Here is a 115,343-nt window from a genome sequence, read left to right on the forward strand (position 1 = left end):
TGTATCGATGCTCTCTGCTTCCTACTTGATTACACCCTGTTTCTTGAGTTCATCGATATTCAGCGACTTGGCATACGGTACTTCGAGCTTGCCTTCGTTGACCATCTTGATCACCTGGTCGCGATACGGCGAGGCAAGATTTACACCTGTGATTTTCCAGTTGTTGTCCACCTTTGGGGTGATGGTACCCTGTGCCTTGATGTACTCAACCAGCATGTCGCGGATGGAGTTTGGACTCTCCCACTCCTTCGTTCCTGCCACCAATTTTTGGGCCTTCAGAGCCGATGAGTAGCGGTAGTTGTTGACTGCCAGGGTAAGACGCTGGTCGTTGGCAAGCGGCTTTCCCTTGAACATCACATTGCGGATGCGGCTTCCCACCGGTTTGGAGAGGTCTATTTCATAGTCGACTCCACTGAACATATCGTACAAGTATCCGGGTTTCTCCGGATTGAAGCTGATCGAGATGTCACCCGGTTTCCACTGGTTGTAACAAGCTGCAGACCACTCCATGTAGGCCTTCAGCTCGGCACCGGTAACTTCAACGCGATAGAGGGTGTTGTCGTACTTGTAGATGCCGAAGATGGTTCCATAATTGATGTCACCCTTGGGAATATCACTGGTGTCGGCAAACAGGGCGGCGGCTGAAACATCGGCACCACTGTTCATCAGCTGCACGGTGTTGATCAAATCCATGACCGCGGTATCGCGAAGCTTGCCTTCGGGAATTCCAAGAATCTCATTCTTCGGCTGGAAATCAACAGAAGCCTTACCGAAGATGCCGCCGCTTGGCTTTCCATCAGCCGAGGGAGCACCACCGGAGATGAAGTCCCTTGTTGCCTTGTGTGCTTCGGCGATGAAGGCGTTCTTGCGGATGAAATCGCTTGGTTCATAGTTAGCCATATCGACCAGCTCAATCTTTCGGTCGACAATCTCGCGCTTCTCGTTGAGTGCCAGATCGATGCGGATCACCTCCCTTCCAAGGTTCCTCGCTCCGCCTATGACGGTATTTTTGCGGATTTCCTTGATCGCATTATGGTCATGGCCGACGATCAGGACATCAACCTCGGGGCAAAGCTCCAGGATGCTGTTCGCTCCGTCGCTGCCGCCTTCCTCGTCATATTCTGGATAGATCCCCACATGCGAGACTACGACGATGACATCGACCTTGTCCTTGATGATGTCCACCACCCTGCGCGCGGCCTGTCCTACGGGTGCATAGATGAACGGATCGGTTTTCTCACCATCCCAGCGGGGCGCGTTGGGATTGGTAAGACCGATGATGCCGATTTTTATACCTGACCGCTCGATGATGGTATACGGCTTGGCTGCCATGGTTCCATCGACCCTGGCAAGGTTCGCTGCAAGAATCGGGAAGTTGGCAAGCGCTTGGATGCGGGAAATAAGATTCTGGCCGAAGTTGAACTCATGGTTGCCCAGCGTCATGGCATCGTACTCGAGCAGGTTCATCGCACGCATGACCGGGTGCTCCCCCTCGCGCTTGTTGTACAGGTCATCGGTCATGATGTTGCCTTGGATGGTATCGCCGTTGTCGACCAGCACGACATTGTTCTCTTCTCGTCGCACCTGCTCTACATAGGTGGCGATTCTGGCCATGCCGTTGTTGGTGGTGTCCTTGTCATTCTCATAGCTGAACCCCCATACATTACCGTGTAAATCGGTGGTGGCCAGAATGACGAGGTTCTGAGCACTGGGAATCTCAATGGTGGGTTGAGATGCCAGGAAACTCAACGAAAGGCAGAACAAAAGCAACACTAGAACCGTTGTTTTCAATCCTTTCTTGTTCATCATGCACTCCTTTTTCCGGTTGCCAGGCAACCGATTTGTGTGATTAAGCAGTATCTACTGCCGAAAACCTTAGTGATAGAGGCGCTTTGAAACTTCCTTGCCTTCCTCGAAGTGAGCTTCATACTCCAATGCACCAACTTTGTTGTACCTCACCCACGAGCCGTGCTTTACCCCTTTCTTGAAGTTGCCCACCTGCCAGAGAATCCCGTTCTCCCGGTAGAAGTTCCACTGGCCGTCCATCAGATTCTCTTTCAGCGGACCTTGCGCCTTGACAATGCCCGTCTTGAAATAGTAGGTCAGAATGTTGCCGGACTGACTTTGCTGGACCTGTCCATTCGCATACTGGTTCTCTTTCTGCATAGACCTTCCTCCTATAGTAACAGGTGTGTCTCAAACACGGTGCATGCCTGTCCAAGCACCGTGGCATACAGCTGGTTCACGATAACGGAAACCACACCTTGACGCCCCATCGCCTCCCCTTGCATGAAAGATGCCCGCCCCTCGGGCATACGATTGGTATATCTACTCAAATACAACGCCAAGGCTCCTGCTGCATTGCCGGTAACCGGATCTTCCTCAACCCCGCTTCCAGGGCTGAACATACGGGTATGGGCGGTAATCTGCTCATCAGCCTGGTCGAAGGTGTAGAGATAGAACCCAGGAACGCCAAGTTCTTCACCCAGTGCAATCAACACCTCACGACGAAGGGACAGTGCATCCAGTTCGTGTTTGTTTTTCAGGCCGACCATCACCTTAGCGTTGCCGGTGGAGACAATCTGCACAGGAAGATCCTTGTAAAAGGACGCAGGCTTCAATTGCAATGCTTCGATCAATTTCATAATCTGTTCTTCGGTAAGCAGGGGACCGAAATGACCTTCTTTTTGGGTGACCCTTATTCTGGGATGGGCAGGCATACTCTCCATACTGACAGGAAGCAAACCAGCCTTGCACTGCATGCGGTACTCCCCGCTCTTCAAGCCCAGTTTGGTAGAGAGCACATGATAGCTTGCCACCGTGGCGTGAGTGCAGAGGGGTACTTCCTGTTTCACGGTGAAGAAGCGGATGTGCTGCACATCACAACCGTCGAGTCTTTGAATGAATGCGGTCTCGCTGTTGTTCAACTCCCTGCTGATTTTCAGCATCTCCTCGGCAGTGAGCGAGTCACAGGGGTAGACAACCCCTGCAGGATTGCCGCTGAAAGGGGATGTCGTGAATGCATCAACCTGCCAAACCGTCCGGTCCTCCATTGCTGCTACCTCCAAAGAAAGCCGACTGACCTGCGTTTGAGAATCTCATCATCGAACACCAATTCGGCTTTCTCCCCGGCAAGAGCGCAGCAGACATGCAACGGCAGCAGGTGCTCTTCCCTGGGGTGGCAGTAGCGGGCGTAGGGAGCTTGCTGCCAAGCCACCAAGGCTTCCTCTCGTTTGGAAATCGGTAGGTCTGCAGTACAGGTGTTGATGAGAAACTCCTGGAACGCATGGTTCTGCTTGTCGTCATCCTGAAAGAACAGACGCATATTATGAAAGCTGAATCCCGAACCGATGAATAAAATATTCTCATCGAGCAAGGGTCTGAGGGCCTCCCCCATGTTCCAATGCTCCCGGCTCGACAGGGATGAGAGCAGCGAAAGCTGGGTTGTGGGAATATCTGCATCGGGGTACAGAAAGCTCAGGGGGATGAACATACCGTGGTCGAAACCACGCGTATCATCCAGGACGGCATCCTCGAACAACGATGCAATATGGTTTGCAAGATCTACAGCCATAGGTGATGGATAACGCAGTTGATAGGCTTCCTCGGGAAACCCATAGTAGTCGTACAACAAGCTTGGGTTTTGTGCACAAAGCAACGTGGGCTTCGGACACTCCCAATGGGCGCTGAGCACCACAATGGCGTCGGGTCGTTTCAGCTTGGTCGACAGCCCTTTCAGAAAATCCACCATTCGCAGGTGGTACCTGTCACCAAGAATGGGCATAGGGCCGCCGCCGTGCGATATGTACAATATTTGGGCTTTCATACAGGCCTCCTGTAGTGAACAAGTATATCACCAATGGCTTGTGTCTGCTTTGCAAGGATTTCCAAATCGATGCAGGAACGGGTATCGAGTTGAGTATCGCGTACACATGAGAGCATATTCTGATTGGACGAAGTCAGTACCACCTCAGGCAGTCCACAGTCAAAATGCTGCAGCAGAGTGTTGACTGACGGCAGACCCTGAGCCTGTAAATACGAAGCAAGAGAAGATTCTTGACCTTGGAATGCAAGCTGGGATTGCCTGCATCCCAGACCGGTCAAGCTGATTACTTCTTCACACGGTTGTATGTTCGCACAAAGAAATGCAGCCGTTCCTTTTTTCCGGCCATAGGCTTGGCCGTTGGAAAACAGGAAAGCAACACCAGGATTCAACTTTTGGCTCATCAGATGCAGCATGACTGCAATCGAGCTTGCATGGAACAGGGCGCCGGCACCGGCATGGGTACTGTCCAGAGGAGCGGTCACCAACAGGGTCGGCCTCTTCTCGGGAAGGAAACACAGCAACTGCCGGCCCTCACACGCTTTCACCTCACTGAAAATCTGGAGGGGAACGATGAGTCGGTCCTCCTTGGCTTGCAGCAAAGACTCAAGCAAAGAGGCAGGGGCGTAGCAACTGGGAATGGGAAAACCTGCTTCTCTGATAAGCGGAAACGGGGAGAGACCGGTACTTGCATGGGAACCGGTAAGACAGACTATTGCTTTGGCCTTCGTGCTTACAAGCTGAGAAAGCAAGGTGGGGTTGTCAATCGGTTGTGAAGCAATCGTTCCGTGCAACACCAAGATGGAAGATCGTGCATCCAACGAAGAGAGCATCGAAGGCTTGGACGCAAACAACAGCGGGGCCTTCAAGGTGCAAGCAGGGGAAAAGGGGGATGGAAGAACGGTGCAACTCTCTTCACAGAGGGTGATGAAGGAGAGTGAACCACCCCACGAGTGCGAGGATACGTCCTGGCTTTGAACCTCATACCCCAAGGAGGCGCTATACGATTCACAGAACGAGAGAAGCTGGTCGTTTTCTTTCGATCCGAAGCTCCGTTTGACAGCAAGGGTTGCAAGCAGGCTCTCGATGGAATGCATCCACGTCTCCTCTTCTCGCCTTCACCCTACCACACAAAAGGTCATTCGTACACTCCTGAGAGGTACTTCATAAGCTTTTCGATCGTCAAAGGGGCGCTACCCTCGTAGTGATTGTTGACATTGATGTAGACCACCCGGCCCTGCTTGGCCAGCTCGACCAACAGCGGGGCGATGCTGGCAAGCTCTCCGTTCTTATTGACAACGAGCTTGTCCCACCTGCTTCCCGTCTCTTGCTCGATTCCCGAGCGGTCATCACCGTGTAATCTGATGCAAAGCGTTGGAATGTCGGTTTTCAGGAAACGTTTGAGCGGTTCTTCCAAACTGTCCATCCAATACCCGGATAAGAGAACCGGAGTCAGGGCATTCCTTGCCAGGAAATCGAACCACGTTGCGTCAAGCCATGTAGGATTGCGTATCTCCACCGCATATGCGAGACCGTCGGGAAGCATGCCCATGAAGTGCTCCAATCGTTGTTCGAGCTCTTTTCGGCTGCTGAATGCCTTCTGATTGAGGTAGGAGAACTGGAACATGAAAAGTCCTATCTTGTGAACAAGCGGTCCCAACCGCTCGACAAAACGGTAGAACACTTCTGCATCCAAGAACCAAGGATTCGCTTCTATTGTCGATCCATAGGCAAAAGGCAGTGTCAACGTGTTGGGGCACTTGACGGTGAAACGGAAATCCTTGTCGGTGGCCTGGTCGTAGGCAAGGACGGTATCGGGATCGGGAAGTCCGTAGCTTTGTCTGCCCAACGACCAGAACCACTGGTCGACTTCAACCGATCGATAGCGCTTTGCATATTGGGCGAGCAGGTCCTCCCTGCTCTGCGCATCATAGACCAAGCCTTCCCAACTACTGTATTTCCATGAGCATGTTCCCATATAGATCATACGACACTCTACCAAGAGTTGACGGCATAAAACAAGGTCGGTCCCTAAAAGACCGACCTTGAAAAGGAAGGAACATGATCATCACCCACAGATGATGGGATCAAGCATCATCACCGGTTTTTCCGGTCCGCGCCGAGATACGCACCAAATGAGCAAGCTTTGCCGCTATGGTATCGGTGCACTCTTCCTTCTCGACGCGCCAGCTCCAGTTGGAGTCGTTGCATGAGGATGGATAGTTGAATCGTGCACGACCGTCCTTTTCAAGAAGGTCCTGCATGGGAATGACGGCACATCGTGCATGGCTGAGCATCAAGGCCCTGATCATGGCCCAGACCACCTCTTCCTCACGGCAGCCAAGATAAGCGAGCACCATCTGCTTGACCTGTTCAGCAAGGGATGTAAACCATCCGAGTGTCGTATTGTTGTCGTGCGTGCCTGTATATGCTACGAAATTCTCATCCCAGTTGTGCGGCAAAAAGTCATCGTAGTAATTGCATTCCCCCTTGTCGTTCAGGGAAAATCCAAATTGGAAGATCTTCATTCCTGGAAAGCCGTTATCATCGCGCAAGCGTTCAACCGAGGCATTCATCAAGCCAAGGTCCTCGGCAATGATGGATACCGGTCCGAAATGGCTGCGTACAACCTTGAAGAATTCTTCTCCCCCTGCTGCAACCCAAGTCCCGTTCTCCGCCGTCTTCTCTCCAGCAGGTATCTCATAATACGCGTCAAAACCTCTGAAATGGTCGATTCTCAGAATGTCGGTCAAGGTGAAAAGTCGCTCAAGCCGCTTGATCCACCATCCGTAGTTGTCCTTTTTCAGAACATCCCAATCATAGACGGGATTGCCCCAAAGCTGTCCGCTCTCAGAAAATATATCAGGCGGAACGCCGCTGACTGCACTGAAACGGCCTTGGGCATCAGTCTTGAACAGATGCAGGTTGCTCCAAGTGTCGGCACTGTCGGCGGCGACAAAGATCGGCACATCCCCTACAAGCTTCAGCCCTTTGGCGTTGACGTAGAGTTTGAAGGCGTTCCATTGATACTCAAAGAAAAATTGGAGGACTTTCCACTCTTCCAGCTTCTGGTGGTTTTCCACCCTGAAAGCATCCAAGGCCTTGGGTTCACGCTTGCTCAACGCTACTGGCCAATGGCTGAACCAACGTGCATCGGCATAGGTCTCATACAGGACCATGAAGGCTGCATAATCCTCAAGCCAAAAGGATTGTTTGGCGCAGTACTCCTGAAAAGCCTTATGCTGGAGGCTGATCCTGTCCAGGAAGGCACGTGCTGCTTTCTTGAGCAGTGGAAGCTTCCAGGTGATGACCCGATCAAAATCCACATGGTCGCGTGCAAAGGCCGGATGATCATGCAGATCATGTTGATCAAGCAAGCCTTCATACACAAGCTGCTCCAGGCTTATCAACAGTTCATTCCCTGCAAACGTGGACCTCGGCGCATAGGGAGAATTACCGAATCCGGTCGGGCCGAGGGGCAAAACCTGCCACAGTCCGACACCGGTGGAAGCAATCCAATCAGCCATGCGATAGGCTTCGCTTCCCAAGTCACCGATCCCGTAATCCGAGCTCAGGCTGGTAATGTGCAGGAGTATTCCTGCATTCCGAATATACTTGCTATTCATACTTGCAATCAACCTTTGACAGCACCTGCCACCACACCGCGAATAATATACTTCTGGGCTGAGAGATAGAACATAATAATTGGAACCATGGCCAATACAAGCATGGCCATCATCGCCCCCATGTCAACGGCTCCGTAACCGCCTCTGAGGTATTGGATGGCAACCGGGATGGTTTTGTACTCGGTACCGATGGTCAAATACGGCAGGAGGTAGTCATTCCAGACCCACATGGTATTGAGGATGGCTACGGTGATGGCAGTCGGCTTGAGAATCGGAAATACGATCAGAAAGAAGGTCTTCACCGGTCCGGCACCATCGATCATCGCCGCTTCCTCCAGACTGAGGGGAATGCTTTTAATGAAGCCGCTGAACATGAACGTACCCAAGCCTGCGCCGAATCCAATATAGAGGACCAGTATCCCGATGGGATTATCCAAGTGCAGCATGTTTGCAGTCTTGCTCATGGTGAACATGACCATCTGGAAGGGAACAATCATGGAAAATACCAACAGGTAGTAGGCAAAGGTAGTGAATTTAGTCTTGACCCGTGTCAGATACCAAGCCAGCATGCTCGTTACCAGCGAGATGCCGATCACGGAAAAGACGGTTATGAACAGCGAGTATCCGAATGCATTGAAGAACTTGATTTTCTGTGATCCGCTGATGTAGTTCTCGCCTCCGCTGAATGTAGCTGAGCTGGGCATGGCAAACGGTTCATTGGAGATGAACAGCTTCGACTTGAAGGAGTTCATGAAGACAATGAGGATGGGAGAGAGAAAGAACAATGCAAGGAGTGCAAGAACAATCGTCAGAATTAGATGGTTGCGTTTGGTATTGGTGAGGCTCATGCTTCCACCTCCTTGCTGCGGGTAAGGCGCAGCTGAGTCAGGGCGATGAATGCAACAATGATGGTGAAAATCACCGCCTTGGCCTGTCCCACCCCTTCGAAGCCGCTTCGGCCGTAGAAGGTGTTGAAGATATTCAGTGCCAGCATCTCGGTCTGCTTGCCAGGATCGCCTGCGGTCAAAGCCAGGTTCTGATCGAAAAGCTTGAAGCCATTGGTAAGGGTGAGGAAGGAGCAGATGGTAATGGAAGGCATGATGGAAGGCAGGATGACAGAACGCAGCATGGTCACCTTGTTCGCCCCGTCGATCTGGGCTGCCTCGATAAGGTCGTGGGATATGTTTTGGATGCCTGCAATGTAGATAACCATCATGTAGCCGATGTTCTGCCAGTTCATGAGGACAACCAGGCCCCAAAAGCCATACTTGGGATCACTTACTATTGTCACTCCCCGGGGAAGAAGCACTCCATTGATGATTACCTGCCAGATCCAGCCGAGCACGATGCCGCCGATAAGGTTGGGCATGAAGAATATGGTTCTGAATGCGTTCGTTCCCTTTATGCCCCGTGTAAGCAGCATGGCAAGGGTGAAGGCCCCGAGGTTGATGGTGATCACCGAAACCACAGTGAATTTGACGGTGAACCAAAGGGCGCTGGTGAAATCGTTGTTGATGAATATACGCTTATAGTTATCAATTCCGATGAAGGTTCCATCGGTTACGGTGGTGAACTTGAAGAAAGAAAGGACTACCCCCATCACCATGGGAATCAAGAATGCGATGGCAAAACAAATAAGTCCAGGTAGGGCAAAGAGTGCAAAGTATTTCTGAATGGATTTTTGCATGACAGACTCCCAAGACAAATGGAGAATCCGCCCTGCCTGGGGCAAGGCGGATATTCCTGGTAAACGATGAGTTAATTGGTGAGCTTGAACTCGGTCTTCCAAGCGTCAACAGCAACTTTCTCAACCTCGGCCCAGTTCTTTCTGCCCACGCTGTAATCAGCAAGTGCAGCACCGAACTGGTTCTTCCACTCTTCCGAAGGAATCATGGAGAAAGCCCAAGGAATGGAGGAGACGCCGCTCTTATTCATCCAGCGGATGACATCCTTGGCCAGCGGGTCGGTGGGAAGTTCGCTGTCCTTGAAGGTGTTGAACGGAGTGATGAACATCAGATCGTTCTTTACGAACTGCTTGCCTGTCTCACTTGCGAAGAGCCAGGTGAGGAACTGGTCGGCCATTTTCTGCTGCTCGACACTTGCGTTGCTGTTGATGCACAGATAGTTCTCGGTTCCTACATTGAGTCCGTACTTCTCTTCACCGGCCGCCCCGGTATAAATGGGCATGAACTTGATGTCGGCGTCGGAGACCTTGTTGCCCTTGACACCGAGAATCTGGCCTGCACCCCAGTTGCCGTTCTGGACCATGGCAACCTGACCAAGTGCAAACTCAGCCATTGAGTCATCGACGCTCTTGGCGCCGAGCAAGCCGACAGCAGTGGAGCTGTTGTTCAGATACAGGTCCCAAATGTTCTTCATGTTGGCACTGTAGCTGAATTTGATCTCAGGCACCTTGCTTCCCATGGCGATGTTGGCATCACGTACTTCAAAGTAAAGAGGAACGTTTACCAAGTGGGTCTGCCATCTCCACTGGTTGCCTGCGGCAAGACTAGTCGAAGCAAAGACTCCCTGGATTCCCAGAGCGCCCTTGTTCTTGGTCATGTCCTCGACCACTGCCTTCAAGGTTGCGAAATTGGTGATCTCGTCGGCGCTCTTGATTGAGACAGCCTTATTGGGGAGGGCAAAATACTTTCTCATAATGGCATCATTGTAGATAATGCCGTAGCCTTCCACTGCATAGGGGATTGCCAGTACTTTTTCGCCGTCACCGAGGGCCATGGTCTTGTCACTGAGAATCTTGTAGAACTCGGTGTTCTTCAGATCTGCAGTATAGTTCTTGCTCTCTGCAAGGCCTACCGGTCCATTGGTCTGGAAAATTACCGGAGGATTGCTCTTGGCGATTTCACTCTTCAGCGTCTGGGCGTAGGTTCCGCTTGCAGCGGTGACAACCTTCAGCTTGATGCCGGTTTCTTTTTCGAATGCGGGGGCAATCTTGGTTTCATAGACATCTGCAATCTCGGGTTTGAAGTTCAAAAAATACACTTCTTTCGCAGGGGTCGCTTCCTGGGCTCCGGCGGCGAACAGAACCGAGCTCATTGCCACACTGACAATCAACAGGGCGATCAGCAAGCTTTTTTTCATGGATTATTTCTCCTTGTTTGTTACCGTGAAAATGCCACTATAGAGTCCATTTTCCTTCGGTACACTTTAATACTAAACCGGTTTTATAAACCGGTCAACATAAATCTTTTATAACTTTTAGATTATTAATATTTCTTTTAGACATACTTTCTTTCTATCAGTGTTTTTCTACGTACATACATGTTTTTCGGCATACAAACCGTCTTTAACTTGAATACAGGTTTCTTGCAGAAACTCGAAAGATTTCTTGTCTGTTTGACTGTACCGGGTATATACTTGGGTTACGACGTGATTTAGTTCCAACTTGCAGCGTCCTTAAACAACTTGCTAAAAGGAGTCTTCATGAGCCATTGTCTTTCTCCCTTGTGTGAAGGCTTCCTGACAAACCAGGAGGCCTTTTGATGAGCTGGTACAAACAGAATCTCAGCCCACCATCAATTACACAAGGAGTCATCATGCAGTACACCCCCATTTATGAGCAGAAGGGCCAACGTATCACCGAGACATACACAGTCGAAGGTGTCACCTATGAAGCCGATATAATCATCAAGAACCAAGGTTTCGCCCTTGGTATGGCAGGCTATGATCCAGTAGCGGTAGACATTAGCCTTATGAAAGACGATGAGTCTGCACCCTACTCTTTTTCAGTTCTGTTTCCTAAGGTGCGAGCATCAGATTGCCCGCCTCAAGAGCGGTTTTTCACGAAAGACAGGAGTACCCCTGATTCGTATCGCTTTACAGCCAAGGGTGAAGAGATACTAGCTGATGCTATCACCCGATATCATGCAGGACTGCAACTCTACGAAACGATCGGAAGAAAGCCTGAACGGTTCGTGGCTGGATTTGACGAGAGTCCCTAAATTCAAAGAGAACAATTGGGCTGGGAATGTATCTCCGATATTCTCTGAAACCCACTTTCGGCAGTAAGACTTTCCAGAATCTTGAATAACCAAACCCATGTGCTGAAAACTGCTGTAATCGGACCTACCTCCAATATCAAGGAGACAATGGACAGAGCTTCCCTGCCAGCCCGGTCCTCTTAGCCATCCTGGGAGGCTGATAGGACTGGGTTTTCTTGCAATCCAGGCTTTTTCATCCATGGCAGCTATGCCCAATGGCATGTCCTATTGCCACCCCTGCATGGATGGTTTCCTCGATGCCTGACAGTGATTTTCAAGAGATGGCTTTCTGCTTACATGCTCCTTTCAAAAGCCTTCTCATAGGGGGGTACCAGATAGTACAGGACTTTCCTTACCTCGGGAGGAAGCGTGGTCTGTATCAACAACTGCTGCCCTCCCGCCATGGTAATGGATGTCGTCCCCAGATGGTCGAACATGGCAAAGACCTTCATCATAGGGAAAGTGTTATTTAACTGCCGAAAGTGGGGAGAATGAACTCAGGAAGCCCTTTCATCCGCTCAACAAGTGTCTCTGCTGTCATCTGTGGCATATTGGCTGCCTCCTGATGACAGTGTATTGTATCAAGTGTGACACAGAGTGTCGTAGTCACTGATTCTTAAAAACAGTCTACTTTTTTTCGCTGACTGGTGAAATGAAGCATGGCACCATCATCATCGCAACAGAGCTTTGTCTTCAACTGTTCCATATGATCATCGATGTCACGGGAAGCGATTCCAAACATTTTTGCCATCCGTCTGGTTGAGTAACCTTCTCCCAGAAGGCCGAGCACTTCCATCTCCTGTGGCGTAAGTTCATCAAGATCAGGCTTGCATTGGTTGTCGAACTTGTCCAAAAGCACGGAGTGCACGGAAGGACTTACATAAGGAATGTTGTGTGAAACCGTTTGAATGGCCTCACCAATATGCTCGGCTGCATCCATCTTTGCAAGAAAGCCACGAGCCCCCAACCGTAGACACTCGGTGACCAGAACCTGGTCGGTACACATGGAAACCATGAGAATTTGGGGGCTTCGTGGAAGATTGCACAACGTTGTAATCACATCAAGGCCGGAAGGCGTACCATCCAGAAAAAGATCCAGCAGCACTACGTCACAGAGAAGACCTTGCGCAAACAAGTGCAACAAGGACTCCGATCCATCGGCTTCACCCACCACCTCAAGACTTTTGTAGCATCCGAGCAATACCTTCAAGCCCTCTCGGACAAACGCATAGTCATCGACCAGCACAACTTTGATCATCGGTGCGTATCGCTTCTCCTTGACCCGTAGAGTATTCAGTCTCCAGTATGCATGCCCAAGGGGATTCTCATCATCGTACGTTCTATGAGTTTCCCTAGCAAAAAGAGTGAATGGCTCTAGCGGTATGTAGAAAACAGGCGCTTTTTCTGCTCCCGTTCCTCCTCACGCTTGATTGCGAACCGGATGAGGGAGTTCTTATCCTGCAGATGAAGTTTATATTTGAGGTTCTCCATATGAGTTCCTACAGTGCTGGTGCTGATCCCAAGCTGCTCGCACATCCGCCGGGTGGTGTAGCCTTTTCCCAGCAATTCCAAGATATCCTGCTCCCTGTGCGTCAACAGCTCCAGAACCTGATCTTCCTGCGAAGGAGGCTCTTCCAACATCACAGAAGCGAGAATGGTGGGACTGATAAACGTGTTTCCCTCGGAAACCGTGTGAATGGCTTTTGCAAGATAGTCGGAGGCATCCCCTTTTGTAACATACCCCTTGGCTCCCAGGCCAAGGCACTGTCGCACCAGGGCTGCATTGGTGAACATGGAAACAATGAGGATGGCGGGATGTTGCTCTTCGTGGAGCAATTGCTTGAGCAAGCCAAGGCCCGAGCTCTCCGTCTCCAGGAACATATCAAGCACCAGCACATTGCTGGCGCGTATCAAATCCATGTTGGCAACTGCTTGTTTGACGCTGCCCGCTTCCCCGATAATGGAAATTTCGGGATCGCTGGCGAGCAAAACCTTCATACCTTCACGAATTATTGCATGATCATCCACAAGCATGACGCTAATCATCTCGTTTCCTCCTGGGAATCTGAAATTTTACGATAAGGGTATGGCTGTTCTTCCTGATAACATCGAAGATACCACCCAAGAGCTCAATCCTGTAGCGCATAATGGAAACACCATGGCCTTGGTTGATGGTAATGGACGTTGCTCCATCGACCCCATCATTCTCGATTGAACCAAGAATAGCCACATCGGTTACTTTAAGCACCATGCTGACATAGGTGGGTTTTGCATGCGACAGGGCATTCTTGACCGCTTCGCTGTACACATAATAGAGATTTTGTGTAAGCAGTACATCAAAATTCAGGCTTTCGCCCTTGGTGCTGCACAGCGTCTCTATACCGTAGGAGGTTTGCATGCGGTCGGCCATGGTATGCAATGCACTCTCCAAGGAAGTACTTCCGAATCGTATGGGATTCAAATCGTCAATAACGTGCTTCAACTGCTTGGTAGCGTCTTTGCTGGTATTACGGATGGTCTGCAAGATCTTCATATCGATATGGTTCGACTGCAACAGTCCTTCGGTCATGAAGTCAAGGGCATGAAGCATCTGAGCTACCCCGTCATGCAGGTCATTGGCCAATTGTTGTTTCTGGTGTGCCGCAGTTTTGATGATTTCATTCTTGGCCTCCTCGGTTTGTTTGTCTGCGAGGATATAATCCCTGGCTAGGACTACGGTGTAGAGAGCGACATAGAGATAGGTCATATAGGGAATCATCTGAACGTCATACCGTGCCAAGAGAATACCCACAAAGTCATGACTCATACCATATGCCAAGAGGATATCGGCGATTATCTGCAGAATGGCACTGACTTTCGAACGATGAAGCAAGGAGCTTCGATAGGTTCCCAATTGAACCCACACCCGATACATAAGAAATAAGAACATGATAGGAAAGAACCCTATCGCCAACGGGTAGATGACCTCATAAGGAAGGAACAGGCTTACCACCGTCATCGTGATACAGCCCCAAAAGAAGATGCGTGCCAAGAGGATGACAGTTGAAGATGGAAATCGCTTGTGAAATGCATAGATGAAAAAACCTGACGCGAGGTAGTACGTGATGATCTGAGCGCGTTTGAAGAGTAGATAATCAAGGTTCGGCAGCAACGTGTAGATGGCGATGTTGTTGCGCATGATATTGCCCAAGGCAACCAGCAACGTCCCGAGTGCAAACCATACATGAGAACTTTTCTTTGTTGAAAAGATCGCCAAGGAAAGCTGCAGGAGTGCAAACAGAAACAACTGTCCGAACATGAAAAGGTCCACAGCCGCCCTTCGCTGATAACTGTAGGTCGCCAGAGGCTTTGGTGCAATATACACCTTTTCCCACAATCCCGCCCGAGGATGTACGAAATTGCTGATCTTTACCTGCAATACATTGCTTCCGGGCAAAAGCACAAACTCATGGATGAGGGGTTTTGCAGAGGGCCGGCTTTGTTCGGCTACAGGCGAATACCTTCCTGAACTACCAACCAAGCTTTCATTCAACCATAATTCATAGCTCGTCCCTACATTATTGGTAAAAAATTCGAACTGTGTCGGACCGCCTTCCCAGAGGAGCGTGAGGCTGTAGGTGCCGCTCCCCTGCTTCCAGGCAACAGAAGGGACCTTTTGCAAATGCTCTTCTTCTCCCGGTTGCTTGAGCAACCAATCACCCTCCAAGCTGAAGCGCCGATTTCCGTCAAGTTGAGGAACGGTTATGATTCCATGCTCTGCCGTCAAGGCCTGGCTATTGGAGGGAATGGGAGCGAGCGCAGTAAGAGAAACTACTAGGAGAATAAGAGCAAACCAACCAGCAGTACCTACCATTGAGCCTTTTACTTCACTCATCATCCGCTCCTGTTTGTATGATAAAAGAGCGGTAGTAAAACAACAAGATTGCAAACAGAAAAAAGGGAGGCATTGCAGCCCCCCATTTGTAGGAATAGTCTTACTTGGCGATCAAGCGGAGCAAAAGCTCGTAGATCTGCTGGCCGCCCTGTGCCGGTGTAATCTGACCGAAGGCCACTCTCTGATAAATCAGGAAGAGGGTGCTGTTGAACTCGGTATCATTGGGTACGTGGTCGGTCTCAGGAGAGGTATGAGGACCTGCCACCTGCATGTAGTCAAGAATCTTCTGGTCGACCGGTGAGGAAGAACCAGCTGCACGAGCGGAAGCAGAAGCGGGGGTTCCGCGGTTGCTGCCGAGAATCAAGGCTGCTTCAGGGTCGTTCACCAGAAAGTTGATGAACTTGATGGTCTCATCGGCATTCTTGGAATCCTTGTTGATTGTATAGAACTGACTGGGAGCCTGCCAAAGGGCCTTGGTGGCGGCGGCACCGGGGAACTCGATAAGCGCAAGTTCATCGGTGGTTGCAGCCTGGTAGCCGCTCAGCTGGTTGGTGTACAGGTAGCCGATGGCGACCTTGCCTGCGATAACAGCTGAAGAGTCTGCATTGCTCTCTGCAAAACCTGCGGCTACATCCGGCGGGGGAATGAGGCCGTTCTTGCGGTAGTCGGCAAAGAGCTCGAGATACTTCTGGGCGTCTTTTGCCGTAACAGCGGTGGAAGCGGTTGCTGCAGAGTAAAGCGGGGTCCCGTTGTAGCGGGTCCAGTAGCCGAACGGTGTAGAGTTGGTGGACATGACTCCGATGTCCTGCATCGGATAGACACCGGAAGGCAGCTTGCCCTTCAGCGTCATCAGATACGAGCGGAACTCGTCGTAGGTCATGGCAGTCTTGGGAAGCGGAGCTCCGACTTTCTCGAGCAACGTCTTATTATAGACAAGAGCGGGCATGGTGACACCGGTGGAGACGCCAAGCAGCTTGCCGCCGATGGTGCCGCTTGCAACTGCGCTGGGGTCGATGACCGAAGTGTTCAGCAAATTACCTGCATACTTGTCCAAAGGAAGCAACACACTGGCATAGTCGGGGATGTTTCCACCCATCTGGATGATATCCGGACCATCGCCGCCGGCGAGTTGAGTATCGACCTTCACAAAATGGTCGCCTGCTCCACCGGATACCTCGGGGTTCACCTTGACGCCGGGATTGCGGGATTCATAGAGCTCGATGGCTTTCTGGCTGATAGTCACACGCTCTCCACTTCCCCAGTACGCCCAACGAATCGTGGTGGGTCCACCATCTGCTGCGGACTGTTCCTTGGTGCCTGCACCAAAGACCACGGATGCACTGAGTGCAACGAAAAGCAAAACCAATACGGTTTTTTTCATGGAAATCCTCCTAAATATAAGGGACAATGCTTATCCCTTGATTCCAGTAGTAGCGATACCCCGGACAAAATACTTCTGCAGGGAGAAGAACAGGGTGAATGCCGGAATCAGCGAGAGCACTGACATGGCAAACATCGGTCCCCACGAAGACATACCCGAGGAGTCCAAAAACAACCTGAGTCCCATCGGGACGGTATACCGATTCGGGCTGGTAAGATAGAGCAGCTGATTGAAGAAGTCATCCCACGTCCAGAGAAACGAGAAAAGAAGCGTTGTAATGAGGGCGGGTACCGTAAGGGGCATGATGATTCTCGTGTAGATGCCGAACTTGCTGCATCCGTCGATGAGTGCCGACTCGTCGATATCACGAGGAAGACCCCTGATGAACTGTACCAAGAGGAAAATGAAGAATGCATCGGTTGCGAAGAACTTGGGTACGATGATCGGCAGAAACGTATTGATCCACCCGAAATTACGGAACATGATGTACCTGGGGATGGTAGTCACGTGGGAAGGCAGCATGAGGGTGATCATCATGACGGCAAACCAGAACTTCTTCCCGACAAATCTCAACCGGGCGAAGGCATACGCGGTAAGAGAGCAAAAAATGGCGTTTGCAAAGGCACTGAGCAGACAGATGATGAAGGAATTCTTGAAGAATGTATTGAACCCGACGATGCCGATGCCCTTCCAGCCTTCGCTGTAATTTTGTGCAGTGAAAACCTTCGGCCAGATGCCGGGGTCGGTGAAAATCATATTGCTGGGTTTGAATGATGCTCCAATGAGCCAGAGAATGGGATAGAGCATGCCCAGGCCCAGGGCAACAATGAAAGCATTGAGTACAAGTCGGTTGAACAGTGTTTTCCTTGATTGCATACCCTACTCCCCGCTTCCATAGGAAACAAGATTTCCCGAGGCTCTGAACGAAATGGCGGTCAAGCCGGCGATGATGATCAACAGAACCCATGCCATGGCCGCTGCATACCCCATTTCCGAGAATCCAAAACCCTTGATATACAAATACAGGCTGTAGAACATGGTGGAGTCCAAAGGTCCTCCTGATCCTCCGCTTACGATGAATGCCTGCGTGAAGGATTGGAATGCGCTGATCATCTGCATGACAAAGTTGAAGAAAATGATGGGAGAAAGCGAAGGCAGGGTGATGGCTAGGAATTGACGAACCTTGCCCGCCCCATCGACGCTCGATGCTTCATAGTACTCGCGCGGGATCTGCTGCAGGCCTGCAAGGAAAATGATCATAGGAGAGCCGAACTGCCAAACAGCCAGCAGGATCAACGTGTACAGCGAATATTTGGGATTGGATATCCAAGCCGGAAGGTTTTCCAGGCCGAACACACCGCTGAGTATCATGTTGATCAAACCATCGCCGGCAAACAACCGTCGCCAAAGGACGGCGATTGCAACCGAACCACCAAGCAGGGTCGGGATATAGTACAGGGCCCGATAGAGCCCGATCATCTTCAGCTTCTTGTTCATCAGCATGGCTACCGCCAAGGCAAAGACCAGCTTGAGGGGAACCGAGATGAACACAAACTTGAAGGTAACGAACACAGAGTTCAAAAACCGCTCATCCTTGGGAAGCGCGTCGGTTCCTGTAAACATCACCAAATAGTTGCGCAGTCCTATCCATTCAGGTGGGGTACGGATATTGAATTTCGTAAACGAAAGATAGAGCGAGTACATCATTGGGTACAAGGTCAATACCAGAAAGCCCAAAAGCCAAGGGACCAAAAAAGCATAGGAACCAAGGTTTTCCCTCCAGACTTTCTTTCGATGCAAACTATTCATGCAAAAATCTCCCTAGTATCTTAAATTCCCGTCTCAGTTATATCTAGGGATTAGATAATTCTTTTAAATAGTTGCAGATAATGTCGGAAAGTGCGTGACAAAAGCTCCAAACATAGGTATAATTGTTTCTATGATAGATGCCAATGCAAAACCGACGAAAATCATCCGTGTCACCAACAAGAAGAACGGTGTCACCTACCTCTACGAGGACCAGGCCTTCTGGAACAGCGAGAAGAAGCGCGGCGAGCACAAGCGAAAGTGCATCGGCCGACTCGGTCCGGATGGTAACGAGATATACAACGATTTCTACCTGGCCAGGAAGGAAGCCGCCAAGGCCGAGAACCCGCTTGTCTCGAAAACCACGCTGATGGGACAGAACCTCATCCTGGACAAGGTGGTCAAGGACGTCGGCATACAGCCTGTTCTGAAGGAAGCCTTCGGAGCCGACGATGCCGATGCCATCCTTCAGCTTGCACGGTACAGCGTCTGCGAGGGCAAGGCCCTCAGCAGAGCCGAGGACTGGCTGAACGATCGTGGTTTCAACGGCAACGCCCTTTGCTCGCAGCGGATCAGCGAGCTGCTTGCCTCCCTGTCCGACGACAGGCGCAACACCTTCTTCAAGCTTTGGATTGCCAAGCAGGCGAAGAAAAAGGCACTGCTTTTCGATATAACCTCGATTTCGTCCTATGGAAAAAACAACACCTATGTGGAGCGGGGGTACAACCGGGACCACGAGAACCTGAGGCAGATAAACCTCGGCCTGCTCAGCGCCCACTCGTCGAACGTCCCTCTCTGGTACTCGGAATTGCCCGGGAGCATGTCCGATTCACTCGTCCTCGACCATGTGCTGCGCAGCCTGGAAAAGCTCGATGTGAAGGACATCAACCTGGTCGGCGACCGGGGCTTCTACAGCGAGGCGAACCTCAGGAACATAGCGGATAAGGGACAGAAGTTCACCATCCCCGTCCCCTCCAGCCTCAAGTGGCAGAAGGAATTGATCGACAAGGTCAGGCCCTCAATCCGAAGACCCGCCAACATCATCCGCAATCCCGAGGACGACAAGTCCTACATCTATGGCGTCACCGACTACAAGACCGAGTCCTACGGCAGGACCTGGAGGCATGTCTACTTCGACCCCGTCAGGAAGGAGCAGGACATCGCATCGCTGATGCTCAAGCTGAGAAAGTGCGAGGAGGAGCTTGCAGGCGGGGATGCCTTCGAGAAGCACAGGAACCTGTACGACACCTACTTCACCGTCAAGGATACCCCCAAGCGGGGAAGGAAGGTCAGCCTGAACGAGGAGGCCGTCAATGCCTACATCGACGGCTACAGCGGGTTCTGGATCATCCTCACCAATGCACAGAAGGATGCATCCAAGGCCCTGGGGCACTACAACCGCAGGTGCGACATCGAGCTGCACTTCGACGACATGAAGAACCTCTTGGACTGCAACAGGCTCAACGTGCACACAGAGAAGACCATGAAGGGCAGGCTTTTCGTCAACTTCATCACCCTCATTCTGCTCAACGACCTGAGAGGCAAGGTCTCGGCCATCAAGCCCAGGAACAGGAAGTACTGGGATTTCAAGGACATGTTGAACAAGGTGTCCACCTATTCCAGAATCCACTTCACCGGCACCTACAAGGACCTGTGGACGGTGCCCACCAAGGCCCAGAGGCTGATCTTCAGCCTCTTAAAGATAGAGTACCATTGGAAGGGAAAGATAGTGAATCTTGAGAAGCCAATGGAGTCTGAAGAAGATGACGAACAGGAAGACGAGGAGACCTAGATATAATTAGGTCGGGAATTTGAGTAGTATGTCACACACTGATTTCTTTTACATACTAGCACAAGATTCCTGAATTGCAAGACATTGTGCTCGGACACATATCTTTTTTTAAACAGCTCATAAACAATTCAAATCCATTAAAAAATCTCCTGAAATCTAGCTGGAATTGCCTCCAAATGCATGGATGTTTGCAAGAAAAACCTCCACGATTGCAGGATCGTAATGGGTTCCTGAGCAAGCCCTTATTTCCTCGATCGCCTCTTCTTTTGACAATGGCTTCTTGTAGGATCGCTCACTGGTCATGGCATCATAGGAGTCAGCTATCATGATGATTCTCGCCTGCTTGGATATTCTTTCTTTGCTGAGACCTCTTGGGTAACCCTTGCCGTCCCAGCGTTCGTGATGCTCCAAAATGGCCAATGAGAGGTCGCTGAATTCACTGGATGCGGAAAGTATTCTATAGCCTATCTCTGGATGTCGTTTCATCACTTCCCATTCTTCGGGTGTGAGTCGGTCAGGCTTGTTAAGAATTGCCTCTTCAACCCCGATCTTTCCTATATCGTGCATGAGACCTGCCACCCGCATGCGATTGACCTCCCGTTCGGGCAACCCAAGTTGTTCGGCCAAGAATGCGCACAACGAGCTGACGCGCTTTGAGTGGGCAGACTCTCGGTTGCTCTTGGCAAACAGAGAGTTTATCACCAAACCTATGGACTTGTTCTTGGCACTATTGCTCTCATAGAGCTTGTTGCGGTTCATCATGTCCTCGGCCCGCTTCATCACCTGTTGAACATCCTCCGCCAACGAGGTTCTGGTGGCATACCCGTAGGACAGCGAGAGATGAAAGGATTCAATGGAGACCTGCTTGGCAGCATCCTCAAGGCGGTGGATAAAGCTTTCCGTCTCATCGGCACTTTTGGTATGCAGCAAGAAGACAAACTCATCACCGCCATAGCGAGCCACAATACTGTCGTCGCTGCACATCTGGCTCATCAACTGGGCAGTTTTTTTCAATACCGAGTCTCCCATTTCATGACCGAATGAATCATTGACAAGTTTCAAGCCGTTTATATCGACGATGAGCAGGGTAAACCCGACGTTATTGCGCTCCAGCTTGAGGGCATTTTCAAAATACACCCTGCTGTATAATCCGGTAAGAAAATCATGATTGCGTTGAAACAATAGCTTTTGTTCATACGCCTTCTCGTCGGTGACATCCCTGCAGACTACAACAGCGCCCAAGAGGGTTTGAGTGTTGTCATAAATAGGTGCAAAGCTATAGCTGCCTACCCAGCGCTCACCGCTGGACTTCTTATAGACCGAGTATTCAGTGGTTCCCGACTGTCCTTGCAGCGCCCTGAAACCCGACCACCGATGGGAATCCATCCTCCTGCCTTGCTCATCATATGTCTCAAACAGCCCTGTGAATGAAGCAAGGTCTGCTGGACATTCAGCTTGTGAGGAGAATCGGTAGTATGTGAGAAACGCTTTATTGATCAATATGAACCTGCTCTCTACATCGATGATGAACACAGCATCAAGCATCGAGTTGATGGCGGCATCGAGGGTTGCATTGCTGCGGGTCAAGGACTGATGCAGCAATTGCTGATCTTCAAGGGCGCTGAGGACAATCTGACGACTGTGCTCAGCATCCTTATGAAGGTTTCTCATCTCCTCCAGTACATGTTTGCGCTCAGTGATATCAAAGAACGTAACCAGAATGCTGTCTGAAAGAATCGTTCCTGAAACCTCCATGGTATGAGAGGTGCCGTTCTGTGATTGAATGAGGCACTCAAGCGGTGGTATCAAGCTGCTGTTTGTCGCTTGTGCTTTGACAATGGAATCATCCCATTGTTTTCTGATGGCTTTTCGATATGCACTATCGGGATATACCTGCTCATACCAAGCTGAGACATGGGTGATCTGAACATCTTGAAACCCGAAGACTGCAGACCATCTCTGATTTACAGCCAAAACGTTGCCGTCGAAATCGATAAGAGCCAATGGCATCGGAGCACCGGAAAAGAGCTGCTCAAATTTTTGTTGGCTCGCCTCTTTCTCTTTCTCGGCGATCTCCCTTCCCTTGATCTCCCGAACCAAAGTCCAGATCCAGAAAACCAAAATGAGTATCAGAAATACGGTAATGGCGAAAAGCCACCTCACCGTATCGGGTGAAATGGTCTTTTCATACTGAGCAGGCAGATGATTCTCATACATCTTTTGGCGTGCGGTTGCAGGAATAGCCTGGATTGCCTTGTTGAGAATCGAGGCGAGCGGGACGATCTTCTTATGAACACCCATGGAAAGAGCATGCACATAGGGCGTACTGCCAACCACCTTTATTGCATGGGTAAGACCAAGGTTCGTACTGTAGTGGTTGATTACCAAGAGATTTTCCACCATGCAAAACGCTTCACCCTTTTGCACCATGCGAAGACCCTGCTCAACGGTGTCGACGAGCACAGTGTCAAGATTCGGATAGTCCGTCCTCAGCCATTCCTTGCTCGAGTATCCATCTACAACGGCTACTTTACGTCCTTGCAGTTCGTCCAGGCTGCCGATGTACCCTACATCCTGCCTTGCAACAATGACTAATGGTGCACTTATATAGGAATCGGTAAAGACCAAATACTTGCTTCGCTCATCGGTCGGACTGATCGAAGCAGTCATATCTATCTCACCGGAGAGCAGCTTCTGATACCCTTGCTGCCAACTCAAGGAGACATCAAGCTCGAAAGAAAGCCCGGTGATGGTGGAAATCTCATCCAAATACTGCTTGGACATGCCTACCGGGTTGTTGTCACTGTCAAGGTATTCCAATGGAGCCCAGGCAGGGTCGAACAGGACGGTAACAACCGGATGAGAAGCAATAAAGAACTTCTCACTCTCGTCCAGGCTTGCTAAAAACGTTGATTTGTCGACTGCTGCAGTCAAGAACGTACATACACATAGCAGAAGAGCTGAAACAATAAGAATTTTCACCTTATGCATCACCAGCGCCCTCCACTGATGCATACCTAATCGCTTTTCCCTCGTCCCTCAGCACTGCATTCACTTCCCGTTTCAGCTCCATGATGCGGTCTTCGCGATGAGCCATCACAGCATACCATCGTTTCAGCTGATCCAACTGCCCGGCATTTTCCATCTCAATCACCTTTCGTTGCGTGATATCCTGACCCTGTGCAATGGTCGCCAGCAATTCACCGGTGTCAGGATTGAAAATGGGACTCGCATTCCAAATATAGGTAACGCTGTCTGCATTGCCATCCGTCAATACCAGCTCAGCCGAGGAGATGACAAGGTTTTTCTGAAGCTGTCTGAATAGATCCTGTTGATACGCTTCAGGCAGACGTGAGGCATAATCGGTAAGCTTGCTTCCAAGTACCTTGTCCATGCTTTGGTCAAACAAGGAGGCAAACGCCTGATTGGCCAACGTAATTGTAAATGTTGGGTCCCAAACGACAATGGGTGCCTTTGCGTACTTCAAGAGGGTCTCGAGATAATTCTTCGCCTCCCTGAGCTCATGTTCGATCTGCTTCTGCTTGGTGATCATCTCGGTGTAGATGATAATACCCCCAATCTCACCCTGTTCTGTGTACCACGGTCGACACTCCCACCGAGTATATTCAACGCTGCCGTCCTCCCGTACATACGGGTCGTCCTCGGCGCTTATCACTTCTCCGGCCAAGGCTCGTTGGTGCACATCCCTCCACTTCTGGGGAAGATCGGGCAGGACTTCATAGTGATGTCTGCCGATGATCGATGCAGCATCCTTCAGAGCGTACTCATCCAGGTACTTTTGACTTACATACAGATAGCGTAGGTTCTTATCATGGATTGCCACAGCGCTTCTTGTGTGTTCAATCACATATCGAAGCAAATCGGTGGAGTGTTTACGGGAGAGCTCGTCTTTTTTACGCTGGGAAATGTTTCGATAAAAGCACATGAAAGCAGGATGTTCCGACCCCAATGCAGTAACAGACGCCTCAAGAGGAAGAAAAGAGCCATCCTTACACCGATGTTCGGTTTCAAGCAGCACTGATTTCTGCAACTCGATGGTTTTCAGCTGGGAGAGAAGGGTCTCATTGCGTTCCTCAGCGAGCAACATGCAGATCTTTTTCCCAATCAGGTCGCCGCGTGCATACCCTGTCATCACCAGGTAGGTCTCGTTCACCTCTTGGATTATTCCCTGCTTATCCACTCCGATGTACCCTTCAGGCATGAAACGCAACAACGATTCAATCTGGTTTGTGACAAAGAGAGGGTCATGGTGGTTTTTCCGTCTTTCGCCAAGCAGGAGCACAAGAAGACCGGCACTTATCACAAAAAGAATTGCAATAAGCAGCAGAGAGCCTGCAACCTCGGCCATGAGTGGAATAAGCACCTATAAAACCCCTCATAAATAACTTAGTAATACAATAGCATATGTATTTTTGAAGTACCAGAATAATAACCAAAGAACTGCATGAATCAGAACTGCTCAATAATTGCAGCAATACTGCCGACCAAATCGTGGCAATGCTCGAATTCATGCTTTTTCAGGTTGTCATGCGCCGTACCCATCAAGTAGCCCTTGCCTGCAGATCGGAGCATCGGGATATCGTTCTCATCGTCGCCGAAGGCGTATGTGTTCTCACGAGGAATCCCAAAATGAGAACTGATGGAGACCAATGAATCCCCTTTACTGGTCGGGCAGATGTCAAAAAGCTCCCTGCCGGTGGTAACTACATGGTAGGAATCTTCCCAAGCCCTTCGACTCTCTCTGAGTATCGCTTCCTTGTTCAGGCGGCATACACCGGTGATTTGCAGGATTTCGTCATCGATATCTGAAAATACATCAAAGGTCCTGGTAAAGCCTTTAGCCAAATACCCCTTGTCTTGCTCCATCTTAAGCGATGCGGAGGGAAGATGGATGGCATGCTTGCCCGAGAGCAAAGGAATTGCTCCCAGCTCGAGCAGGGAAGTCGTAATCTGCTCTGCATCGGTGGGATGGATGGTATGATTGGGAATCAACTCCTGACCCTGATAGAGAATTCTGCAACCGTTGGAAGCAGAAAAGACAACCTCATTCTCAACTTGCTCGAATAGTGGGAGTAATGAGAGATGAAAACGCCCGCTTGAAATGCAGAACAAATAGCCCTTGTCTTTAGCTTCGTGTACCAAGGAAAAGAAAGACGGGGAAATCTCACGCTGCCCATGAGGGAGAATAGTCCCATCCACATCACAAAAAAACATACCGTTGTACCGACTCACACCCACCTCCACCCCTTTTACAGGCAGTATGACAAATTATCTTTGTTGGTACAAGCAATTATCCTGCAGTCATTCTGGACTGCAGGATAGAGTAGTATACAAACGAGGAAAAACGTCAGCCTCTGGCCCCGTACGTATCCTGCATATCAACTTCGGAAATTGAAATGCCCAGCGCATTTGCAACACCTTCCCCGTACGCAGGATCGGCAAGGTAGCAGTGCCTGATATGCCGCTTCTGCACCAAGATCGTCGTTCCCTCCATGTTACGGGCGGTATTGTCGAATAGCCGCTGCTTCTCATCGTCCTTCATCAAGCCAAAGAGCTTTCCAGCCTGCTCATAGTAGTGGTCGTCGTCCTCACGATAATCGTAGTGGTCGACAGGGCCTCCTCCATCGTAGGCGGGTTCGGTCAGTTTGTTCTGGTCCTTCCACATCCCATACGAGTTGGGGTTGTAGTGCACGCTGCCGCCGAAATTCCCATCCATTCTCATTGCGCCGTCGCGATGGAAATGATTGGTGTCCACCTTGCTGCGGTTGACGGGAATCTGGTAGTGGTTCACCCCCAGGCGGTAGCGCTGGGCATCACCATAGGAGAAGAGCCTGCCTTGCAGCATGCGGTCCGGCGAATAGCCTATGCCGGGAACACTGTTTGCAGGGTTGAAGGCTGCCTGCTCGACATCCTGGAAGTAGTTGTCCGGGTTCCTGTTGAGCTCCAGCACCCCTACTTCATGAAGAGGATACTCACCGTGGTACCAGACCTTGGTCAGGTCGAACGGATTGTCAGGATGCTTTGCAGCCTGCTCTTCGGTCATAACCTGTACATACATGGTCCATCGGGGGAAGTCACCTTTCTCAATGGATTCAAACAAATCCCTCTGATGGCTTTCCCTGTCATTGGCAACGATTGCCGCAGCTTCTGCATCGGTCAAGAATTCAATGCCCTGTTGGGTCTTGAGTGTGAATTTGACCCACACCCGCTCATTTTTTGCATTGATGAATGAGTAGGTATGCGAGCCATACCCGTTCATATGCCGGTAACTTTTGGGAATGCCCCGGTCGCCCATGGTTATGGTCACCTGTTGCAAGGCTTCAGGAAGGGCGGACCAGAAATCCCAGTTGTTCTGAGCCGATCGCATGTTCGTTCTGGGATCGCGCTTGACCGCATGGTTGAGATCGGGAAAGAGCATAGGATCTCGGAAGAAGAACACCGGGGTGTTGTTTCCTACCAGATCCCAGTTCCCTTCCTCGGTGTAATACTTCATGGCAAAACCACGGATGTCGCGCTCTGCATCGGCGGCACCGCGCTCACCTGCCACTGTTGAAAATCGGACAAAGGCCTCGGTCTTTTTACCGACTTCACTGAAAATCTTCGCCTTGGTCCACGCTGTGATGTCCTTTGTTACGGTGAATGTACCAAAGGCTCCACTACCCTTGGCGTGCATGCGCCTCTCGGGTATGACTTCCCGGTCGAAGTGCGCCATTTTTTCCAAATACCAGGTGTCCTGCAGGGTCACCGGTCCACGCTTGCCGGCTGTCTGGATATTCTCATTTTGTGCAATAGGGCGGCCGCTGATTGAAGTCAAGGGTTTCTTCATTGTGTCGTCACGCCCATCTCGATCTGCCATGGTTGGTCCTCCTTTTTCTTTCACGAAAATACATTCTCATAGTTGTAGTATGACACAACCGGCAAGGATTACAAGTTGAAAATGTACTTATTGAGACTCTGTATTATAAAAGGCTTTACTTTGAAGCTAGGTAAACTGCATGGATTGTGCTAGTATTTACCGAAAGTGAGGAGAATTTCATGCAGAACAGCACCCTTGATCTCCGACCGCTACTGCTGAAACGATTGCACCCCTATATGCTTGGCATTGTGCTTATCGCCCTGCTTGCAGTCCTTGCCCCCCTCTCCTATGAGAACCCGGACAAGATGGCTTATGTCCTTTTGCTGCTCCTGCTCTTTGCCATGCTGCTCGCCTCCATGCTGGTATTGCACATGGGGCTGTATGCCGTAAGCGCCTCACTGACTGTTGCCGTTACTTTTTTCGGCACATGGGGCTCCTTTCTGATTAACTCCCAGATGCTCTTCTGCGATTTCTTCCCCTTGGTGTATGTCACCGGCTCCATCATGATCTCCAGCCTCTTTCTTCCTCTTGCTGCTACGCTTGCCGTCATCGCCGCCCACAGCCTGTTGTTGATCCTTGTCGTTCTGAACACCCCGATCCTGCAGACCCAGAACTGGCCGAGTTTTTTCATTTTCATCCTCTTTGTCTCCATGATCAGCACTATTGCCAATCAACTCATCAAAACTCAGATGAAACAATTGCAGGAAAGCTCGATCCGGGACCACCTGACCGGTCTGTTCAACCGAAGGTACTTTGAGGAGACGTTGAAAAACAAGCTGAAGCGAGTTCAAGATTCAAAAACTTCAGTGGGCATCATTCTTTTGGACGTAGATCATTTCAAGCACTTCAACGATACCTTCGGCCACGATGCCGGCGATGCCGTACTCACCGAACTTGCCAACCTGATGATCCGCCACTTCGACATCACCGTCAGTGTCTGCCGCTATGGAGGCGATGAGTTTGCCATCCTTCTATCCATGGCTCAGAAGGAGGAACTTGTCCTGCTTGCACAAGCCTTGGTAAAAAAAGTGAGAAACCTTTCGGTGATGCACAAGGGGAAATCGCTTGGGAACATGACCATCTCCTGTGGTTGTGCCATGTACAACAACAGTATTGAGACCATCGAGCAGTTCATCAAGCGTGCCGACCAAGCCCTCTATCAGGCAAAAGAACGGGGCAGGGATCAGGTAGGCGGGTACTAGTTTCTCTTGATTACTTAACATATATATAGTATATCTGAAGTATGAGTACCATTCTGATAGGAACTTCAGGCTACAGCTATACCGAGTGGGTGGGCCCCGTATATCCCAAGGGCACCAAGAGCGAGGAGTTTCTTGCCTCGTATGCACAGCTGTTTCCCACCGTTGAACTGAACTTCAGCTACTACCGCATGCCCGAGGCCGCCCAGCTTGCCTTGATGCATCAGACAGCACCTTCGCTCAGGTTTTCCATCAAGGCGCATCAAAGCCTCACCCATGTCATCGATGCCCGGCAGTGGAGGGAACAGGCAACCTTGTTCCGTCGTTCCCTGGAACCGCTTCTATCACACAATGTCCTGGATGCAGTGTTGTTGCAATTTCCCTCCTCCTTCCATTATGAGGTCGACCAGAGAAAGTATTTGGACTCACTGCTCAGGGTCCTTTCCCCGCTTCCCTTGGCAGTGGAGTTCCGCAACAGTCGGTGGTACAACAACCGGACCCTCGATTCACTGAGGGAGCGGCGGGTCTGCTTTGTCTCCCTCGACCTTCCCCAGATCCAAGGCAACCCCCCTGTCATGGATGTCCCCACTTCATCACTTGCCTACCTGCGCCTGCACGGGAGAAACAAGGAGACGTGGTGGGGTTCCGATGCAGCAAGCAGGTATGACTATCTGTACAGCGACAGCGAACTGAAAGCCCTGCTGGAACGGGTTCTCTCACTGACGGTAGGGTCGCAAACGATCCTGGTGTACTTCAACAACCATCGCAGGGGACAGGCGGTTGCCAATGCCAAGCATCTCAGAGAGTTGCTTGCGGCAAGCGGAGGTGAGGCATGCATGAGTCAGAAGCAAGCATTGTCCACGTCAACATAACAGACTTCGCTGCAGCGGTTGCCATCGCAAAGCAGCCGCGTCTTGCAACCCGTCCGTTCGCCATAGCCCTCGAAGGTTCAGCAAGGAGGGTGGTCATCACAGCCTCCCGCAAGGCTTGGGAGGAGGGCATCCGCGTCGGCATGCCGGTCAGTACAGCCCAGCGCATGCTTCCCGCTCTGGAAGTACTGCCTCCCGACACCCAATCGGCGGCCAAGGCTGACAGCGCCATTGCCTCCCTGGTGGCATCCTACTCGCCTGACATCCAGTGCGACAAAGGCGGACATGTCTATCTGGACATGAAGGGAACAGGCCGCCTCTTCGGTCCTGTGATGGACAGCGCCCTGAAAATTCGCAAGGAGATCCGCGAACAGCTTGGCCTTGAAGGTGCGGTGGCCGTAGCCTCAAACAAGCTGGTGGCGAAAATCGGGACGAGGGCGATCAGACCCTGTGGGTTGGCCCACATCCGTGAGGGTGAGGAAGCCTCGTTTCTGGCCAGCCAGGATGTCGGTCTGCTCTCGGGGGTGGGAAGTGCCATCGCCAGGCTGCTGGAGGTGGCAGGCATCACCCAGATCGGCCAGATAGCAGCCCTGGACGACAACCAGATCATTGCCTTTCTCGGCAGACGCGGGCTCGCCCTGCGCGACGCCGCCCGCGGCTTGGACACCTCATCACTGCAAAAAGGTGTGATGAACAAGCGCTTCATTCTGCGAAAGGTCAACTTCTCTGAGCCGATTCTCAGTCTTGACGAGCTCAAGGCCGCCGTGTTCGCATCAGCCGAAGATGCCGCCCTGCAGATGAGAATGGAGAGCATGGGCTGCCAGGCGGTCCACATCATGCTCTTTTGGAGTGACGGAAGAACCAGTGAGGCAACCAGGCGGACCAAGGGACAGTGGGTATACGACCATGAGATAGAGACCTCGCTCTTTCAGGCGGCAATGCAGGCGATGGGACGCAGGGTCAGGCTTTTAGCCTTCACCATCAAGCTGTTTGAATTGGGACCGGTATTCGGACAAACAGACCTGTTCATCCCCGATGTCCTGCAGAAACAGCAATCGCTGCAACACTCAATCGACGAGGTACGCCAAAGGTTCGGGCCGGGCATCCTCACCCATGCAACGGCCCTTTGCCATGGAAACTAGGCTTTCCATTACAACCAGTTACTCCCTCTTGTGGGGGACCATGCAGCCAAGGCTTCTGTTCGACAGGCTCAAGCAATGGAATGTGAAAAAGGTCGCCGTAACCGACCGAGACAGCCTCTGCGGGTACCCTGCCTGCAGGGAGGAAGCCCAGCGGTGCGATATCGAGCTCATCTGTGCAGCAGCCCTGACTGAAGGAGATGGCGAAATCCATGCCTTCGTGCAGAATCAGAAGGGGTATGAGAAGCTGTGCCTGCTGCTTACCAAGCGTGCAGAAGATGGTGCCTTCTCCTACCTTCCCTCCTTGCTTGCAGACAGCGAGGGGCTTGTGCTTGCCACAAGCAGCCCGACCCTGCTCGCAACGCTTGCCAAAAGCAAGGCCGACCTGTATGCAGCTGTCACCCCGTCCTGTCTTGCCTCCGTTCAGACTGCGCGAAGACTCGGTCTTCGCCTGCTTGCCTGTGATGATGCCCTGCTGCTGGAAAAAGAGGACGAGGAGGTCCATCGCATCCTGCGTTGCATGGCCTTGCACAAGACCGTCGGTTCACTGCAAAAAGAAGATTGCGCGGTTTCCAGCAACGTTCTGCTCGACTCTGAGAAGTGGAACCAAGCCTTCTCGTGCTGGCCCGAGGCGGTACACAATGCAAGGAAGCTGGCGGCCTACAACCCCTTCCCATCATCACTCATCTTCCCCGACTATCCGGTTGAGGATTCGGCACAGGAGCTGGAAAAACGGGTCCTCAGTGGTGCCGAAATTCGCTATGGGGAGGTCAATGATGCCATACTGGAACGCATCACCTATGAACTGCACATCATCGGCAGCAAGGGTTTTGCACCGTACTTCTTGGTCATGCACGATATCGTGCAGATGAGCAGCCGCACATGCGGGCGCGGCTCGGGGGCCGCCTCGATCGTCTCCTATTGCCTGTTCATCACCAATGTCGATCCCTTGGCCCATCATCTGTACTTTGAACGCTTTCTCTCCCCTTCCCGCCTCGACCCTCCCGATATCGATGTCGACTTTGCCTGGGATGAGCGCGACGGAGTCTTTGCCGCCGTCTTTGAGCGGTTCGGCCGCGAGCACTGTGCACGGGTGGCAAACCACAACAGCTTCAGGCTGCGCGGGGCGGTCAGGGAGACAGGACGCTGCTTCGGCCTCAGTGATACACAGATCAGTGAGGCTGAAAAGAGGTTGTTCATCAGCGGCCTGAAAGACCTCGACGATCCTTTGTGGCAGACCATCTGTCGCATAGCAACGAAGCTTGAAGGGCTGCCCAAGGAGATCTCCATGCACTGCGGAGGCTTGGTCATCACCCCAAGGCCGGTCTACTGCTATGCACCGCTGAGGTTGAGCAGTGACGGGTACCCCTTGCTTGCCTGGGAGAAGGAAGGGACCGAGATGGCGGGATTTGTAAAGATCGACCTCTTGGGGAACCGCTCACTTGCCGTCATCCGCGACACGTTGGAGAACCTGGAGGAAGAGCAAATCCATATCGACCAGCGGTTGTGGCACCCCACAGAGGACGCTCCCACCATCGCCGCCCTTGCCAGAGGGGATTCGATGGGAGTCTTCTACATAGAATCGCCGGCAATGCGGCAGCTGCAGAAAAAAACCGGCCGCGGGGATTTCGAGCACATTGTCATCCACTCCTCGATCATCCGCCCTGCGGCGAACAAGTTCATCGCCGAGTATGTCGAGCGCCTTCGCGGCAAGATGTGGGAACCGTTGCATCCCAGGCTTGCCTACATCCTTGATGAGACCTACGGCATCCTCTGCTATCAGGAGGATGTGTCCAAGACCGCTGTCGCTCTTGCCGGCTTCAGCGAGTCCGATGCTGACAAGCTGCGCAAGGTCATCGCCAAGAAAGCCGGAGGAGAAAAACTCAAGGTTTACCGCCAGCAGTTCTTCGACGGGTGCAGTGCCAATAATGTAAGCGAAGAGACGACGCGGATAATCTGGGAGATGATGCTCAGCTTCGACGGCTACTCCTTTTGCAAGCCGCACTCAGCCTCCTATGCCATGGTCTCCTTCCAAAGCGCATATCTGAGGGTTCACCACCCTTCTCATTTCATGGCCGCCGTCCTGTCCAACCAAGGAGGCTACTATCGCAGCCAGGCCTACATCAGCGAGGCACGGAGAATGGGAATCCATGTGGAAGGCCCGGATATCAACCATAGCAGGATCCTCTACCATGCCCAAGGAAATACCTTGTTCATCGGTCTGATGGCCGTTGCCAACCTGACCTGGCAGGCAAGAGAACAAATTCTGGAGGAAAGAAAGAAAAGAGGCCCGTTCACAGACCTCAAGGATGCCTCTTCAAGACTCAGCCTATGCCGCGAGGACTGGGTATCCTTGGTGGAGAGCGGCTGTTGCGACAGCCTGGGACCACAGTACCGGCGCAGCGAGCAGTTGAGAATCCTGCTCACCAATGCAGTGAGAAATACGTCCTCCGACCAATTGGAACTCTTCTCACCCGAGAAGCATATACCTGTACAAACACGGGCTCTGGTGCAGGTCAAACGCACCGAGGATGAACTGCATCGTGAGTTCTCGGCCTTGGGCTTTTTGCGCACCAGTCATCCCCTGCTGTTGTGGTCGCAGTATCTGAAGGGTCTCAAGCGGGTAAAAGCTTCAGAGCTTGGTCGGCACAGGGGGCGCTATGTGAATCTCATCGGCTATCAAATCACCCAGAAGCAGGTCATGACCAAAGGCGGACAGAGCATGAGCTTCGTTTCCTTCGAGGATGAGACGGCCCTCTATGAAACAGTTCTGTTTCCCGACCTCTACCAACGCTTCTATCCACTGCTCTCCACCTTGTGGCCCTTGGTGGTGTTCGGGTTGGTGCAGGACGACCAAGGGGCCTTGGTGGTGGAGGTGCAACACCTTAGGAAAGTTGGTTCCTAAGCACAATTTCCTGCTCGATTCGTGCAAGATAGCCCTTCATATTGAATTTTCGTTCCAATCCCTTGTCGTTCATATAACGGATGTTGCCGAAGATCGCCCGCTCGGCCCAAGGCCTGTCATGCTTGCCGAAGCACCAGGCAACCCCGGCATAACCGTTGGGGTCGCGCCCGTCCATCTGATAGGTGTTGTTCAACGCCAGGGCACGGTTGAATGCTTCCTTGGGAGTGGGGCTCCATTCAAGGATTTTCTTTCCCCAGTACATGCGCAGGTAGTTGTGCATGGTTCCCAGCTCGGTCAACTCCCTCTGTGCTGCATTCCAATACGGGTCATGGGTCTGTCCCTGCTCCAGCTCGGCAAACGTATACAGCACCGGCCTTCTGTCCTGCTCGTGAAACGAGAGGCTCTTCCGAGCCCAGGCAGGCAGTCCTTCAAAGGAGTCGTATAGGGGATTGAACCAGACATAGTTATAGGCAAGTTCCCTTCGCACAATGAGCTCTTCCAAAAACACCCGTGCATCGGCAAGGTTGGTGTCATGCACTGCATGGTAGATATCGATCGCACTGATCTGCCCGAAATGCAGGTAGGGACTCAGGCCGGAACCGTGGCTGTTCGATGGATCGTTGCGCAAGGTCGCATAGCCGTCGAGTTTGGACTCGACGAACAAGGCGAGTTTTTTCTGCGCTTCAGCCTCCCCTCCTTTGAGGTGGGGGCAGGATGCCCCCTTGCTGTCAAGGGAGAGCGAATCCAAGACCTGTGAAAGGTTCGACAGCTTTATTGGATCAAATGGAGGCTCCTCCGAAAGAGCACAGAGATGAGGTGCCTCAATTTCGATGGCTTGGGCGAAATAGGCGATCATGCTTTCAATCTTGCGCCTGAGTGTTGCCGCCGAATACTCTTCCTTATCCGACACAGCTTCAAGGGGCACGATGACATTTGTCTCGACTTCGTAGAAGGGACAGAGGCTGAAACCAGCTGCTTGCTTTCGCCAAAGACGCTCGGCTCGTGTGTATGCCCGGTCGGTCACCAGGACGCACACCGACGGCATGAGCTTTGCAAGGCCCGCAAGGATTCCATCATGATGCACCCAAAATGGGATGCCAAGCGATTGCAACGTCTGCTGCACCTCGGCAAGGCCTTCCAGCATGAATTGGAAGTGACGTCTCTGGGCTGCTGAAAAATTCCTTTCCAGGCCGAAGTAGACAACCAGGGGCTTTTTCAAGGCGTTTGCCTGCTCGATGGCAAATGCAAGTGCTTCATTTTGTCGCACCCGTTGGGCGGCCTGCATCCAATACACGACATACGAGCCGGCCTTATTGACCGGATTGTCAGCCGTTTTTATGATTCTCTGCGCTTCGATCATGGATTGAGCATAGCATGGATCAGCGGAGAAAACAGCTACAATGAGTGCTCCAGATAGGAGAGAATCGCATCCTCATCGCCAAGGCTGTCATAATCACCGACCAGCTTGTTTTCATAGTGATAGACGAAACCCTCGGCCTCGTTGTGTTCCAGGATTTCCGCCAGTTCCGATTCGCTGTGCCTCTGCAAAAACGAGGCGAAGGCCCGGATGCGGGGGTTAGCGAACATCAGGGCATCACAAGGGAAATCAGGACAGGCCCAACATCCTGTGTATCCACGTGCCTTGCAACACACAAAGTGCTTGCACCAGTCCTTGCCCGTGCAACCATCGTTTCGACACCCGACACAATGCTCTCTCTCACTGCACAGGCAGCAGGCAAGGCCGCAGTAGGCAAATCCTTTTTCCCTATCCATCCTATGCTCCAGAGCGCTTGAGTTGCTTGATTACTTCCTGGGAAGCCAACTTTCCGGTCATGATGGAGATCGGCAGGCCCGAGGGGCTGAAGGTCCACTGCCCCGCCTGCAACACATCAGGCAGGGATGTCCGTACTGATTTGGTGATGTGTTTTAGTGAATGTACTACGGCAACCTCCCCTTCGGTGAAAGACCAGCCGGTGATCGCCCCCTCGCTGTTCGCAGTCAATCGGGACAAGGTGAGAGGACTTGCCGAGAAAGCGTCCAGTACATGTTCGGACAGGGATGGATAGATTCCCCCACTCAGAACTTCAAGCATGCAATCCTGTACAAAGAACTTCGCCTCCTCGTACCACCCGTCCTTTTCGATTTTTTCAAACAGCTGATAGGAAGCAAGGGTGCTGATGATAAGACCTGTCCTGCCTTCTGGTGCAAGAGAACCGTCGCGAAGAGCGGGAATTGAAATCTCATATGTTGTGGCTGCACAATAGGCCTTCAGGTAGGCCTTGATCTTCTGTTTGTCATGACAGCTTCCATCCAATGCAGTCTGGTCGACCGTACTCTGGCCTACCAGCGAAGGGGTATAGAAGAGATGGGGGGTGGACAACCGCTCAAAGTAGGAAGGGGGCAGGTCGACGGCAAGGTAGCAGGTGAAAATCGAATCCCCGCCGTGCTTTGTTTCAAGATTTCTTTTAAATCGAAGCGTCTTGGTTGAAAGCTGCTTTTCATCAACACTTCGATACAGTGCTTTCAAATCGGCAGCCCAGATCAGCTTCTTGTAAGCAATACCGTCAAGCAGGGTGTGCTTCTCAATATCGACGGCGGTAACCGGACAATCGAGCAGAACATCCACCCCATACTCCTTCAAGTAAGTATAGAGTGCATCGGTAAGCTTTCCGGTCCCCCCCTTCGGATACTGGTACTCACAGTACAAGCCGAAATAGCTGAGGGCGAAGAAGGTGGGGGTATCGGCAAAGAAGTGCTGGGCGATGATGTCGATGAGGGCCTTGTTCTTGGTGAACCTGCCCAGATAGGCAACTACCGGCTCATTGAGCCTGTCGATCTTCCCGATGGTGCCCAAATACCGCATAAGCCAGGGCAGCAGCGTTTTTCGCACATATCCGAGGTCCTGATAGTTGTCCAGAAAGAGAGGATTGTCGATGCCGTACAAAACGTCCATATAGCGGGTGATTTTTCTGATTTCATCCATGATCAAGGCTATATCGGCAATGTTTTGGGGAAACAACCTGTCCAGCATCTTCTGATACTCGGATAGGCTCTCCGTGTCGGTAACGATTACCTTCTCGCTGCCGATTGCAAGGGTGACCAGGCTTCTGACCCAATTCATTTCAATACCCAGTTGCTTGAGCATGGGAAACACAATGCCGGAGTTTTCTATGGCCCTGATGCCCTGATCGTAGACAAAGCCATTACGCTTGAAGGAGTTGACCAGTCCTCCGGTTCTGTCCTGCTTCTCACAGAGCAGCACCGACAGGCCTGCGCGGGCACAATAGGCTGCCGCAGTCAGACCTGCAATGCCGCCTCCTACCACCACTACATCGTATGCTTTCTTCATACCCTTCTTCCCCGTTGCAAATCAGATAGACTCGTTTGCAGGCAACGGGCAAGCCACACTTCCTGTTCCCTGCTTTGCATACCTTAGCATGAAATTATGTGAATCAGATACTGAAATCGTGAGGGAAAAGACATCTCAATGGCTCCTGGCCGCAAGCCTGTACGTCTTGGTTTTTCCTCGTCCTTGTACTTGCAGCAAGCCTATGTCAGTCATTTTCTTTGCAATCAAATATGCTCGAGTTCGTTGTATACTCAGCAAATCCATCACAGCTTTTTCGTCGATTTCTTGGTTTGTAGCTACATAGTCAAGAATCTTACGCATTTGGTCGGTTATATAGAGAGTTTTGCCGGGGGCGTCATCTGATACCTCTTCGGCACTTCCTGCATGTTTTTTTGCAAAATTCATATTCGCCAGTGTTATTCGAAACGAGTTTTCCGTTACTGATATCGTAGGCTTTCTGTCACAATCACGATACAGATCGAAAATTCTACGAAGGCCGGTTCCATACGCCTCTATATGTTTCAAGCGAAAGAAAATCTGTGCAAGCAACGGATTTCTTGGTTGTGATATGCCATTGAGTATATCTTCGGTAGTCAATCCAGGTACAAGACCTCCCAACGAAATGAACTCCATACGCTCTGCATTAATATTGATGATAATACTTCCACTAAAGCTATAATTCCTATGGACAAGGGCATTCAACAAGGCCTCCCGTATCGCTTCCGGGGGATACTCCATTGCGTCAATGCGATGCAAACCACGAATAATCGATTCAGTTCTATTATTGAGCATGCAATAGGTATAGGAGTCATTCAGTTGCTTGAAAATAGAACCGTTGAATTCTCGCCTGTCTTTAAACATGGTGTTTGCTGTGTCATCAAATACTGCAATCTTTACAGAATGCGTACATTGGTCGGATAGTATGAGCGCCAGATTTGTATAGTGGCCTTGAACAGATCCTCGCAATCCCAATGCAAAAGACTTGTCGTGCGTGAAAGCGACGTTTCTATTCTTGAATTCAGCATAAGCACTATCAAACGTTAAGTCCTGAAGTAAGCTTTGTTTTGACTCAAACGAATCACCGTCTGATAGATGTATCGCATGGCGAATCAGATCCCAGGATGCTGGAGCAGTGACAGTTCCCTGTCTTACATATACACCGGAAGGCTTTATACCATGCTTTTTGAGAAAATATGGTTTCTTGATTCCTTCTTCGACCGATATCTTGATTACCTTGTTTTCCAACAGCTCATACTGTACAAACATCGTTACATCGGGCAGGATTGCATCGCGAATCATATTTGAAAGCCGGTTGTACTCTGCATCGAGATTACTGATTCCTATTTCTTTTCCAGTATCATTGATGCCAAGGTAAATTGTACCGCCATGAGTGTTTGCAAATGCAATCACTTCCTTGGCAATATCTTCGGTAAGGGACTGTTTAAACTCAACTGATTCACTTTCATATACCATAGAAAGACCTCCAGGATACCGATGTAAGAATACTATGAATATTCACCAATAACAAGTGAATATTCACTTTTAAGGGTGAATATTCACTGAATCTTTTAGAAATACAGCAAGAGAACTCTTTCTTGGAACCTATGCTTAAGGTATTTTCACCAGGCTGAATGATGGCATGAAGGGGTGGAAGCCTTTGTCGCCCAATTGATAGGTCACTATTGGTTCTGGATCAGTCGGTACTTCCCTGCATGACGGTCCGAAATCAAGCTTGACAACGCTATCAGAACTATTATGGAAGGCCAAAGTTGTATCCTCCCAGAAGTTAAAGGAATTGCTGATATCTATAGTAAGCACAACCTTTGTAGTTCTGGAAATGGAAAAGGGGGTAATATATGCTCGCATACCCCCGCCGACGGTTTCTCCACTACGAATGGTCAAAATGTCCGAACTGCCCCAGAAATCAGGATCGTCAAAGAGATTAATCACCTGAATAGGACCAGATCCAACAGAAACAGGACGTGTATGCAGGAAAAATGACGTATACCCATTACTTTCAAGCTCTGCCCTCATCCACTGCCATTGCGGAGGATCCTCAGCATTAATTGCAGTATTTACGATGATATCACGCTTCATCCAAGCTCCATCATCATTGAAATACAGACGAATGGTAGAAGTATCGTACTCCAAACCTGATAGGTCTGATCTACTTGTAAGTTTTGTCAATTTAGTTGTATCGGCATCAGTTGACCAGGACGGCACACTGAACGAGCACTCAAGATCCATCTCCAGATAGGTGAATCGCATCTCATAGCCGGTATATTCACCAACGGGAATTCGTTTTCTTCCCAGCAGCAAAGGAGTTGTAAAACGACCCGAGAAGCCGTATACCTCGGGAGCATCCTCATCAATGATGGGAATCACTGCTCCATCCTTGCGGATGAGGGCAAAATAGGTTAGAGCGATTTGTATGTGGATGGCGTGATGTTTCTGGAAACTTCAGTATCAGAACTTCTTGTTGAGCGGGAGACCGTATCGATGACGGCTTCCAAGCTCACTTCTGCTTCTCCTGCAGCCTCGCTGCAGCCGACCAAGGCGAGAATAATCACGAAAAGGGCAATGCTTCGAACGAGGTATTTCATGGAAACCTCCAACAAACATTACAGATTATTCATAGTGTAATTCATGTTTGCAATTTGACAATATCATCAATGTGTCTATCAGCACAATAAGTATGTCTTTCATAGCCTCGGCTGCAGGGATTGTGTACTATATGTATATGAATCGATTACGCACGTACCACGGCGCAGGCATCATCTTCTGGACGCATACCGAGAAGGGGGAGGTTTCCATCCTTCTTGGAAAACGAAGCATGAATCCGCAAAACCGCCGCTGGTCGTTTCCCGGCGGCGGCTGGGATGAACAGGACGGCTATACTCCTGGAGGAATGATTTCCTATCAACGTACGGCCATGAGAGAGTCGATTGAGGAGATGGGGATGAAGGTATCAGACCCTTCGGCGCTTCGTTTGATTTGGAGTCTGACCCTACCCTTTTTCCGCTACAAGGTCTATTCCTATCATCTGGAAGGGATGGTGAACCCACCCTATATCTCAGAGTTCTCCGAGTATCGGTGGTGTACGTTGGACTCACTTCCCAAACCCTTGGTGGCATTTGTACCATCGCAGATCCGGGCATTGAAGCGCAAAACCTAAGAAAGGTGCCGGATTCCCGGCACCTTTCAACATACGTCCGGTTTTTTTACATGCAACGCACTGCATGGTAGCCATGATGAACGGCACTGAGAATATTATCCGGATTCTCGGCATCGCCTACCAAGGCGCAATCGACTTTATCAGAAAGCTGATCGTACAAGGTTGTATTTGCTTTGTAACCTGCTGCAATGGCAACGGTATCGGCTTCAATCGAATGCTTCTTGCCGTCCTTCTCATAGACAACCGTCCCATTCTCGAAGGAAAGCACCTTTGCACTGGTGATCGCCTCAACCTTGCAGTCTTCAAGCAATTGCCTGAGTGCCTGGTCGTTGTTCTTACAGTGACTGGTGGTCATCAGAATCTCAGGAAGCATCTCGATCATCGTCACCGATTCAGCCTTCTGGGCACAATGACAGGCGGTTTCACAACCGACGAGGCCGGCTCCAACGACTACAACCTTCCTGCCGTAGCCCTTCTTTGCAGTCAACACATCGTTTGCTCCACAAATCCAGTCCTGGTCAATTCCCTTTATCGGAGGCATCACCGGCGTTGCTCCTGTAGCAAAGATGACCTTGTCATAGTTTCCTCTCAAAATTTCCTCGGCGCTGCCATCCTTCATCAACGAAACCTTCACGTTGCTGCGATAGAGCTTTCCAACCAAGAAATCCACATAGTCCTTCACGTCCTTCTTGAAAACAGGTCCGCCTGCCGCCAACAGCAAGCCACCAAGTACATTGCGCTTCTCCCACAGCTCGACCTGCATACCGCGTTCGGATGCAGTCAAGGCCGCTGTGATTCCTCCCGGGCCGCCACCTACAACAAGCACACGCTTTGCAGGATCTACCGGTCCGAGCGGATAGTAATCCTCGGCAAAAGCAAGGGGGTTTACTGCACAATGAAGAATTTTTCCACTGAATCCTGCATACAGACACTCATTACACCCGATACACGGGGTGATGTCGTAGGTTTTGTTCTTCTTGACTTTTTGCACCCAGTATGGATCGGCGATCGCCATATGGCCAAGCCCGATCATATCAGCCTTGCCATCAAGCAATGCGGCTTCGGCATCCGAGGGGTTCTGCATCTTGCCCTGAGAGAGCACAGGAACTCCGACATGCTTCTTGATCTCTGCTGCAACAGGGAGTTGCACCATAGGAGGCTGGTAGACGGTGTTGATCGCCTTGTACCAAGCTTCATAACAGCCGACATCCACATGCAAGGCATCGACACCGGCCTGCTCGAGAATCTTGGCCATTTCAATGCCTTCGGCGATTTCCCTTCCCCCTTCCACACCGTGATACGGGGTGAATTTATAGAGAATCGGGAAACCAGGACCTACCGCCTGTCGGATGGCTTTTACACACTCGACCGAGAAACGCATGCGGTTTTCCAAACTTCCACCATACTCATCGGTACGGGTGTTCCATAAAACGGACTGGAATTGGTCCATCAAATACCCGCCATAGCCGTGGAGCTCTACAGCGTCGGCACCTGCGCGTTTGGCAAAAGCGGCACCCTCTCCCATTTTCTGGACTAAAAATTGGATGTCTTCCTTGCTGAACGCTTTACACTTCAAACCTGGGAACCAGAAGGAATCGACTTCACTGACAGAATACGGACGTACATCGGCGGTGGTGAATTGCATTCTTCCGAGGCCCGGAGTCAACTGAATGCACAGCTTTGCTCCATGGTTATGCACTCTGCGAGAGAGAAAGCTCATCTGCTCCAATGATTTAGCCGTACCGATCACGTTGCATGCCTTCGCCTCATATTGCATGGTTACCTGGTTGGCACCAGTAATAATGAGAGCAAAACCACCTTTCGCCCGTTCCTCGTAGTAGCGTATGGAGCGGTCGGAAAACGAACCATCAGGCTCTGTCTGGGTTCCCATGGGAGCCATGTAGGTGCGGTTGCGCAATTTCATGGATGCAATGCGTGTCTGTTCCAAAAGTTTCATGTGACAATCCTCCATCAGGTTGGTAGCAGGAATACTATTCTAGTATTACCGCGGTAATGTATTTTATTACCTTAGTTCACCATACCAAGAAGAAACCTTTATGTCAATCTTATTTTATCGATATCAGGCTATCTATTTACCCGCCTTGTTGCCCAAAGATTCTTCTGGTAAAGTAGCAAGCAAGGGGTGAGTGAAGATGGACATGAAGGCATACATCATCGCCAAAGGCGGCGAACTGTTCAAACAAAAGGGGTATGAGGCTGTCACGGTCAATGACATCTGCACTGCATGCGACATCACAAAAACTACGTTTTATTATCACCTAACCTCGAAACAGGACATTCTACTCCAGCTGTACGATATCATCGTCGATAACCTTACCCCGATGCTCAAGCAGATGATCCACATCCATTCGAGCTGGGAACAAATCCAACATCTGTTTGACTACCTTATGACCAGCTTCATGGATCTGGGTTCGGATTTGAACAGCCAGCTGCTTATCGTCAACCTGCAGCGCAGACAACGAGCATTGGATGTACGCAAGAGTCTTGAAGAGATAGCTGTCCAAATTATCGCAGAAGGACAGAAAAGCGGACAAATACGGAATCCCAGCTCACCCCAGAGCCTGTATGCCGCCTCGGCCTACATGTTCACCGGATATGAGTACATGTGGTGTACGCTTCAAGGGAATTTTGCGTGGAAGCAGCTATTCTTCACCTCCCTGGCTTCCTTGCTTGATATAGAACCGTCACTCAGACAGAGTGAAAGCCCCCTTCCCTGACCGGGAAAGGGGCGGACCTCCAGATTAAGCCTTGTTGAGAGGACGTACCGGCCGGGCTTCGATATAGCCGCGGTAGCCCAGCGGTGCGAGCTGGAACCGAGGACCATCCTCATCGGAGAACTGATACCCATACAAGGTCGGGTCGTAGGTCTTCATCAACTCCCAGAGGTTGTTGATGGCCTTCTCGAAATGCTCCTCATCAAAAGGAGGACCCTGGAACACCATCATCGTGCATGCCGGAAGAGTAATGATGTCAAACCCTTCAGGAATTGGACCGGTGAACGAAAGAGGAACCTCCACACCCTGCAGATACTCCGAAGTTCCCAATTTCCTCATGTTCTTGGGCATCCACATTCCTATCGGCTCGAACATAGCCCCTTCGATTGATCCGAGGGTATCCCAAATATCACACCCTACTTCCTCGCAATATGCAAAGTAATGGGTTGCTTTATGGGCATACTTCACCACCACTTTCCGTTCCGGTCGCTGAACAACCTGGACAAAAACAGTCTCCATACGTGATTCTCCTTCACTTTCTGTTGTAAGGGCGGATCTCTGATGATAGGCGGCAAGAGCTTTGCGGAACGCTGAGGGATTCATACCGAACTGCTTGGTGAAGGCACGCGTGAATCCTTCATGCGAGTCGAATACGAATTCAAATGCAACATCGATGATGCTCCGGTCACTCGTACCCAGTGCATGGGCGGCGGCAGCCAGCCTTCTGCTCCTGATATACGAGAAGGGAGCGCATCCTGTTGCCTCCTTGAACAGCCGGTCGGCATGCCACGGGGAATACGCTGCAGCAGAGGCCAGCTCCGCTTGAGTGATCGGATTTTCTAGATGGTCCTCGATATACGAGAGCATTCTCAGTACCGCTTGCTTTTGAAACTCATCCATCGTCACTATCGTCCTTTACCCAGAGTGTAGCCCTTCGGGGGCCATCATGCTTGACCGTCCTTGCTAGTATCGCATCGAAAGAGCAATTTCCCCAGCGTTCTCCAGAGGGTAATAATTCACATAATTTCACTTATTAATCATTTTTATTCATTTTTTGATTTTTCTAGACAACTCAATGGTTCGATGCTACAGTGTATCAGAATCGGGGTGATTCAAAAGGAGTCTGCAATGAAAAAAAGTATTCTTTGTATTGGCATGCTGCTGATTGCGGCCGTACTCTTTGGTGTGGGGATCAGCGAACAAGCTCATTTCAGCGATCCATCCAATGCTGCATATTTGGAGCAGTATTTCCAGATAAAGCTACCCGCAAGCGGTTTGGAGGCAAAACAATTCGGCGCTGCACTTACCGCCATCACCGGTAAACCAGTCTCGCTTTCAGAGCCGAAGGACATCTTCAAGGCTTTGGTCGAGAGTGCGGATCTCAGCCAGTTGGCCCTGACATACACCACAGAGAAGGCAGGCGAGCGTCTTGCATATTACGGTATCACCGAAACAGTTCCCGCTGATTTGAGTCGGTATGTCGCATGTTCACTTGATGCACACCTCCTTCCTGCATCGACGGCGAAGGATTTACTGGGTGCACGCCATGTCTCCAGCGAAACCGCCGCAAACCTCTTGATGAGTGTGGCCAATGCAACCGGAATAAGCCGCAACTATATTGGAAGATTGAGCGACAGCGACATCCTCATGCACATATCCAACGCTTTCGATGGCTACACGCTCTTCAGTGACGGCAACTTGGATGCAATCGGAGCGATGGCTGTCCAGAAGCGCGCCTCCACCGGATACAACCTTAAAAAGGATGCTGATGATGCACGTTTCCTCACCACGCGAACAATCCAGTACGGGCACAGCGATGAAACCCATCTCAAACAGTTGACGGTGCTGCTCAACAGTGAGGGAATCGACGCAAAACTGCAAATCGAGCCCAAGGTATCCATTTATGAATACCTGCTCGACTGGGGCCCGGTACCCGAGCCGAGTCCGTATTATATGGTATTGCAGTTCTCAGAAAACCTCTATCTGGCCTATGCCGTTGAATACGATGCCAAGTTCGAGTTCGATACGCACGAGGACCTGCTTGCGTTCGACTCCCTCATCAACACCTACGCCAAGAAGAATGATGCAAACCAGGCAAAGAACAGCAATGTGGCACTTCTGAAGGGTGCCTGGTGGCAGCCGCTGTACAGCACTACCTTCCAAGCCGATGAAAAGGCATATCAGGAAATCGTCGATTGCGTACTCGAAGAAAACGGATACTCCATACATCCCTTCTCGCTTGTGGAAACCAAGCAGAACCTCATTGACACGCTGGAGAATCTCAGCGCTCTGGAAGTACAGGAACGTACCTTGTATGTCAACAACGCCTTTTATCGCTACTTGAGCGGATCGGATTATCAGTAACCAAGCAGGTACGGGCAGGCAGACGAATCCAGTCTGCCTGCCTTGGCATGGAGAATTTGCACATTTCCCTGCTGTTTAAGTGTACAATTGAGATAAGGAGAGCCTTACTGCATGATACCCTACGTTCGGCAAAGCCAAATCTATTCCTACATCAAGATGAAGCAAATCGCGTACATCGACGAGCTTTTGGATTTGACCAAAGTATCACTTCCCACTGTCAGGCGCGACCTGAAGAAGCTTGAGGAGGAAGGAAAAATCATCCTGCTCAACGGGGGAGGTGTCAGGCTCACTGAAGAGGCGGAGCACTCGGTGGTAACCAGGCTGGAAGTCCAAGCCGATGAAAAGTATCTCATTTGCAATAAAGCCGCCTCCCTGCTTGAGAACAATGAGTTCATCTATGTAGGACCGGGAACGACGGAGAACTATCTGATCGGCTTTCTGGCCGGCAAGAACATCACGGTGGTCACCAACGGCATCTATCATGTACCCAAATTGTTGCAATATAAGATCAAGACCATTGTGATCGGGGGCCAACTTGACCACAACTACGGCATTACGTGCGGCCCGGAGGTATTGGAGGAGATCGAGCGGATGAACTTTTCCACGGCCTTGATAGGGGCGAGTGCAGTATCACAGGCGGGAGTCTCCTCCTTCGACCGGGATGTCTCGATCATCAACCGCAAGGTGCTGGGCAGGTCGAAAAAGCGCATTCTCATGGTCGATTCGACGAAATTCAGTGCTTTTTCGCACCATGTTTTCGCCCATATTGAGGATTTCGATCACATCATTACTACGGAAAAAGCAGGCCTCGATAGCAATGACATGCCGAACATCGTCATTGCCGATGCCGCAGATTTATAACAGGAAAAGGTGTTTTGCATGAATAAAGCCATTATAGGAGGAACCGGAGTTGGGTCGCTGCCCAATCTGCAAGGGCCATTTCAAACGGAAACCGCCTTTGGCGTGGTTCAAACCTATCGTTTCAGAATTGAAGAAGAGGAGATACTTTTTTTACCCAGACATGGGAGCGGTCATACTACACCGCCCCATGCCATCAACTATCGCGCCCAAATGGCCGCCCTCAAGCAGGAAGGTATAACCTATGTCTATGCATTGGCTACCAGTGGTTCCATGGACCCTTCGATCAGTGAAGGTTCCATCGTGGTTATCGAAGACTTCCTCGACTATACGACAAGCCGCATCAAGACCTTCTTTGACGGTTCAAACCAGAAGGTCGCCCATACCGATATGAGCGATCCCTACTGCAAGAACCTCAGGACCTTGTTTGGAGAGGCTGCAAAGCAACAGGGCGTGCCCTTTTACACCGGTGGTGTCTATGTCTGCACCGAAGGCCCCCGCTTTGAAGGCAGGGCGGAGATCGCCATGCTCAGGAAAGCAGGAGGAACGCTGGTCGGCATGACCGGCATTCCGGAAGTGTTTCTTGCAAAGGAACTTGGGCTTTGCTACTGTGCCATCGGCCTTATCTCCAACATGGCTTGTGGAATCAAGAACGAGAATCTTGCCCACATCGACCATGGCAAGCGGATATCAGAAGCAAAGGAAGCGGTAATGCAGGTCATTACCAATATCTTTAGTACCAAAACACTTGACCAAGACCATTGTGACTGCGCAAAGGCAGTTCTCTACCTATAAAACGTAAGGAGATGCAGATGCATACAACCATCCCTGTCAGTATACAGCATGATCCAGTGAGACTGGTCCTGCTCGATCAGACCAAACTCCCTGAGGAGGAGCTGTTTTTGTATTTGGACAGTCGTGACTCAATCTATGAGGCCATCAAGAAGCTTCGTGTGAGAGGAGCCCCGGCCATCGGCATCGCTGCAGCATACGGGATGTACGTATGTCTTGCCCGGCAAGCCTACCCCAGCCTTGAGGCAATGGCGCATGACTTTACTGCGCTGAAGCAGTATTTTGCATCAAGCCGCCCTACTGCTGTAAACTTGTTCTGGGCGCTTGAGCGTATGCAAAAGCGTTTTGATGCAGAGCTGAGAAAGCAGGAGATCAGCCGGAGTCTCATGCTCAAAGCCTTGCTTGACGAGAGTAATGCCATTTTTGCCGAGGACCAGGCGATGAGCATTGCAATCGGGGAACACGGACTCAAGCTCTTCGACAAGTCCAAGCATTGGGGTGTGATGACCCACTGCAATGCAGGCGGCTTGGCCACCAGCGGCTACGGGACCGCCCTCGCCCCGCTCTACCTCGGCCATGAACGGGGCTATCGATTCAGCGTCTATTCGAATGAGACCAGGCCGCTCTTGCAAGGCAGCCGTCTTACGGCCTATGAACTGGCAAAAGGCGGCCTCGATGTCACCATTCTCTGTGACAACATGGCCTCCTTGGTCATGAAGGAGGGGAAGATCAATGCCGTCATCGTAGGAGCGGACCGTATCGCCGCCAACGGCGATGCTGCGAACAAGATCGGTACATCTGGTGTCGCTATTCTTGCCAACCATTACGGTATTCCTTTCTACGTTGCCGCCCCCAGTTCAACGTTTGATCTCGCAACAAAACAGGGAGACGACATCGAAATTGAACAGCGTGATGCCGAGGAAGTCGTCAATGGTTTCGGCAAACGCACAGGACCCAAGGATGTGAGGGTCTACAACCCGGCCTTTGACGTGACCGACGCATCCTTGATCACGGCCATCATCACCGAGAAGGGTATCATCGAACACCCGACCACCGAGAAGGTGGCAAAGCACTTGCTCGGCTGAATGTTTGAACTTGGTTAACCAACAACCATCTTTTATAATGGTTGATGCTATGTTTATGTAAGGAGAAGGTTATGAAGAGAGTTTTAGGATTCATCGCACTGGTTCTTATCACTGGCTTGCTCTTCGCAGCAGGTGCTGCTGAAACAAAACCGGCAGCCGCAGGTTTGAACATTGCCATTATCACCACCCCTTCGGGAGTCGATGACGGTTCGTTCAATCAGGACAACTACAACGGGATTCTTGCATTCGTAAAGAATCATCCTACTGCAAAGGCGACCGCCATCCGCGAACCCAGCGGAGATGTTGCAGCTGCCCTGAAGGCGGCAGCCGATGTCGTAGCTGAGTACGATGTACTGGTCTGCACCGGGTTCCAGTTTGCCGGAATCGGCGAATTGGCCATGGAGAACCCTGATACCAAGTTCATTCTTGTTGACACCTACCCCACCGATGCAAAGGGAAACACCGTTGAGCTTCCAAATGTCTACGCCATGACCTTTGCCGAGCAGGAGTCAGGCTTCTTCGCAGGAGTTGCCGCCGCCCTTGAGACCAAGACCAACAAGGTCGCAGTCGTCAATGGTGTAGCCTACCCCTCGAACGTCAACTATCAGTATGGCTTTGAGACCGGCGTCATCTACGCAAACAAGAAACTTGGTACCAACGTCCAGATTGTTGAACTCCCCTCCCGTGCCGGCACCGATGTAACCGGAGCCAATGTAGGGGGAAACTATGCAGGTTCCTTTGCTGATGAAGCAACCGGAAAGGTCATCGGTCAGCAGCTGTTCGCCCAGGGCGTCGATATTATTTTCGTTGCAGCAGGAGCTACCGGCAATGGAGTGTTCACTGCAGCCAAGGAGAGCAACGGCAGGCTGAAGGTCATCGGTTGCGACGTCGACCAGTGGGACGATGGAACGGTAGGAAGCGGCAACATCATCCTGACCAGTGTGTTGAAGGTGATGAGCTTGAATGTCGAGCGTGTTCTGAACCAGATCCAGGAAGGAACCTTCAAGGGTGCAAACATGCTGTTGAAGGCTGACACCGATTCCACTGGATTCGTCAAGAAAGCCGGTCGCAACCAGCTCGCTCCCTCCACCATCCAGAAGCTCGATGAGGCATATGCCCTCGTGCAGAAGGCTGTCATTGTTCCTGCTTCCAACTTCGGTGGTTTCACCCCCGAGCAGTTCAAGGTAAACTAAGAAAACGAGTGATACACCCGTGCCTGCCTCAGGCACGGGTCCCTATCGCAAAGAGGCATACCGACGTGGAAAACCTTGTAGAATTTCGGCATATCACCAAACGATTTCCCGGCATTGTTGCGAATGATGACATCTCTCTTTCGGTACGCAAGGGTGAGATTCTTGCCATCCTTGGCGAGAATGGAGCGGGAAAAAGCACCCTGATGAGCATGCTCTTTGGCATGTACACCCCGGATGAAGGCGAAATCTTCATTCGAGGAAAAGCTGAGCATATCACCAGTCCCTTGGTGGCAAATGAATTGAACATCGGGATGGTCCACCAGCACTTCATGTTGGTTGAGAACCAAACCATCACTGAGAACATCATCATGGGAATCGAGCCGAAAAAGAGAAAATTCGGTTTGTTCCCCATTGTAGATCTGCAGTCGTCCCACGAAAAGGTACAGCAGTTGTCCATGCACTATCATCTGGAGGTCAATCCCAGGGATACAATCGAGGATGTGCCGGTATCCACACGTCAGCGGGTGGAAATTCTGAAGATGCTCTACCGTAATGCGGAGATTCTTATTTTTGATGAACCGACCGCTGTTTTGACTCCCCAGGAAATTGAGTCGCTGCTTCTCATCATCAAATCCCTGCGTGACAGCGGTAAGACCATCATTCTTATCACCCACAAGCTCGATGAAATCAAGAAAATCGCAGACCGATGTGCAATCCTTTGCAAGGGCAGGCTCATCGATGTACTGGAAGTCGCCACTACATCGGTCCAGCATATGTCCGCCCTGATGGTCGGCCGCGACGTCTCGCTCACCCTGGATAAGGTTGAGCATGAGAAAGGAGCCGAGGTTTTAAAGGTAGAGAATGTAAGTGTAGTTTCGCAGGATCATATTACGTTGGTGGACTCAGTCAGTTTTAGCGTACATGAGGGTGAAATCCTTGCCATAGCCGGGGTGTCCGGCAACGGCCAAGTTGAAATCGCTGATGCAATAGCAGGCCTCATTCCCATAAAAAGCGGCAGAATCCTGCTGCAGGGCAACGATATCACGACCGCATCCGTTCGCAAGCGCATTGAGGCCGGACTGAGCTATATTCCCGAAGATCGTCACGCCGTCGGTTTGATCCTCGACTTTAATCTCAGGGAAAACCTCTGTCTGAAGCAGTATTACCGCAGCCCGTACAGCAATGAGCGGGGCATCCTGCAACATGATGCGATGAATGAGTTGGGCAACACCCTTATCGAAGCGTTTGATATCAGGACCAGCAAAGGCAACGATACGCTGGTGCGAAGCATGAGCGGAGGCAACCAGCAAAAGGCGATCATCGCACGGGAGATTAATCTCGATTCCAAGCTGATCATGTTCGTCCAGCCCACCCGCGGCTTGGATGTGGGTGCCATCGAGGCTATCCACACCCGCATCAACTCCCTGCGCAGCGAAGGAAAAGCCATTTTATTGATCTCGTTGGAACTCGATGAGGTGTTGCAGCTTGCCGATACCATTTTGGTCATGTACAACGGCAAGGTGCAGACCATACGAAAAGCGAATGAACTGACAAAACTTCAGGTCGGTGAATATATGATGGGGGTGCATGTTGAAAAGAACTAGCCTGATCAAGCGTTTGTTCATCCTCTGTTGCGGCAAGGGCAGGCATCAGCTGCTCAGGACGTCGCTCTTCTGTATCGTTCTCAGCCTCTTGGCAGGAATCATCCTGCTCCTGCTTTTAGGCAAGAATCCATGGGAAGCGTATAGAAGCATTCTCCAAGGGGCGGGAATCCTGGCCAAACCCCGCTATGCCGGAAGAAAGAGCCAGCTCACCGATTTCATGAGCCTGCTCAACTACACCACCCCGATGGTCTTTGCAGCCCTTTCGGTTGCCGTGGCACTCAAATGCGGGATATTCAACATCTGCGTCTCCGGCATTATGGTTTTCTCAGGTTTCATGGCCACCGTCCTGGTTGGATACTCCAATCTCGACCCCTTTGTTGCAAAAATCCTGGTTGTCCTTATCGGTGCCCTGTCAGGTGCATTACTTGGTATGCTCATCGGCTATCTCAAGCATCGCTTCAATATGAACGAAGTGGTGGTAGCCATCATGCTGAACTATATCATCAGCTATGTGGTAAGTTTCTTCATCCAAACCCGATTCATCGACCCCATCACCCGTCAGTCGGTGGCGGTCACTCAGAACGCCCGCCTCACGTTGTTCGATTATCCGGTGGGAAACTTGAAAATGGAGATCGCCTTGGTATTTCCACTTGCCATTTTTGCCGTGTTTGCAATCAAGTTCGTACTTGACCGCACTCGTTTCGGCTTCGAGCTGAAGGCTGTGGGAAGCAACAGCAAGGCAAGCAACTATGCAGGCATCCAGGTAGGAAGAGCCGTGGTTTTTACGATGATCATCAGCGGGGCCTTGGCAGGTCTGGCAGGGGTATCCTACTATTTGGGCAGCAATGCCTCCATCCAGCCTAGAGTGCTTCCCTCACTGGGTTTCGATGCCATTGCAGTCGCTTTGCTGGGAAATACCAGTGCCATCGGCAGTTTCTTTGCCTCACTTTTGGTTATGATTTTCGATTGCGGTACCACCTATATGTCATCGCGCATGCAGGTGCTTCGGGAAATTGCAGCGTTGATCACCAGTATCCTGCTGCTCTTCAGTGCCATCGGCATTTTCTTCAGAAACCTTGCCGATCGCTTCCAACAGGAAGCCGAGGAGGTTTGAAGCTATGAACACCATCATCATTGAAGGGCTTTCCTTCTCACTGCCTCTCTTCATTATTGCCATCGGCGGCATCTACAGCGAAGGCAGCGGTATCACAAACCTTGCCTTGGAAGGGTTGTTGGGCTTCGGAGCCTTTTTCGGGGGTCTCAGCTATGCAATTCTGAGCAGGACCTTCGGCGGTGATCCCACCGTACTCATTTACGCCTCACTCGGCTTTGCCATGGTCGGGGGAGCACTGCTTGCCCTTCTGCATGCCCTTATGTGCATCAAGTTCAAGGCAAACCAGGTTATCAGCGGTGTCGTAATCAACATGCTCAGTGTTGCTTTAACCGCCTTTTTGGCCAATCAGATCAACGCCTCATTCTTTGGACAACCTTCCAACAAATTCTTGTTGGAAGTCTTCCCCAAAGCAACCATCCCGCTGCTCTCGCGAATCCCGATTCTTGGAGCGGTCTTCACCGATTTCTACACCTTCGAGCTTATTATCGTTGTGGTTGCCCTGTTTATGGCGTATGTGCTGTACAAGACTCCGACGGGAATGCATATCCGTGCCTGCGGGGACAACCCGCACGCCCTCGCGGCAGCAGGTGGGAACGTACAGAAGGTTCGCTTCTGGTCGGTAATCGCCAGTGGAGCGCTCTCGGGTCTTGGTGGCATGTGTTTCGCCTACTCCATCTCAACCACCTTCTCTCCGAACATTTATATGGGCTTCGGATACCTTGCCATCGCCGCCTACATTTTCGGTTCCTGGAAGATCGGGCCAACCTTCCTCGCCTGTATTCTCTTCGGCTTCGCCCGCAGCGGAGGCTATGTCCTTGTACAGAAACTCAGCCTCCCCTCCTCATACGGGGATTTGGTTCTCACCCTTCCCTATATTGTTACGCTGGTTCTGTTGCTCTTCTTCTCCTCGACCAACAAGCCTCCAAGAGCACTCGGGGAGGTGTATGACCAAGCAAAGCGATAATCCCATACCAATTCGCCCACTTGCAAGATGAGAGGAAGCAGACCATACTTGGGACGGGAGGGTCCTGTATGACCAATGAAATACGTTTGGATGCTGTCAATGAAGCGATCGGGGAGGTTGCAACCGATATTGCACAGGCCTATGCGGAATTCGGGAATCTTACAAGCATGTTTCTCGGTCAGACATCCTCGACTCTGCAACTGCGCCTGTTCAGACCGCTTGCCTTGGAAGTCTCACTGTATATGTGCGCTCTATTACTTGCAATAGATAAGAGCTTGACTGAATCGGTGCTTGAGGATACACAAGCGTATGCAGCCGACCTAGCCAAGGATGTCAATACAGTCTTAGGCGAGTATGAAACAAGCACTGACCCGCTTACGCTGTTCATCCAACGGTGCCAGGCAGTCGTTGCCCAGGACTCCTTGTGGTTGAGCACCCAACGACAGGATGCACAACCACAGATCTCCATCAGCGACAAGGGCTATATCGCCATTCAAAAAGGAGCAGCGAGGCTCCAAGGCCTGACTGCACTTCTCTAATAGGATTGCAGTAACATTTCTACGACGGTGTCTCTTCCCGAAAGGATGTCATCAACAGTCTTGCCAATGACAAGATCAGGGATCAGGGATCCCGTTTGATACGTTTTGTCCATCACAAAATGCTTGGTCGAGTACGTGACGGGAATACCGCTGCCCGGCAGGGAGAATTGCTTGATCTCACCGTAGTGATTCAGACTGCCTCCGGTGGGCTCTCCCACCAGTCGTGCATTGGTCCGTTTTTTAAAGTGCATTGCATTCATCAGAGCCGAGGAGAAGGTTCCCTCGCCTATCAACACATCGATGCTGAAACCTTGTTTCTCCTGCAATACGTCAAGCCCATCCACCAACGGTTCCAGCAGGCGGGAGTCTCCCCCGCTGTTGTACCTCAGGTCGATCATCACGTGGTCGAATGAAGCTGACTCTATCAGGGCAAGGATTTCCTTGATGAACCCATCCAACGGATGCTCCTCATACGACATGCAGACGTTGTACTGTACAAAGAGTGTATTCTTCTCTTCAAGCAACAGAGCCCGATACGGCGCGTTGGTTGCCCCGGTTTCAGGATGGGCCTGATACCACGTTGCAAAGCTCAACATGCCGTACTCGTTGGCCGAGACGCTCTGCAAAGAGATAGTCTCTTCTTTACCACCGGAGCGGGGTTTGACGGTAAGCGTCACCACCTCGGTCGGAGATGTTGCAATACCCAAGTAGGTGTAGAGGTTTGTCAGGTTGAGCTGTTGGGAGAGGTAATGCCGCAGCCACACCTGGTTGTCGTGGCTGAACAACGGTGATGCAAGCCTTTCTACTTCGCTCATCGGAAAGCCGTTGATGGCGATGACTTCGCCACCCAGCAACGATTCATGCATGCGCTCTACAACACTCACCCTCCACGCTCCCTCTACATAGGAGAACTGGGCAGGTATGGCCGAGAGCTGTGCTACAAGTTCTTGCGTTAGGCCCACCGAAGTATGGGAATCCTTGGCATAGGATGCCAATTCACGGAGAGAGAAGTACAGGTCGATATCGGAGGCGTTTTCCGTCCGCCGCACTGCATCCACATATGCGTTTTTGAAGTCTGTCCTTGAAGTCTCATGGAAAAAATCAACATGAAGCTTGGGAAGGTTTTTATAGAGATAGGTTATGTCACCTTGGTGCGGGTTTGTCACCTCCATCTTGGTGGCACAGCCTCCAAGAAGAACCAGAGCTACGAGAACCACTACAGAGATTATTGTGCGGGAATGTTTCATGGACAGGAGTATAGCATACAATGCAAATCCAACCAGCGGACTGTTACCCTTCAGGCCCAAATTACGACAAAATACTGAGAGAATTCAGCAGTTTCCTTGGGCTGAATTCTCTCTTGAACACCCGCCCTTACAAGGCACCAACATCAAGGCGCACCCCGACTGACATCTCAAGGTTCTGCATGGTATTGCCTGCCTCATGTTTATAGTTTGTCACATGGGTGTAATAGAGATGCATCCCAAAGGTGAAAGCATCCTGTAATTGGTATTCCCCTTTGATTCCGACTTGGTGATGGATGGCATCAGGCCAATTTTTTCTGGAACCTTCAGGTCGCACAATATTTTCACCATCTTTCTGCGGTAAGCGCATGAATACATCATAGGGGCCCTTCACCCCGTAGTTATAGGATGCTGTTAGATTGTAGTGACCGAATTCTGTATATCCAAGCTCCAGGTGCAGTTGGCTGTAGTCGTTTCCCTCGCTGTATCCAAGCATTCTCACCGTATAACCACCTCTGGTTATTGCAGTGTTGCGCTGGGTGACCGTAGGGGTCTGAAGCCAATACTTGTGGGTGTACAGCCAATCGCTCGTATTCACATACTCAACACCTCCGGTGATATACCCCTTCCCAGCGGGAGTCCTGCTCAGGGCGCCGACGATGAACCCGTAGGCTGGAGGATCGAGACTGTCACTCTCATGACTCATGGTGAACTGATCCAGTACACCCGAAGCATACAGATATCCGTACTTGCCGATTGCAGCCTGCACATCCAATGCCAACAGGGAGTTGGTCTGTTCCCCGTTGTTTGTGTTGTGCCAGAAAGCCAGGGGCATGAAGGTAAAGAGTTCAGGCACAGCTCGTGCGTACACAGCAGCTTCAGTAACAGCGGCATACACTTTTTCGTTGAGGAAGCGGAACTCCATGGAGTGGGTCAGATATCCCTTGTATGGGTAGAGGCCGGTATCCATATATCCATTAAAGTCAGTTCCTGTAGGATTGGTAGAATAAATATTTTGATTATAACCACTTGTAAGAGTTGATAGGTCTAAAGACATGCTGACACCGTCACTCTCATGTGCATACTTTCCAGAATTACCCAAACCAGGATTCAGCGATAGATAGGAGAAGTTATACTTGAATATCTTGTTGTACCAGCTCATCCTCACCGCAGGAATCTTATCGGCGTCCTTGCTGAGAATGAGATTGCCCGTTCTTCCTGTTCCAATGGAATACTCACCTGATCCCAGATAGAAGCTCCAGTGGGGTTTGCTGTAGCTTAGATAATAGCTGTCAGGGAAGTGATGATAGATATGATCAAAACCCAGCGGGATATTTCCCCAATTCACGTAGGGAGCATTGGTGGCAGGTTGATTGAAAGAGCTTGTTGGATAGAGACCTACACCAGGTTGCTCCTTGATATCTATATCCACCTCAGCAAAGAAGGCATCCCCTCCCCAGAACTGGATGGGAAGTGAAAGGATCGGCGACCTTTCGGTGTACCCGTATGCGTACTTGTTCAGGTAGTGTTGATAAGCATTGTCCCAAATAAGCTTCTTATTGGTGTTGGCATACAACTCAGGGGAGATGATGGCACTATAAGAAAAAGCCGAATACTCTTCATTATACAGTGCGGAAACAACCAGTTCCTTTTGGATACTCTTGAGCGTATGACGTCCGCTCTCTGAGAGCTCGCTGCTCTCGATATGCTTGAGGTAGTACTGGTACTCATCTACGGTGTAGGGTCGGGCCGTAAAGGGGACTACCTTTGCTGATTCGAGGTACAAAGAGTCCAAGGCTTCATACAACCAGGAATCGAGGGAAATAAAATGGGCCCCGTTGGGAACTGCTGAAAGAGGTGCGACCGACAGGGCGCACGCCATGATCACATACAAAAGCACCCTTTGGACAAGAGTCTGCCTTTTCATACTGAGAATCTCCTCTAGCTGTGATAAATATGCTATGGTGGAAACTATACTATAGGTAATGATTAAGTGGGTGGATAAATTGCGTATATTTCGAATATCTCATCGCTGTCTTTTACTACTTCTTGTACTTATTTTTAATTCTGTCCAAATTTCTGCTTCCAATGCTCATACCGTTGTTTCTTCCAACGCATCCATCTACAAGGAAATTTCCTTGCTCTGTATTGAGCAGGGATCGGCAATGCCCAGTTCGTCCGGACCTTGGACCATGCAAGAGCTTCTGCTCATGGTTGGTGAAATTGATCGAGCAAGGCTCAGCCGCACCGGTCAAATTCGCTACGATGCAGTGCATGCACAACTTGGTTTGGCAACCGTGGCCCCCGCTTTAAGCTTCTCTGCAGTATCATCGTTGCAGCTGAATCTTGAAGGGTATGCTCATACCAATGCAACTGCATTTGCAAAAGAGGACGATTGGTTTTATGAAAATGAAAAGAGAAGCCCCATTGCCATCGTTGACGGCCAGGCTTGGATAGGAGATCAGTTCTACCTGTACAGCAACTTCGGGATCAAGAACAATCGATTCGCCACCGAAGATCCTGATAGCAATGCACCAAGCGACACCCTGCTCTTCAGTCCTCACGTTTCAACAAACCTCATAAAATCGGGGACTCATGATTTCGACACTCCAAGCAGGGCTTTCCTGGCCTTTGGAGGTGAGCATTACTCGCTGCAATTCGGCCGCGATTTAATCTCCTGGGGCTATGGAACAACCGGGAACCTGATCATCGACGACCATATCAAATACCATGAGTTTTTGAAGCTCAGCTTGTTTTCCAAGCAGTTCAAGTTTACCAACCTCATCATGTTCATGGACCCTCCCGGGTATATTACGAAGAATCGAGATCCCTATTACCCCGATGATAAGACTGTGCCTACCGTACGGATGTTTTTGGCGCATCGGTTTGAATTTACCCCCATCCCCCCCTTGCGCATTGAAGTTTCCGAGAATGTCATGTACCAGGATACCACTTTCAATATGAAGTATTTGAATCCCCTCTTCATCTACCACAACCTAAGCAACCGGGGTCAGTTCAATGCAATCGCCGATATAACCGTCACCTATACCCTTCGGCCGAACCTTGCGATGTATGCTACGTGGGTGATTGACCAAGTGGCAGCTCCTGGTGAGGGAAACGATCAACCCAATGCCATGGCCTATCAAGTTGGTTTGCGCACACTGTTCCCTCGAGAAACCGGCTACTGGTCTCTTACTTCCGAATTTGTCTATACCGACCCCTATCTCTATCTGCGCGATCATGTCGACTTCATCGTCATGACCAGAGAGAGGGATCAATACTACGGATATGTTCCCCACTATGAGTTTTTGGGTTATCAATACGGCGGTGATGCGTTGGTGGGCTTGCTACAGGCAGAATGGAACGGCAATGGTGCATGCTCAGCAGGAGGTGAGGTCTTTTATATGGCACATGGGGCCACCACCAAAGACACAGAGTTTGTTTTTGGTGAAATGGAGGCGATCACCACCCCGAGTTCCCCGACAATCCATACGTTGCGACTAGGCTTGTGGGGTTCCTATCGAGCAGAGAGACTCCCCATTTCCTTATGGTCACGCATCGATGTCGTCAATCGATGGGACAGCTCCCATCAGGTCGATGTGCAGGTGGCGGCAGGCATTTCCTATACCTTGTAAAGGTTATATGGGGAACGTAAGGGTTCCGAAGACTTTCAAAGACAAGCTTGGGTTTTGGTGCGTTTCCAAGTATGGAACTACCGCCAAACTCATCGCCAAGGCATCGCCTCCATCCTTAGTGACACCCAATCCACTCCGTAACGTCTTGTTGTACCGTGTTCCATAGGGAATAGGTAAAACAGCTTGGATCAATCGTTCGGCCACTAAAAGAACCGCCCCTACGGCCATGGTGCCCACGGCGAAATCTTTCAAGGGGTCATCAAAGGTTGAGGACCCTGCACCTAAGAGCTGGATGAAAAAGAGATCGATCAGATAGGTGCCCAACCCCACCCCGATGGTGGTTGCAGCAGTCCAATCGGCAATCTGGCCGAACAATTGACCTCCAAGGTCACCCTGGAGTTTTGAACCACTACCAAATCCTACCAACAAATTCTTGAAGGCAGGCCATGTAATGCCCACTTTAGCCTGTTCGTAGAGCTCAAGACGATAATCGAACGACAATTGTTGAAAATCATGATTCCTCAAGGTTCTTTTCAAGGAGCCCAGTGTGGAGCCTCCAAGATACACATGCTCTCCGTCAATCTCTACCAGTATCCCATCCTGGGTATTCAATGCATCCAATCCGGTGCCTACCAACGAGACCAAGAGTGATTGAGCACCGAGAGAAACAAGCAGGAACACGAGAACCAAACAACACATGAGAAAGCGTTTCATATCGCAACCCCTTGAAAATATTTCTTTTAGTGTAACATGGATTAGCCTATGCTCGGTTAATCTAATGCTTGGTTTGCTAGATACCCTACGTGAAACGAAAAAAATTGGAGGTGATAATTCCGACTATTCTCATTCCTTTATGAATTCTCAGCGCTAAAGGATTCTGTCCTTCTTTATCAGAGAAATGCAGCAAATCCATGTATTTCACATCACTTTCTTGAGAGCTCAGTTCTCCTGAAAAGCATGGCTAACTACTTGACGTTTCAATATTTGTGCCCAATAACTAACACTATAAGGAGCAAACTATGGACACGTATGCACACGCAAGGGAGAAAGCCCTACTAGTGCTCGCAGTCCTGTTGCTGTTGCTGTTCTTAAACTCCTGCTCACACACAGAACAAGGGACTGACCCCGCACTGCTGTACTCACCAACCTATACAAAGTTGGCGACGTCTCCTCTTTCCCTACAACCAAACGCCACAGGATATGGCAGGGAATACGAAGTCTTGGGCACCGAGCAATTCACCACGTCCAATCGCGGTCCTGCTCATGGGTTCTCACTCGGACCGGCGGGCAGCTTTCCGACCGAAAGTGGGGACACTTGGATAACCGGAACGCATCCCGGCGGACAGATGTACATCGACTTCTACAAAACCAACCCGGCAGAGTTGTCCCTGAAGCCCAACGGTCGGTACGAAGTCAGCTACAACTACAAGGTCTTGGAAGCTACACGGGAGGGATTTGAAACAATCTTCTATTCACAAACCGGTGCAAACAGGAACGACTGGGTCGAATCCAGCATCTATTTTAATGAACCGGCAGGAAGCACCGGCAGGGCCAGTTTCACCGCTACCTTGAAGCAGTACGATGATTATCAGTTGTTGATGAACCTTATCAGCAACGGGTCCATCGCAGTTTCGGACATTCAAATCAAGAATTTGGATAGCGGCTTGGTCGTAGCACATGAGAATGGACAAAACATGGTGCATACCCATTCACCGATGCTTCACAGTGAAGGCGATTTCTCCATCTCTGGAAACAGTATGAAAACTCATGGGTTTGTAAAGCTTTGGACAAACACCCAATTGGTCCAATTACCTGCCAATACCAACATCATCCTTGATTTCGACTACAAGGTACTGGACAACCCAAAGCAGGAAGAGAACCTTGGGTGGATAAGGATCTATTCTGGAAGCAAGCCCCATCTTCAACGTTCGGCAATTGCCATCCCCGGGTATCAAGTGCAGGAAGGCCACTATAGTGGGGCAGTGAAAACCGGGGCGGACAACGACATCTACATCCTTGAGGTTGCATTCAACCAGGAGGTGAAACTCCAAATCAGCAATCTTCAACTTTCAAAACAAGTCACGGTCGCCCAGTCGCTTGATCAACACCTCTCTGATGCACGCTTCCCCCGTTTGGGTAATAATTTTACAACGTACGGGGAATGGGTTGCTCATGACGGCAGTGGATCGGCACAAGGACCCACCCCTTTGATCAGCCTCTTCGACCTTGAGAAACAGTTGGCCCTCAGCGATATTGTCACCGGCCTCAGCTCATTCTATCTATACAACGACCCTGCTCTCTCAAAACGCCTGAAGGCGATCAACCCAAACATTGTCCTGCTTCCATCCGCCCAGACACACACCATCGGCCTCGCCAAGGATATGCGCAACATAGCTTACCATCCTTTGCTGACAGCTGAACAAATGTATGCGCAAGGCATATCGAAGGATTGGTTTCTGACCAGTACCAAAGGCGAGGTGATCAACGACAATGAAGAGTGGGCGCAAATCCCCCTCAACATATCTGCTTTCTGTCCGTATAACGACAAGGGCCAGACATTCCTTCAGTACTGGACAAAGTTAACAATCGACCAAAGACTCAAGGACGGTACATGGGAAGGTGTATTCCTTGAGGAACCGATTACCGTGGGAAACTGGAGAATACCCGGCATAATCGCAAAGAAGGTGGTTGATGCCGACTACAATCGCAACCTTAAGAAGGACGAGAGTCCGCTTTGGATTACTGAAATGACTGCGGCGGCCACTCTTACGATGATGAGAAACATTCGTGAACAGGTTGGTTGGGATGAGATGATCCTATGTGGAAACGAATTTAATGCCACCCTTGCACCCTTTGCCAATGGGGCGGTCATGACAAATTACAACACGGCATGGTTCCTCGACTTGGACCAGAATAAGTTCAATGAGAGCCAATGGGGAAAATTCCTCGACTCCTACGCGAGAGTGGAGAATCTCTACCACGCTCCAGCTGTAATAGTCCTCGAGGGATCCCCGGTGTATAAGGATTGGATTCTACCCAATGACAAGCGGGAAGCTACACAGTCTGACATGGCGTTTCATCGCTTTGCTTTGGGAACAGCGCTGTTGACCGATGCCTTCTATGAGTTCGCCCTTGTAGATGGAAGAAGTGCTCCTTTCCTATTCGACGAGATGCTGGTCGACAACCAAGGATGGAGCACCACCGATGCAGCCAACAAGGGATGGCTTGGAAAGGCCCTCGGTAAGCGTGAACACCTGGTGTTGAACAAGGAGGAGGTGTATCGACAGGCCAAACCGATCATTCTGGGCAACCGTTCCACCAAGTATCTGAAATTGTATGAAGGGAGCAACAAGACTGCGGACAGCCGACAGATGTTGATCGAATTTGACTGGAATATCCTTACAACCTGCACAGAGTCGCCAACTGTAAGTTTTGCAGTCAATAATGATTGGATGGGCAACTATGACTTTGCCTCCAATTTAGCCGGCAGCAGCGGCAGTGCATCCTACCATACGACGGTCAAGGGCAGGGGCTCGGTCATGTACCATCTGAATGTCCCGAGATTCGGCAGTGTGGAACTGTCCAATCTGAGAATTTCCTTTGCCGATTGCGGGGTGTACCGACGTGACTTCGAGCACGGAATTGTTTTGGTCAATGCCTCCAATGAGGAGAAGACACTATCCCTTAATGAGATCAAGGGAGGCTTGAACAGGAGCAATATCAGGCGCATCAGAGGACGCTACGATACACAGACCAATTCAGGAACTCCGATTACCGGTTCCTTGGTTCTTGCACCTCATGACGCAATCGTGTTGCTCGCCGACTGAACACCATCTGGACAGGCAGCAGTATGCCGCCTGTCCATACCTTCCAAGATAAACAGGAGTAGTTGCAATGAAAAAACAACGAATCCTACTTTTGCTTGTTGTGCTGGGTATAGGCATGCTTAAGCTTGGTGCGCAAGAGAGCCTTGTCTACCGGCAGACATTCGATACGAATAAAATGTATTGGCCGATAGATGACAATTTCAGCATAGTCGACGGCGAGTATGTATTGCATACAGAGAACCAAGAGCTCTATGCATATTTGGACCTGTCTTCCAAAGACGGTACCTTCCAACTCGATACCAGGCTTATAACTGGAAAAAGTACTGCCGGGTACGGTTTGCTGTTCAGGCTGCAGGACCCGTACAATTTCTATTTTTTCTTTCTTGTTGACCAGGGGTATTTCCTTGCAGGAAAAGCCGTCGACCGCCAAGGAATCAACTTCTGCCCGTGGACCTACACCTCGATCATTAAAGCGCAGGCAAAGAATACGTTGAAAGTCACCTACGAAGGCGAGAAACTCACCTTCTTGATAAATAACACAGAAGTCTTTTCTCACCAAGACTCAAGCTTTGAGAGCGGGGGCATCGGCCTATACACCCAAGGCGGAGTGCGTGTCGCATTTGACAACATCCTGGTTTGGGAAACTACTGAGGATACGTAGTAGGATCCATCAATGCATGCTTGCATTCACTGCTCAGAGATAGAAGGTTATCCCCAGTGCAGTATAGGTATGGGCAAGCATGCCATCGAGACGGACTTCGGTACCTGGACTCTCCGTTCCAAAGAATTTCAGCACATCAAATGACGCAGAGTTGGAACGTATTCCTGCCTCTCCTACGAGAGCGAGATGCTTGTTGAACTGATACTCCATACCAAGCCCGATTTTCGTACCGTACAAATAGAGTGCGTCGATCCGTTCTTGTATTTCATCAACATCTTGTTGGTTTATCACAGAGTGGTCACCCACTGAGAATTCTGCATCGATTACGGGAATAATGTTATACAAGGCTGCTTTTACGAACATCCGGGCGGGTTTCTTGCCGAGAAACAGCTTCACGCCTACAGTCGGCATCAAGATCATTCCTTGAGCAGAGGCGGTTACTCTATCACCGTCTGCAATGCCCAGCGAATCGAAGAGATCCGCCTGCAAAAAGATTCCATCAATGCCTCCGGTTACAGCCAAAGGACCAAGATTCAGAGAAAATTCTGCACCTTGTATCTGCGTATTCGCCCTAATCTCCGTGATGGTCAAGCTTGCTCCACAAAGCATCGATGGGATCACCACCAAACACGCAACAACAATCATCAGACGAGATTTCTGCATAACCCACTCCTTCATTCAAACGCACTATGCCCTCCCTATCGAAAGGGTTTGTTTAGCTTGCTGATGCATGAAGCAGGATTTGCTGGGCAGACTATCTACACGGTGAGTAGCAACTGAAACTAATCAGAAGTAGTGTACTACCTTTCAAGAAACCTGCAAGGTTTTTTTTCCCTACGATATTTTTCAGATGTTCACTAGATAGGTTGCAGTAAGAACAGGACCTGTATGTACTGGTTCTTGCAAAAGTAGTGTCCGTTTATACGGCAGGCCGGCCTGTTCCATCGCCACCTCAAGAAAAAACAAGAAAATTCCTATGTCGATGCTTTGGTAATAGGGAACCAAAGATGGAGGAATAATGCCTCGTTTGCGAAACACGCGATGGACTGACAACGTATTGTCCTGCTCTTTCACCAACCACGGTTGGGTGTTGCAGGCACTCGGAGCCATTCGCACCACCGGTGCAAGATGGTACGCATCCTCACCTTCCCAAATATCCTTGGCATCCAATCGGTTCAGCTTGGCCTCTTTCGTACGGAAACACCCCTCATCCTGATTGGCAATGCACAGCATGCAGACAAAGTGCAAACCCTCATATTCGCGTTCTTTCGGCTTGCCCATTCCGTACCAACAGGCTCCGATATTCTCCTTGGTCAAAAAGAGATTGAGTTGTTCACCAAGGTAGCCGATATTCTGCAAATACCCATCCCTTCGCTCGCTGTAGAGCAGCAGCGCATATTCACCCTGTCTGCATGTTGTTTGACCGACGGGCACGATACACAGCAGCGTCCTGATATTCTCGACCAACGGCTCACAGAGTGAAAAGTATTGCTTTACCGTATCCAACTGTTCGGTTGTCAACGGTTTGAAGGGTTTTGTAAACCTGTGAAAGGATTTTCGTCTGAAAAGCTGTTCGTAGAGCTGCGTCATCTCATCGCCTCCTCTCATGGGTATAGCATATATGTTCCTTGAATTCACACAGAATTTGATAATTCCACTATCACATTTCTGCATTTTTTCTTGACTGTAAGCCATGCTGAACTATACTGATTCCACCATGAAAACAGGAATAATCCGGTATGTAAAACGACTACTCGGATGGAGAAGCCGGCTTGCGACTCTCCTGCGTCTCCTTATGCTGTTTCCTGTTCTTGGCTATCCATGCTTTGCATCATCGCTTACCATGCAGGACATCACTCTTCAAATCGGAAGACATGATTCAATAGTGAAAGAACATGCTCCGTCGATATCGGCAGTAGTCAACTTGGAAAGCAGTCCGTATTCGCTTGCCATCGGCTACCGAAATCGATTGCCGGTACATGATATCAGCCTCTACGGGCTCCGAACGATCGCACCGAATTTTAAAATCGTTTCGTATTTCCACACCTCACTTGGCACGGCAGACTCCATACTGACCGATTTTATTATAGGCTATGAACAAGGCTTCACGCTCAAGAATCTGTCGCTTTCCTATGCATTGGGACTTCAGGCGAGCACCTCGTTTTTTCCCTTTCTTGAGAGACCCCTTTTCAATGCCAGTCCTTATCTGGCAGCAAGCATTGGCTATACATGCTTCAATCGTTGCAAGGTGACCATATTTAGCACGACCAATACCCTGTTTGAGTACGCCTGCCAGTCGATCAGCCCCATCCTGGGTTCCACATGTACTGTATCCATCAGTGATGAGTTTGAAATTGGAGCAACCTATTCCATGCAACTTTCCGATGTAAGCCCTGAAGCGGTCCTTATCACGTCCAAGGAGGTAGGTGTCTATGGCAAGTTCAAGCCGAAGAAGTAATACGAACCGCTTGCTTTGTCTTTTAGCAACCTGTCTCCTGCTTTTTTCCAGTTGCTCAGACAATCTGATTTCAAGAATTGAGTTCAACCATCCAGGTGGTTCGTTCGATCAGGCGATCAACACCTCCGAAAAAAGGGAGTCTTTCTCGTTCCTGCTGTTCAGCGACTTGCATTTTGGCAGGACCGAAAAAGGCGTATATTGGGCGTTTGACCAGTTTTTTGAATGGTTGGAGGGCTATCCCACCCAGCTTGCCTTCGGCTTGCACCTTGGTGACGGGACTGCATACTCCTTGGAGTCGGAGTATCGATTGTATGGCGAATTCCTCGATTCGCTCGAAGCGCGTGGACTTGCAACGTACGCTGTACCGGGCAATCATGATGTACGAGACAATGGGCGGGCGCTGTTCAGAGCGTACATCGACGATTTGACCACCCGCCGCTTCAGTTACAAGGGTCTGTCCTTCTATCTGCTGGACACAGGCAATGCAAGTTTGGGCAAGCTTCAACTTGATAATCTGATGCGTGCGGTACAAAGCGATCCCAATCCCAAGATTTTTTGCGGCCATGTTCCCCTCTACGGTGGACCCGATATGTTCTACTTCTCGCTCAAGGATCCCCACGAGCGGGCTCTTTTAGTAAAAACCATGGTTCAGAACAAGGTCGGCCTCTACCTTGGAGGGCATCTGCACATTAATCACAAGCTGTATAGCTATACCGATACAAATCATGAATTCGTTTGTGAATCCTTTCATGGTCGTGACAGTCTGATCGAGAACACCCTGCCTGTCTGGTATGTGTTCACCTACGATGCACCAAGCAACCGCATCACCATCTTCAGGTATGCTCTCAAGCGGGATGGAACAATCGGCGAACAGGTGGTGGAACGAGTCGATATCCCGTCATAGCACTGCCATCTTCTCGTTTCTAGTGCTTGTGTAACAATCGGTCTCCGACAGCTCCGCTTGGGTGGATAATGGCAAACTGCTCCTTGGTAAAACCCGACACCTGCATGGCCGCAATCGCAAGAGCATCGAACAAGGCTATGACAGTCAAGGTACTGGTTGTTGCAAGCATGTTGAAGGTATCTGCTTCTTTCTCGATGGCAACATGCAACAGGATATCACTGCAACACCCAAGGGTGGATGCAGCATTCTCCGTTATGCCGATGATAGTCGCCTGTTTTGCCTGCAAGGATGGGATGAGCTGTACAATCTCCTTCGTCCCTCCCCCTTTTGAGATCAAAAAGACCAAGTCCTTCTCTTGCACTGCTCCCAAGGCGCCATGGACAGCATCGGCAGGATTCAAGAACATTGCAGGAATCTCAACACAGCAGAGGCTGTGCGCCAATTTTCTGGCTGCAACCGCAGAGGTCCCCACTCCGCAGGTAAACACCCGGCCTTGATGGTTTGCAAGCATGCGGACACACGTTATGAACGCTTTTCGATCACAATAGGTTTTCAATCGCTCAATCTCATGGAGTGCAGTCTCCCAAACGTGGGATGCAATTGCTGAAATCTGATCATCGTCATACGCATTACGTTCCACATCCTGCATGTCCTGTTTCCACGTTAGCACCTGCGAGGAATCTAGAGGCGTAAAGCTCAACCTCAAGCGAATGGACTCACCCGGTTGAAGATGCTCTTGCACGACAGCGGGATCGACACGCCGGCCATGGTCAAGATCGCTTGCCCCGATTTCAGGTCCCACGCCATCCCAAGGCTTGGGAATGAGAATGTTCTCGCGATCGTCTGCAGAGCGGAATTCCTTGCTTTGCGCTCCCCCGCAGGAGTTCCACACCATGGTATAGGGAGCGTGAGGGAATCGCATGCCGATGCCGGACCCATCCGGGTACAAAAGCAGGCCCTGCACCAGATTCTTCTCAGCCTTCAGTTGCGTATGGACATAGCCCCGTTCTTCACGTTCTGTGATGTTTCGAGCACGTTTCCAGATGTGATGGTCACTGGGGACAGGGCGTCCAAAACGCTCCTCAATATGACCTGAAGGTATGATATACGAACACCCATCCTTCGGCCTCAGCTGTACATGGTAACCCCAATCAGCAAAGGCGGAACGCGATGAGACATTTACTATGTGGTCATCGATAACCAGTTCGTTGGTATCCGATCGAAGTTCAATGGTTTTCGTCACCTGCCATAAGGGTGTCTGCCCCTGCTGTGGAAGCAGAGCAATTGGGTCATACACCTTCATCACACCGCATATGTGCAGTGTAGTATCAGAACCTGGAGTAATTTTGATATCGAGCGCAGGAATGGAAGAGATATTGCCGTGCAAGACATGGAGAACACCTTCACTGTCTCGATAGTTCATTCCCCACGTATCGAGACCCAACATCTCAATGCCGCCCATGAATTGCGAAATCCAAGCTGTACCTTCCGTCTTTTCCCCATTGATCAGCAGCCCTTGGGACAAATCGAGCTGTTCAGGACTGCAAAGAGTTTCTACAGGTGGTTCCCAAAAAAGAGGGGTCTGATCAATCGAACATTCCAGCACCGAAAGGCCTTTTGTGGGCAGAAGCGTAATGGAAAACTGCTTGTACCAGATACGCAAGCGTTTCACGGAAACGTCATCGCCTCCATGATGATACCATTGTGCCAGACCATCAGGAAACTCAAACTGAAGATCGTCTCTTCTTCCCTCGTTCCAATTCGGTATATCGACACACCAAGTGGTAGAACGCTGCATGCTCACACTCCTATAGTTTGTTGATTGCTATCGTTTCATTCGCCACTCTCAAGGTCTCTGCAAAGGAGCCTTTGGCATGGAGCATGAAATTGATATAGAGGCTTTCGATGATGCAGAGTGCTGTTATACGCTTGGACATTATTTCGCCCGTGATATTTTTGGAAAAGACAGCTGTCTGCAGGATAATGTCGCTTTTTTTACTAAGCGGGCTCACTGGAAAATTCGTCAGGAGAATGACCGTGGCACCACGGTCTTTGGCCACCTTCACAACATCCATGATCTGCCTGCTTCGCCCTGAATGACTGATGGCGACCACTGTGTCATGTTTCTGCAGCTGGCTGGCTAAAATCAGCTGTGTGTCAGGGTCGGCGGAATGCAGGGACATCACCCCGATACGCAAGAACCTGAGATGGGCCTCCATTGCAACAGCACCTGCATCACCCAGCCCGCAAAACAGAATCCTTTGTGACCCTATTAAACTTTGCAATGCACGTGTATACGAGTCATGGTCCAACATATTTAGTGTGTCTACAAGGCCTTGCACCGATGCCTCAAAAACTTTGCGCATCACATCAAGAGGTGCATCATTGTCCAAAATATTTCCATATTCGTGAATTTCCGAAGAGTTCTCATAGGCGGCGAAATCACGCTTCAGTTCTGGAAACCCTTCATAGCCGAGTTTTTTGGAGAGACGCACAACGGTTGCTTCGCTGCAACCTGCTTCCAAGGCAAACTCTTGGATGCTCAGTCTGTTTACGCCCTTTGCATGATTGATCAAATAATCGGCAGCTTTCTTTTCCGCCTTTTTCAAGGTGGTGTACATAGCCTGCATCTGCAGCGCACAAGAGTGCGGCATATGTTCCAATTGCATTTCCATCGACATCACTTCCCCTCCCTGAGCTTTCGCAGCGCAGGATAAATCTCTTTATAGTGTGCCAGCAAATCGCCATAAAGTCTCGTCATATCTGATTGAGGCTCATATTCTTTGTGAAATCCAACCATATGGTCGGCACCCTCACGGGCATCTTTCCACACTCCTACCGCCGATCCTGCAAGGATTGCAGCACCCAAGGAAGCAGATTCACTGCAAACAGGAACCCTCACCGGTCGGTTGAGGATATTCGCCTTTATCTGCACCCATTCAGATGATTTCGCTCCCCCTCCGACCGCAGACAGCGTTTGGATGGAGATTCCCGACTTCGCGAACGCTTCAAGATTCAACGCTAATTCATACGTCTGGGACTCCAGCAGTGCCCGATAGAGTTCAGGTATTCCCGTCGATAGGCTCAATCCAAGAATTGCACCGGTAGCATCCATATCACAATACGGTGTTCCACTTCCGTTGAAATGCGGAAGAATGAATAGTTCTTGGGGACTTGGAGCCATGATTGAATCCAAGTATTGATAGATACCAAGACCCATCCGCTGGGCTTGCTGTATTTCCTTTGCGCAAAAGGTGTCCTTGAACCACCGCAGAAGAATGCCCCCTACATGATTCAAACTGAATGTAAAATAGGTATTCCTCAATACATGCCGATAACAAGGAAAGCAACTATCAAACATGCCGTCATTGGTAAGAATGGCCGGTAAACACGTTGAAATCACCTCGGCAGTTCCTGTAGAAACCACCCCCAAGGAAGGCTCGACCACTCCGGCTCCCAGGGCGGCACAGCACTGGTCGTGCCCCCCTGTACAGACCAGAGGCCGTCCTTGCAGTCCTGCTTCTCTGACAATATCGGAAGAGAGTTGACCGATTACAGTTCCCGACTCTTGGATAGTTCCTAGTTGGGACTTCGAAATTCCCGCAAAATCGAGTAGTTGTTCATCCCACTGTTGGGTGTGCAGGTCGAAAGCCATGGTCCGACTTGCCATCGTAGCGTCCAATACGCACTCACCACAGAGTTTCATTGCGATGAACTCTGCGTAAGTTACGAATTTATAGGTTTTTTCAAAAACTTCAGGATATGCCTCTCGTACATACCGAATTTTTGTGATGCTGTTCATCGCATGAGATCGCATTCCCGTTCGTTCATAGAGATTTCGTTCACCAAAAGCATCAGCAAACGCAAGTGCGGAAGGAGCACTGCGGTAATCCATACCCAAGAGTGTCGGGCGTAGTGGATTACCATGCCGATCGATGCAGATGATTGCATCACCTTGGACCGAGAGTCCGATAGCCTCCACCGATTTAACACCGCCGGATGCAATTGCCCGCAGTAAAACCATTCGTGACCGTTTCCATACATCCAGGGCATCCTGTTCGGCTTTTCCATCACTTGCAGATACAATCGCATACTCCTCATACGCAGATGACAACACGGTTGCACAGTCATCGAACACCACCGCCTTTACCCCTGTCGTACCGATATCCAAACCTATCAGCATGAGTGCTCCTTTAGCCCAATCTACTATCTTGGAGATTCCGCAAATACACATGCATCCCTTGGGGAATCGATGCAACCATATCGTACGTTATCGGTGTATCGAGGGGGACGTCCTGTTTCAATGTACACCCTTTCGCCAATCCAAGCGGCAGCAATCGTTCAGATTTGGCTACAGTGTACTGTTCAATACTTCCACGGTAGCAATACCCGCCGATACCATCGAGGACTTCTCCCGCCTTCAAATTTCGTTTGGCAATTGTAATGCATTCGCTGGTCAGCTGGCTTTTCGGATGGCCGCTGCTTTCATGGTAGAGAACACATTGGGCTATGGTGAGCGGTACTTCGATTGAACACAGGTGATAGGGTCGATACAATGTGTAATACGGTCCTTCTCCCATATCACGTTGCACCAAGCCTTCACGAATGCGGGCATTATCCGTGGTGATCACCAAAAATACGCCTGGATGAACACCGATGGCAAAGTCCACAACACCTTTCTTGTTCAGAATCCCTCCATCCTCTTGTGGGATGAATACATGTTTCAACTGCTCCACGGTTGCTTGTGCTGCATGCATACCCCGTACATCACAAACCAAGGAGGTGGCATTACTCACTGCAGCCATTTCCACTGCTGTTTTTGAACCATCTACAAATTCACACAGCATATGGGGATTCATGTTCCGTTTTTCCGCTTTCTCTCGCTCGATGTCGGGATTGGAATAGATGTTCAGTGGATTGTTTTTTCCTTTACCCGCTGCCACCACCTCGAAGCCAAGCGCCGTTGCAAACCGATAGAGCTCGATAATCGCCGCCGGTTCATCCCCGGCTGCCAGGCTGTACACAACTCCGGCATCCTCGGCCAACTGCCGAAGAATCGGGCCGATCGTAACGTCACACTCAACATTCATCATAATGACATGCTTCTTGTGATGAAACGCATCCATGCTGATGGTTGCACCCATTTCTGTAGACCCGGTTGCATCGACTATCGCATCGATGAAACGGTTTCTTGTAGCAAGCCGATAGTCGTTCGTTGCCACGGCATGCCCTGCTTTCACCGCTTCTTCTGCCTGTTTCACACTGGTACAGGTATCAACAACAGGTTTCTTTTTCATTGATTCGAAGCCTTGAATGGCTTTTTGTGCGGTAAGATCAACCGCAACACCTACCACCATACCTTGCATTTCACCAATCTGTGTTATGATTTCGGTTCCCATTTGACCTGCGCCGATAATGCCGACCCGGATTGGATTCCCTGTGTGCTCTCGTTCAAGCAATTTCTGATCATATTGATGCATATACGTGTATCTCCCTGTGTGTCCTTACGGCTTTACCAGTACCTTCAATGCTTCTCTTCGTTGTGCCGCCATAAACCCTTCCACGATGTCATCCAAGCCAACCGTTTTGGTAAAATACAAATCAGGATGCAGGGTTCCCTTCTGCAGTGCCTGCAAGGCAGCCACGTGGTGTCTTTTCTGATACGAAAATGTTCCAATAACTTCTAGTTCATTATAATGTATTGTATTGCTATTCAATCTCGTCCAGGGCTCTTGTTTAGGCACCCCACCAAACAGTACGATTTTCCCCCGTTTACGAACCGCATCGACGGCAATTTGCTGACTCGCAGTTGAGGCATTCGCACAGATGGCATAATCTACACCTCTGTTGTCTGTCAGCTGTTTGCAAACGGACACAATATCGTCCTTCTCATAGTTGAGCAGACAATCAGGGCCGAATGCCGAGGCGGCTTCCAAACGGGAACGCCCGGCGATAATAATGGTCTTTGCCCCGAGTGACTTGGCGATTTCGCTATGCAGACATCCGATAGGTCCGTCTCCAAGAATAAGTATGGATTGCCCTTTGGCAAGACCGATACGTTCTTGCGCTGCGATGACGGACGATGCCGGTTCTGAAAGACAGGCATCGGTAAGGCTTACCCCTTCGGGGATATGATGGACAAATCCATGATCGAGTACTTCCTGGGGAAGGTGTACATACTCGGCGAAACCTCCAGGCCAATGAGTTCCGATCATCCTGTGATTCTCACAGAGATTGATCAGATCATGCGTACAGTACCAGCATGTACCACAGCTCACATCGGGGGCGACTGCTACACAATCGGAAAGGGTAAACCTTGTAACATTGGCTCCTTTTTCCACTACAATCCCGGAAAACTCATGTCCCATGACTTGGCTGGTAATGCCATAGCGCAATCCGGTGAAGAAGTTTCTGATGTCTCCACCGCAAATACCGCAGGCATGTACCTTGACGATGATATCGTCGGGTCCACATGCCGGCAAGGGTCTTTGAATGACATGTATTGTTTCTGGTTTCTCAAATACAGCGACTTTCATAGCAGCTCCTTCTTCCCTGATAAAAGCCTACTCCGGTTATGCTGATTATGCAAGTTTTATTTCATTATTCTTATCTTCTATTGAAATTTTATTTGATTTTTATACCTATTTAATGTTTTTTACTGGCATATATTTCATATTTAATATTTTTTAGTGGAATTTTTGTTGCATATATCCGATTCCATGATAGACTTTCCTTACGTTAGGAGGGTCTTCAATGAAAGACGGAACATTGTGCTTTGCGGTAATCGTCGGTACCAGGGGTTTCTTTAATACCGATTTGGCCGTTCATGGAAAGAAACATATCCTGAGGACACTTGAAAGCATGGGATTTGCCACCTGCATCATGCCTGAGGATGCAACACCGACCGGCTGTGTTGAGACGACCGAGGATGGGATTGCCTGTGCAAACCATTTTCTCAAGCATGCAAAGGAAATTGACGGAATCATTGTGACACTCCCGAATTTCGGGCTTGAGCTTGGCATCGTGGCAGCTATCAATGAATCAAAGTTGGGCGTTCCGGTGCTGCTGCATGCCGAGGATGATGAATTGGACAAGGTTGACGTCGCTCACCGCAGGGATGCCTTCTGCGGCAAGCTCTCGGTTGCCAATAATTTAGTGCAATATGGTATACCGTTTACCAATACCACCTTGCATACATGCAACGTGGAGTCGGAAAGCTTCAAGCTTGATATATTAAAATTTGCCGGGGTCTGTCGCGTCGTACGTGGATTGAATACGGCGAGAATCGGAGCCATTGGTGCACGTCCTGCAGATTTCCAGACCATGCGTGTCAGCGAGAAATTGTTGCAGCGCTCGGGTGTTACCGTAGTAACGGTCGATCATAGCGAAATTCTGTTCGACGCCCTGCGGTTAGCCGATGATGATCCCAAGGTTGTTGAGAAACTTGCTGAAATCAGAGCATACGGAACCATTCCCTCCTCTGTTCCTGACAAGAACATCGTAAAGCAGGCCAAATACAGTGTAGTCGTCGAAACATGGATTCGTGATAATCGTATCGATGCGGCTGCAATCCAGTGTTGGACGTCCATTCAGAAGAATTATGGCTGTGCGACGTGTCTTACCATGAGCATGCTTGGTGAATCCAAAGTCCCCTGTGCCTGTGAAGTCGATGTAGCCGGTGCTTTGAGCATGCTTGCCCTGACCCTGGCATCAGAGAACTCCTCCGCCCTGTTGGACTGGAACAACAACTATGGGGATGATCGCAACAAGTGCATCAATACCCACTGTTCCAACTACCCGAAGAGTTTTTTCGGCACCGATGACATTGAGATTTCCGAACTCGATGTCCTGGGAACCTCGTTGGGCAAGGATAATTGCTTCGGAGCGGTGAAAGGCAAGGTAAGAAAAGGTGCGATGACCTATCTCAGAGTTTCAACCGATGACTTTACCGGTCAAATCCGCGCATATCTGGGCGAAGGTGACTTCACCGATGATCCATGCGCGATGTCAGGTGGTATTGCCGTGTGTGCCATCGACAACCTGCAATCGCTTATGAATCATATTGTAATGAATGGTTATGAGCACCATGTCGCCATGGTACGGTCACATGTTGCCGATATTCTGGAGGAGGCACTATGCAAATACTTTGGATGGAAGGTCTATCGGCATCGATAGTACGTGTATAAGAGAAAGCTGCTTCAGTACTTCCTGAAGCAGCTTTTTTGTATCAGTAGTTTGCCTGCGTATTACACAGTGTATCCATTTGGAAAATCAGAAGACAATTGCAAGGAGGCGACATGTTCACAAAACTTTAGATACGTAATGCCGTCGTGCACCGCAGTTTCTCCATCCACAACCATGGGAGAGCTTTCAATCGTACAAAAACCGGTATAGCCGTATCGCAGTAAGGCACGCATGATGGCTTTGAAATCGGTATTTCCATAGCCTGGAGTCAGCGAGTTGGTATCGCGGAAGTGCAAGTGCCACAGAAGCGGTTGTGCTTCCACTACTGCCTCGTAACAGTTCAGTTCCTCAAAGCCTGCATGAAACCAATCCAATTGCAATCCCAAATTGGAACAGCCGGTTTTCTCGATCAGCCGCTTATGATTTGCTACCGTATTGACAAATTTCCCCATCTCCAGGTGGTTGGTGGCTTCAAAGACCAACTTGATCGATTGCTTTTCTGCATATACGCACAGTTCCTGCAGAGAGGAAACTGCAACCTCCACCGCCCTAGCAGCATTCTTTGCATTCACTTCATGGGCAATGGCTACTGCAACGGTTACAAATGATGAACCGAGCTCATGAGCCACGTCGATGGTCTCTTTCGTTTCTTTTACTGCTTTTTTGGCTCCGTCAACATCAGTAAGTGTTTTGTAATGCGGAGAATACGGGTCCCATGCCTCGCCCCAGCAATCGTTCAAGCAGGAGACACCAAGGCCGTATTCCTTGGTCAAACGCTGATGCTCCGTTACAAAGCGTTCAAGCGTTATGCCTTTTCCGTATCTACCTTTGGGTGGAGTGAGCTCGATTGCATCGTATCCGTATTTCTTGAGTCTTTCATAGCTCGTTTCGGGATGAAGGTATGTTTCATCCTGGCCGAACGTCAGTTGAAAATAACTGTACTTCATGCTTCCTCTGCTGGATATATCCGTTCAGGTGTACGTCTTCCTTTCGGCCGACAAATGAGCTCCAACGTTGTTCCGATGGCCTTTTCCGTATCCAAATAGGCATAGTGGCCGTCTCCGTCCAAGCCGAAGCCTGCACCATCCATGGTTACCGTAAAGCCCGCTTGCTCCGCCATGGCTATTGCAATTTGCATATCATCAACCAAGATTCCCAAATGGTGGATTCCATATCCATGCTCCTGGATGAACTCGTTGTACACCGTGTCACCATGTTGTTGCTCGATCAACTCAATGCGCATCGAAGCGAAGTACGAAAGAGCCACGCGCATCGCATACTCGGTCGGTTGCCCGTTTCTCGTCATATGCGAAACCATGGGCTTTTCATAGGTATAGAAGTGCCAAGGACCTATGCCGAACAGGTTGTAATAGTTTTCTACAGTCTTATCGAGATCCTCGACGACAAACGCTATTTGTGCAACTCCTTGCTGTAAAAACGGTAATGGTTTCATGGCAGGTACACTCCTTTGAGCACTTTGCCCTCGAGTGCAAGATGAGCTCCCTTTTCAAAATCCTTCAGGGCAAATACATGGGTTATCAACTTGTCAACGGGAATCAAGCCCGATTCAACCAATTGCAAGGCAATCTTGTTGTGGGAGGGGGCGAACGTGGATGTTCCAAGTATGGTGAGACCGCGATAGTGCACCAAGTTCATATCAATACCGGGCTTGCTGTCGTTATGCGGCAAGCCTCCGAATTGTACGATGCGACCACCCTTTTTGGCCATTTCAACAGCTTGTACGCTTGCTTTCGGAGCCGGCGTGGCGACCAGTATCACTTCTGCGCCTGTACCGTTTGTCATCGACAACACAGTCTCTACCGGATCTACCTCGAGCGCATTGATCAATCGGTCAGGCCCGAAGGCGGCCGCCATTTGCAATCTAGTTTCATCAATGTCGATGAGAAATACCTGAAAGGCACCTCGTGCCTTCGCCAGTGCAACATGAATGCACCCTATCGGTCCTGCTCCAAAAATCACCACGGTGTCACCGAGCGTCACGTTTGCTTTTTGCTGGGCATGCACACAGGATGAAATCGGTTCGATTACTGCTGCGTGAATACTCTGCATGCCTTGTGGTACCTTTTGGATATTGCCAAGCTTTATACAAGCGGCATCGATGGCAACGTACTCGGCAAGTCCTCCCTGCCATTGCTGACCGATCTCTCTTTGGTTTTCACACAATTCAAAGCGTCCCGCCCTGCAGAACTCACATTCGCCGCAGTAGGCAAGCGGACCTATCGCCAAACGGTCACCAACCTCAAACGACGTAATGCAGGCTTCTCCTATCTCAAAGACCGTACCACAAATTTCGTGTCCGATGGTCCAAGGGAATGTTATGTTCTTATGGCCTGAGCGCAACGTCCTCAAATCTGAACCACAGAGACCGCAGGCCTCTACCTTCACCAGCATGCCATCGCGTGGAGTCTTTGGAACGGGGACCTGTTGAACCGAGAAAACCATAGGGTTTTCAACGACCACCGCCTGCATCATTTTCATGATTTGCCTCCTTTGTAGAGGGCATCCTGCATCCTTCTGAGACGATAGATGAAGGTGGAATCATTCAATGCAACGTCATCCTCGGTGATGATGGAACCTTCCTCGATCGTGCGTTTGGCAACTGCTTTTGAGCCTATGCCTATGGGAACCGCACGGACAGCTCTCGCCATTTCATAGGTCATCAACTGGCCGTACCAGTCATTGCCACCGATATCACCCAGCACTTCCCCGGCCTTAATCGTCCTTTTTGCTTTGCATACCACTTCCGAGTGCATGGCTTCAGCGGTGACGGTCACCTCGTTGAGCAAAACCGCCTCAGCGATTGACTGCGGGGTTTCAAGATCGCAAAGATGGTACGGTCTGAAATGCAGATAATACGGGCCGTCCGCCCGGGTAATAAATTTCATCTCTTTTTGCATACGCTTGTCTTCGGTATACACAATGGCAAATACACCGGGGGCTATCGCACCTGTCGAAAAGTCCACTCGACCGGCCTGTTCAAAAATTCCTCCATCCTTTTTCGGAATGAATACGCTGGTCAACTGATCAATTTCAACCTTTGGCCCATGCATGCCGGGAATATCGGGGATCAAACCGGTCGCATTGCTGACTGCTGCCATCTCAACCATGGTCTTGGTCCCATCCTGAAACGCCGCCAGCATTTTCGGATTCATTCCTTTGCTGAGAGCTTCCTCTCTGACCATGTCGGCAGTTGCATGGAAATTGATTTTGTTGTTCTTGCCCTTACCCAGCATCACTACTTCAAATCCCATCAACAAGGCTTGCTCATACAGCATTTTGCATACGCCGGGCTCATCTCCTGATGCTACGGTATACAGAGAATGATGCGTACGAGCCAGGGTATTCAAATACCAGCCTACCGTGATATCTGTTTCGACATTCAGCATGATTATCGGCTTCTGATGCATGATGGATTGATAGGCCACCTGCGCTCCTATATCGGTGACGCCCGTCGCCTCTACATTTGCTTCCAGCCCATCAAGCCTTGGCATGAGCAGTGCGTCCTGGGTCACGACACGCTTTTGACGGCGCAAAGCATCCTCTGCAACACCCTTGGTGTTTGTTTCAACAATATCACTACGGTCGCATCCAAGCGAAACCAACGTCTCGACCGCCCGTTTGGTGTCGATATCGGCTATTGAACTGATTCTCATACCGTGCACGTTGTGTATTGCATGGGCAAGGCCAGACCCCATTTGTCCACATCCCACAATGCCTACCGAGATTGGGTTTCCCGCTTCTTCTCTTGCTCGTAGCTTACGTACCAATTCCATACAAAACCCCTTTACGTTGTTGCATACCGCTTGGTCAAATCCGCAAGTGTGCGGAAATCCTGTTTCACATGACCATACAACTCTTTATATAATTTGAAATATTCCATATACATGTGATGAACTTCGATATTGGGTTCCATGGGACTTACATAGACGGCTTTTTCCTTTGCTATGGAAAAATCCTTGAACATGCCGATGGAGATACCGGCAAGCAGCGCATCACCATACGGTGCTCCCACCCTGTTCTCAACCATCACGGTAGGGCAATTGAATACATCGGTGATAATGCGGCGCCAGAGCACACTTTTCGCACCGCCTTCATTGAGTACGATGGGAGAGTGCATCTCGACCCCGGTCTGCTTGATCAAGGAGTAGGAGTCGTACAAGGCGTACGCAACCGCTTCCATCATCGCCCTTGCTATGTGCCCGCGGCCGTGATGCAAGGAAAGCCCGAACATCACCGCCTTGGCATACACATCCCAAATCGGGGTTCTCTCACCCATCATGTAAGGAAGTATCAACAAGCCTTCGCTGCCTGGAGGTACTACAGATGCATCCTCATTGATCAGGTCATAGACGTCCTTTCCTTGTGCAGCAAGCTGCAGTTTTTCCGCCTTATAGAACGTATCGCGCACATAGCGGATAAGGTGACCGCCTGTTGTGGTAGTAGGAACGGTTATGAAAGTTTTCTCTGAGTCCGTTGTATAATTGAAGGCAATCATGGATGCATGAAATACCGGTTCATCGTGAATAATGCCAAAATTGCCGCAGGTTCCCAGATTCATCTGGATATCCCCCACTTCTATGGCACCGGCTCCGCTGTACCCTGCGTTGCAATCCACCTGCCCTGCACATACACGAATTCCAGGGACGAGTGAACACGCCTTTGCGGCCTCCTCGGTTACCTCACCGACAATATCTTCACAACGGAAAAGCGGAGGGAAAAGCGTTTCTGACAAACCGATTTCCTTCAGTATTTCAGCATTGAATTCCCGCTTGAGCAGGTCATAGGCAACCCCGTAGAAGGCGGCACCCGAGTAGTGCGCAGAATACTGGTTGGTAAGCTTGTACGTCACAAAGCCATCGATGGAAAGCGCTTTATGGATGCGCTTGAAAACCTCAGGCCGATGATGTTTTTCCCAGAGCAGGTTGACGATCATAGGATGGTCATCCAACCTGTTTTTTGTCACTTCAAATATCCTCTTTTCACCGAGGAGTTCACGTAGTGCATTCACTTCCTCTATGGCACGTCGATCCATCAGATTGTATGCCCTCGCCACCGGTTCTCCTTGCCCGTCCACCATCACCAGGCTTGGCATGGCCGAAGAGATGGCAATTGCCTGTACATCCTTTGCCTGCACATTCGCCTGAGCAAGAACTTGGGGAATCAACGTACATGCTAATTCCCAGTACGTGTTTGCATCGTGTTCAGACCAACCCGGGTGATCGGTGAAAATGGGATACTCTTGAAACGCATAGGCTCTGACAGCAGCCTGTGCGTCGACGAGGGTGACTTTTCCGCCACCCGTTCCATAGTCCAGTCCAAGTACATACATGCTGTGACCTCGCTTTAAGCCTTCAAAATATTACGTCGCTCAAGTTTGTGGATTTGTGTTGTTCGAACACTGTCGATGAACACTGCCATGAAGATGATGAGCGCCATAATGATGGGCTGAATGTAGATGTCGATATTTGCGAATACCAAGCCGGCCTGAATCATCTCGATCATCACGGTGCCTAAAACGGTACCGGGGAATACCGTTCCAATTCCCCCGAAGAGGCTGGCTCCACCAAGTACTGCAGCAGCGATTGCATCAAATTCTTCACCGGAACCAAATCCTGCATTTACACGTCCGATCTGCGTAATGGTGACAAAGCCACCGAGTGCTGCCAACAAGCCGCTGATCACGTACGTACTTGCAATGAGACGGTCGCATTTGATTCCAGCTTTCTTGGCAAACTCCAAATCATTTCCGACTGCGTAGAGTTGGCGTCCGTAGCGTGTTCGATTGAGCACCAGGGCGGCGATCAATACCACTACCAGGAAAATGAATATCTGCAGGGGAATGAATCCCAACACCTTTGAAGTACTCATCAGCGTAACGCTGTCGGGGTAGTTGACAGCTACCGAGCGGGTGATGAACAACCCAAAACCTCGGGCTACCGTCTGGGTGATCAAGGTGGTGATGAATGGCACGAGCCTGAGCTTGGTGATCGCGAACGCATTCACCATACCGATGATCAAACCTACACACAGACTGAGCAATACAGCCAGCACTACAGGAACCTGAAACTCATTGATGAGTTTTCCACACACCACTGCAGAGAGGTACATAGTCGAGCCCACGCTCAGATCGATGCCCCCTGTCAGAAGGACAAAGGTCATTCCTACTGCAATAATTCCGATATACGATGCATTGCTCATGATGTTCTGGAAATTCTTCAGCGTAAAAAAGCGGGGTGCTATCAAGCCGAACATAATGAAAATGAGAACAAAGAGTACTGCCGTCGAATTTTTCAATGTGAATTTAATCACCTTAGTCCTGTCCATTTGCCACCGCCTTTTCGTTTGAGCCATACTCCAAGGACTGTCGGAAGGCTATTCGCATGATGTGCTCTTGATTGAAATCCTTCCTGAGGAACTCATGCATCACCTCACCCTGGCTCCATACAATAATCCTATCGCACATAGCCATCAGTTCCTCTACTTCACTGGAAATGAACAGAATGCCTGTACCCTCCGAAGCCAATCGATCCATGATCACGTACACTTCATACTTCGCTCCCACATCGATACCTCGTGTAGGTTCATCCATAATCAACAGCGAAGGATGCTTGAGCAGCCACTTGCCGATGACCACCTTTTGCTGATTACCCCCTGAAAGGCTTTTCACCTTTTGGTTCTTCAAGCTTGTGCATTTAAGGTGAAGGGAGGTTCCAATCTCTTGGGCTTCCTTGGACAAGCGCTTTGTGTTCACCAAACGGGTAATAGGAGCCGAGAAGTCAGGAAGTGATACGAGGGCGATGTTTTCAAGAATCGGATAATCCATCAACAACCCTTCTTCGCGCCTGTTTTCCGTGATGAAGGCCAGTCCGCGCTTGATGCTCTCTTGCGGCTTGTGTTTGGGAAGAGGCTCTCCCTGCACCATGATGGAGCCTTCCCGATAGGAATCCACACCGAACACCATGCGGGCAAACTCAGTACGACCCGAACCCATGAGCCCGAACATTCCTACGATTTCCCCTTCCCGCACATTGATGTTGATGTTCCTTACAATACCGGTTTCCGAGACCTTGTTTGACTTTAGAATCACATTGCTCTTGATTGTTGAGTGCCGTTCGGGAAACACGTTGCTTATCTCACGGCCAACCATCAGGTTGATCATTCTATGAATTGGAAAATCTTCAATGGGACCGCCGCAAATGACTTGTCCGTCACGAAGAACGACTATATCGTCAACCAGGGAGATGACGTCCGAGAGGATGTGGGAGATATAGATGATGGATTTTCCTTCATCACGCAATCTTCTCATGATGGCGAACAGGTTCTCGGTCTCTTTTGCCGTCAACGAAGTTGTTGGTTCGTCAAAGAGGAGAATGTCGGCATTGGTACTTAGGGCTTTTGCTATTTCAACCAATTGCCGTTCGCCCGGCGAAAGATTCTCCACAAGAATATTGGGAGAAATATCCAGATGCAGTGAGTCCAGCAACTCTTTGCAGCAAAAGCGCATCTGCTTCTTGTTGAAGAACGGTGTCTTCTGGATGCAAGGAAATTTGGAGATTGAGATATTCTCTGAAACCGAGAGATTGGTAAAGAGATTCAACTCTTGGTGAATGAATTCAATGCCATGTGCAGATGCATCGAGAGGGCTTTTGGGGGTATACGGTGCTCCATGCAACTGCATGACGCCCTCGTCCGGTTCAAGAACACCACCCATGATGTTCATCAATGTGGACTTGCCTGCACCGTTCTCCCCTACCAGTCCGAGAATTTTTCCCCGCTCCAGCTCGAAGGAGACATCTTTCAAAGCATGCACGCCAAAAAATCGTTTGGTTATGTGTTTATAACTGAATACTACGTCTGCCATGATTTTCTCCTACATCTGCGACTTGCGAATGCTGTTTCTTGCTACATCCAACAGAGCAGCTACGAGGATGACTGAGCCTTTGACCATATCGATGATGTAAAATGAAAGGTTCAACATATTCAGGGAGTTTGCAAGAATGATGAAGAAGAACACGCCGAAAATCGTCCAGGTAACTTTCCCCTTCCCTCCGGCGAGACTGATACCACCGATGATGTTGGCTCCGACAATATCTATGAACAAGGTGCTGCCCAGTGTGGGCCTTCCCATCTCCAGACGGGAGGAATAGAGTACTCCGGCTATTGCTGCACATGCTCCACTGAGCATGTACGCTGCGATTATGGTGGTTTTTGCCGGTACTCCGCTTATCTCTGAAGCAGTGGTGTTGATACCTACTGCATACAGTCGTTTTCCAAATAAGGTTCGTGTCAGGACAATATGGGCGATGATTGCCAAAAACAGGGCAATGATCAAGGATCCTGAAATAAACGAACCCTTTGTCTTGCTGATTTGCAAATATGCTTGCGGCAAATGCCTGATGTTTTCACTCTTGGTCAGATATATCGCCATTGCCGAGAAGAGCATCATAGAAACCAGTGTGACGATAAATGGCGGCATTTTAAAATATGCAACGGAAAATCCGTTGAGAAAGCCGATGAAGAGGCCGACGGCGAGCATGACCAGAATTCCCACGGGAACTGCAAAGGCACTTGCTCCGAGCAAGCCTCCCTGCTCGGAGAGCAATACTCCCCAAAGCGGTGATTTCGTAAAGAGGATGGGATCGGCACTGCTGGTCATGACCACTGCACCGATTACGCTGGACATAGCCATTACCGAAGTCTGGGAAAGATCAATTCCTGCTAGAATCAGGACGAACGTTTGACCGATTGCAACCACAAGCAAAGGCCACATGTTTGAGAGTATGTTCTGGATATTCATCGGATGCCAGAGACGTGGAATGATGGGGGTTAATACCAAAATGTAGAGTATTGTCAGATAGAGGACGAAATATTCTGAAAGCAGCAGGCGTTTTGCCAAACTTGCATGCATAGTGATCGTGCGGGAACTTGCTGTAAGCGCGGTCTTCTGCATCATGGGAGTGCCTTCATCCGGCCTTTGCTTTCTCAACGATTGTTTCATAACGACTTCTTTCCTTACTTCAAACGATGCCAAGAGAGCTCACATGCCCTCTCGGCATCGATTCAAACACTCATCTCACAGTTATTTCTTCTCTTTATAGAGAACCCAACCCCACATTTCCTCGGCTTTGGTTGAAAGATTAGCCTGAGTCAATGCAAATCCAGGATCGTCCATCCACTTGTCGGGAGTCTTTTCGCCGCTCTTGATTGCCAAGAGCATTGCTTCAAGCATCAAGTCAGCTTCGTAGAAGAGGTTCTGTACACCTGTAGCATCCAAATAGCCTTCTTCAAGCAGTCTAGCTGCGGTTACGTCACCGTCCAGGCCGCCAAGAATGACGTGGTTGGGATCGCCTACCAGATTCCACTTGCCCAACGGAGCAAGAACGGACTTGATAACAGGGAAGAGGAAGTCGGAAGAGGTGAACAGGAAGTCAATCTTCGGATTTGCCTGCATGGCGCTCTGCAGATTAGCCAGGGCTACGTTTGCATCCCATTTGGTTGGAATCTCAACAGGAGCCTGAGCCCAAAGGTCAGGATACTTTGCCATGACATTCATGAAGCCTTGGCGTCTGCCGACAGCATTCGGATCTCCGAGGTCACCGACCATGATGGCGGGATACACTTTTCGGCCAAGCTTCTTAGCTTCCTGAGCCATGTGCTCAACTGCTGCTTCGGCAATCACTTCGTTGTTAGCTACAACAACCAGATTCTTTGCACTGCGGTCTGAAGGAGGTCTGTTGAACACGCCGATGGGAACGCCGGCTTCGTTGCAAACCTTGGCAATCGTTACTGCACTTTCACCGTCCTGGGGAATAATGATTACACCATCAACACCCTGGGTAATGACGTCCTTGACCTGCTCAAGCTGTCGGTTGGCATCCTCGTTGGCGTTCTTTTCAATTACCTTGATCCCATTTTCACGCAACGTTTCCGTAATAGCCTTGTGACCGGCTACCCAGAATTCCGTCTCAAGATCCTGAAAACAGAATGCGATGGTGATTTCATCGGATTTCGCTTCCTTTGCACCCGCTGAGAACAGCAGTGTAGGTGCCAACAGGCACATCACTACCAACAAAATAGTCAGCTTTTTCATAACTTTCTCCTTTTTTATGAATTCGTACCTAAAGACTACCACGTCAGAGGTGGTTGACTAGGGAGAGAAAGTAGACATTTTGTAGGATGTTTTGCACTTTTACGTATATAATTATGAAATTAATAGAGAAATACCGGCTTACTGTTTTCACTGATGTAGGTAGTCTTCGGTTTCAAGGGGAGATACGGCAGCACCATGACAACTATCGTTCCTTCCTGGCTGCTCGTAATCTTCAGGTCATACAGCGAGCCAAAGTTGAGGGTGATGCGGTCACGAACGTTACGCAGCCCAACGCTATGGATGCTTGCACTGTCCTTAAGATCGGAGCGTACACGCATAAGCGTCTGCTCATCGATGCCCTGTCCATTATCGATGACGGTTATGTGTACCTTTTCTTCCACTTCATGGGCTCTGATGGTGATGATCCCGCCATTCCCAATTTCGTTGAACGCATGCAGAATGCTATTCTCTACAATAGGTTGCAGAATAAATCGCAAGGTATACAGGTCCAGCAGTTTTTCCTCGACATCCCATACAACACTGAACCGGTCCGAATACCGATAGCGTTGCAAATCGATATAGAGCTGCGCATGTTCCAGCTCCTTGCGCAGCGTTACATACATCTCCCCATCGCCCATGGAAATCCTGAACAACTTTGCAAGCAGCTTGATCATCTCCACCGCCCGATCATCCTTCATGCTGATCATGAATCGAATCGTCTCCAGCGTATTGTACAGGAAGTGAGGATTGATCTGAGCCTGCAAGGCTTTCATTTGGGAATCACGGAGCATTATGTCAATTCCGTGGCGTTCCAAATCATTAATATTTTTCAGTTTCTTAACGAAGGTATTGAAATATTCGGCGAGCCTTCCTACTTCATCATTCGACCCGATCGAGAGTGAGCTGAGCAGGTTTACCTCACCTTCGGAGAGTTCTTTGATCTTCTTGGTTATGAGGGTGATGGGCTTAGTAATTCTCCGTCCGATCAGAAAACCCAATACCTGGGCAACGATGAGGGAGATACCGAATATTACGATGAAGATACTACGAATTGCATAGAGGCTGCCATAGAAGTCGTGCATGGTAGAACCGACGATCACAATCCAGTTCATTTCAGAGATATATTTGAAGTAAGCCAGATGATTGGTTGACTTTCCGGTCTCTGCATCTATCTGTGAGTATTGTATGCGGCCATTCCTTTGAAATACCAAATTGACGATATCCTGATGATTCATCAATTGCTTCCCTTCTTCCTTCGGATGCACAACCACCCGGCCGAGATAGTCGACAATATAGGGAACGCCTTCTTTACCAACAGGAACGCTGAGCAGCTGCTCCCGAAGGGCCTGCATGTCGACCTGTGCCTGGGAGGTATACATCAGAGCCACTACGTTGCCGTCTTCATACAGGAGTTGATACCCTGTGAACACCCACTCCTTGTTGATATAGTCGTAATCGCGGCTGTACCACGTACCCTCACGCATCACCAAGGTATTCATGGACGAATCGTTGGGGATAAGCCATCCGATACCGTGATACGTACTACTCGATCGATCACTGGAGGAAACACAGAGAAACCCTTCTTTGGTCAGTACGAACAAGGATGCGACACCCTCTGTTTTCTGTGCAATTTGATCAACGATGCCATGATTGAGTGAGACATCCTCTGATGCAATGAAAAGAGACGGCGCTTGGAGCTCATAGGACTTTTCCCGTATCGGATCATAGGCCAGCAGGGGTTTATTCACAGAAGGCCCAACTGCAATGTCATCCCCTATATAGTGCTGTGCAACAATAAGATCCTTGATGATCTCACCCCGTTTGTTTTCAATGCTTGTCTCTACAATTTTGGCGATGAGAGCGCTGGAAGTATCGAGATTGGCATCGACATTCTCGGTGATGACCGTCTCTATCCGAGAATAGGTGATAAAGCTGGCGAAAAGCAGGACCAAGATAATGAGCAGACCGAAAGAGATGCCGAGTTTGGATGACAGGGGCACAAACCGCTTATTCATCGTGGCCGACCTTGCGATACTCTAACGGAGTGAGAGATGTACAACGTTTGAATACGTCGCTGAAATAGTGTTGGTCGTTGAACCCTACTGCAGCTGCTACTTCGTATATTTTTGCGTTGGTTGACCGAAGCAATCGTTTGGCTTCATGAATCTGTTTTTCCAGAAGATACTCTTTGAAATTGACCCCGACCTCACGCTTGAACAGTTTGCTGAGATAGGTGGCTGTAAGGCCGAGTTCTCGAGCAAGTTCATCAAGACTGATGACATTCTGAAATCCTTGATCGATGCGTTGCAGGGCATCGCGAATACTTTTGCTGTAACAGGTGCTCTTGTGGTTTTCAATCTTCTGGCAGGAAAGAAGTCCGAGCATGATGGCAAGATACTGTGTCCGTCTAGCCGTAAGGCAATATTCAAATAAGGGAAGTACAGAATCAAAGTATTGGGAAATGGAGTCAAAGGAGGCTCCACAGGCGAGAACTGATGCCTTCAGAGCGCTCATATACTCCGTAAGATACGCCATTGCCGAGTTGAAATGCTTCTTTTCCAGCGTTTCAAACAGCTGCTCTTTCTCTTGAATGGATCCTTGTTTCTTGTGAATGCACATCTCCTTTGCCAATTGGACAGGGTCAGGCAGAGTGATGTACTGAGCATCAGAACGGACGTGATGATACGCTAAGGTGCCAACCTCTCCTATCGACGCGTTCCAAAACAATGCGTCCGCTTGGGAAAGCCATAGGGAAAGCTGGTCATCAGGCCAACCATCCAGATTGTCGACGGTACATCCCAGTCCCATAAGTGCCACGGGAAATTCTTGGGAGGTATGTGCCTTCAGAGATTGAAATAGCGCAGCTATCTTCTCTTCTGCTACCGCTTTTTCACAGGTAAAAATACAAAGATAGCGTTGATTGTGTAGTTTGAGTACTACAAGATCTTCCAAATCCAGATACGGTTCAAACATTTCATATCGGGGAAAAGAAGTAGACTCTATATCCGTATTAACCGCCGCCTTGAACAGCTGCTCTGTGGGGAGCAGCTGCAGAAGCAACATCGCAACGGCACACTGTTTGTTTTGTTGTTTCCAGGAGAGGAACTCCCTTGCATCCTGTAGTTGCATCTTTCCTGCAATAAGGTGAGAAAGCTCTTCCTGGACTATGATCTTCTGCATTTTTTGCAAAGAGGCCTTTCTTGTTCGGATCTTATCCAACTCATCACGTAAATGGGTAAATACGTCTACAATCTCTTCCTCTGCACAGGGCTTGAGCAAGTAGTGGTACACTCCATAGCGAATTGCATTTTGGGCATAGGAAAAATTGTCGTAACCACTGAGAATCACGACACGGGTCTCTGGATAGTTCAATTTGATGAGACGGGCGAGCTCAATGCCTGAAACACGGGGCATCCGTATGTCAGCGAGAACAACATCAACAGCAGCCTTTTCAAGGAAACGCAATGCATCTTCACCGGATGCAACCGCAGCGGCGATCGAGTATCCGAGAGCTTGCCACGAGACTACCTGCTTCAATCCTTCACGAATTACAGCCTCATCATCGACTATCAGAATGGAATAAGCCATGGTAGGATTATAAAGTACCTATGCGCTGGGCACAACAATGATATGCGGTTTGTATGCTAAAGAGCATCTATTAAGGTTCCAACGACAAGAGTGACGCACACTACGGTAATTGTGATGCAAGGAGATGAGGAATGCATCGAGTACTTTCTTGGCTTCTTGGTGGCGATGTCTCAATCCAATATCAGACTCACAGAGATCTTCTGCAAAGTGAAGGAATGCTTCTAGAGCACCTGCAACAGAGAATTGAGACCGAGGGGTTTGGGTCTCAGTTGCTTTCTGCAAGAAATACAAGCGGACATTGGGGGCTTTGGTACTATCAACCCAAGTGGACCAGTACACATTACACGCTTTGCGACCTGAAGAGCCTTTGCCTTGCACCGTCAAATCTCATAGCTGCAGAAATGGTTGAACGAGCCCTTAGTGAATGCCAGCTTCCCGATGGCGGACTGAACTTCGCAAAGAGCAACTTGCCAAGCGATATGGCTGTGAATGGCATGTTCTTGGAGTATGCATCCTATTTTTGCCCCAAAGATTCCCGCCTATCGCCTCTTGTTTCCTGCATACTCACCCATCATAAACGTGACGGTGGCTTCAGCTGGGACAATGAGTCGTTGACAAGCGACCCTCATACCACCCTGTGTGTGTTGGAAGGACTCTATTCCTACATGTGCTCTACCCGAAATGCGGAATCAGTTGGAACCATCATCGATGCAGCCCTGCAATGGTTGTATGAGAGAAATCTTTGTATCGGTGAAGATCGGCGATACACCCGGTTGGCATTTCCTCATCGGTATCGATACGACCTGCTTCGATTTCTTGAGTTCGCAGCAAGAGCTGACATTCCCTGGAACGAGAACATCGAAAAAGCAGTAACTTGGTTGGTGAACAAACAGCTCGATGGGGTATGGAATTTGGAACTTGTACATCCAGGAAAGGTTCATGTACAGTTTGAGCCGGTGAAGCAACCAAGCAGGTTCATCACCCTCAAAGCCTTGAGCATCCTCAACTTTTATGCATCCGATTCGAAGACGGCTGCAAAGGCATGGAATATGTTTGTTCGGGAGACGGATGCCGGTGCCTTCACCTGAAAGCACCGGCAAATGGTTACAGTCTCTTAGCGCCGTGCCATCATGTCATGCAGGCCGCCGCCGTTCTCCACGTTTGTGAAGCCCATCTGCTTGAGCATGCGCATGCCGTAGCTGGAGCGGGCTCCCGATGCGCAGTAGATGAGAATCTCTCGATTCTTATCCTCAATCGTCTGTGCCCACTCAGCAAGACTGTCCAATCCTACGTTGATCGCTCCCGGATACGCTCCCATGGCAAACTCCATCGGCGTACGTACGTCGAGGATAAGCGGACCATGCTCATCGGCTTCACAGGCACTCTCTGTACCCAAGCCTTCTGAAGCGTCTTCTTTTCTCTCATTGACGGTCTTTCTCTCGGTTGGGAACAAGCCCACACTCAGGTGCTCGAACCCGACTGCCCGAGCATGGCGCTCCAAACTGATATACCCGCCGCTGAGGTTGTACACCTTGTCAAACCCGGCTCCCTTGAGCATTCTGAGGGCAACGTGGCCTTTCTGACCGTCATCGCTGATCAAAAGAATGGTGTGCTCCTTGGGTATCCGGTCAAGGTTTTCGCGCAGCACGTTCTGGCTGAGGTTGTTCGTACCACGCAGGTTCGCCTTTGCGTAGCTGATGGGATCACGAAGATCGATGGCGATCGGAGTCTGTTCAAGTACAAACTGCTCAAACTCCTGGGCAAGGATGGAGGGGCTGAAACCGGTTTGCTTGTTAATGGCTGTGAAGGCTGCCATGTTCACCGGACCATTGGGAGAGTTGAACGGAGGGGCGTAGGCGAGGTCGAGTTCTGCAAGGTCTTCGATGGTCAGTCCGCCTGCTATTGCTGTAGTCAATACGTCGATTCGCTTGTCCACACCCACCCTTCCGGCGACCTGGGCTCCAAGGACCTTCTTCGATGCCTTATCCCAAATCAACATCAGGCTCACTTTCTCCGATCCCGGATAGTAGGCGGTATGGCTGGCCTTGTGTACAACCACCGCATCGGCATCGAAGCCGGCATCCTTGGCTCCCTTCAAGCTCAAACCGGTGGAACCTGCTGCAACCTCAAAGACTTTTACAATGGAGGAACCCATCGCCCCCTTGTACACATGATCGCCTCCTAGTGCATTTTCTGCGGCAATGCGTCCCTGCCTGTTGGCCGGACCTGCCAGAGGAAGGCGTACCGTGTTTCCAGATACTGTCTGATGGATTTCAATCATATCTCCGGCTGCATAAATGGACGGGTCGCTGGTGCGCAGATGCTCATCCACCTTAAGGCCGCCGCAGGAGCCCAGTTCAAGGTTTGCCTCTTTTACCAGTTGCAGGGTAGGCCTTACTCCTACTGAAAGCAGGACAAAATCAGTGTCTACGGCAGTTCCGTCGTTGAGCCGTACACAGGTATCCTCCACGGCTTGCAGCGACTTGCCTAATTTCAGCTTGACGCCATAGTCCTGCAGCTCCTTGGTAAGCATGCCGGCAAACTCCCCTTCAAGGTTGGGCATGACCTGGCCGGCCATTTCCACCAGGGTAACAGCTATGCCGCGCTTGGATAGTGCTTCCACCATCTCAAGGCCGATGAAACCGCCTCCGACTACGACCGCCTTTTTGGGCTCCTTTTCGGTGATGTATCGATCCATGCGGTCCATGTCATCGAGCGTCCACAACTGAAAAACATGACTCTTATCTACGCCGGGAAGTGGGGGAACGATGGGTTTGCCTCCCTGGGCAAGAATGAGTGCATCGTACGGAAATAGTGATTCTTCACCGGTCTGGGTATTGCGTGCCTTGACTTGCTTGGTTTCTCGGTCGATGGAGAGAGCCTGGGTATTGGTATGTACCTTGACCCGATACTGGTCATGGAATGTTTCCTCGCTCGCCAGGATCAACGATGAACGATAGGCTATGTCCCTTCCAAGATAATAGGGAAGCCCGCAGTTGGCAAACGATACGTCCGCTCCTGCTTCCAACAAGGTAATAGTGACATCGTTGTCAAGTCTTCGAGCTCTGGCGGCAGCAGTAGCTCCGGCTGCAACCCCACCGATTATTAAAAGATTTTTCATCAACTTCTCCTCTGGTAACGCTCCGAATATAGTATATTTAGTTGCTAGTGGCAAGTATTATGCAAAGGTTTTTATCTTCTGCATTCAATCACTTGAAGAACTATACAGAGTTGTTGGCGAGTTGTTGGAGATTCGTGGAGTTGGTAATAATACCCTTGCAGGATAGCTCCACCATCATGAATATTGGCGTACATTTAACCTAGAGGGAGACTTCCAATGAAACAGGGAAAACCAAAGATTGTGATCAGCATGCTGCTCATCCTGATTATGCTGTTCACTAGCTGCACTACTGCATCCAACCAGACAATCATCGCACAGGAATCGACGCTTGCCGATGTCGAATCATCGTCAATCTTTACCGTCGACCCCGCACCTTACCGGGCTTCAGTCTCTTCTCCGCTTCAAGCTCAAACATACTATGATGAGCAGGACATCGTGGATGCTTCGAGTTTTCAGGCGGTGTACATTGACGTAAATCAGAAAGATGCGGTGATTGAGGGAGTATCGGCAACCTGGGCAGAGGAAGGAAACCTCACCATCACCCATGATGGCAGCGATCTCATTAATTATATCCTTAGTGGACAGATGGATGGCACGGTAGTAATTGCAAACAACCAGGCTCCGTACATGGTAACACTGAACGGGGTCAAGATTACCGGCACCACGCTTCCCGCCCTGCAATTGGCAGGTTCAGAGAAGGCATTTCTCGTCCTCGCCGATGCAAGCGTAAACATACTCTCAGATACCCCGGAGAACAGCAAAAAAGGGGTGCTCACGGCAGCGGGGGATGTAATAGTTTCGGGCAATGGATCACTTGAGGCCAGTGCATACAAGAAACATGTTCTGAAAATTGATGGAACCTTGAGAATTCTGGGCGGCAATGTGCATCTCAGGACGACAGAAAATGCAGAGGGCAATGCCATCAGTGTTGATAAGGCGTTCATCATGGATGACGGGTCTATGACCATTGAAGCGAACGGCTCGGTTTACGGAGAGGAAAGCAAAGGCATCAAGGTCAATGGAGTGGAGGAAGAAGGCACTGCAAACGGCTTTGCGGTAGTCAACGGGGGAACCCTTACCATCACATCCGTAGGCAAGGCCCTCACTGCAGGCTGGGACAGGGATGAGGATGCAGAGACCGCAACGACGAGCGACGACCCGACTCCCAATGTAATCATCAACAATGGTGTGATTACGCTTACCACGACCGGCAAGCCGTATGAGGTGAGCGAGGATGAGTCGCTTAGTCCCGAGGGGCTTGAGGCAAAAGAGCACCTGATCATCAACGGCGGCCTGATCCAGGTCTCCGCAACCGACGATGCATTGAACGCCGGCTCCAGCATAGAGATCAATGGCGGCCTGTTGTTCGCCTACAGCAGTCAAGCCGACGGCCTCGATTCCAACGGAACCGTCGAAGTCAACGGCGGGACCATCATCGCCCTCGGTTCCCGTGCACCGGAAACTGCAATAGATTGCGACAACAATCAGAACTTCACCTATCGCGGTGGTACCATTGTTGCCATCGGAGGTGCTGCAAACAATACTCCGCTTGCACAAGAGACATCAGGTTATGTAATTACCTACGGTGGAAAACTGGAATCCGGGGCTGCCTTGTCTCTGTTGAATGCACAGAACGAACACGTGCTGGCCTACAGCATCCCTTCGTATTATTCAGAAGGCCAAGCCCTCCTGCTTGCCTCTGATGAGTTGCAAGCCGGCCAGGCATTCACCCTATTGGTCGGTGGAAAGCTCACCGACGGAAACCATTTCAACGGCCTTGCATTGGGACAACCTGTGTATGATGGAGGAGAGCAGCTGCAAGCTGAAATAACTTCAAGGGTCTCCCATGTTGGAGAAGCCTTGCGCTCCATGGGATTTGGAGGTAATCGACCTGAACCTCCCGAAGGGTTTGGAGGCGAAAGGCCTGATTTCCCTGAAGGGTTCGGACCTCCAATGTTCAAGCAATAAGCTGGATGAGCAACCCCTCTTTTAGGGAAAAGGAGGGGTTTTCTCACTGCCAAATTGCAGCAGAGGGTATACACTGAAGCAAGGAGTTGCAACACCATGGCCTCTTGCTTGAATTTGCTTTCCTTACTCATCAGTTCGCTTGGGTTCTCCCTCTTCTACGGTCTTTCAGTTAGTCCCGCTCGATTGGCACGAACGAAAGGAGAGAAGGCGTATCGGCTTGCAGCCCGTTACCGATTGATCTGTTCGGTATGCATGAGTATTGCCTTCATCAATTTCATCCTCTACCGCATTCTGCCCGTCTCCTCCGATCCACTGTCGCCGACGTTCCCATGGCCCTACCCGATCAGCGTTGCGGTCGCCGCAGCTTTGGCCCTGCCTGCCGGCATGCTCTTGGTCAGTGCACTCAAAGCAGCGGGAAAAGAGACTCTCGTTCCCAAGAAAGAGCATGAGCTCTATCGGGGTATCTATGAGAAAATCCGTCATCCGCAGGCCATCGGCGAGCTGGCTTTTTGGTATGTGACCGCACTCTTGCTTGATTCTCCGTTTCTCATCCTGGTTGCTGTGCTGTATACGCCCATCTGGATAGTGTGGTGTTTTCTTGAGGAATGGGACCTGTCGATCAGGTATGGAGAGGAGTACCTGCGGTATCAAGCAAGAACAGGTATGTTCATTCCCAAACGCAAGCATGGGGGTTCTCCCAGCAATACTGGTTGGGACAGAAAACATCGTACCTGATTAGAGGTTTGCTCTGCATCTTGCATATCCAGTGCCATACAGCAATTGTTTTCTGTCAAGACAATTTGTGATACATCACTGTATCTTTCAGACATTATTGTTAATCTGATAGTATGATATCTTGCAATTATTAACCATTAAATGTATTGTTTTTGAAAGAAGAAAATAGGCGTATGTATAGCTCTATTGCTTCTTCCATCTTTTCTTGTCTTCGGTGTCATAGCTACCTACTCTACCTACCCTTTGAAGCTCGAAAGCTACAACTCCATCTATGTGAACAAGTATGGTGGGACAGGCACGAATCACTACCAAAACATGATGGCGATGCACATGGGTCGGTTCACCATCGATACGCAGGGACAGACAATCAGGTCGTTCGCTTTGCTTTCAAACATCTCCAACGAGTTTGTTTTCAGAGGGCCGACAACATGGAATCCCAATAAAAACGATAAACTTGGCTTCCATGGAGTTGCCATTCTCAGATACGGATCGCAATTATATAATTCGAATCTCAACCAGGGAAATGTAAATCCGATCAATCCCACCAATAGTCCGATGAACGGCTTGATCACCATAGACTTCTTCTTGATCTCCCACAATCCGGACACTGTATTTATTCCCGAACGAACCTACACGCATCAGAGTGGCACTGTGGGAAACTTCGTCGTTTCCTATTCGACCGAAAATGAAGACTTTTGGAATACCGACTTCACCCCTGTCACCGGAGCCGACGGAGAACCTGTTCCCCAGCAGCCTTATCTCGGGTCTGGTACTGTTACGCCTGATGTTGCAGTTCCTTATGAAGATCCCACCGATCCTGTCTTCGATTTCTCAATCGTCGAAATCCAACAGCAATTCGACCTGGACAAAGCTTACAACACCGCCGCTGCCTATGTTGCCAAAGCCCAGGTAGTCGTCACCAATGTCCAAGCCGGCAATCCTGCCGGAGTCACCCTTACCTTCAGCAGTGACTCCACTACCGATTTTTTTGAGATGCGGCACACGGAAGAACAGAATCTGGAACCCATCGGATACAAACTCCTCTTCGATTCTACCATCATAGAACCCGGTGACTCGGTGGATTGGGTAGGCTTTTCCAATGCAACGTATACAAAGAACATCTATGTCACCCAAGTACAGGAACACGCGGTAGAGAACCTGGTTGCAGGCACATACAGCGATACCATCACCGTTCAGCTCACCCCCAAGGACACCCTGTAAGAAGCGGCTTCCTTCTCGACTAGGGGAATTTTGACTTCAGGTGAAAAAACCCTTGAGGCATATCAATGCATTCCCAACAACGTATGGTGCTTGAAAAAGTATGCGGCTATGCTATTGTCATGATTGTATGGAAACACTAAGGAACCCCGGCTTGGCCAAGCCCCTGTTTGCAGGAAAGAACAGCCACTTCTTCGATGCATGCCTGTATAGCGGCATGGGCTCGGTGTTTGCAGACAACCAAAGCAGGCCATACAGTGCAATAGCCATACTTGGTGACTATGCCGTCTTGGGCGGACAACCCTCCGAAGCTTTGCTTGCCGACATCTCCGCCATGCGCTCTGATGCATACCTTATCCTGGTTGGACCCGATCATAGGTGGAATGAGCTCATTGAAACAGCCTATGGCAACCGGGCGAAAGCAATTACACGCTATGCACTGAAAAAGAGTGAGCACAGCTTCAATACAGCAACCCTGCAGCATTGTGTCGATTCACTGAAACCCGGCTTTGCGCTACAGCCCATCAAAGAAGAGTTGTACCATAGGTGCCTGAGTGAGAGTTGGTCAAAGGATTTGGTCGCACTCTATCCGACCTATGACCGGTATGCTGAACATGGACTTGGCTTTTGTGTGCTCAAGGACGGGAACATTGTCAGCGGTGCCTCATCGTACTACTTCTATGAGAAGGGAATCGAAATCGAAGTCGATACACATCCTGAGTATAGAAAGCAGGGACTGGCCACCGCCTGCTGTGCCAGTCTCATCCTAAGCTGCCTGCAGCGAAGCCTATTCCCCTCCTGGGATGCCCATACAACCACATCCCTGCATCTGGCCCAAAAGCTTGGGTATCATTTTGCATATGCATATCGCGCATATGAGATTGGAAGCTGAACAGTCTCCCTTGCTTTGAGAGAACCATCAGTCGTACTATCAAACAAAGCGAGGGCCTATGAAAACAAAGTATCCGGTGCACAAGGATTATCGAACCATCAACATCGGTGTACCGATGTATGCTCCACTGCTGCCTCTCTTTCAGAGGATGACCCGCTTTTTGTACGCAAAACAGAGTGTTCCAAGTACCATCAAATGTCAGAAACTCACGCTGAAAAGCTTCGATGGATATACACTTCCTATGGAACTATTCAGCCCTCATACCGCTAACGACAAATCCCCATGCATTCTGTTTCTGCATGGCGGGGCGTTCGCCCTGCCCGCCAATGATTTTCATAAGAAGCTGATGTGCGAATATGCGCTTGGTTCGAATATCAAAGTTCTCTTTGTCGATTACCGCTTGGTCCCCAAGCATCGGTTTCCCCATGGACTTGAGGACTGCTTTGCAGCGTATGCATATATAACCGGCCATGCCGGCGAACTTGGCATTGATTCCGACCGAATTGCCCTTTGCGGCGATAGTGCCGGAGGGGCCTTGGCTGCTTCCCTCATCCATCTGATCAGGGACAGAAACCTTACCAAACCCTTGTTTCAGATGCTCATCTATCCGGTTTTGGATGCAAGGCAGCAAACCGATTCCATGAAACGGTTTATTGATACTCCCATCTGGAATGCACGGCAGAACAAAAAAATGTGGAATCTCTACTGCAAAAACCCGACCACCCAAGCGTATTGCTCCCCCATGCAAATTCCATCGTTTGCACGATTGCCCAAAGCGTATATTGAAGCAAATGAGTTTGATTGCCTGCGTGATGAAGCAATAGAATACGCCAGACAACTGCAGGACGCAGGTGTGGAAGTTACCATGAACCAGACCAAGGGAACGGTGCATGGATTTGAGCTGAATTGGAAAAGCGAGTATACCCAACAGATAATCAAGCAAAGAATTGCATACATGAACCAACAATTGGCCGTTGTGGATTAGCAGCTTCATTTTAGTATGGTTTTAGTAACAACCTTATGCTATTGGACATTCTTCTTTGATACAGTATAATGCCTACTAATTATATAGCAATTATCACCTATCAGGAGTAGTGTATGAAACGTAGTGTATCGGTTGTTCTTCTTATTCTCGCTTCTGCTTCCTTGGCCTTTGCGTCCTCGTATATTGGTGGCAGTATCTCCATTATGAATGATACGTACAGTGAAGACAGCTACAAGGTTGTTTTCAATCAGGTTGCAGTCTCACTTGAGGGTGCAAGCTATGGTTCCACCTCCGGTCGCTTCGGAATCGCCTATCAATTCGGTGTTGGATCATCCACGCCGACATTCGAAACCTCGATACTCTCCTTGGAAGGTGATCCTACATCGGTGCTCACGGGAAGCCTCATGGGTACTGTAAAGCATATATTAAACCGTGATTTGTCGTTGGAAACCGCCTTGGGTTATGGCTATACGCAGAGTTCCTACGAAGACTCAAGTAGTGAGTCAACCTCTCGGATTTCCAAGATAGAGGCGAAAATTGGTGCTGTATACGAACTGAACAACGACTTGGTTCTTCTGGGTGGTGTCCGACTCAGTATTCCGTTCAGTGTCTCAAAAACAACCAAGAGCGGATCCTCTACTACTACTGATACAATCTCCCTTGAGAGTGGATCGGGATTTGGAACCTATATAGGCATGGCGTATCAGTATTGATATACAGCATGTTGCTGCAGTCTTACATAATCGTGATATTGAAAGCCTTGAGAATCCAAAGCATGACGAAGTAGATTACGATCGTCAGCGTAGCTGATGCTCCCAGGCTCACCCAAAAAGAAAGGCCTTTGGTCAGCAGGAAGGGAAACGCCAGAAAGAATGCAAGCGAAGGCAATACGAACCAGAAGATGGATTGGCTTAGCTGAGCAATCTTCTTTGTCTCCACGTTATCTTTATACATCCAAAGGATTGCAAGCAATGATGTCAGAGGCAAAGATGCAATGAGAGCTCCGAATAGTGAGCTGCGTTTGGCAACCTCGCTGACAGAGACGATGACGAGAGCCGATATGAATACTTTCAGTGAATAATAGAGCATATGCTTGAACCTCAACTTTGCTGTGTACACTTGCGATATGACTGCGACGGCAAAACCTAAAAAACGGCGGTCTGGTTTTACCGGTACAGGACAACGGCCGCCATCACCAAGAAAATGGAAACAAGGGTGTCAAGAGAGAGCGTATTATCTACATAGCCTGCATTCACGGGGTCGTTGGGACGCATATAGATGGTAACTACGTAGGGCGGCGGGGTGAGGAACATCACAAGAAGTGCATAGCGGTAGATGGTATCCATACCCAGAAGTCGGTCGATCAGGAAGTGGTTGATCAGCAAGGCCAAGCCCAACAAGACAAGTTTCCTTACCATGATCGTTTTCAGTGACCAAGACAATCCTTCTTTCTTGATATGGATGCCATACCCGATGGAAAGGGCAATGAGGGGTGTGGTCAGACTGGCAAGCAGGGAGATGCCCTCGTCGATGGCAGTCCATACGGGATGGGGAGAAAACCACGGGCCTATGATACTGACCACAATACCGCCAAAAATTGCAAGAATCACCGGAGAGGTGATGAATTGTTTCAACAATGCTTTGGTTGTATGAGCACCGTCACGTTCGCGGATCAAGAACGCCATAAGGACAAAAAATACGAAGAGGACCTGACCCAGGTCTATCAGGGCCATTTTCCCCACGTGTTCACTTCCATAGGCACTCAGAAACAAGGCGTAGCCCAACATTCCCATTTCAAACCCTCCAAGCAGAAGCGGGAAATAGGGGGTTTCCATGTGCAGGGGTTTTGCCAAGGCCTTGCCTAACAAGACCATGAGAAGACAGACAAGGAATATGGTCACAACCAAAATCAGATACTTGCTCTCAATTTCCAATGAAGAGAAAGCCTGAAACAGGAGAGCCGGAAGCGCAAGATCGCTGACTATTCGTTTTGCTCCTGCAACCGAAGTCTGTGTCAACGTGCTTCCCCGCTGCAAGAGAAATCCAAGAATGAACAACAAGAGAACCGGAAGTATTGAATACATACCCATCCTGCCGAATGAAATGATGAGCATAGACTACCATGAGTACATGCAGGGTGCAAGAAGGGACAGAACCACGACAAACATCATACCGGTGACACTCGGCATCAGCAGATGACAATTTGACAATAGACTCCACCTCGCCCATGGTGATACCTTGCTTTCTACTACAAGCGAATCTGAGGCTTCACTCCTTTTAAAAACAAGAAGAGTTGATCTTTCCTATCCAAGTCAAATCAACACAAAGACAAATTCATTAAAATGCTCGTACAGGTCTCACCCAATAATCTTTATATCGACCACCGAAACCTCGTGTACCATTGCCGAAGAGATGGAACCATGCATACTTTACACGGTCATTGGGGAAACCCATGGTGAACTGCGAAGAACTCCAATGCCAATCGCCAGAAAAATCTCCTATATTATGTTCCTTGAGATTTTCATACATCTGGTTTAGCTCATCCTTGCTCGGTAAGAACCAATCGCTATACAACACACCATCCTTAAGGACCACCAGATCGGCACACACCTTCGCAGCATAGTCGGTCTTCATGTCATACGGTTCGGCATGGCCGAATGTTGTCACAATTTCCTCTGTGTTGCTTTTACCTGCCCCTATTTCTATGCCCGTCTGCACCTGTATCCCATACCCGCCCCATACCTTCCTGAATTCATATTTTTTCGGGGCTGCCTCCAAAAACCGCCAACCATTGCTGTACGATCCCTTGTCGTAGAATACATGGCCTCCAGCGGGTCCAATGCTTCCGACTAAAAAGGAAGATTCTTCCAAAGCATCACTCAAGCCAGTAAACTCCCACTTTGCATAGAGGGTCAAATCCGAGCAGACGGTGTCACTGCTGAAATCCCATCTCGATTCGGGTGTAAAATAGCTGTTCGTGTACCAACCACCAAACGAATATCCTTCTAGTGAAGGTGTAATCGGCTCAATAAGCATTGAGTTTCTCAGCTCAGTTTCTTGAACTGCTGTATTTCCATTCTGATAATCAAAATGTACGGCATAAGCAGGAATCCCATCAGCACAGGATATCAGCACAGCGACTGCAAGGCTTATCACCATCAAGAGAAGAACTATAGAAATCACTGTACCTTTCTTCATTCAATGCCTTCTTTATCGCAATATTTCTAATCCTGGTATCAGTCCAATCGTCACTAATCATATCCTATGGACATGACTATTACAATTTATACCTCTTGATTTTTCTTGCCTGATACACACGCTAAATATATTGAGGCTTCAGGTTCACGCAATAGAGAGAATCCTTGTCCAGGAACTTATTCTTTAGTATTTTATCAAATGTCTTACGCAATGGTGTACCGCAGGATGAAATAATATTCTTCGCATTGGAACTTCGGAGGTCGGTATGAGGAAACTTGCTGCAGGAGCTGGGGTTTTATCACTTATTCTCTTTGTACTCATACTAGCCCTATATGAATACATACCACAAACCATTCCCGTGCTCAGAGGAATCGAAGCAGAGAAGTCTCTGTTCCTAAGCATACGTATACTCGTTATCAATATCCTTACACTTGCCGCTTTCCTTATTCTCGCAAAGAGCATATATCGCTCACAACAGGACTATGAATTGAACACCTATGGAACATGGATTTTGATTTTCATCATGGTCAAAATGCTCTTGGAGTTCGTTGGCTTATTGTATGAAAGTTACTTGAACCTTCAGATGTACATTCTGTTGGCGGGAGTCGTATTACTTGGATTCTATGGTTTGTCTCGGCACAGATATCTGTTTGGCAAGGAGTTTTGGAAACCTATACGATTCCTCGCATCAGAGAAGATCATCCTTACGATACTCCTTATTACCTATATTGCTGTGAATATTCCTGTAGTATCCATGATCTCCAACCAATAGAAACTTTCTCATATGCTCAGGAAATTCTTCGATGCCCTACAAACCCTAGAATCCGCATGTAAAACCTACATTCATTCTTTCACACAAATCAAACGCAAGTGGTTGAATGGGCAGTATAGAACGCTTTCTTTCTAGAATAATCAGAATCACTTCTCTCAGAATCTACGATAATCATACCCTGCATGGCACAGGGAAAGAGTTCTCGGTAAGCGGGTACTTAATCTAGTGAATGCGCTGCTCTGACGAGTAATCCTGCCATCTACAACTATATACGTACCTGCTAAATGGCCATCTCATACACATATTCGATAGTGAAAACCACTCATAATCCCTACTCTACACTCCGTTACGAGTGAGGAGAAAAACCGTATGCAATGGAGAGAATGTAAGAATGGCGTGTTTGGCTTTGTTGTCGTTGCAACTTTGCTGATGACTTCTTGTTTTTCAGGACCCAAGGCTGCTCGCCTGGACCTTCCAAGGCCGAAGCAACGGCCTGCTGCCCAGGCGTTCGTTCATGCAACCGTGATTCCCATGACCGAACCAGACACAGTCATTGAGAATTGCGTTGTTATCGTCGAAGACAAAACAATCGTCTATGTAGGTACCGACTATGAACGGATACCTTTGACTGCAGATATTGTCGATTGTTCGGGTATGTGGATAGTCCCGGGTCTTGCTGATGCCCACGTACATCTGCTGTTCAATGCATTGGACCCCCTGCTGTTTCTTGCCAACGGCGTAACGTCGGTGCGCAATATGGCCTCCCTGACAGAGGGGGGTCGAACGGACAAGCGATTTGCCTTCAGCGACCATCTCGAGCTTCGTGATGCAATCCGCAATGGACAGGTGCTCTCTCCTTGGATCTACCAGGCAAGTCCCATCCATGAGACAAGAAAAGGGGCCTACTTCGATCGATCACTCTATATGAACACCCATTCGGCCGAGGCAGGAAAGCTTGCCGTTGAAATGGCCGATGAGGCTGGTTTTGACTATTTCAAGATTTACAACAAGCTTGGCACCTCTGCATTCTACAGCATCGCAGAAGAGACGAAGAGTATCGGGCTACCGGTGGTGGGCCATGTTCCGCATGAAGTACCGCTTCAAGCAGTGCTCGAAGGCTCGTTGATGCATTCAATCGAGCATCTCACTGGATACATCAATCCATTCGGAGAGTTGAAGATCAGCCCCGACAGGCTCGATGAGATCGCCGCCCGCACGAGAGAAGCCGGTATTTGGAACGTCCCCACCCTGGAGGTGTGGAAGCATGTTGTAAGGCCTGAGCGTATCGATGCCATCGAGGCAGATCGATGGACAGGGTATATTCCAAGGGCTAATCGCAGCATCTGGACACGTTCCATCAAGTCATTTTCCACCCTTATCAAGAAGAATGTTAAGGGATATGAGATTCTGCCTTCGGAGCATATCGAGGATTTTGAGCTGATCGTGAAAGCCCTTATCAAGGCCAAGGCTCCGATTGCAGCAGGCACCGACAGCGGAACGCTGAACGTGGTCGCAGGCTCTTCGCTGCACAAGGAGTTGGGTTCATTGGTTGCATTGGGTATGAGTCCATGGGAAGCGTTGGCGTCAGCTACGATTCGTGCAGCAGAATGCCTTAAGGCAGAGAATGAATTCGGTTCAATCCAAGCAGGACTTCGCGCCGATTTGCTGGTGCTGGGCGGCAATCCCCTTGAGGATGTTGCACACCTTGGTGATATCGAACTGATTGTCGTCCAAGGTGTGCCATACACGCAACAAGAGCTCGTTTCCCTGCTCGATTCGTTGGTTCCTGAGAACAATCTCTAAACTATATGTGTATAAGGAAGTACGTTGATTATGTGTAAAACATTGAAAACCGCTTTGATGGTTCTGGTAATCGTGTTCTATGGCAGCCTTGCCTTCGCATCACATACGATGCTTGATGCCCGTCCTGCATCCTTCTCGTTTGTAAGTTATCTGAACGCAGGAGGAGGGACGGCGTTCATTCAAGACGAGTGGCCCTTGCAGGCCGAATTCTCCTATGGGCTTCAACTCTCGCCTTGGTTCTCCCTGGGAGGTTTTGTCTGTGCCAATCCGCTCTCCAATTTCGAGCATGCCGACTTGGGCGTTTCGATAGCAAATACCGAGGCGGCATTCGCCTTGATGTCGGGAACGGAGTTCATCTTCACCGCCTACCCCGACAAACGCATCCATCCTTTCCTTCGTCTGGCTCTTGGAGGAATTACCGTCGGATACCTGGAGGATGTCGATGCCGATGAAGGGTATGACAGGGCTCAAGCAAGTCGTTCATCATTTGCTTCCCTTGCCGTTGGACTGGAGCTGGACCTTACAAAGTATACAATGCTGGCACTGCGGGGAGGCTGGCGATTTGCCGGCCATGCAGAAACCATGGGTATTGAAAAGCATGGACTAAGCGGGTTGGAAGTATGCCTGTCCGTCAAGACGGTCTGGAGGAATACCATCAGTAGTCTGTAGACTGCCTTCACGAGATACATGATGAGAACCAACTTTGCCGGCTGTGAAGCCGACAGCGTTGGTTCATTGTGGATCTGTTTGGCAATACACCTGACTTCTTCCCTGCCACTTGCAAAACACATAGGAGAACGTGCCCATCTGCAGGGCGATTTCCGGATAGCCGATGAGAGGATTGAAGGGAAAGTACGTATAGAGAAGTCCCTCAATTGAGCCAGGTCCCGTGATGACCGAGCCAATACTGGTAAGCACAAACAGCAAGGCAAACAATCGTATCCAACCTGACGGGACGCCGATGAAGCCTGCTCGAGAGGGATAGAGGGCGAAGGCAAGCAGAAGACCCCGAACAATTTGTACAAGCGGGGCTAAACGGACGGTGAGTGCGGTCGACGGCTTCATGACTTCGTAAAAGACTCTCTGGTAGGCAAAATAGTCGAAATAACGACTGAGAAGCATGAACGCTATACCAAAGAACACATACGTAAGTACGTGTACAAGAGTGAATCGTACCATAAAGCCTGTGATGTTTTTATAACGCTTCTGTTTCAACCTACAACCTCCTTAACCTCTTCATGGATAACTACATAGTTTTCGATCTGTAAAAATGGGCAGCAGTGCCGATACCAACAGAGACATCGATACGCACAAAACAGCCCATCCAAGCCACTTTGAAAGGACGGGAAACACCGAGCTCACAAGAAGGTACGGTTGGGCCTTGCACCAGAGAACGATTCCGATGAGAATCAGGGCGGCAAGGGCCTTTGCAGTACCCATGCCTTTCCGTTTCTCTTCTCTCGGCGACAGCACAGCGCATAATACGAGCAGCATGCTTGCACTAAAGAGCAGTGCAATGAAGCCGCTCATTACATAGTGCGCCCATAGGATGTGCGTCATGCCCACAGTGCCGAAATCCCTCCATCGGGCCCATTGTGTGAGCACGTGTGCGATAAACGGCCAACTTCTTTGGCTGTTTGTCAGGATTACGATTGCATCGCCGGTTTCCGGCACCATCTGCACATGCGTCATAATTCCCCTTCCCTGCCCGCCGTGGGAGGCCGAGAGCATTCCGTTGGGCAGCCGCTCGAGATAGTGACCAAGCCCGTAGGCATCGAAAACCAGGGAGTACACACCGATGTCGGTGTGCTCAGGTTTGTACAGCCTACGCACCTGCTGTGCCGTAAGTACGGGGTTTTCCTTCATTGAGGCTGCTGCGAATCGTGCAATATCTTCGGCTGTTGCAAACAACCCACCCGACGATTTTTCAGGATACAGGTAGACCGGAACAGGCCGGCCCTGCAGGTCGTATCCGGTAGGGACACATCCTTTCATGGAATCCGGTATTTCAAAGAACGATGCGTGCATGCCAAGCGGGGCGAGCACCTTCTCATGCATATACGCAGAGAATTGCTTTGCTGTGATTTCTTCGATCAGAAGCTCAAGGACATGATAGCCTACATTCGAGTACGAGAATTCCCCGGGCTCACCCTTCATACCTGCTTGCTCTGTAAGTGTCTGTCTGAGCGAAGGCATTGCTTCACCGGGGGCGTACACGTCGTTGAAGTCACCCAGGGGCATGGCTGCGCTATGGTTCAATAAGGTTCCGGCCGTCACGTTTTCCACAGAATATCGGGTTTTGGGAAAGTCCCAGGTTCTCAAATACTCGGTTACCGGAACATCAAGATCAAGAAGCCCTTCCTGGACAAGCGCAAGGACGCCCCAGGCGGTCACCGATTTGGTGATCGATTGAACACTCATGGGTGTGTCTGGTAAAAGCAGCCTCCGGCTTTCCATGTCCGCGTATCCAAAGGCCCCGCTGTATGCCATTTCACCATTCAGAACGAGCGATATGCTGCATCCAGGAATGGAAAATTTTTCCATCAGATGCGGTATGAATTGACGTAGATAGTCCTCGAAATCCACCAGAGTGGCGTTTTTCTTGATTGTCTGATGGAATAGAAGACTGCCCGAGAACAGGGCTATCACAAGACAAAGCACTACAGTTGTCATGATGAACAACCATGTGCGGTGAATCGTATGCATACTCGTGCAATTCATGTGACTGTTTTCTCCAAGCTCAAGACCCTTACCTGCTCTATGGTCTTGACAGGCAACCAGTCATCCATATTTCCAAAGTCGCTTCTATCAATGGCAAACGGAGGTATGAGTTCAAAGTTTTGAAGTTCCATCAGTACGAGATATCGCTTGCCTGCCCAACGCTTGATCTGAGCAGGGGAAAGCCGAAGCATCAATTGGTTCTCTTCAATGAGCTGCAGGGCCTCCGAGGCTGATAGTTTTTCCGAATTGAAAACACGTTTAACGACGGCCTTGCCTCGGACCATTCCATCGCCCTTGTTCTCGATGAACCAGAGCACTTCACCGCACACTACGCGTCCGTAGGGCAGCTTTCTTCCTGCAGCACCGCGGACGATCATCTGTTTTTCTCCGCTTGCAAGCTTTTCCAGTTCCTTCTCTTTCGCTTCCAGATACACGACATGTTCCATATGCAACGCTCCATTTCCCCCATTCAATGGGAGGGTTCCCAACATCTGAGTGCACACAGCCCTCCGATGACACTCCCGATCATCACCAGTATCGCCGATCCGAACGGCTTGTATGATATCGCAAAACCTTCCACCACATGGATCATCTCCGAACCCAATGTGGTGAAGGAGTACCATCCTGTGCCGCCAAGTGATCCCAGCATACTGAACACCAACCAAAGGCCCAGGGCAGCAAGTCCTGCTGCAACCGGTCGAGAGACCATTGCAGAGAGACTTGTGGTCATGACTATGACGACCAGGAGAAACAGCAGAAGTAGCAGATTCGATTGCATGAACAGCGCTGATGGGAATGCTGGAAAAAGGTACCTGCCATAGAGGTTGCAGAGCATCGCTGCAACCCCTATGCCTAGGAGTTCCATGACCATGAGTGCAAGCATCTTTGAGAAGAGAATCGATCGGCAGGTTATCGGTCGTACCATCAAAAACTGCAAGGAACCGTCGCTTTTCTCTCCTGCAACACAACCCATGGCAAGAAATATCATGACGATCGAACCAATCTGCGTAAAGTTCTTTACATATTGGTCCACAGCATCCCGATAGGTGACTTCTGTCAGCGTAAGTACCATATTCTGTGTCGAGCCGATCATGGCCAAAATGTCGGGCATGTAGTAGGCAGAGAGCGGGGAGAGTATACCGAAGAAGGCGCAGACCATCACCCATATGAGAACTCGATAGGATCGAAAGGCCTCGGTAAGTTCCTTCCATAGCAATATGCTCAGGTTGTTATGCATGATTTCGCTCCTTGATGTGATGCATGAAGACATCTTCGAGTGTGGCGTTTTGCTTGTAGAGGCCCAGTAACTGCAGGCCATGGTCACTCAGCATCCGCATGATCTTTGCATGCTTGGCGTGATAGTCGGTTTCGCTTATGACAATGCATGTCGCCTCTTCGATGGAGTTCTCTACCGAGAGATCGGCCAGCAATGCCTTACAGGTTGAAGCAGTAAAGGAATCTTTGAACTGAAGACGCATCAAGGGTCGTGCATGACAGCCGAGCAGTGCTTGTATGTTCTGTTGCAGGACAATCGAGCCGTCTGCGATGATCGCCACTTCGTCACACACCCGCTGGATGTCCTCGAGGATGTGGCTGGACATGAACACCGTTGTCTCTTCTCGCAGGCGGCCGATAAGAGTCAGCACATCCCTTCTCCCGATCGGATCGAGGGCCGATGCCGGTTCATCGAGCAGTACGACTTTTGGTCTGTGCAGTATCGCCTGGGCGATGCCCAGGCGCTGCACCATTCCCCCAGAGTACTCACCGATTCTCCTGTCTGCCGCCATCTGGATTCCGCATAATGGCAACAGCTCATCGATTCGCTTCTCAATTTCGGAAAAAGACATTCCATACAGCGTACCGGAGAACCTGAGCAATTCCCTTGCACTCATCCAAGGATAGAATGTGGGCTGTTGGGCCAAATATCCGACAAGCCGTTTTGTATGGTGCATTGCCTTTCCGTCGATGCTGAAACTTCCCGATGTCGGTTCAATGAGCCGGGCCAGGATTCTGATCAGCGTGGTCTTGCCTGCACCATTGGGTCCGAGGAATCCAAAGACGCTCCCTTCTCGTACAGAAAGGGATACGTTTTTCAAGGCTTGGACTGTTCGATACCGTTTGCTGATGGAATCGAGTTCAATCATTGCCATGGTGCTTTCTCCCATATACCAGATAGGCGATCGGGCCGAACAGGTTCACAAACAGGAAGATCAGCAACCAAGCGGTCTTGGATAGTCCGTTGAAGCGGTCCCGGTGCATCCAATCCCGTAGGCATACCAGCTTGAGGATCAGTTCAAGGACCACCAGCGGTGCCGACAGCAGTAGTATCTCTTCACTCATGGGTGCCTCCTGACTCAGACACTACGTGGTGATAGAGATGTTTAATAGTCCGAATTGTTACGTAATCGGCTGGTATGACCGCTTACGTAGTTGTACGTAAGGGGTACATTTTATTGATGAGCTCCAGTTTGGTGCTAACCGAGCATTTCTTGAATATGCGATACACATGGGTTTCAACGGTTCTCGGGGAGAGGGACAGCTCATAGGCAATCTCTTTATATGACTTGCCATCCACGAGCAACCGCACAATTTGTTGTTCCCTCTCGGAGAGCTTGTACTGCTTTTGGAAGGTGTCGATCGGGTTTGAATACCTTGTTCCTAAAGAGGAGAATTCCCTTAGGTACACCATTGCATCGTTGATGCACCAGGCGATGATGTACAAGGCAGTCACAGTTGCATCGAATGCAGGCTGGTGCCGGGTATTCGCAATGCTGAATATGATGGTATAGAGGCTGAAGAGCAGGTAGGCAATGCTGGAGATGACGAGAAATGAACGCATCCGTGTGGCACTGAACGTCTTTTGCCCTTTGATTTGCATGAGGGTGTACAGAAAGCCGGTACCCACCAGGGCGTTGAGTGCTGCACTCACGTAGGGACCGACTGCAGGAGAGCCGATCATTACCAAAAAAATGACAAGCAAGAAGGTTGCCAACCCGATGACTTTCGACGCTTTTGCTGAAAATTCGGTTATTTGTCCTGTGATGATGGAGTCGAGAAACAGTGGTATTCTATGGAACATCAGGATGGTGAATACGTACCTGACGATGGTGATCACCAGCAGGATGGTTTGGTTGTTGCGCTCGAGCATGGTTTGGTAGACGAAGCCGATGAATTGGAAGAGATACCAAATCCACGTGAGGGCGATGTACCACAGGTATTGGTCGAACATGATGTGACGATTTGACTTGCGAGATACGTAGGTCAAGAAAAAGGTACTGAACAACAACGAAAATCCTGCAATATTCAACCAGAATGCTATAAGTTCCACACCACCCTCCTTGTTCCAGTCTAGTAGGGATTGGGGTGTTTGTCGATTCTTAATGAAGCCTTGCAGCCTATACGTTGCTCGGATTTTTCGCCATGATTAGGCAAATAAGCCAAGAAAGCTCAGAGGGAGGTATTGAAAATGGTGCTGCAAACAGAACGGTTGCTGCTTCGTCCATGGCAGGAGAGCGATGCAGAGAGCTTGTATGCCTATGCCAAGGATAGTGATATCGGCCCGATTGCCGGCTGGCCTGCGCATACAAGCGTCGAAGAAAGCAGAAGTGTCATTACGCATGTCTTCTCTGCACCTGAGGCATATGCCGTGTGTTTGAAGGGCGATGGAAAGCCGATCGGGGCAATTGAACTGAAATTGAATGGTCATACCGATATGACGGACAGAGACGATGAGTGCGAGCTTGGGTACTGGCTTGGCAAGCCTTTCTGGGGTCACGGTATTATACCGGAAGCTGTCAGGGAGTTGATCCGTCATGGTTTCGAGGACCTGAACATGAGAGCCATCTGGTGCGGCTATTATGAGGGCAACGGTAAATCAAAGCGTGTCCAGGAGAAATGTGGTTTTACGTATTTCAGGACAACCGAGGGTCTTGATGTGCCGTTGATGGGAGAAAAGCGTACAGGTCATACGAGTGTATTGACCAGGGAAGCTTGGTTGAAACAGGCAATCACCCCTGTTGTGTAAAGATAGTTTATAGGAATCAGCTGAGAATTTGAAAACGTTGTAAGCAAATTTGCAAAACCCCTCTGGACAGCACCATAATATTTCCGTATTATTGTCAAAGTAACTCGGGCGCGTAACTCAGCGGGAGAGTGCTACCTTCACACGGTAGAAGTCGTTGGTTCAAACCCAATCGCGCCCAGTAAGGCCAGTCTTCGGACTGGTTTTTTTAATTCAGGCCAAAAGTAATCACAAGTTTGTAACCCTTTGAGAGTACGAAAGAACCAGAATATATGTCATACTTTATCCTTGACGTTATCAACCATGCTACAGTATCTCTTGAACAGGCAGGCCTGCAGGAAAGCCGTCTTGCTCATGAGATAGAATCGATAAATCAAAGGATGGAAAGTGAAAAAGTTCCTTCATAACCTCAAACAATCCCTGCAACAGTGGTCATACGGACGATATGGGTTTGATCAGCTGTCCAGAGTCCTATACATCATCAGCCTTGTTATTATCGGGTTGTCGCTTATTCCAGGCTTCCAATTGCTCGTGATGGTAGCGTTTGCACTCATGGTTTTGGTAACATTCAGAACAAGTTCCAAAAACACCACGAAACGAAGGCTTGAAAACGACAAGTTCCTCAACCTCACAAAGAAGCCGAGAGCATGGTTTTCTTTCAGGAAAGAGGTGCATGCAAACAGAAAGACGTATTGCTACTTCATCTGCAGGGAATGCGGTCGGCATTATAGAGTGCCCAAAGGAAAAGGGAAAATTAAAATCTCCTGTCCCGGTTGTCACACTACCGTAATTGCAAAAACATGAAGAGCCGGAAGCCATAAGGATAAAACCCTCTTTCGATTTTTTGAACCACAAATGCATTTGCATTTCAGCCTCTTCTGCATCATTCGAAACAGGCAGAGGTCTTCTTACCCTCTGCCTGTGCTCCCTTGGAGAATCGCTTATCAGAAAACTCGAGCAGGCCTAACCCTGTACATGCTTTGTTGCCGAGGGTTCATCAATGAACTTCCATTCAGGAAATATTGAATGCAAACATAGAATGGAGAGTTACCATACCCTGGAGCGTTTGGATATTCTGAGGAACTCCAATAATAGGTATCGGTAAAATTACCAATAGGCACCTCAATATCGTAGAGATTCTCGTACATGGCATTCAATTCATCTTTGCTTGGCAGGAACCAATCTTCATATTCTCCATACTCATATAGGCTACAGGTCCTTGCTGCGTAATACTCTGTATTTTCAGTAGAATCATCACCTACATAATAGGCTGTGGTTCCCATTGCATTGACCAACGCTTCTGTGTTTGCCTTGCCGGTTCCTATCGCAGTCCCCGTCCCCACTGCAAGGTTGACTCCATCGGCTTCTGTTCGGTAGAGCCCGAAAATGTGTTGATATTCCCATGTTGGGTTGAATTCCGATGTAACATCAGAAGGAGCGGCCTCCATGAACCTCCATCCATCACGATACTTTCCCTTGTCATAGAACACTATCCCACCGGCAGGACCGGTATCTCCAGGAACATAATCAGGTATCCATTTTGCATAGACGGTAATGTCGCCCGCCAACGGTGTAGAGGCATTGAATTCAGTCCCACCACCTTTGACTTCGGTGTACCATCCACCGAACGTATCACCTCTCTTCACCGGTGGTGTCGGCAATGACCCTACGATATCAGTCCCTGTAGTGTACAACACCGTTCTGGACACAGGTTCGACAGTGGTGTCTGCATCCTGGTCATCGAACGTAACCGTATGTTTCCATTTCGCATATACGGTGATATCACCGGTCACGGGAGTGGATGCATTGAACTCAGTCCCCCCTCCGTTGGTCTGCGTGTACCAACCGCCGAAGGAGGCGCCTGTCTTCTGGGGAGACGTCGGCAATGACCCGACCTTATTGGCGCCTATGATGTTCAAGACTTTTTTTTAACGCAGGATCAACACTGATGTCTGCATCCTGATCGTCGAAGATAACCGTCAACTGTCTGTTTCCCAATTCATCAATCGATTCACTGCATCCAGTGAACACTACAAGCAACAAAGCAATGATCACTACCAATTTCCATGTTTTCATCTGATTTCCTACCATTCAAAATTGGCAGGGATTATAGCAACCAGGTGCAGACAAAGAGCTCTCTTCACTTAAAAAGTGTTGTTTTCTTCCTAAAAACTCAATGACTTTCAGAATGAGTGGTATTCCACAGAAAAATTGTTACTAATATACATCCCTCAAGCTGCTCAATGAGCTGATTCCCCTATTGGTATAGCCATGCAGGTTTGTTTGTACCAAGTCGGGGGGCACTGACTCGAGAAAATAGGCTTGTCCTACGGCAGGAGAAGAGTCCACCCACATGGCGTTCCTGGCTTTTGCATAGCGGGTGATGATCAACTCATTCTTTGCCCTGGTGAGGGCTACATAGAGCACCCTGCGCTCTTCCTCCTCCGCCTCCAGATTACCCAGGGAACGGGAATGTGGATACTGAGCAGGAACTGCGGAAGCAACAAAACAAATGGGAGCCTCGGTTCCCTTGGCGCTATGGACGGTGATAAGGGTGAGAGCGTCGTCATTGCTCTTATTGCTCAACTGCGTGCCATGCATCGGCTCAAGGGTGAAATCATCAATGAACTGGCCGAGGGAGGTATACGTACGAGCCACTTTCTCCAGCAGTTCCAAATCCTGCTTTCTCTGCTTCCAGTGGTCGTACCGTTCTGCCAACAGGGGACTCAGTTGCTGAATTACCGCCTTGATGCACTTCTGAGGATTGGGTCCTGCTTTCATCGCTGCAGAGAGAGCCTCTACACTTGGATGGCCCTCTCCTACCGCACCCTGAAGCGCTTGCACGACTGAATTGGCATCTTGCAGATTGCCGACGATACGCTCGGCGGTAATCTCCCCGATTCGGGGAAACAACTGCAGATACCGCATCCAAGCAAGGTCGTCGGTGCTGTTTCGTACCAAGCGCAACAGGGCAAACACATCCCGGACATGGGCGGACTTGGTAAGCACCAACCCACCGATGAACCGGTAGGGGATCTTGCGCCTGATAAGCTCGGCCTCCAGCGTCTTGGCCTCGTAGCTCGAACGATAGAGAACCATAATATCGGAGAGCGGAATCTTCTGCTCCTGATAGCCTACGACCTGGTCGGCGATCCAGGAACACTCATCGCTTTGGTTCTCAAAGTCCTCAAGACGCACCAAGTTCCCGTTCCTGCCCCTGTTCGCCACAAGATTGTTACGGTAGGAATAAGATGAACACGAAAGGAGCCAGTTGGATACATCCAGAATTTCCTGGTAACTGCGATAATTCAGAGAAAGCGCAAATGCAATACTGTCGCCGAATATTCGTTCGAACTCCATCATATGGGAGAACTCTGCTCCCCGGAACCGATAGATGGACTGTGCAGGGTCGCCTACACAAAACAGCCTCACCTTCTCAGCACAAAAGTGCTTGAGAATGTTGAACTGGATCGGATTGGTATCCTGCATCTCATCAACCAGCACCTCATCGAACAGCGAACACACTGCATGCCGCAGGGGAGGCTTTTTTGTCAGTGCCTCATCGAACTTGATGAGCAGATCATCATAGTCCAAATACCCGCGCTCCTCTTTCCTCTTCTGGTACAGGCTGAACATCTGCAGGATTAGCTCTATCTGCTGATCATCCAAGTCTGTTTGTTCGTGAAGATAGTCTTCTGTATGTTGCAGTGTATTACGGCTGTAAGAGTACAGGGACAGTAGATGGTCGGAGCTGGGAAAGCCTCTTTTCGGACCTTCCAGGTGCTTGATGAGGGATTTACGTACGATGCTCATCAGGTTGTCCTGGTCGTCTGCATCGATGATATTCAGCCCGCTGATATCAAAACTCTTGGGTAGCTGACTCATAACCTTCAGGCAGAAGGCATGAAAGGTACCCATCTGCACCGCTTCTCCAGAAGTCCCTACCTCATGTGCCAACCTATGACGAAGTTCCTGGGCTGCACGATTGGTGAAGGTAACGATAAGGATTCTGTCAGCCTGCGTCCCTTGCATGACTTGCTGGGCCGCTCGTGCAATAATTGTGCGGGTTTTACCAGTACCCGCCCCGGCATTCACCAATATATTGCGTTTCGGTCCTGCATACGCAACTGCATCACGTTGTTGTTGATTGAGCTCCATACCATCACCTCAACATCTGTATAGTGTGTACAGCCTATCACCTCTTTTGTCTATTGCCTAGAGCAGGGAACTTCCTCAGCGAAGGTATTTGCATTTTCTGCAGATGGCTACTACCATGAGCTATGCATACACTGATAGCAGGAAGCAGGGTTTCATCGGATACACAGGGAATAATGTTCTGCTCCTTTGACGAACAGACGGGATTTATTCAGTACCTCACTGGCTTTGGCGGAGTTGAACAACCCACCTTCCAATGCTTTGATGGTGAGAGACATATACTCTATACAGTCAGCGAAACGGAAAACGACGGTCATGTGTACGGCTTTCGCGTCTCCCCTTCGTTGACCTGTGAGCAGATGTTTTGTGTTCGCAGCCTTGGAGGCTCTCCCTGCCACCTAGCTCTCAATCCTTCCGGCGATAGCTTGGCCGTTGCAAACTATGCCACCGGGACCTTCACCTGTCTTCGTTTTAATGAATGCAACTACACAGAAAACTTTGCGGGAAAGGGAACTCACCCTGTACGCCAGGAGAGAAGCCACATCCACAGCAGCCTGTGGACGGATGAAGGTTCATCAGTCTTGGTCGCCGACTTGGGACTCGACAGGATAATCTGGTATAAGGACTGCTTCACGTTAAAACAGTATATCCAAGTACCACCGGGAACCGGACCACGGCATATGGCCATCTCAACGGACAAAACCATGCTCTTTGTTGCGGGAGAACTTTCAAGCGAAGTGCTGGTGATCCAGCTAGGACCTGAACCTAGCGTGGTGCAAACGATCAGCACCCTACCCCCTGATTTTACAGATGAGAACACTGCAGCAGACATCCACCTCTCGCCTGACGGGCGCTTCTTGTACTGCTCCAACCGTGGCCATGACAGCATTGCTATGTATGCTGCTGACCAAGCATCGGGGTTTCTTACCCTGCTCGGCCATTGCAAAGTGGAGTCTGAACCGAGGAACTTTTGCATCGATCCATCAGGTGCCTATCTCTTGTGCGGCAATGCTTCGGGCAACTCGATAACGGTGCATGCAATTGACCAGCAAACGGGAATTCTCTCTTCAGCTGTTCAACGGTTTGAACTGCAGGCTCCGGTGTGTTTGACCTTCATTACGTAGCAAGAGGGCCAATCGATAGGCCCTCTTGTGTGTTGTCTGTGAGTTGGTTCGGTCTTACCAATGCTTTACTACCGTCACCTGGGTAACCGAATTGGCAGGAGCGCTGGTTACCGCCTTACTCAGAAGGGACGTTCCAAACAGGATGGATATCAGCATATAGACTGCGAGAAAGATTCCCGCACCGATCAACATTGTATTACTCTTCTTTAGCTTGGACTTCATGGTGTATCTCCTCATTGTGTGCATAGTGCTGTAAATCCTCCAACGTAATGCCCAGCGTCTCCATGGTGGAGAACAGTTGCGGCAACTCACGCTTGATGAACCTCTCGCGGCGCTGCTTGAGCACCAGAGCCCGTGCATCCTTTGCGGTGAAGTATCCGATACCCCGCTGATTCTCCAGGGTACCTTCCTCCTGCAGCATGGCATACGTCCTGATCACCGTATTGGGATTCACCTCCAACTCCATGGCCATATCGCGTACCGAGGGGATTCGCTGTCCATCCTCCCACACTCGATTGAGGATGAGGTCATGGATGTACTCGGCTATTTGCAGATAGATGGGAGAGAGTGTATTAAACTGCATCTGTTGCTTGGACCTCCTCAACCCTGAAGTACGCAGTCACCAAACAGAAAACAGGAAGTGCTGCGTAGTATAAAACCTTGCTGATACCGGTGAACACCTTCAGTGATGCGAGGGAGTTCTCCAGATACCTGGAATCGAAGTACATGAAGGAATCAAACATCGGAAGCGAGGAACCGAACCTGATTGCAAACAGTATTCTGGTAAACAGAAGAGCCAAGGCTCCGAGTGCAAGGGCGATTACCCCGACGGCAAGCACCGTCTTGATGAAGTGACTTTTACGAAAATAGGTTGCACCAAGAAGGAACACCGAATTCCATACCCAGTACTGAGCCAAAAGCGACCAAAGCTCGTTGCCTGTGAACGGATTGAAC

General features: G+C 49.8%; 102 protein-coding genes and 1 tRNA gene (1 of these 103 only partly in view). 36 read left to right on the forward strand and 67 right to left on the reverse strand.

Going from position 1 to position 115,343, the window contains the following annotated elements:
* Positions 1-21: 21 nt before the first annotated feature.
* The 10 genes from MUG09_RS08305 to MUG09_RS08350 form a co-directional block, all read right to left on the reverse strand.
* Entirely contained in the window at positions 22-1,806 is a 1,785-nt protein-coding gene (locus MUG09_RS08305; protein ID WP_244770948.1) for a bifunctional metallophosphatase/5'-nucleotidase, read from the reverse strand.
* Between the two features lie 69 nt (positions 1,807-1,875).
* Positions 1,876-2,166 carry a toxin-antitoxin system YwqK family antitoxin gene (locus MUG09_RS08310; RefSeq protein ID WP_244770949.1) on the reverse strand — a complete coding sequence of 97 codons (291 nt, stop codon included), beginning with the start codon at positions 2,164-2,166 and terminating at the stop codon, positions 1,876-1,878.
* Positions 2,167-2,177: 11 nt separating this feature from the next.
* Positions 2,178-3,053 (reverse strand): PhzF family phenazine biosynthesis isomerase, encoded by an 876-nt coding sequence (locus MUG09_RS08315; protein WP_244770950.1) that lies wholly within the window; start codon positions 3,051-3,053, stop codon positions 2,178-2,180.
* Between the two features lie 5 nt (positions 3,054-3,058).
* On the reverse strand, positions 3,059-3,826 hold the full coding sequence (locus tag MUG09_RS08320; protein WP_244770951.1) for a DODA-type extradiol aromatic ring-opening family dioxygenase: 768 nt from the start codon (positions 3,824-3,826) through the stop codon (positions 3,059-3,061).
* Complete coding sequence (locus MUG09_RS08325) at positions 3,823-4,920, reverse strand: zinc-binding metallopeptidase family protein (protein WP_244770952.1); 1,098 nt, start codon at positions 4,918-4,920, stop codon at positions 3,823-3,825. The genes MUG09_RS08320 and MUG09_RS08325 overlap by 4 nt, the downstream gene beginning before the upstream one ends.
* A 41-nt stretch (positions 4,921-4,961) precedes the next feature.
* Positions 4,962-5,801, reverse strand: coding sequence for a DUF72 domain-containing protein (locus MUG09_RS08330; RefSeq protein ID WP_244770953.1), 840 nt, complete (start codon positions 5,799-5,801; stop codon positions 4,962-4,964).
* A 109-nt stretch (positions 5,802-5,910) separates the two neighbouring features.
* Positions 5,911-7,449, reverse strand: coding sequence for a 4-alpha-glucanotransferase (gene malQ / locus MUG09_RS08335; RefSeq protein ID WP_244770954.1), 1,539 nt, complete (start codon positions 7,447-7,449; stop codon positions 5,911-5,913).
* A gap of 8 nt (positions 7,450-7,457) precedes the next feature.
* Positions 7,458-8,297 carry a carbohydrate ABC transporter permease gene (locus MUG09_RS08340; protein ID WP_244770955.1) on the reverse strand — a complete coding sequence of 280 codons (840 nt, stop codon included), beginning with the start codon at positions 8,295-8,297 and terminating at the stop codon, positions 7,458-7,460.
* The gene (locus tag MUG09_RS08345; RefSeq protein ID WP_244770956.1) at positions 8,294-9,136 is read right to left on the reverse strand and encodes a carbohydrate ABC transporter permease; all 843 of its coding nucleotides are present in this window, start codon (positions 9,134-9,136) and stop codon (positions 8,294-8,296) included. The genes MUG09_RS08340 and MUG09_RS08345 overlap by 4 nt, the downstream gene beginning before the upstream one ends.
* A 71-nt stretch (positions 9,137-9,207) precedes the next feature.
* Entirely contained in the window at positions 9,208-10,551 is a 1,344-nt protein-coding gene (locus MUG09_RS08350) for an ABC transporter substrate-binding protein (RefSeq protein ID WP_244770957.1), read from the reverse strand.
* A 401-nt stretch (positions 10,552-10,952) separates the two neighbouring features.
* On the opposite strand from MUG09_RS08350, the gene MUG09_RS08355 reads away from it, so the two are divergent.
* The gene (locus MUG09_RS08355) at positions 10,953-11,411 is read left to right on the forward strand and encodes a hypothetical protein (RefSeq protein ID WP_244770958.1); all 459 of its coding nucleotides are present in this window, start codon (positions 10,953-10,955) and stop codon (positions 11,409-11,411) included.
* Positions 11,412-11,743: 332 nt separating this feature from the next.
* Here the strand turns inward: MUG09_RS08355 and MUG09_RS08360 are convergent, their stop codons facing one another.
* The 7 genes from MUG09_RS08360 to MUG09_RS08390 all read right to left on the reverse strand — a co-directional run bounded on the left by MUG09_RS08360 (position 11,744) and on the right by MUG09_RS08390 (position 18,514).
* Entirely contained in the window at positions 11,744-11,905 is a 162-nt protein-coding gene (locus tag MUG09_RS08360) for a hypothetical protein (protein ID WP_244770959.1), read from the reverse strand.
* 161 nt (positions 11,906-12,066) lie between these two features.
* Entirely contained in the window at positions 12,067-12,708 is a 642-nt protein-coding gene (locus MUG09_RS08365; protein ID WP_244770960.1) for a response regulator transcription factor, read from the reverse strand.
* A 116-nt stretch (positions 12,709-12,824) separates the two neighbouring features.
* Positions 12,825-13,496 carry a response regulator transcription factor gene (locus MUG09_RS08370; RefSeq protein WP_244770961.1) on the reverse strand — a complete coding sequence of 224 codons (672 nt, stop codon included), beginning with the start codon at positions 13,494-13,496 and terminating at the stop codon, positions 12,825-12,827.
* On the reverse strand, positions 13,489-15,324 hold the full coding sequence (locus tag MUG09_RS08375; RefSeq protein ID WP_244770962.1) for a sensor histidine kinase: 1,836 nt from the start codon (positions 15,322-15,324) through the stop codon (positions 13,489-13,491). Before MUG09_RS08375 ends, MUG09_RS08370 begins: the two co-directional genes overlap by 8 nt.
* Before the next feature lie 100 nt (positions 15,325-15,424).
* Positions 15,425-16,705 carry an ABC transporter substrate-binding protein gene (locus MUG09_RS08380; protein WP_244770963.1) on the reverse strand — a complete coding sequence of 427 codons (1,281 nt, stop codon included), beginning with the start codon at positions 16,703-16,705 and terminating at the stop codon, positions 15,425-15,427.
* Positions 16,706-16,735: 30 nt separating this feature from the next.
* A complete protein-coding gene (locus MUG09_RS08385; RefSeq protein WP_244770964.1) occupies positions 16,736-17,581 on the reverse strand; it encodes a carbohydrate ABC transporter permease in 846 nt (281 codons plus the stop codon).
* Between the two features lie 3 nt (positions 17,582-17,584).
* Positions 17,585-18,514: a carbohydrate ABC transporter permease gene (locus MUG09_RS08390; protein WP_244770965.1), complete on the reverse strand. Its 930-nt coding sequence runs from the start codon at positions 18,512-18,514 to the stop codon at positions 17,585-17,587.
* 130 nt (positions 18,515-18,644) lie between these two features.
* Here MUG09_RS08390 and MUG09_RS08395 point away from each other — a divergent pair, with 130 nt between their 5' ends.
* Complete coding sequence (locus tag MUG09_RS08395; protein WP_244770966.1) at positions 18,645-20,303, forward strand: IS1634 family transposase; 1,659 nt, start codon at positions 18,645-18,647, stop codon at positions 20,301-20,303.
* Between the two features lie 156 nt (positions 20,304-20,459).
* On the opposite strand, the gene MUG09_RS08400 is transcribed toward MUG09_RS08395, so the two are convergent.
* The 4 genes from MUG09_RS08400 to MUG09_RS08415 form a co-directional block, all read right to left on the reverse strand.
* Positions 20,460-23,294 (reverse strand): HD domain-containing phosphohydrolase, encoded by a 2,835-nt coding sequence (locus tag MUG09_RS08400; protein WP_244770967.1) that lies wholly within the window; start codon positions 23,292-23,294, stop codon positions 20,460-20,462.
* Entirely contained in the window at positions 23,287-24,687 is a 1,401-nt protein-coding gene (locus MUG09_RS08405; RefSeq protein ID WP_244770968.1) for a PAS domain-containing protein, read from the reverse strand. Before MUG09_RS08405 ends, MUG09_RS08400 begins: the two co-directional genes overlap by 8 nt.
* Positions 24,688-24,773: 86 nt before the next feature.
* A complete protein-coding gene (locus MUG09_RS08410) occupies positions 24,774-25,556 on the reverse strand; it encodes an HAD-IIB family hydrolase (RefSeq protein WP_244770969.1) in 783 nt (260 codons plus the stop codon).
* A 115-nt stretch (positions 25,557-25,671) separates the two neighbouring features.
* Positions 25,672-27,180, reverse strand: a complete 1,509-nt coding sequence (locus tag MUG09_RS08415) for a catalase (protein WP_244770970.1) — start codon at positions 27,178-27,180, stop codon at positions 25,672-25,674.
* Between the two features lie 179 nt (positions 27,181-27,359).
* On the opposite strand from MUG09_RS08415, the gene MUG09_RS08420 reads away from it, so the two are divergent.
* From MUG09_RS08420 to dnaE, 4 genes are read left to right on the forward strand one after another with little or no spacing between them, the layout of a single operon-like run.
* Positions 27,360-28,382: a GGDEF domain-containing protein gene (locus MUG09_RS08420; RefSeq protein ID WP_244770971.1), complete on the forward strand. Its 1,023-nt coding sequence runs from the start codon at positions 27,360-27,362 to the stop codon at positions 28,380-28,382.
* Positions 28,383-28,423: 41 nt separating this feature from the next.
* A complete protein-coding gene (locus MUG09_RS08425) occupies positions 28,424-29,251 on the forward strand; it encodes a DUF72 domain-containing protein (RefSeq protein WP_244770972.1) in 828 nt (275 codons plus the stop codon).
* Entirely contained in the window at positions 29,212-30,390 is a 1,179-nt protein-coding gene (locus MUG09_RS08430) for a DNA polymerase Y family protein (protein WP_244770973.1), read from the forward strand. Before MUG09_RS08425 ends, MUG09_RS08430 begins: the two co-directional genes overlap by 40 nt.
* The gene (gene dnaE / locus MUG09_RS08435; RefSeq protein ID WP_244770974.1) at positions 30,362-33,292 is read left to right on the forward strand and encodes a DNA polymerase III subunit alpha; all 2,931 of its coding nucleotides are present in this window, start codon (positions 30,362-30,364) and stop codon (positions 33,290-33,292) included. Before MUG09_RS08430 ends, dnaE begins: the two co-directional genes overlap by 29 nt.
* On the opposite strand, the gene MUG09_RS08440 is transcribed toward dnaE, so the two are convergent.
* From MUG09_RS08440 to MUG09_RS08465, 6 genes are all read right to left on the reverse strand, one after another.
* Positions 33,273-34,652 carry a deoxyribodipyrimidine photo-lyase gene (locus tag MUG09_RS08440; RefSeq protein WP_244770975.1) on the reverse strand — a complete coding sequence of 460 codons (1,380 nt, stop codon included), beginning with the start codon at positions 34,650-34,652 and terminating at the stop codon, positions 33,273-33,275. The genes dnaE and MUG09_RS08440 overlap by 20 nt on opposite strands.
* 35 nt (positions 34,653-34,687) lie before the next feature.
* Positions 34,688-35,065 carry a DUF3795 domain-containing protein gene (locus MUG09_RS08445; RefSeq protein ID WP_244770976.1) on the reverse strand — a complete coding sequence of 126 codons (378 nt, stop codon included), beginning with the start codon at positions 35,063-35,065 and terminating at the stop codon, positions 34,688-34,690.
* A gap of 1 nt (position 35,066) precedes the next feature.
* Positions 35,067-36,641: a phytoene desaturase family protein gene (locus tag MUG09_RS08450; RefSeq protein ID WP_244770977.1), complete on the reverse strand. Its 1,575-nt coding sequence runs from the start codon at positions 36,639-36,641 to the stop codon at positions 35,067-35,069.
* 135 nt (positions 36,642-36,776) lie between these two features.
* Entirely contained in the window at positions 36,777-38,114 is a 1,338-nt protein-coding gene (locus MUG09_RS08455) for an RNA-binding domain-containing protein (protein WP_244770978.1), read from the reverse strand.
* A 135-nt stretch (positions 38,115-38,249) separates the two neighbouring features.
* Entirely contained in the window at positions 38,250-39,026 is a 777-nt protein-coding gene (locus tag MUG09_RS08460) for a hypothetical protein (RefSeq protein ID WP_244770979.1), read from the reverse strand.
* Positions 39,027-39,058: 32 nt separating this feature from the next.
* Positions 39,059-39,244 carry a hypothetical protein gene (locus MUG09_RS08465; protein WP_244770980.1) on the reverse strand — a complete coding sequence of 62 codons (186 nt, stop codon included), beginning with the start codon at positions 39,242-39,244 and terminating at the stop codon, positions 39,059-39,061.
* 137 nt (positions 39,245-39,381) lie between these two features.
* On the opposite strand from MUG09_RS08465, the gene MUG09_RS08470 reads away from it, so the two are divergent.
* Entirely contained in the window at positions 39,382-39,816 is a 435-nt protein-coding gene (locus MUG09_RS08470; protein ID WP_244770981.1) for an NUDIX hydrolase, read from the forward strand.
* 46 nt (positions 39,817-39,862) lie between these two features.
* Here the strand turns inward: MUG09_RS08470 and MUG09_RS08475 are convergent, their stop codons facing one another.
* On the reverse strand, positions 39,863-41,773 hold the full coding sequence (locus tag MUG09_RS08475) for an oxidoreductase (protein ID WP_244770982.1): 1,911 nt from the start codon (positions 41,771-41,773) through the stop codon (positions 39,863-39,865).
* A gap of 196 nt (positions 41,774-41,969) precedes the next feature.
* Between MUG09_RS08475 and MUG09_RS08480 the strand changes: the two genes are divergently transcribed.
* Positions 41,970-42,554, forward strand: coding sequence for a TetR/AcrR family transcriptional regulator (locus MUG09_RS08480; protein WP_244770983.1), 585 nt, complete (start codon positions 41,970-41,972; stop codon positions 42,552-42,554).
* 24 nt (positions 42,555-42,578) lie between these two features.
* Here the strand turns inward: MUG09_RS08480 and MUG09_RS08485 are convergent, their stop codons facing one another.
* Positions 42,579-43,451, reverse strand: coding sequence for an AraC family transcriptional regulator (locus MUG09_RS08485; protein WP_244770984.1), 873 nt, complete (start codon positions 43,449-43,451; stop codon positions 42,579-42,581).
* A 228-nt stretch (positions 43,452-43,679) separates the two neighbouring features.
* On the opposite strand from MUG09_RS08485, the gene MUG09_RS08490 reads away from it, so the two are divergent.
* The 9 genes from MUG09_RS08490 (at position 43,680) to MUG09_RS08530 (ending at position 53,064) form a co-directional block, all read left to right on the forward strand.
* Complete coding sequence (locus MUG09_RS08490) at positions 43,680-44,915, forward strand: hypothetical protein (protein WP_244770985.1); 1,236 nt, start codon at positions 43,680-43,682, stop codon at positions 44,913-44,915.
* Positions 44,916-45,026: 111 nt separating this feature from the next.
* Complete coding sequence (locus tag MUG09_RS08495) at positions 45,027-45,776, forward strand: DeoR/GlpR family DNA-binding transcription regulator (RefSeq protein WP_244770986.1); 750 nt, start codon at positions 45,027-45,029, stop codon at positions 45,774-45,776.
* An 18-nt stretch (positions 45,777-45,794) separates the two neighbouring features.
* On the forward strand, positions 45,795-46,568 hold the full coding sequence (locus MUG09_RS08500; RefSeq protein ID WP_244770987.1) for an S-methyl-5'-thioinosine phosphorylase: 774 nt from the start codon (positions 45,795-45,797) through the stop codon (positions 46,566-46,568).
* A gap of 17 nt (positions 46,569-46,585) precedes the next feature.
* Complete coding sequence (gene mtnA, locus MUG09_RS08505) at positions 46,586-47,650, forward strand: S-methyl-5-thioribose-1-phosphate isomerase (protein ID WP_244770988.1); 1,065 nt, start codon at positions 46,586-46,588, stop codon at positions 47,648-47,650.
* A 71-nt stretch (positions 47,651-47,721) separates the two neighbouring features.
* On the forward strand, positions 47,722-48,843 hold the full coding sequence (locus MUG09_RS08510) for a BMP family lipoprotein (RefSeq protein ID WP_244770989.1): 1,122 nt from the start codon (positions 47,722-47,724) through the stop codon (positions 48,841-48,843).
* 65 nt (positions 48,844-48,908) lie between these two features.
* On the forward strand, positions 48,909-50,447 hold the full coding sequence (locus tag MUG09_RS08515; protein WP_244770990.1) for an ABC transporter ATP-binding protein: 1,539 nt from the start codon (positions 48,909-48,911) through the stop codon (positions 50,445-50,447).
* Positions 50,431-51,561 (forward strand): ABC transporter permease, encoded by a 1,131-nt coding sequence (locus tag MUG09_RS08520; RefSeq protein ID WP_244770991.1) that lies wholly within the window; start codon positions 50,431-50,433, stop codon positions 51,559-51,561. The genes MUG09_RS08515 and MUG09_RS08520 overlap by 17 nt, the downstream gene beginning before the upstream one ends.
* Before the next feature lie 4 nt (positions 51,562-51,565).
* Positions 51,566-52,525, forward strand: coding sequence for an ABC transporter permease (locus tag MUG09_RS08525; protein WP_244770992.1), 960 nt, complete (start codon positions 51,566-51,568; stop codon positions 52,523-52,525).
* 68 nt (positions 52,526-52,593) lie between these two features.
* Positions 52,594-53,064: a hypothetical protein gene (locus MUG09_RS08530; protein WP_244770993.1), complete on the forward strand. Its 471-nt coding sequence runs from the start codon at positions 52,594-52,596 to the stop codon at positions 53,062-53,064.
* On the opposite strand, the gene MUG09_RS08535 is transcribed toward MUG09_RS08530, so the two are convergent.
* Together MUG09_RS08535 and MUG09_RS08540 are read right to left on the reverse strand one after the other, a co-directional pair.
* Positions 53,061-54,311, reverse strand: a complete 1,251-nt coding sequence (locus tag MUG09_RS08535) for a S41 family peptidase (RefSeq protein WP_244770994.1) — start codon at positions 54,309-54,311, stop codon at positions 53,061-53,063. The genes MUG09_RS08530 and MUG09_RS08535 overlap by 4 nt on opposite strands.
* Before the next feature lie 127 nt (positions 54,312-54,438).
* Positions 54,439-56,235: a hypothetical protein gene (locus MUG09_RS08540; RefSeq protein ID WP_244770995.1), complete on the reverse strand. Its 1,797-nt coding sequence runs from the start codon at positions 56,233-56,235 to the stop codon at positions 54,439-54,441.
* 238 nt (positions 56,236-56,473) lie between these two features.
* On the opposite strand from MUG09_RS08540, the gene MUG09_RS08545 reads away from it, so the two are divergent.
* Complete coding sequence (locus MUG09_RS08545) at positions 56,474-57,943, forward strand: capsule assembly Wzi family protein (RefSeq protein ID WP_244770996.1); 1,470 nt, start codon at positions 56,474-56,476, stop codon at positions 57,941-57,943.
* Positions 57,944-57,946: 3 nt separating this feature from the next.
* Here MUG09_RS08545 and MUG09_RS08550 read toward each other — a convergent pair whose 3' ends face one another.
* Positions 57,947-58,657 carry a P13 family porin gene (locus tag MUG09_RS08550; protein WP_244770997.1) on the reverse strand — a complete coding sequence of 237 codons (711 nt, stop codon included), beginning with the start codon at positions 58,655-58,657 and terminating at the stop codon, positions 57,947-57,949.
* Positions 58,658-58,962: 305 nt separating this feature from the next.
* Here MUG09_RS08550 and MUG09_RS08555 point away from each other — a divergent pair, with 305 nt between their 5' ends.
* Both MUG09_RS08555 and MUG09_RS08560 read left to right on the forward strand, forming a co-directional pair.
* Positions 58,963-61,770, forward strand: a complete 2,808-nt coding sequence (locus tag MUG09_RS08555; protein ID WP_244770998.1) for a hypothetical protein — start codon at positions 58,963-58,965, stop codon at positions 61,768-61,770.
* Positions 61,771-61,837: 67 nt separating this feature from the next.
* The gene (locus MUG09_RS08560) at positions 61,838-62,431 is read left to right on the forward strand and encodes a 3-keto-alpha-glucoside-1,2-lyase-like domain-containing protein (protein WP_244770999.1); all 594 of its coding nucleotides are present in this window, start codon (positions 61,838-61,840) and stop codon (positions 62,429-62,431) included.
* A 33-nt stretch (positions 62,432-62,464) separates the two neighbouring features.
* On the opposite strand, the gene MUG09_RS08565 is transcribed toward MUG09_RS08560, so the two are convergent.
* Both MUG09_RS08565 and MUG09_RS08570 read right to left on the reverse strand, forming a co-directional pair.
* Positions 62,465-63,094 (reverse strand): hypothetical protein, encoded by a 630-nt coding sequence (locus MUG09_RS08565; RefSeq protein ID WP_244771000.1) that lies wholly within the window; start codon positions 63,092-63,094, stop codon positions 62,465-62,467.
* Between the two features lie 183 nt (positions 63,095-63,277).
* Positions 63,278-64,039: a nitroreductase family protein gene (locus tag MUG09_RS08570; protein WP_244771001.1), complete on the reverse strand. Its 762-nt coding sequence runs from the start codon at positions 64,037-64,039 to the stop codon at positions 63,278-63,280.
* Between the two features lie 109 nt (positions 64,040-64,148).
* Here MUG09_RS08570 and MUG09_RS08575 point away from each other — a divergent pair, with 109 nt between their 5' ends.
* Positions 64,149-64,889, forward strand: coding sequence for a hypothetical protein (locus MUG09_RS08575; RefSeq protein ID WP_244771002.1), 741 nt, complete (start codon positions 64,149-64,151; stop codon positions 64,887-64,889).
* Positions 64,864-65,793 carry a metallophosphoesterase family protein gene (locus MUG09_RS08580; RefSeq protein WP_244771003.1) on the forward strand — a complete coding sequence of 310 codons (930 nt, stop codon included), beginning with the start codon at positions 64,864-64,866 and terminating at the stop codon, positions 65,791-65,793. Before MUG09_RS08575 ends, MUG09_RS08580 begins: the two co-directional genes overlap by 26 nt.
* Positions 65,794-65,812: 19 nt before the next feature.
* Here the strand turns inward: MUG09_RS08580 and MUG09_RS08585 are convergent, their stop codons facing one another.
* The 5 genes from MUG09_RS08585 to MUG09_RS08605 are packed head-to-tail and all read right to left on the reverse strand — an operon-like array spanning position 65,813 to position 72,329.
* Positions 65,813-67,591 carry a DUF4432 family protein gene (locus MUG09_RS08585; RefSeq protein WP_244771004.1) on the reverse strand — a complete coding sequence of 593 codons (1,779 nt, stop codon included), beginning with the start codon at positions 67,589-67,591 and terminating at the stop codon, positions 65,813-65,815.
* A 10-nt stretch (positions 67,592-67,601) separates the two neighbouring features.
* Positions 67,602-68,474 (reverse strand): MurR/RpiR family transcriptional regulator, encoded by an 873-nt coding sequence (locus MUG09_RS08590; protein WP_244771005.1) that lies wholly within the window; start codon positions 68,472-68,474, stop codon positions 67,602-67,604.
* On the reverse strand, positions 68,474-69,976 hold the full coding sequence (locus MUG09_RS08595) for an FGGY-family carbohydrate kinase (protein ID WP_244771006.1): 1,503 nt from the start codon (positions 69,974-69,976) through the stop codon (positions 68,474-68,476). Before MUG09_RS08595 ends, MUG09_RS08590 begins: the two co-directional genes overlap by 1 nt.
* 10 nt (positions 69,977-69,986) lie before the next feature.
* Positions 69,987-71,273 carry an NAD(P)H-dependent oxidoreductase gene (locus MUG09_RS08600; RefSeq protein WP_244771007.1) on the reverse strand — a complete coding sequence of 429 codons (1,287 nt, stop codon included), beginning with the start codon at positions 71,271-71,273 and terminating at the stop codon, positions 69,987-69,989.
* A 24-nt stretch (positions 71,274-71,297) separates the two neighbouring features.
* Positions 71,298-72,329, reverse strand: a complete 1,032-nt coding sequence (locus tag MUG09_RS08605; protein WP_244771008.1) for a zinc-dependent alcohol dehydrogenase — start codon at positions 72,327-72,329, stop codon at positions 71,298-71,300.
* A gap of 217 nt (positions 72,330-72,546) precedes the next feature.
* Here MUG09_RS08605 and MUG09_RS08610 point away from each other — a divergent pair, with 217 nt between their 5' ends.
* The gene (locus tag MUG09_RS08610) at positions 72,547-73,968 is read left to right on the forward strand and encodes an L-fucose/L-arabinose isomerase family protein (RefSeq protein WP_244771009.1); all 1,422 of its coding nucleotides are present in this window, start codon (positions 72,547-72,549) and stop codon (positions 73,966-73,968) included.
* Between the two features lie 71 nt (positions 73,969-74,039).
* Here MUG09_RS08610 and MUG09_RS08615 read toward each other — a convergent pair whose 3' ends face one another.
* The 11 genes from MUG09_RS08615 to MUG09_RS08665 all read right to left on the reverse strand — a co-directional run bounded on the left by MUG09_RS08615 (position 74,040) and on the right by MUG09_RS08665 (position 87,676).
* Entirely contained in the window at positions 74,040-74,924 is an 885-nt protein-coding gene (locus MUG09_RS08615) for a sugar phosphate isomerase/epimerase family protein (protein ID WP_244771010.1), read from the reverse strand.
* Positions 74,921-75,430: a VOC family protein gene (locus MUG09_RS08620; protein WP_244771011.1), complete on the reverse strand. Its 510-nt coding sequence runs from the start codon at positions 75,428-75,430 to the stop codon at positions 74,921-74,923. The genes MUG09_RS08615 and MUG09_RS08620 overlap by 4 nt, the downstream gene beginning before the upstream one ends.
* Positions 75,427-76,476 carry an alcohol dehydrogenase catalytic domain-containing protein gene (locus MUG09_RS08625; protein WP_244771012.1) on the reverse strand — a complete coding sequence of 350 codons (1,050 nt, stop codon included), beginning with the start codon at positions 76,474-76,476 and terminating at the stop codon, positions 75,427-75,429. The genes MUG09_RS08620 and MUG09_RS08625 overlap by 4 nt, the downstream gene beginning before the upstream one ends.
* Complete coding sequence (locus tag MUG09_RS08630; RefSeq protein WP_244771013.1) at positions 76,473-77,771, reverse strand: NAD(P)H-dependent oxidoreductase; 1,299 nt, start codon at positions 77,769-77,771, stop codon at positions 76,473-76,475. The genes MUG09_RS08625 and MUG09_RS08630 overlap by 4 nt, the downstream gene beginning before the upstream one ends.
* Before the next feature lie 11 nt (positions 77,772-77,782).
* Positions 77,783-79,327 carry an FGGY-family carbohydrate kinase gene (locus MUG09_RS08635; protein ID WP_244771014.1) on the reverse strand — a complete coding sequence of 515 codons (1,545 nt, stop codon included), beginning with the start codon at positions 79,325-79,327 and terminating at the stop codon, positions 77,783-77,785.
* A gap of 14 nt (positions 79,328-79,341) precedes the next feature.
* A complete protein-coding gene (locus MUG09_RS08640) occupies positions 79,342-80,322 on the reverse strand; it encodes an ABC transporter permease (RefSeq protein ID WP_244771015.1) in 981 nt (326 codons plus the stop codon).
* Entirely contained in the window at positions 80,309-81,859 is a 1,551-nt protein-coding gene (locus MUG09_RS08645) for a sugar ABC transporter ATP-binding protein (RefSeq protein WP_244771016.1), read from the reverse strand. Before MUG09_RS08645 ends, MUG09_RS08640 begins: the two co-directional genes overlap by 14 nt.
* Positions 81,860-81,868: 9 nt before the next feature.
* On the reverse strand, positions 81,869-82,996 hold the full coding sequence (locus MUG09_RS08650) for an ABC transporter permease (RefSeq protein ID WP_244771017.1): 1,128 nt from the start codon (positions 82,994-82,996) through the stop codon (positions 81,869-81,871).
* Positions 82,997-83,077: 81 nt separating this feature from the next.
* Positions 83,078-84,088: a sugar ABC transporter substrate-binding protein gene (locus MUG09_RS08655; RefSeq protein ID WP_244771018.1), complete on the reverse strand. Its 1,011-nt coding sequence runs from the start codon at positions 84,086-84,088 to the stop codon at positions 83,078-83,080.
* Positions 84,089-84,207: 119 nt separating this feature from the next.
* On the reverse strand, positions 84,208-86,103 hold the full coding sequence (locus MUG09_RS08660; RefSeq protein WP_244771019.1) for a Cache 3/Cache 2 fusion domain-containing protein: 1,896 nt from the start codon (positions 86,101-86,103) through the stop codon (positions 84,208-84,210).
* On the reverse strand, positions 86,096-87,676 hold the full coding sequence (locus tag MUG09_RS08665; RefSeq protein ID WP_244771020.1) for a response regulator transcription factor: 1,581 nt from the start codon (positions 87,674-87,676) through the stop codon (positions 86,096-86,098). The genes MUG09_RS08660 and MUG09_RS08665 overlap by 8 nt, the downstream gene beginning before the upstream one ends.
* Positions 87,677-87,807: 131 nt before the next feature.
* Between MUG09_RS08665 and MUG09_RS08670 the strand changes: the two genes are divergently transcribed.
* A complete protein-coding gene (locus MUG09_RS08670; RefSeq protein WP_244771021.1) occupies positions 87,808-88,764 on the forward strand; it encodes a prenyltransferase/squalene oxidase repeat-containing protein in 957 nt (318 codons plus the stop codon).
* 26 nt (positions 88,765-88,790) lie between these two features.
* Here MUG09_RS08670 and MUG09_RS08675 read toward each other — a convergent pair whose 3' ends face one another.
* Positions 88,791-90,797 carry an FAD-dependent oxidoreductase gene (locus tag MUG09_RS08675; protein WP_244771022.1) on the reverse strand — a complete coding sequence of 669 codons (2,007 nt, stop codon included), beginning with the start codon at positions 90,795-90,797 and terminating at the stop codon, positions 88,791-88,793.
* A 216-nt stretch (positions 90,798-91,013) separates the two neighbouring features.
* Here MUG09_RS08675 and MUG09_RS08680 point away from each other — a divergent pair, with 216 nt between their 5' ends.
* The 6 genes from MUG09_RS08680 (at position 91,014) to MUG09_RS08705 (ending at position 97,308) form a co-directional block, all read left to right on the forward strand.
* The gene (locus MUG09_RS08680) at positions 91,014-92,765 is read left to right on the forward strand and encodes a carbohydrate-binding domain-containing protein (RefSeq protein ID WP_244771023.1); all 1,752 of its coding nucleotides are present in this window, start codon (positions 91,014-91,016) and stop codon (positions 92,763-92,765) included.
* Between the two features lie 96 nt (positions 92,766-92,861).
* On the forward strand, positions 92,862-93,500 hold the full coding sequence (locus MUG09_RS08685) for a methyltransferase family protein (protein WP_244771024.1): 639 nt from the start codon (positions 92,862-92,864) through the stop codon (positions 93,498-93,500).
* A 243-nt stretch (positions 93,501-93,743) separates the two neighbouring features.
* On the forward strand, positions 93,744-94,721 hold the full coding sequence (locus MUG09_RS08690; protein ID WP_244771025.1) for a hypothetical protein: 978 nt from the start codon (positions 93,744-93,746) through the stop codon (positions 94,719-94,721).
* Between the two features lie 127 nt (positions 94,722-94,848).
* Positions 94,849-95,610 carry a GNAT family N-acetyltransferase gene (locus tag MUG09_RS08695; RefSeq protein ID WP_244771026.1) on the forward strand — a complete coding sequence of 254 codons (762 nt, stop codon included), beginning with the start codon at positions 94,849-94,851 and terminating at the stop codon, positions 95,608-95,610.
* A gap of 58 nt (positions 95,611-95,668) precedes the next feature.
* Complete coding sequence (locus tag MUG09_RS08700) at positions 95,669-96,595, forward strand: alpha/beta hydrolase (protein WP_244771027.1); 927 nt, start codon at positions 95,669-95,671, stop codon at positions 96,593-96,595.
* Between the two features lie 113 nt (positions 96,596-96,708).
* Positions 96,709-97,308 carry a hypothetical protein gene (locus MUG09_RS08705; protein ID WP_244771028.1) on the forward strand — a complete coding sequence of 200 codons (600 nt, stop codon included), beginning with the start codon at positions 96,709-96,711 and terminating at the stop codon, positions 97,306-97,308.
* A 22-nt stretch (positions 97,309-97,330) separates the two neighbouring features.
* Here MUG09_RS08705 and MUG09_RS08710 read toward each other — a convergent pair whose 3' ends face one another.
* From MUG09_RS08710 to MUG09_RS08720, 3 genes are all read right to left on the reverse strand, one after another.
* Positions 97,331-97,699: a DUF3147 family protein gene (locus MUG09_RS08710; protein ID WP_244771029.1), complete on the reverse strand. Its 369-nt coding sequence runs from the start codon at positions 97,697-97,699 to the stop codon at positions 97,331-97,333.
* 62 nt (positions 97,700-97,761) lie between these two features.
* Positions 97,762-98,709 (reverse strand): AEC family transporter, encoded by a 948-nt coding sequence (locus MUG09_RS08715; protein ID WP_244771030.1) that lies wholly within the window; start codon positions 98,707-98,709, stop codon positions 97,762-97,764.
* Between the two features lie 223 nt (positions 98,710-98,932).
* Positions 98,933-99,793, reverse strand: coding sequence for an InlB B-repeat-containing protein (locus tag MUG09_RS08720; RefSeq protein ID WP_244771031.1), 861 nt, complete (start codon positions 99,791-99,793; stop codon positions 98,933-98,935).
* Between the two features lie 265 nt (positions 99,794-100,058).
* Between MUG09_RS08720 and MUG09_RS08725 the strand changes: the two genes are divergently transcribed.
* The 3 genes from MUG09_RS08725 (at position 100,059) to MUG09_RS08735 (ending at position 103,037) form a co-directional block, all read left to right on the forward strand.
* Complete coding sequence (locus MUG09_RS08725; protein WP_244771032.1) at positions 100,059-100,565, forward strand: hypothetical protein; 507 nt, start codon at positions 100,059-100,061, stop codon at positions 100,563-100,565.
* Positions 100,566-100,934: 369 nt separating this feature from the next.
* On the forward strand, positions 100,935-102,368 hold the full coding sequence (locus MUG09_RS08730; protein WP_244771033.1) for an amidohydrolase family protein: 1,434 nt from the start codon (positions 100,935-100,937) through the stop codon (positions 102,366-102,368).
* 30 nt (positions 102,369-102,398) lie between these two features.
* On the forward strand, positions 102,399-103,037 hold the full coding sequence (locus MUG09_RS08735; RefSeq protein WP_244771034.1) for a hypothetical protein: 639 nt from the start codon (positions 102,399-102,401) through the stop codon (positions 103,035-103,037).
* Positions 103,038-103,100: 63 nt separating this feature from the next.
* Here MUG09_RS08735 and MUG09_RS08740 read toward each other — a convergent pair whose 3' ends face one another.
* From MUG09_RS08740 to MUG09_RS08770, 7 genes are all read right to left on the reverse strand, one after another.
* A complete protein-coding gene (locus tag MUG09_RS08740; RefSeq protein WP_244771035.1) occupies positions 103,101-103,583 on the reverse strand; it encodes a hypothetical protein in 483 nt (160 codons plus the stop codon).
* A gap of 21 nt (positions 103,584-103,604) precedes the next feature.
* Positions 103,605-105,089 carry a serine hydrolase domain-containing protein gene (locus tag MUG09_RS08745; RefSeq protein WP_244771036.1) on the reverse strand — a complete coding sequence of 495 codons (1,485 nt, stop codon included), beginning with the start codon at positions 105,087-105,089 and terminating at the stop codon, positions 103,605-103,607.
* Positions 105,086-105,535 (reverse strand): hypothetical protein, encoded by a 450-nt coding sequence (locus MUG09_RS08750; RefSeq protein ID WP_244771037.1) that lies wholly within the window; start codon positions 105,533-105,535, stop codon positions 105,086-105,088. The genes MUG09_RS08745 and MUG09_RS08750 overlap by 4 nt, the downstream gene beginning before the upstream one ends.
* Before the next feature lie 23 nt (positions 105,536-105,558).
* Positions 105,559-106,326, reverse strand: coding sequence for an ABC transporter permease (locus tag MUG09_RS08755; protein ID WP_244771038.1), 768 nt, complete (start codon positions 106,324-106,326; stop codon positions 105,559-105,561).
* Complete coding sequence (locus MUG09_RS08760) at positions 106,319-107,239, reverse strand: ABC transporter ATP-binding protein (protein ID WP_244771039.1); 921 nt, start codon at positions 107,237-107,239, stop codon at positions 106,319-106,321. Before MUG09_RS08760 ends, MUG09_RS08755 begins: the two co-directional genes overlap by 8 nt.
* Positions 107,226-107,429 carry a PLD nuclease N-terminal domain-containing protein gene (locus MUG09_RS08765; protein WP_244771040.1) on the reverse strand — a complete coding sequence of 68 codons (204 nt, stop codon included), beginning with the start codon at positions 107,427-107,429 and terminating at the stop codon, positions 107,226-107,228. The genes MUG09_RS08760 and MUG09_RS08765 overlap by 14 nt, the downstream gene beginning before the upstream one ends.
* Before the next feature lie 82 nt (positions 107,430-107,511).
* Positions 107,512-108,417, reverse strand: coding sequence for a helix-turn-helix transcriptional regulator (locus MUG09_RS08770; RefSeq protein WP_244771041.1), 906 nt, complete (start codon positions 108,415-108,417; stop codon positions 107,512-107,514).
* Between the two features lie 138 nt (positions 108,418-108,555).
* Here MUG09_RS08770 and MUG09_RS08775 point away from each other — a divergent pair, with 138 nt between their 5' ends.
* Positions 108,556-109,113, forward strand: coding sequence for a GNAT family N-acetyltransferase (locus tag MUG09_RS08775; protein WP_244771042.1), 558 nt, complete (start codon positions 108,556-108,558; stop codon positions 109,111-109,113).
* Between the two features lie 106 nt (positions 109,114-109,219).
* Positions 109,220-109,291, forward strand: a tRNA-Val gene (locus MUG09_RS08780).
* Between the two features lie 763 nt (positions 109,292-110,054).
* Here MUG09_RS08780 and MUG09_RS08785 read toward each other — a convergent pair.
* The 3 genes from MUG09_RS08785 to MUG09_RS08795 all read right to left on the reverse strand — a co-directional run bounded on the left by MUG09_RS08785 (position 110,055) and on the right by MUG09_RS08795 (position 113,268).
* Complete coding sequence (locus MUG09_RS08785) at positions 110,055-111,029, reverse strand: InlB B-repeat-containing protein (protein ID WP_244771043.1); 975 nt, start codon at positions 111,027-111,029, stop codon at positions 110,055-110,057.
* Positions 111,007-111,186, reverse strand: a complete 180-nt coding sequence (locus tag MUG09_RS08790; protein WP_244771044.1) for a hypothetical protein — start codon at positions 111,184-111,186, stop codon at positions 111,007-111,009. Before MUG09_RS08790 ends, MUG09_RS08785 begins: the two co-directional genes overlap by 23 nt.
* A gap of 141 nt (positions 111,187-111,327) precedes the next feature.
* Positions 111,328-113,268, reverse strand: coding sequence for an ATP-dependent helicase (locus MUG09_RS08795; protein WP_244771045.1), 1,941 nt, complete (start codon positions 113,266-113,268; stop codon positions 111,328-111,330).
* Between the two features lie 122 nt (positions 113,269-113,390).
* On the opposite strand from MUG09_RS08795, the gene MUG09_RS08800 reads away from it, so the two are divergent.
* A complete protein-coding gene (locus MUG09_RS08800; RefSeq protein ID WP_244771046.1) occupies positions 113,391-114,389 on the forward strand; it encodes a lactonase family protein in 999 nt (332 codons plus the stop codon).
* 54 nt (positions 114,390-114,443) lie between these two features.
* On the opposite strand, the gene MUG09_RS08805 is transcribed toward MUG09_RS08800, so the two are convergent.
* The 3 genes in view from MUG09_RS08805 to MUG09_RS08815 are tightly spaced (each overlapping or abutting the next) and all read right to left on the reverse strand, a layout consistent with a single transcriptional unit that may run on beyond the window.
* The gene (locus MUG09_RS08805; protein ID WP_244771047.1) at positions 114,444-114,611 is read right to left on the reverse strand and encodes a hypothetical protein; all 168 of its coding nucleotides are present in this window, start codon (positions 114,609-114,611) and stop codon (positions 114,444-114,446) included.
* Entirely contained in the window at positions 114,586-114,972 is a 387-nt protein-coding gene (locus MUG09_RS08810; protein ID WP_244771048.1) for a GntR family transcriptional regulator, read from the reverse strand. The genes MUG09_RS08805 and MUG09_RS08810 overlap by 26 nt, the downstream gene beginning before the upstream one ends.
* Positions 114,962-115,343 carry the 3' end of a hypothetical protein gene (locus MUG09_RS08815; RefSeq protein ID WP_244771049.1) on the reverse strand. The gene runs 410 nt beyond the window's last position, so only the last 382 of its 792 coding nucleotides appear in the window; the start codon falls outside the window, past its right edge — the gene reads right to left on this strand; the stop codon is at positions 114,962-114,964. Before MUG09_RS08815 ends, MUG09_RS08810 begins: the two co-directional genes overlap by 11 nt.

The sequence above is a fragment of the Sphaerochaeta associata genome, assembly GCF_022869165.1.
In the GTDB taxonomy this organism is placed as follows: Bacteria; Spirochaetota; Spirochaetia; order Sphaerochaetales; family Sphaerochaetaceae; genus Sphaerochaeta; species Sphaerochaeta associata.

Coding starts and splice junctions, on each gene's coding strand:
- MUG09_RS08765 (WP_244771040.1), bottom strand. CDS start 107,429: ATGAGTGAAGAGATACTACTGCTGTCGGCACCGCTGGTGGTCCTTGAA.
- MUG09_RS08480 (WP_244770983.1), top strand. CDS start 41,970: ATGGACATGAAGGCATACATCATCGCCAAAGGCGGCGAACTGTTCAAA.
- MUG09_RS08760 (WP_244771039.1), bottom strand. CDS start 107,239: ATGGCAATGATTGAACTCGATTCCATCAGCAAACGGTATCGAACAGTC.
- MUG09_RS08315 (WP_244770950.1), bottom strand. CDS start 3,053: ATGGAGGACCGGACGGTTTGGCAGGTTGATGCATTCACGACATCCCCT.
- MUG09_RS08380 (WP_244770963.1), bottom strand. CDS start 16,705: ATGAAAAAAACCGTATTGGTTTTGCTTTTCGTTGCACTCAGTGCATCC.
- MUG09_RS08375 (WP_244770962.1), bottom strand. CDS start 15,324: ATGAGTGAAGTAAAAGGCTCAATGGTAGGTACTGCTGGTTGGTTTGCT.
- MUG09_RS08630 (WP_244771013.1), bottom strand. CDS start 77,771: ATGGAATTGGTACGTAAGCTACGAGCAAGAGAAGAAGCGGGAAACCCA.
- MUG09_RS08535 (WP_244770994.1), bottom strand. CDS start 54,311: ATGAAACATTCCCGCACAATAATCTCTGTAGTGGTTCTCGTAGCTCTG.
- MUG09_RS08585 (WP_244771004.1), bottom strand. CDS start 67,591: ATGCAGCGTTCTACCACTTGGTGTGTCGATATACCGAATTGGAACGAG.
- MUG09_RS08550 (WP_244770997.1), bottom strand. CDS start 58,657: ATGAAACGCTTTCTCATGTGTTGTTTGGTTCTCGTGTTCCTGCTTGTT.
- MUG09_RS08800 (WP_244771046.1), top strand. CDS start 113,391: ATGCATACACTGATAGCAGGAAGCAGGGTTTCATCGGATACACAGGGA.
- MUG09_RS08665 (WP_244771020.1), bottom strand. CDS start 87,676: ATGGCTTATTCCATTCTGATAGTCGATGATGAGGCTGTAATTCGTGAA.
- MUG09_RS08415 (WP_244770970.1), bottom strand. CDS start 27,180: ATGGCAGATCGAGATGGGCGTGACGACACAATGAAGAAACCCTTGACT.
- MUG09_RS08680 (WP_244771023.1), top strand. CDS start 91,014: ATGAAACAGGGAAAACCAAAGATTGTGATCAGCATGCTGCTCATCCTG.
- MUG09_RS08440 (WP_244770975.1), bottom strand. CDS start 34,652: ATGATCGAAGCGCAGAGAATCATAAAAACGGCTGACAATCCGGTCAAT.
- MUG09_RS08735 (WP_244771034.1), top strand. CDS start 102,399: ATGTGTAAAACATTGAAAACCGCTTTGATGGTTCTGGTAATCGTGTTC.
- MUG09_RS08590 (WP_244771005.1), bottom strand. CDS start 68,474: ATGTCGATGGAAATGCAATTGGAACATATGCCGCACTCTTGTGCGCTG.
- malQ (WP_244770954.1), bottom strand. CDS start 7,449: ATGAATAGCAAGTATATTCGGAATGCAGGAATACTCCTGCACATTACC.
- MUG09_RS08430 (WP_244770973.1), top strand. CDS start 29,212: ATGCATGAGTCAGAAGCAAGCATTGTCCACGTCAACATAACAGACTTC.
- MUG09_RS08365 (WP_244770960.1), bottom strand. CDS start 12,708: ATGATCAAAGTTGTGCTGGTCGATGACTATGCGTTTGTCCGAGAGGGC.
- MUG09_RS08445 (WP_244770976.1), bottom strand. CDS start 35,065: ATGGATAGGGAAAAAGGATTTGCCTACTGCGGCCTTGCCTGCTGCCTG.
- MUG09_RS08685 (WP_244771024.1), top strand. CDS start 92,862: ATGGCCTCTTGCTTGAATTTGCTTTCCTTACTCATCAGTTCGCTTGGG.
- MUG09_RS08400 (WP_244770967.1), bottom strand. CDS start 23,294: ATGCATAAGGTGAAAATTCTTATTGTTTCAGCTCTTCTGCTATGTGTA.
- MUG09_RS08775 (WP_244771042.1), top strand. CDS start 108,556: ATGGTGCTGCAAACAGAACGGTTGCTGCTTCGTCCATGGCAGGAGAGC.
- MUG09_RS08455 (WP_244770978.1), bottom strand. CDS start 38,114: ATGGTATATGAAAGTGAATCAGTTGAGTTTAAACAGTCCCTTACCGAA.
- MUG09_RS08560 (WP_244770999.1), top strand. CDS start 61,838: ATGAAAAAACAACGAATCCTACTTTTGCTTGTTGTGCTGGGTATAGGC.
- MUG09_RS08360 (WP_244770959.1), bottom strand. CDS start 11,905: ATGATGAAGGTCTTTGCCATGTTCGACCATCTGGGGACGACATCCATT.
- MUG09_RS08615 (WP_244771010.1), bottom strand. CDS start 74,924: ATGAAGTACAGTTATTTTCAACTGACGTTCGGCCAGGATGAAACATAC.
- MUG09_RS08385 (WP_244770964.1), bottom strand. CDS start 17,581: ATGCAATCAAGGAAAACACTGTTCAACCGACTTGTACTCAATGCTTTC.
- MUG09_RS08640 (WP_244771015.1), bottom strand. CDS start 80,322: ATGGACAGGACTAAGGTGATTAAATTCACATTGAAAAATTCGACGGCA.
- MUG09_RS08750 (WP_244771037.1), bottom strand. CDS start 105,535: ATGGAACATGTCGTGTATCTGGAAGCGAAAGAGAAGGAACTGGAAAAG.
- MUG09_RS08350 (WP_244770957.1), bottom strand. CDS start 10,551: ATGAAAAAAAGCTTGCTGATCGCCCTGTTGATTGTCAGTGTGGCAATG.
- MUG09_RS08565 (WP_244771000.1), bottom strand. CDS start 63,094: ATGCAGAAATCTCGTCTGATGATTGTTGTTGCGTGTTTGGTGGTGATC.
- dnaE (WP_244770974.1), top strand. CDS start 30,362: ATGCAACGGCCCTTTGCCATGGAAACTAGGCTTTCCATTACAACCAGT.
- MUG09_RS08310 (WP_244770949.1), bottom strand. CDS start 2,166: ATGCAGAAAGAGAACCAGTATGCGAATGGACAGGTCCAGCAAAGTCAG.
- MUG09_RS08530 (WP_244770993.1), top strand. CDS start 52,594: ATGACCAATGAAATACGTTTGGATGCTGTCAATGAAGCGATCGGGGAG.
- MUG09_RS08610 (WP_244771009.1), top strand. CDS start 72,547: ATGAAAGACGGAACATTGTGCTTTGCGGTAATCGTCGGTACCAGGGGT.
- MUG09_RS08660 (WP_244771019.1), bottom strand. CDS start 86,103: ATGAATAAGCGGTTTGTGCCCCTGTCATCCAAACTCGGCATCTCTTTC.
- MUG09_RS08595 (WP_244771006.1), bottom strand. CDS start 69,976: ATGCTGATAGGTTTGGATATCGGTACGACAGGGGTAAAGGCGGTGGTG.
- MUG09_RS08810 (WP_244771048.1), bottom strand. CDS start 114,972: ATGCAGTTTAATACACTCTCTCCCATCTATCTGCAAATAGCCGAGTAC.
- MUG09_RS08510 (WP_244770989.1), top strand. CDS start 47,722: ATGAAGAGAGTTTTAGGATTCATCGCACTGGTTCTTATCACTGGCTTG.
- MUG09_RS08605 (WP_244771008.1), bottom strand. CDS start 72,329: ATGAAAGTCGCTGTATTTGAGAAACCAGAAACAATACATGTCATTCAA.
- MUG09_RS08355 (WP_244770958.1), top strand. CDS start 10,953: ATGAGCTGGTACAAACAGAATCTCAGCCCACCATCAATTACACAAGGA.
- MUG09_RS08655 (WP_244771018.1), bottom strand. CDS start 84,088: ATGAAAAAGCTGACTATTTTGTTGGTAGTGATGTGCCTGTTGGCACCT.
- mtnA (WP_244770988.1), top strand. CDS start 46,586: ATGCATACAACCATCCCTGTCAGTATACAGCATGATCCAGTGAGACTG.
- MUG09_RS08425 (WP_244770972.1), top strand. CDS start 28,424: ATGAGTACCATTCTGATAGGAACTTCAGGCTACAGCTATACCGAGTGG.
- MUG09_RS08305 (WP_244770948.1), bottom strand. CDS start 1,806: ATGAACAAGAAAGGATTGAAAACAACGGTTCTAGTGTTGCTTTTGTTC.
- MUG09_RS08495 (WP_244770986.1), top strand. CDS start 45,027: ATGATACCCTACGTTCGGCAAAGCCAAATCTATTCCTACATCAAGATG.
- MUG09_RS08705 (WP_244771028.1), top strand. CDS start 96,709: ATGAAACGTAGTGTATCGGTTGTTCTTCTTATTCTCGCTTCTGCTTCC.
- MUG09_RS08470 (WP_244770981.1), top strand. CDS start 39,382: ATGAATCGATTACGCACGTACCACGGCGCAGGCATCATCTTCTGGACG.
- MUG09_RS08465 (WP_244770980.1), bottom strand. CDS start 39,244: ATGAAATACCTCGTTCGAAGCATTGCCCTTTTCGTGATTATTCTCGCC.
- MUG09_RS08420 (WP_244770971.1), top strand. CDS start 27,360: ATGCAGAACAGCACCCTTGATCTCCGACCGCTACTGCTGAAACGATTG.
- MUG09_RS08700 (WP_244771027.1), top strand. CDS start 95,669: ATGAAAACAAAGTATCCGGTGCACAAGGATTATCGAACCATCAACATC.
- MUG09_RS08475 (WP_244770982.1), bottom strand. CDS start 41,773: ATGAAACTTTTGGAACAGACACGCATTGCATCCATGAAATTGCGCAAC.
- MUG09_RS08340 (WP_244770955.1), bottom strand. CDS start 8,297: ATGAGCCTCACCAATACCAAACGCAACCATCTAATTCTGACGATTGTT.
- MUG09_RS08325 (WP_244770952.1), bottom strand. CDS start 4,920: ATGCATTCCATCGAGAGCCTGCTTGCAACCCTTGCTGTCAAACGGAGC.
- MUG09_RS08500 (WP_244770987.1), top strand. CDS start 45,795: ATGAATAAAGCCATTATAGGAGGAACCGGAGTTGGGTCGCTGCCCAAT.
- MUG09_RS08730 (WP_244771033.1), top strand. CDS start 100,935: ATGCAATGGAGAGAATGTAAGAATGGCGTGTTTGGCTTTGTTGTCGTT.
- MUG09_RS08745 (WP_244771036.1), bottom strand. CDS start 105,089: ATGAATTGCACGAGTATGCATACGATTCACCGCACATGGTTGTTCATC.
- MUG09_RS08715 (WP_244771030.1), bottom strand. CDS start 98,709: ATGCTCATCATTTCATTCGGCAGGATGGGTATGTATTCAATACTTCCG.
- MUG09_RS08520 (WP_244770991.1), top strand. CDS start 50,431: ATGTTGAAAAGAACTAGCCTGATCAAGCGTTTGTTCATCCTCTGTTGC.
- MUG09_RS08485 (WP_244770984.1), bottom strand. CDS start 43,451: ATGGATGAGTTTCAAAAGCAAGCGGTACTGAGAATGCTCTCGTATATC.
- MUG09_RS08570 (WP_244771001.1), bottom strand. CDS start 64,039: ATGAGAGGAGGCGATGAGATGACGCAGCTCTACGAACAGCTTTTCAGA.
- MUG09_RS08320 (WP_244770951.1), bottom strand. CDS start 3,826: ATGAAAGCCCAAATATTGTACATATCGCACGGCGGCGGCCCTATGCCC.
- MUG09_RS08675 (WP_244771022.1), bottom strand. CDS start 90,797: ATGAAAAATCTTTTAATAATCGGTGGGGTTGCAGCCGGAGCTACTGCT.
- MUG09_RS08545 (WP_244770996.1), top strand. CDS start 56,474: ATGCCCAGTTCGTCCGGACCTTGGACCATGCAAGAGCTTCTGCTCATG.
- MUG09_RS08390 (WP_244770965.1), bottom strand. CDS start 18,514: ATGAATAGTTTGCATCGAAAGAAAGTCTGGAGGGAAAACCTTGGTTCC.
- MUG09_RS08670 (WP_244771021.1), top strand. CDS start 87,808: ATGCATCGAGTACTTTCTTGGCTTCTTGGTGGCGATGTCTCAATCCAA.
- MUG09_RS08755 (WP_244771038.1), bottom strand. CDS start 106,326: ATGCATAACAACCTGAGCATATTGCTATGGAAGGAACTTACCGAGGCC.
- MUG09_RS08600 (WP_244771007.1), bottom strand. CDS start 71,273: ATGCATCAATATGATCAGAAATTGCTTGAACGAGAGCACACAGGGAAT.
- MUG09_RS08575 (WP_244771002.1), top strand. CDS start 64,149: ATGAAAACAGGAATAATCCGGTATGTAAAACGACTACTCGGATGGAGA.
- MUG09_RS08725 (WP_244771032.1), top strand. CDS start 100,059: ATGAGGAAACTTGCTGCAGGAGCTGGGGTTTTATCACTTATTCTCTTT.
- MUG09_RS08395 (WP_244770966.1), top strand. CDS start 18,645: ATGATAGATGCCAATGCAAAACCGACGAAAATCATCCGTGTCACCAAC.
- MUG09_RS08805 (WP_244771047.1), bottom strand. CDS start 114,611: ATGAAGTCCAAGCTAAAGAAGAGTAATACAATGTTGATCGGTGCGGGA.
- MUG09_RS08695 (WP_244771026.1), top strand. CDS start 94,849: ATGGAAACACTAAGGAACCCCGGCTTGGCCAAGCCCCTGTTTGCAGGA.
- MUG09_RS08625 (WP_244771012.1), bottom strand. CDS start 76,476: ATGAAAATGATGCAGGCGGTGGTCGTTGAAAACCCTATGGTTTTCTCG.
- MUG09_RS08490 (WP_244770985.1), top strand. CDS start 43,680: ATGAAAAAAAGTATTCTTTGTATTGGCATGCTGCTGATTGCGGCCGTA.
- MUG09_RS08635 (WP_244771014.1), bottom strand. CDS start 79,327: ATGTATGTACTTGGACTGGACTATGGAACGGGTGGCGGAAAAGTCACC.
- MUG09_RS08345 (WP_244770956.1), bottom strand. CDS start 9,136: ATGCAAAAATCCATTCAGAAATACTTTGCACTCTTTGCCCTACCTGGA.
- MUG09_RS08645 (WP_244771016.1), bottom strand. CDS start 81,859: ATGGCAGACGTAGTATTCAGTTATAAACACATAACCAAACGATTTTTT.
- MUG09_RS08620 (WP_244771011.1), bottom strand. CDS start 75,430: ATGAAACCATTACCGTTTTTACAGCAAGGAGTTGCACAAATAGCGTTT.
- MUG09_RS08790 (WP_244771044.1), bottom strand. CDS start 111,186: ATGAAAACATGGAAATTGGTAGTGATCATTGCTTTGTTGCTTGTAGTG.
- MUG09_RS08795 (WP_244771045.1), bottom strand. CDS start 113,268: ATGGAGCTCAATCAACAACAACGTGATGCAGTTGCGTATGCAGGACCG.
- MUG09_RS08525 (WP_244770992.1), top strand. CDS start 51,566: ATGAACACCATCATCATTGAAGGGCTTTCCTTCTCACTGCCTCTCTTC.
- MUG09_RS08555 (WP_244770998.1), top strand. CDS start 58,963: ATGGACACGTATGCACACGCAAGGGAGAAAGCCCTACTAGTGCTCGCA.
- MUG09_RS08580 (WP_244771003.1), top strand. CDS start 64,864: ATGGCAAGTTCAAGCCGAAGAAGTAATACGAACCGCTTGCTTTGTCTT.
- MUG09_RS08330 (WP_244770953.1), bottom strand. CDS start 5,801: ATGGGAACATGCTCATGGAAATACAGTAGTTGGGAAGGCTTGGTCTAT.
- MUG09_RS08650 (WP_244771017.1), bottom strand. CDS start 82,996: ATGAAACAATCGTTGAGAAAGCAAAGGCCGGATGAAGGCACTCCCATG.
- MUG09_RS08450 (WP_244770977.1), bottom strand. CDS start 36,641: ATGAAGAAAGCATACGATGTAGTGGTGGTAGGAGGCGGCATTGCAGGT.
- MUG09_RS08540 (WP_244770995.1), bottom strand. CDS start 56,235: ATGAAAAGGCAGACTCTTGTCCAAAGGGTGCTTTTGTATGTGATCATG.
- MUG09_RS08370 (WP_244770961.1), bottom strand. CDS start 13,496: ATGATTAGCGTCATGCTTGTGGATGATCATGCAATAATTCGTGAAGGT.
- MUG09_RS08720 (WP_244771031.1), bottom strand. CDS start 99,793: ATGAAGAAAGGTACAGTGATTTCTATAGTTCTTCTCTTGATGGTGATA.